Raw genomic sequence first — 115,210 nt, 5'->3', positions numbered from 1 at the left:
TTGGCTGGATCTCCTAAAAACAGGATTCCTTGGGCCGCTGGAGGCAGGGTGTTGATGGTATAAGAGGCGATCGACCCGTCGAAGTCGGGGTCGCTGCCTCCCAATCCCGTGACTAACTGGCTGCTGTTGGGCCCGAGGCTGGAGGTGGCAGGGTTGGCAACTGGCGGTTGGTTGGGAGTCGGAGTTGGTGCTGGTGTCAGAGTGGTTGTGACTTTAGCGCCCGGAGCACTACCGTCATTGTTGGTTGAAGTCGGGTCATAGGTAGGTGAGGTACTTCTGGCGGTGTTGCTGACGCTGGCATCTGGGGGTGCGATGAAACTAACTGTATTGGTAATCGCAGCAGGAGCACCGCTGGCTAAGCTGGGAACAGATGAGAAGGTGACAATGCCAGTAATTGGATCGTAAGTACCGCTGGATAGACTAACTATTGTTAAATTGGGAACAATGCTATCAGTAATTATGACGTTTTCGGCTGTGCTAGGGCCGTTGTTGACTGTGGAAATTGTGTAACTGACTGTCCTACCCACAGTTTCGGTAGTAGTCCCGGTTTTGGTGGTAACAACATCGGCACTAGGTGTCAGGGTTGTGGTGACTTTAGCCAGCGGATCAGTGCCGTTGTTGTTTTCAGGAAAAGGATCTGGGGTAGGTGACGTACTTCTGGCGGTGTTGGTGACGCTGGCATCTGGGGGTGCGATGAAACTAACTGTGTTGGTAATCGCAGCAGGAGCACCGCTGGCTAAGCTGGGAACAGATGAGAAGGTGACAATGCCAGTAATTGGATCGTAAGTACCGCTGGATAGACTAACTATTGTTAAATTGGGAACAATGCTATCAGTAATTATGACGTTTTCGGCTGTGCTAGGGCCGTTGTTGACTGTGGAAATTGTGTAACTGACTGTCCTACCCACAGTTTCGGTAGTAGTCCCGGTTTTGGTGGTAACAACATCGGCAAGAGCAGCAACAATTGTAGTTGAGACTTGAGAGATGGGTTGGGAACTATTATTGTTAGCTAGATCTGGGTCGAAAGTGCTGGAGCTGCTATAGGCACTGTTAGTTAAGGAAGCGCCGACTGTTGCCGGAACTCTTGCGGTTATGGTGCGGGTTTCGCTAGCACCGTTAGCCAGAGTCGGAATCGCCGGCCAGATGACCGTCCTCGTTGTGGGATTGAAACTACCGTTGTTGTCAGTGCTGACGAAAGTTAAGCCCTCTGGGAGCGGATCTTGAATCAGGACGCTTTCGGCGTTGTTTGGCCCGTTATTTGTGGAGGTAATCGTATAGGTAATGGTGCTATTGGGTATGGCATAAAGCGGGCCTTTTTTAACAATGGAAACGTCGGCTTTGAGTGCAGGCTCATCTATACTTTGGACGATGACATTGTTAACTTCGTGAATGTTTGTGTTTCCCCCTGTCGAAGCAGCAAAGCCAAATTTAAAAGTAGGTGGCACTGCTCCGTTTATAGTTGCCAAATTTGGTATGTCGAGCAGTGTTTCGCCCGCATCAAATGTGCCGTTGCTGTTCAAGTCGAAGGCAACTGTCAGACGGTTAGGTGTTGCTGAAGTCGTCGGGAATAAGGTAACTTGGACGCTTCTTTTAGCCTCAGTGCGAATGCTTGTATCTTTATTGTCTATCCCACCGGGAACTACAGTGCTAGTTAAGAAATTATAAGATGTGCTTTGGCTGCCTCTAAGTCCTACTGCATCAGCTAGAAACCCTCCCGGCGCAGCCGGATTTGTATTTACACGCCCTCCCGCTCCTGATTGACTAGCAGAATAATTGCCAAACTCGTCTAATCCGACACCTAAATAACCTCCTACAATACCCGGTACGATTCCACCCCTATTATTCTGAGCATAGCCGAGAGAGCCGCCAAAGCCTCCCGCTTGTGTGGGCGTAGCTGTTCCGTCAATGAGGAAAAAACTAATGCCATCCGCACCAAGGAGGTTATTCTGCTGATCGACGACAGTACCTCTGTTATAGGCAAAGAAATCAAAGGTAACTCTCAGACCCTCAGTGGCGGAGATGGGGTTGTTGTAGATAACAAAAGCTGCTTCGTCAAAATTATTTGATGTTAATCTCAAAGTACCGCTTCCGCGTGGATCGCCAGTCCCTAAAGCGGGAATAACGCCACTGAGGTTTTGTGTACTACCTGCCGTTAAGCCTGGTGGAGCGGATGCGCCAAAAATTCCATATATCCAAGGCCCGATTACTGTTGAATTTTTAAATTCTTCAGCCGCTAATGTAGCCAGAACTGATGTGTAGCCTTCTAGGACTTCTTTTTCAAAGGCTATTTCGGTATTTATTTGTCCTGTAGTAATTTCTAATTCCCAGTTGCCACCTAGTGCTGCACTCCCTGTTAAATTATTAGAAGCGGCAATATTTGCTCCTGTTATTTCACTGAGTTTTTGTATGAATTGAATGCCGGATTCGCCGGCGGCTATGTTACAGCCGTAAAGCAGAATGTTGCCTTGCTCGCTAAGGGCTTTTCCCCACTGCTGCAGTTGGCTGCTGTAGGTTTCTAGATTATCAATATTAAGTTCTGTTGAGCCGATTTCTACTGCTGCTTCTCGGCCGTGAGAAACTATGTGCAGGCTGGTGATGCTGTTGCGCTGATCCAAAATTTCGGTGATTTGCTCGATCGCCTCCCTAGTAGGATTGAGTACAAATACTTCCGTTCCTGCTTTAATACCACCGATCAATTGCTGGTAGTTTTCTACTCGGGAGTCAAAAATCACTAGAGATTTTTTCGCGTCCGGTTCTGCTGTAGAGCTTGCTTTCTCAAAAAAAAAGTTGTTCTTAGCGGCAATATTCGTAAATTTAGGTATTTTTACGGGTGTAAAATTCGGCAGATAGGAGATCATTTTTTTTATTCCCTGATTTACTTATTAGTTTTAACCTACCCAGCTTGAGAAAATTCCATAAACACCAAAATATAAATTTTTAATGAATTGTTTCTATAAATAGAATAATAATTACGTAGTTTGTGGGTTGAGATTTTAGGAAAGAATTGGACGAGGACTGCTGGGGGCGATCGCCGGTGGCTAGGGCGACAAATCACCGCAACTTCTATGCAAACGTTTTCGGGCTTTGACTGCGCCAGCCAAGTCTTTTTATGTGAGAATGGGCTATGCCAGAACTTGGAGATTGCGATCGCCAATTACTTACGCATTGCTGAAAAAAGGCAGTAATTCCGGTAACACGAAGCTTCTCAGTACGGTTGTAAGTAGGATTTTTTGTTGAATCTTCACCGTAAGCCCACTTAAAAAAGTGGTTTCCGAGAATTGGAAAATTTTTAATTTGCGATTCGATTTACTACTGTTGGCGATTGACATCGCCGCCAAATTCACTTATATTTAAGCTCTATCAAAAAATCATCATAAATACCACTAAAATATACAAAAATTAACATCGCGTCAGGCAAGTTAACACCAGCTAGGAGTTGACAAGTTGCACTAATCTATGATTTAAATTTTCGGGTGTTCACAGCCAAAGGTAGTGAACCGATCGCAGGATTTGAGAATTGAACGCGAGATTTGCCCAAAAAATTCTTTCAAATACTAGGGTGATATGCTATGTGCTGCGTGCGTACCCTAGGGGAGAGGCGGAAAAATTGAGGGTGGCGCGATCGCACTTTCTCGGACTCAGCCACCCCCAATTCCGCGCTTTTTAAACGTTAGTTAATATCCAGTTCCCGCACTAAAAAAGCCCATTCATCTGCCAATTCTTCAATGACTTTCGCAGTGGGTTTGCCAGCACCGTGTCCCGCTTTGGTTTCAATGCGAATTAACACGGGTTTTTCTCCCGCGTGGCTTTCTTGCAAAGCAGAAGCAAACTTGAAACTGTGGGCCGGAACTACTCGATCGTCGTGATCGGCAGTTGTAATCATTGTCGCCGGATAAGCCGTGCCCGGTTTGAGGTTGTGCAACGGAGAATAGCCGTGAATTGTGGAAAATTCTTCGGGATTTTCCGGCGAACCGTATTCAGAAGTCCAGGCCCAACCAATGGTAAACTTGTGAAAGCGCAACATATCCAAAACGCCGACTGCAGGCAGTGCTGCACCGAACAATTCCGGCCGCTGAGTCATGCAAGCCCCTACTAATAAACCGCCGTTGCTACCGCCTGCGATCGCCAATTTGGCCGGTTTGGTATACTTGTTTTCGATCAACCATTCAGCGCCAGCTATAAAGTCATCAAACACGTTTTGCTTGTTCAACTTTTTGCCTGCTTCGTGCCATGATTCGCCGTACTCGCCGCCTCCCCGCAAACAGGCGATCGCATAAACTCCGCCCATCTCTAACCACACTATCCTGCTAACAGAAAAACTCGGAGTTAGCGAGATGCCAAAACCACCGTATCCGTAAAGGTAGGTGGGGTTATTGCCATCCAACTGCAAGCCTTTTTTGTGCGTAATAAACATGGGTACTTGCGTACCGTCTTTGCTGGGATAAAATACTTGTTTCGTCTCGTAATCATCGGGATTAAAATCGACCTTTGGCTGCCTATAAATCGTACTTTCATCTGTCACCATGTTGTACTGATAGATGGTGTTAGGTGCAGTGAAACTGGTGTAAGCATAAAAAGTTTCGGTGTCGTGCCGCTTGCCGCTGAATCCTCCCGCCGAACCGATTCCGGGCAAGGCAACTTCTCGCACGAAAGAGCCATCTAAGTTGAAAATTTTAATCTGGGTGTAGGCGTCTTTCAAGTAGGAAGCGACAAATTGATTGTTCAGGAGACCAATGCCTTCGAGAGTTTCTGCTGCTTCGGGGATAATTTCTGTAAACCCCCCCTCCCTGGGCGACGGGGTTTCGTCACAAGCGAGGGATGAGGGAGGTGGGTTGTTGGTGTCGATCGCAATTACGCGGCCCAGCGGTGCATTCAAGTCTGTTTGAAACCAGAAAAGAGATCCCTCATTGTCGATGAAACTGTACTCAGCCTCGAATTCGCTAATCAGTTCTACAACGGTTGATTCCGGTGCAGTTAAATCCTTGTAGAAAATCAAGTTTTTGGTTTCAGTTCCTTGCCAAACTGAGATAATCAAGTATTTGCCATCTTCGGTGACGCCACCGCTAAATCCCCACTCTTTTTGGTCTGGTCGCTCGTAGATTAATACGTCTTCAGATTGGGGCGTGCCGATTTGGTGGTAAAACAGTTTTTGGTAATAGTTAACGTCTTCGTGCTTGCTTTTTTCATTGGGTTCGTCGTAGCGACTATAAAAAAAACCTTTGCCGTCGTGAGTCCAGGATGCTCCTGAGAATTTAATCCACTTTAAATGATCTGATAAATCTTCGCCGGTTGCCACGTCACGGACTTTCCATTCCTGCCAGTCCGAACCGGAACTTGACAAACCGTAGGCCATGTATTTGCCGTCTTCGCTGATAGCTATTCCACCCAGAGCAACGGTTCCATCTTCTGAGAGAGTGTTGGGGTCAATTAAGACTTTGGGTTCACCGTCGAGGGATGTTAAGGTGTAGAGTACCGATTGATTTTGCAGGCCGTCATTCTTGTAGTAGAAATAGCGAGATCCTTCTTTGAAAGGTATGCCGTATTTCTCGTAATCCCAAAGTTGAGTCAGGCGCTGTTTGATTTTTTCCCGCGCCGGAATTTCGTTGAGATAGGCAAAAGTGACTGCGTTTTGCGCTTCTACCCAAGCTTGGGTTTCCTCAGAGTCGGGATTTTCCAGCCACCTGTAGGGGTCGGATACTTTGACGCCGTGGTAGTCGTCTGTTTGGTCGATTTTGCGAGTTGTGGGGTAGCTTAAAGGTCGATCGAATTGGGTCATGATTTTTTACTACTCTCGGTAACTTTTTCCAGTTTACCCTTTCGCGGCAGTGACGACAGGGAACAACGAAACTCAAGACAAAATACCAAATACCAAATACCCGACAAGTTTCAACCTGTCGCTACACCGAAAAAAACCGCATCGGCGGGTTTCATATCTTACAATTGTGTCATTGCGAGCCTCAGCGAAGCAATCGCAGAAGCTTAGAATATAGCTCTCATCGCATCAATTGTAAACTCTTCATCCTCTCTTCTCTTCCTACCCTACCCTTCGGGAACCCCTGCGGGGAACGGGAACGGCTTCGCCGAACGTGCCTTTGGCGTCTTCGCCGTTCGTTTCTCTTATTTTTAAATCAGCCATCACCCGTTTTCAACTAATCCAACTCTCTCCTTCCTTCCAAAGCGCGAGCCAATGTAACTTCATCGGCATATTCCAAATCTCCCCCCATCGGCAAACCAAAAGCTATGCGCGTCACTAGGGTAAAAGGTTTTAATAAGTGACCGATATAAAGAGTAGTAGTTTCGCCTTCCACGCTGGGACTAATAGCAATAATTACTTCCTTAACCTTTTGCTGGCTGACGCGCCGGACTAACGGTTGAATGTTCAATTGTTCCGGGCCAATTCCATCCATCGGTGAGATAACGCCGCCAACAACGTGATATTTACCCATATATTCCCGCGTTTTTTCTAAAGCGATTACGTCGCGGGATTCTGACACTACACAAATGGTATGAGTGTCGCGGTTGGTATTGCGGCAAATTTCGCAAACAGGGTCAGCAGATAAGTGAAAGCATACTTGACAGAAACCTACTTGCTGTTTGGCATCAATCAAAGATTTAGCTAGGGCTTGCACTTCTTCTTCCGGTCGCTTCAAAATATGTAAAGCGAGCCGCTGGGCTGTTTTTGGGCCGACTCCTGGCAAGCGCTGCAATTGTTCGATTAAACGAGCTAAAGGTCGAGTGTACATTAAAAATTGGCGGTAATTGGTAATATCATTTCTGGTTGATTCGCGATGGTAGAATTGGCGCGAAGTAGGGGCGGGTTTTACCAACCATCTATGTTTTAAACTAAGTATATCATAAACTCGTCCCGCCCATACACTGATGGCTATTAACTAATTTACCCTCCACTAATTTTAGCTTTGTAGCCTAACTTTGTAATAATTTCTAGCAGCTTTTGCTTGTGTTCGCCTTGAATTTCGATTTCATTATCTTTGACTGTGCCGCCAGTACCGCATTGGGCTTTTAGCTGCTTGGCTAAAGTTGCTAATGTTTCGGGTTTTTCCTGAAAGCCGCTGATGACTGTAACTGTTTTGCCGCCTCGTCCTTTTCGGGATGCTTCGATTTTGAGGTTTTGTTGATTGGGGGGAACTTCGGCAACTCCCCGTTGGAGGGCTGCCGAGTTGTCAACGTTGCCAAATTCGGAGTAAACTATTCGTTTGCCCTCGGTTGTTTTGCTGTCAGAATCTTTGCGTTTTGATGCTGCCATAGGTTAAGATGCTTGAACTTTTTTACTGCTATTTCTAGTTTTAGCGGATTGGGGTATGGTTGCGATCGCTCGGAATGCGCTCTATCTTCTACTTATTGTATTAGCCCGTCAAGCGTTCAAGGAATTATAATGAAATTTGTGCGATCGCCTCAAGTCCACAACCGATTTGGTACGATCGATACCAAGCCTCTAGCTTACCCGCGAATCTAAAAAATCTAAAATCTAAAATCTAAAATCAAATGACAGTCACCCCCCTGCATCTCACCACCGAAACCAGCGCCCAACGCCCAGACTCTCTCGGCAGATTCGGCAAATTCGGCGGCAAATACGTCCCCGAAACCCTGATGCCCGCTTTATTTGAACTAGAAGCCGCTTTCCACAAATACCGCAGCGAACCGGAATTTCAACAGCAACTCCAACAATTGCTCAAAGATTATGTCGGCCGCCCCAGCCCTTTGTATTTCGCGGAACGCCTCACCGAACACTACGCTAAAGCAGACGGAACTGGCCCGCAAATTTACCTCAAACGCGAAGATTTAAACCACACCGGTGCTCACAAAATCAACAATGCTTTAGCTCAAGCATTGCTGGCAAAACGTATGGGCAAAAAGCGGGTAATTGCTGAAACTGGTGCCGGTCAACATGGCGTTGCTACTGCTACAGTTTGCGCTCGTTTCGGTATAGAATGCGTTGTCTACATGGGCGTTCATGACATGGAAAGACAGGCTTTAAATGTGTTTAGAATGCGCTTGATGGGAGCCGAAGTGCGGCCGGTGGCGGCGGGTACGGGAACGCTGAAAGATGCGACTTCCGAAGCGATTCGCGACTGGGTGACAAATGTCGAAACAACTCATTACATTCTCGGTTCCGTAGCGGGCCCGCATCCTTACCCGATGATGGTACGCGATTTCCATGCGGTAATCGGTGAAGAAACGCGCGCTCAGTGTCAAGAAAAGTGGGGCGGTTTGCCGGATATTTTATTAGCTTGCGTCGGCGGCGGTTCTAATGCAATGGGTCTTTTCCACGAGTTTGTAGGGGAAGAAACTGTCAGATTGATTGGTATTGAAGCGGCGGGCGAAGGTGTGGATACGGATAAGCACGCTGCTACTTTGACTAAGGGAAGTGTGGGAGTTCTGCACGGGGCGATGAGTTATTTGCTGCAAGATAATGAAGGTCAAGTGATAGAGCCGCATTCGATTAGTGCGGGTTTGGATTATCCGGGTGTGGGGCCGGAACATAGTTATTTGAAGGATGCGGGCAGGGCTGAATATTATAGCGTAACTGATGCAGAAGCGCTGGGAGCATTTCAGCGGCTTTCGCAGTTGGAGGGGATTATTCCGGCTTTGGAAACTTCTCATGCGATCGCATATTTAGAGACTCTGTGCCCGCAGCTAACAGGCAATCCGCGCATTGTGCTGAACTGTTCGGGACGCGGCGATAAAGACGTGAACACTGTAGCGAAGGTTCTGAATATCTAGGTTAGCGGAATGTGGGGCGATCGCTCTGTAGGAATTGGTAACAATTAATTGGTGTCAACTTAAGACTAAAATCCTTTGTATCTCTCGTTTGTATCGAAGTCTAGATACCCCCTAGCCCCCCTTAATAAGGGGGGAACTGGAAGCGATCTTTCGTCCCCCTTATTAAGGGGGATGCGAGGGGGATATAGAGGCTTATCCTCAGACGGTATACTCATACTACTTTTGGCATTAAGTTGACACTAATAGTAACAATTAACTTTATTTCTCGTTTGATTTCATGTCCAAAGGTTTGATTTTGATGTGCTTGGGATTGTTGACAATCCTGCCTAAGTGTGACACCTCCATTCCTACGCGATCGCTGCCACAAACTCCCATGAATACTAATGTTGCTTCGAGTGCTATTACTGACTTAGAAAAAGCGGTTAACCAACAGATCAATCAATACCGAGCATCTAAAAAGTTGCCACCGCTGACTATCGATCCGCGAATCACTCAGATAGCCAGAATTCACAGCGAAGATATGGCTAAGGGTAAAGTAAGTTTCAGCCACGATGGATTTGAGGGGCGGGCGAAAGCAATTACTATTCCTTATAAAAGTGTAGCTGAAAATCTTGCTTACAATTTTGGCTACAGCGACCCGGTACGCAATGCTGTTGAGGGTTGGATTAAAAGTGATGGCCACCGCAAAAATATGGAGGGTCAGTTTAATGTGACCGGTATTGGGGTTGCCAAAAATGCTAAAGGCGAGTATTATTTTACTCAGCTTTTTGTTCGCAGTCGGTAAGGTGAAGGAAGAAGGAAGTTCGGCAACGGATTCGCTCGACGGATGTAACGGATGTAACGGATGTCAGGAAGAGGGAAGAGGGAAGAAGGCAGTCAACAGTTAACAGTCAACAGTCAACAGTCAAAAATTACTAATAATGGAATTTGCAGATTTTCAAGTGTGCGATGGTGATATTCCCGATTCTCTCTTATCTTATTATTTGACTGCGCCGGCGATCGCCGTTGATACGGAAACAATGGGTTTGCTACCCTGGCGCGATCGCTTGTGTTTGGTTCAGTTGTGCAATCCCGAAGGTAAAGTTGCAGTGGTGCGGATTGCCAAAGGCCAGACAGCAGCACCGAATTTAAAGAAGTTAATGGAAGCCGAAAATATTGAGAAAGTATTTCATTTTGCGCGCTTTGATATGGCAACAATGCGTTACAATTTAAGTATTGACATTGCACCAGTTTTCTGCACAAAGCTAGCTAGTAAACTTGCTAGAACTTATACCAACAAACACGGATTGAAAGAATTAATTCTAGAACTCGAAAAGGTAGAATTAAATAAAACATCTCAAAGTTCCGACTGGGGAAATGCGACTAATCTTTCGGACGATCAACTAAATTATGCTGCTAACGATGTCCGCTATTTGCTGAGCGCTAAACAAAAGTTGACTGCTATGTTGCAGCGAGAAGAACGCTGGGAAATTGCACAGCAATGTTTTCAGTGTTTGCCCGTTTTTGTGAGTTTGGATTTATTGCAGTACAACAATATTTTCGAGCACGGCTAATACCATTTTAGATTTTAGATTTTAGATTTTAGATTGGGAATGACTGATGACTACCAGGGTTTAGAACACGGGCAGACAGTTGCATTCTTTTTTTGAAATTGTATAATATTGTGTCACCTCGCACAATTGCAATCAAATTGGTTTGTAATGAAGACTTGAGTTATCATAAAACTCGCTTGGACTTGAGTCCTCACTACAAAGGTAATTATTATTATTTGACCGGACTTGATGTGAGTTAAAAAAAAATCAAAACAGTGATCTATAGCTGATTAGGACTGATCGGGATTGTGTTCGTGCAGCAAAGCTTCAATTTGGTCGTCAACATTTCTAATCACCTGTTCCAAAGCGGGCAACCCCTCTAAAGGCACAGGAGAAAGCCGAGTTCGATCGCGAATTTGATTCACTTTCCGCTGCAATTCTTCGGCCAGCCGCAGTGCGTCCCGACTCAAAGTAGACAACTGCTGCTGCTGGTAAAACCTCAAAGCTGCCCCCCGCAAAACTTGCAGGGTGGCTTCTTCCTTGCCGCCCACCGTCATTACCCGCAAGCGCAACAGCAAATGAGTGTTTTGATATATGCGCTCAACTTCGACTTGTTTGGGCTGTTCCACCGGGCAAACAGGCATATCTGTAAGCCGCTTCAACTCGTCGATGACCTCTTGGAAAAGGACGATATCGATACCTTCGAGCATCGATTTCAAAACGCCATCTTGACTCCAAAGAATGCGACCTTGGGACTGGTGGCGCTCAAAAAACAGGCGGCCGATTCCCTCTCGCAGCACTCTACCGAGCAATTCTTGCAGCAGTTGGGGCGCGGGCAAAGTTGCCAAAACTTCCACTTGGCTTGACAAGTGCAAAGCCTCGACATTCAAAACCGATAGCTGTGTCGGTGTCGGGGGAACCTCAGCGCCAGCAGGTTTAAACCGCTCAGGAGCGGCCATCGACGGTTCTGGCAAAGACAGCAGTGTTGCTGCATTGGGGCCTGAAGTTGCTGGTGCGGGTTTTTTGGGTGTTGGGGCTGCAGCGGTTTCTGTCTGGCTCGGTTCTCGGAGTTGGTTCCCGTGCAGCAAGTAAGCTGAGAGCATCGAGCGCTGAGTTTCCGAGGCAATTGGCTCTGTTGTGACTGAGCAATTCATGTAAGCTAAAATCCGCTGCACGTAGTCCAAGGCGGAGTCATCTTGGGCATCGACTACGCCCAATTTAAACAGATTACCTTCTAGAGATAAAGGCAAAACTTGATAGTAAAGGCAAGCTTCAAAGGGGACAACTGTATCGATTAGGTGAAATATTCGATCGGAGTCCATTGTAGCTGCCGAGTCTGTTGAAGATGTATGTACCATTAGCTGCTTTGTAGTTGGAAGCGCGATCGAGCGCGACGCACCAACCTGATGCGATAAAATTAAACGCTGCAACTTCCCTGACGGAGGAATTGGTCTAACAACCGGAAGCTTTTATTAAAGAAAAATCCTTAGTCCCAGAATTTTCTCCCTTCTGTATTGCAGCCTCAAACTCTACCAAAAGATTGAGAACTAGATGATGACTAGCGCAGTCTAGACCCACTATCATCGATCGCCCGAGATTGATGCCCGTGGCTGGCAACAATAGAATTATGTCTTTAATGCACAAGTATTAGAGATGCACCACAACCGATGATTTACGGGCAACCGCTGAATTTAGGATTGGTTAAAAAATCCTGAAAAGTCGATCGTGCTGCTAGTATCTTACCTCAGAGAGCTGACTGCGATCGTCTCGGAGCGCGATCGTCACCGCAGGGCTACAAAATCCCGATCGATCTAACCTGATTTGATACAAGCGGCATCGCCCGGTTTTCCACAGGGAAACTCGCAGCAGTCTGTGGCTGTTGGGTAATTGATTTGTAGCGCGGATTCTGAAAAATTCTACCGCCAATTAACAATTAGCAATTGCCCGCCACCCATTACCAATCTACTCGTTGCGGAGCGATTGAGCTGCTAAATAGAGTTTGCTCCACTCGCCGATGACTTGATTGGTTTTCAGCTTTAATTCAGATGCGATCGTCTCTACACTTTTCCCTGCTTTCAACGATTCTAGCAACTGCCGCTGCACCGGTGTGAGGTCATGTAAATATTGCTGCCACTGAGCGGGAGTCAAGCCCAAACTGTGTTCTTGGAGCGAAGTTTCCAGCCAGTTGGCGACTAATTCCGGTGCTTGTTTGACCGCAAAAACCCGAATCGCGTGGTAACTAACTTTTTCTCGCAAGCGGTAAATTTGCTTGATCGGAACCTTCAACTCCTCGGCAATTGCCTCTTGGGAACGGCCTTGCAGGTAAAGCCGCAGCCACCGGGAAGCCAGCGGATCGACTTCAGCGGCCAAGTAATTCTCAAATTCTTGTTGGACAATCTGCCGCTGAGTTTGCTGCTCTTCCCAAGCTTGATTTTCTCGATACTCGGACATTGCCTGTTCGTCTAGCAGGCTGAGCGGTTCGTCTGTATCGTCGGGTAGAACCTGTTCCGACACCAGCCGCACCCAGTCTCCTGCAGGCACTTGCGTCAACCCGCCCCGCTGGGCACGCCGCAAGTAGTTGACAAAACGGTACACCAGCAGCGGCTGGTTGCGGATCGGCCGCAAGCAGTATTCTTCTGTGCTCGCTAGCAGCAAAGCATTTCGCAGGCGTCTGTCTGGGGTGCATTCGGCAATCCAGGCGACTTGCTGCTGCAGGTAGCGATCGGAATTGAGCATTTCCTGAATCACTTCTTGCAGTACCTCCACCGCACTCCGCTGTCTGTCGCGACTCAGGGAAACCCACGCTTGGATTTTTTGCCGGAGCACAACCAAACCGCCGAGCCGCCCGATCAAGTTGCGGTAAGCTTTTTCTGGCGGTACTCCCAGATACCGAGAAATCAAAATTCGATATAAAAAGTCGATCGCCCCAGAGGCGACAGACAATTGAGTTGGGCTAAGAGTGTCAAATCTTTCGGGCTTGTCTCCCAACAGCCAGCGGACAACACTCTCGCGAGTGCTAGAACTCTCCTGCGGGCAATCTTGTTCGAGTCGAGACTTCCAATCTTGTCCTAGTCTTTCCGCCAAGGTCATGGGCTGTCGAGAATATTGTCTTTCACCCCCGATTTTACGTGGTATCCTGGATTTTTGAGTATTTTTCAGATATACGATCGCGCGATCGGATAAATTACCTTAAATTACCCTAAACAAAATTCCATTACGGTGCGATATGCCTAACTTTTTATTAGAACTCGGTACAGAAGAATTGCCCGCATCTTTTGTCTCAGGCAGCGCCCAGCAGTGGCAGCGACTTGTACCTGCAACGCTGGCAGAAGAATCCTTGACAAATGACTCTATTAATGTATACGCTACTCCGAGGCGTTTGGCCGTTCTCGTGAAAGGACTGCCAGTTCAGCAATTAGATAGAGAAGAAGAGGTAAAAGGGCCGCCGGCGAGTTCGGCTTTTAAAGATGGCAAACCGACGAAAGCAGCCGAAGGTTTTGCGAAAAAGCAGGGCGTCGAAATTGATGCTTTGGAAGTTCGCGCTACCGATAAAGGCGATTTTGTGTTTGTGCTCAAAAAGATTCCGGGGCGGATGACAGCGGATATTTTGACAGAACTTGTGCCGCAGTGGATTAATAAGTTAGAAGGCAAAAGATTTATGCGGTGGGCCGACGGAGATTTGAAGTTTCCGCGCCCAATTCGATCGCTAGTGGCACTGTTGGATGATACTGTACTGCCAATTACATTGGTGAGCGGTTCGGATACGGTCAAGAGCGATCGAATTTCCCAAGGACACCGGGTGTTACATCCGCAGCCTGTCTCGATTCCGCAAGCCGAGGATTATGTCGAATGTCTGCGGGCTGCTTGCGTGGAGGTCGATCGATCCCAGCGCAAAAATCAAATTAAAGCACAAGTAGAAGCCGCAGCAACAAAACAAAGCGGTTACGCCGACATTACGGAAGATTTGTTAGAAGAAGTCACAGACTTAGTAGAATGGCCGAACGCAGTTGTCGGGAAATTTGACGACGAATTTTTGATATTGCCGCCGGAAGTAATCACCACAATTATTGTCACAAACCAGCGATATTTTCCGATTCTCAAAAGCCCGGATTTTCCCGAACTACTGCCCTATTTTATTACAATTTCCAACGGCGACCCGGCTAAAGCGGCGATTATTGCTGCTGGTAACGAGCGAGTAGTGCGGGCGAGATTGGCAGACGGTCAGTTTTTCTACAAAGCAGACTTGATAAAGCCTCTAGAGGATTATTTGCCCAAGTTGGCAACAGTTACTTTCCAGGAAGATTTAGGGACAGTACGCGCAAAAGTCGATCGTCTGTGCAAAATTGCCAGCCTCATCGCCACTCAACTACAAATAACAGGCGAACAACAAGCTTATATAGCAAGAGCAGCCTTACTTTGTAAAGCAGATCTCGTAACCCAAATGGTTTACGAACTTCCTGAAATGCAAGGAATCATGGGGCAGAAATACGCCTTAGCAAGTGGCGAATCGGAAGAAGTAGCCACAGCAATTTTTGAACATTATTTGCCCAAAGGTGCGGGCGACAATTTGCCCCAAACTCTGACTGGTCAAGTTGTCGGAATAGCGGACAAATTAGATACTTTAGTCAGCATCTTCGGCTTGGGAATGTTGCCGACTGGTTCATCCGATCCCTTCGCTTTGCGCCGCGCCGCTAATGCAATAATTAACATTATTTGGGCGGCTCAGTTGCCAATCAATTTGCACCAGTTGCTTGCAGAAGCTGTTGCCGAATTTACCGCAGCGCGCCCGGAAACGCCGGCAGAGTTGCTATCGCAGTTATACGAGTTTTTCTTGCAAAGAATTCGGACTTTGTTGCAAGAAGAAAAAAATGTAGATTACGATTTGGTAAATGCCGTTTTGGGAGAAAACGACCCAGAATATACTGAACGAGCATTGAGAGATTTGTTGGACGCACGGGAAAGAGCGCTTTTCCTACAACAAATCCGCAATAACCAGACTTTGGATCTAATTTACGAAACAGTCAACCGTTCAACTCGTTTGGCGGCTCAAGGTGATTTGGATAAAGTAGAATTGGAACCGAAAGCGGCGGTGAAACCGGAGTTATTTCAAAAGTCGTCTGAACAAGCTTTTTACGATGCAGTCGTGCAGTTAGTGCCGCAAACGCTGCTATCCAAACAAACTCGGAATTACCAGCAGTTAGTAGATAGTTTGACTGAAATTGCTCCGACTGTCAGCAACTTTTTCGACGGGCCAGAAAGCGTTTTGGTGATGGATTCTGACCCAGAAATTAAGCAAAATCGGTTAAATTTACTGGGTTTGCTGCGGAATCATGCGCGGGTGTTGGCTGACTTTGGGGCGATCGTAAAAGGTTAAAAAATTCACGGTAAATCATCATGCTAGGGTGCGCAATGCGCACCTTATGCGACAAAAAAAATCGGGGTAAATCATCATGATAGTAAATTAGACAATATTGCAAAAGTCGTAAACTATCTTGAAATTATCTGCGTTTATCTGCGGTTTCCCTATCTATCAAAGATTTATCCAATAAGCCTATCATAATGGTAGGGTGCGCATTGCGCACCTTACGATAACTTTGTCAAAACAGTCATAATTTAAGCAAAATGGCCAATAGCCAACAACAGATCCCAGGTTAAGATATAAACTTATAAAACCAGGGAAATTCGCTCCACCACACACACAGCTTATGCCGATCGCTCATATCATTGGACTCGGAAAATCAGGAATTGCCGCCGCAAGACTGCTAAAACGCGAAGGATGGGAAGTAACGCTGAGCGATCGCTCATCTTCCCCAAATTTGCTTGAACAGCAACAGGAATTCGCTAACGAAGGAATTCATGTGGAGTTAGGTAAATCTTTTGAACCAGTCGAATCTATAGAATTAATAGTAGTAAGTCCGGGCGTTCCCTGGGACAGTCCAGCATTAGTGCGCGCCAGAGAGTTAGGGATTGAAACAATCGGAGAAATGGCTCTCGCGTGGCGTTACCTCAAATCTCCTTGGGTGGGAATTACTGGCACTAATGGCAAAACTACTACTACTGCTTTAATTGCGGCTATTTTTGAAGAGGCCGGGCTTTACGCTCCCGCTTGCGGCAATATTGGTTATGCTGCGTGCGAATTAGCTTTAGCCGAAAAACCGCCGGATTGGGTAATCGCAGAAATCAGCAGCTATCAGATAGAATCCTCGCCGTTTGTAGCGCCACGGATCGGAGTTTTGACGACTTTGACGCCGGATCACCTCAGCCGCCACAAAACTTTAGAAAATTACTACAACATTAAAGCGCATTTGCTGAAAAAGTCTGAATTGCAAGTAATCAACGGCGACGATCCTTGTTTGCGCCAGCAAGGAGTTGACGTTTGGCCGGATGCGTGTTGGACGAGTGTCAAAGGTGAAAAAGAACTCTTGGGAAAACGCACTTTTGGAGCGTACATCGAAAACGGTTGGGTAATAGCTCAAAGCGAGAAAATTCTAGCTGCTGATTCTTTGCGGATGGTGGGAGAACACAATTTGCAGAATTTGTTAATGGCGGTGGCGGCGGCTAATTTGGCGGGGATAGAGAAAAGTGCGATCGTCCGGGCGATCGCTAAATTCCCCGGAGTTTCGCACCGCCTCGAACACATCTGCACATGGGAAGGCATAGATTTCATCAACGACAGCAAAGCTACCAATTATGACGCCGCCCAAGTCGGGTTGGCTTCAGTGAGCGCACCGGCGATTTTAATTGCCGGCGGCGACGCCAAAGAAGGAGACGATCGCGCATGGATTGATACAATAAAAGCAAAAGCTGCTGCGGTGTTGCTAATTGGAGATGCAGCGAGTCTTTTTGCCGATCGGCTCGCACAAGCAAATTACAACGCTTGGGAAATAGTCGAAACAATGGAACGAGCCATCCCGCGAGCAGCAGAATTAGCCCAACAGAATCATGCTAAAGTAGTCCTGCTTTCCCCAGCCTGTGCTAGCTTCGATCAATACCAAAACTTCGAGCAACGGGGCGATCATTTCCGCCAATTATGCCTCGAATCCCTAGTTTAGATATGTCATTGTTCGCTGTGTACAAATTAAGATTGTTCTACACAGCGAACAATAAAAAAATTAAATCTGCGTTCATCTGCATCTATCGGCTTACATCTGGGGTTAAAAATTAAAACCTCTGATTTCCACCCATCTACTTTAACTAACAGTCTGCCAAACAGTCTTAATCCTATCCTGTTGTTCCCATTCTAGCTCATAAAAAACTATCATTATTTCCTCATGAGTATAATCAATAATGATTGCCGCCAAATGAGCAGCGGTTTCCGCTTCCAGCATGGCTGTTTTTAACTTAGCCATTGCCTCTTTATCCATTAGCACTAAAGTTTGAATATTGACCTCACTTTCATTTTAATTGTGTCTGCAAATGTCTTTTAATTTGGTCTTAAAATCAGCAATCTGAGCAGCGCTTATTGTATCAGAATGCGGCGAAGAGATTTTAAATTCTTCGCTGCAAAGCTGAGAAAGCAATTTTTCATCAATATCCAGAATCCGGTCTTCGGAAGCGACATTTTTTTGTAACAAAGTTGCGATTTCCCTTTCCAGTTGGCGATAGCCTTGCTGAAAGAAATCTTGAGAGTTAGAACGAAACAAACCGCTATTGACTTGCTGAATTTGGCTGGGTGTCAGCGATTGAGCCGAGACAGCAGCCGGAAATCCCAAAGATGCTGCTAGCCACCAGCTAAAAATTATCTGTTTGAGAATGCTGTTCATCACTGTCGGGAGGATTTTGTACCTCAGTTGGTTTCTCGTTTTCTGACTCGCTTGCTAATTCATCTTCTCGTTCAAGTTTTTCTTGCCATTCGACAAGCTGCTGAAAAAGTTTCGGGTTAATTTCAAATACGGGTTTGTTGGTTTCTGACATATTTACTCCTAACATTTATTACATTTAACTGGTTCCCAGGCAGAGCCTGGAAACGAGTAGAAAAACAATTATGTCGATCGCAAGCTAGGCTCCAACCTTCAGCAGTGACATAATTATGCCTGTTAAGGAACCCCCAAGCAAAGCTAAAGTAGCTAAGGTACTAATGCCAAATCCTGCCGCTCTTTTTTCAGCAGCTTGATAGTAACCCCAAGCAAACAAAATGCGTCCAACTATCCAAACTGTGCCGATACCAGCGCCCCAAATTGGGCTGATAAATTGCGAGAACAGCCACAGCGAGGGCAAAAATAGAATCATTTGCTCTAAGGTATTTTGCTGAACTCGCACCACTCGCTCAAAGTCTGGGTTTCCTGTCATCTGCGGGGGAGAAACTTTGTATTTGAATCTAGCTCTGCCGACGTTGATGGTAACAACGAAGTAGACAATTAATGCTGAAACAGTAATTAGACTAGGCCAAAGTGTCGCGTTTGCTTCTGCGAGCATGATTCGGTATTATTGGGGTGGAGTATATATCTTGATTATAAATCAATTATTGCCGATCGCGTTATTCATCGCCATCCCGTCATTCAAAGCAGCGGATTTGATGCAACTGCTGGGTATTAGTGGCGCGGCAATTCCTGGCAATTCCTTTCGGGTTCCGCGACATCCTCGAAAACTTGCTGGCTGGGATTTTGATTCTTTTGCTCGCCCCTGCATACGGATACAAGCCCCCGACTCTTGTCGTCAGTAGCCCAAATTTTAGACTTTTATTCAACCTCCCAGATTCATCTGTGGAGTAAATCTAAAATCTAAAATCTAAAATCTAAAATTTGTAGAGTAAATTTAAAATCTAAAATCTAAAACTGTAAAAATTGAGGAGGCTGACACAGCCTACGATAATTTGAATATGAGCTAGATCATAGAAAGATTTGGGAGAATTTGGCAAACTGAGAGTAAGGTTAAATAGGAGGTCAATTTAATGACCAATACTGCTCTCAATTTTAAGACTGCACCCGGACATGAAGTTCTGGCCGCAGCGGGTAAGAAAATGTTGAGGCCGGGGGGGAAATTTGCTACGGAACAGTTATTTGAATGGGCGGATTTTCAGCCTGGGGAGACTGTTTTGGAGTTGGCTGCTAGTTTTGGATATAGTTCGATCGCCCTTGCTGAACGTTTTGGTGTAAAAGTAGTGGGAGTTGAGAAAAATCCCGAGAGTGTGGCCCGCGCTCGTGCTAATGTTGCAGCAGCCGGTTTGAGCGATCGAGTGGAAATTGTGGAAGAAGATATTTTTCACTTGGATCGGATTTCCCAACAGTTTGATTGGGTGTTGGCTGAAGCTATCCTGACAATGCAGTCGCCGTCAGGGAAAGCTAAAATTGTATCGGGAATTTGCGATCGTTTAAAACCTGGTGGCAAGTTTCTTTCTCACGAACTTTTAGTTAAAAACCGAGAAGCTGAAATTCACAAAGCTTTATCAGAAGTGATTCGCGTCAATTCAACGCCTTTGTCTGAGTCTGGCTGGATTGCTGTTTACCAAAACGCGGGTTTGCAAGTAGAAAAGTGTCAAACTGGGGCGATGGGACTCCTCAATTTGCCGCGAATGCTGCAAGATGAAGGGTTTGTGGGTACTGTGCGGATTTTGTGGAATATATTAAGTCGATCGCAAATTCGCGATCGTATCTTAGCAATGCGTCGAGTTTTCCAGCATTACCAAGAGGATCTAGGCTACATCGTTATCTCTGCCAAAAAACAATCTTAACCGATTCAATTGATTTTCGATTTTCACTTTTCGATGGAAGAAAGTGAAGCCACTGATAAATTCAAGGCTTGTGACCAAATTAATTAATTGTCAAAAACTATGACTACTACTCTTTTACCGCTACAATCTTCAGCAATCCAACTCCGAGACGCAATTGAATATCCCGCCGCCGGAGTGCTGAACAAAATTTTAGTCAAAGACAAGAATTGTCAGTACAGTTTATTTTGTCTGGCAGCAGGAACAGAAATTTCGGAACACTCTTCGGCACGGAATGCCACAGTTAATGTCATAGAAGGAAAGGGTATTTTGACTTTGGAAGGGAAGGATATTGTTTTGGAACCGGGGGTATTTGTCTTTATGCCCGGTCAAGCTCTTCACGCTTTGAAAGCTGAAGAAAACTTGGCGTTTATTTTGACACTTTCTGAAGTCAATTAATTCCAGAAATATAGCTCTGGGGGCGGCTTTAAAACCATAATTCCTTAAATTAAACCTCATAAACCCGCCCCGATTCATCGATTCTGGGGGCGGTTTTATATAGTTAGTGTCAGTCAAATATTGTTTGTGAAAGCAGCCCTACAAGCATTGGGATGTTAACCTTTAGTCTATTTCATCTCCAGAGGCGACATCCTCCAATTTGTTCCAATCCAATACAATAATTTTACCGCCTCGACTGTAGGATACAAACGGCTTGAGTTTCTTAAACAACCGCACGCATTCTTCGTAGGTAATTCCTATACTGCGAGCAATTTGATAGTAGGGAAAACGTTTTTCTAAACATACACTATTATCCGCAATCTTCGTACCTTGCTCGACGGCAAAGTAATGAATAAATCGGGCCAGCCGGACGATCGCCCTTTCCGACACCAAACCGTGCACAGTCTCGTGCAGTTGTTGCAACCGCTGATTAAAAACCGCCAATATTCGCAAGGCAATCTCAGGATTTTCCCGAATTGCTGCTAGCAAAAATTCCCGTTCTGTGGTAAGAACTTGCACCTCAGTTTCTGCCGTCACCGTTGCGGGGGCAATGCCGTTGCCTAGCAAAGCAGGTGCAGCAAAAATATCTCCCTGAAATAAAGTGCGGAGAATTGTTTCTTTGCCTGCCGCCGCTGTTTTTGCAACCCGAAGAGAACCGCTCAAAAGAGTGTATAATTTTTCGGGGATGCGATCGCCCTCATACATCACAACTTCTCCCTGTCGGTAACTGCAAATTACTGTGTGTTCTTGCAATCGCTCTAATTCAGTTTGGTTTAAGCTGGCAAATATTCCAATTTTAGCCACTTGCTCGACAGTTGCTTTCATGCAGTTAACTCTACTAGCTCGCAGTTCAATAAGAGTACAATAACGGTGAATCCAGAATACATCCAGCAAAGCAGAGCCATCTACGAAAATGCAGAACCAGAATATCGGCGGCATTATTTTGACGAGCTAGCTGGCGGATTTGTGCTCGTCCACCAACACCACAATCTTAATGATTCGGAAAGTTTTGTGGCTGAAGTTTTGGCTAAAATAGGAAAGAGAGTTAGACTTTTGAGCGAACAAGCACCGTCTGGAACTAAAACTCCAGACGCTGACGTTGACGGTCAAATTTGCGAATTTAAGGAATTAACAAAAGAGTCGAGTAATCTCAAAAATAGAGTACAAGAAGGGTTTGGAAAAGCCAAAAATCAAAGTGCAAATGCAGTCATTTTTCACGTAAATATAGAAATTTACGACATTCGAGAGATAGACGAAGGCATCAGGCAAGCCATATATTGGGATGTTAAGCATCTCATGCAAACTATCATTTTGGTTTTTAACAACCAATCTGTTCTAAAAATTACTAGAGAGGAATGGGAAAATGGGCAGCGTTTTTCAAGAATTTGAAGAAATCGTAAATAGTGGTATAAAAAATAATATGCCGCGGGATGCAAGATTGATTATTGTTGGAGAGATCCTCTACGCAGTAACTCGGGACGAACTAACCAATAAAGAAGGTTGGCTGCTAGAAAATATGCTCGGAGGCAGAGAAGAATGGGAAAAGGGGCTAGAATATGCTATTTTTGGAGATCCAAAACACGGACACATAGCGCCAACCCTAACTATCTCCGATCAACCTCTGGTTATTGCCGGCAAAACTTTTCATTCTCGCTTGATGACGGGGACGGGAAAATATCGCAGCATTGCAGAAATGCAGCAAAGTGTCAACGCTAGCAGGTGCGAAATTGTGACTGTAGCTGTGCGGCGAGTGCAAACAAATGCTCCCGGTCATGAAGGATTGGCAGAGGCTCTTGATTGGACGAAAATTTGGATGCTGCCAAATACTGCCGGTTGTCAAACTGCGGATGAGGCGATTAGAGTAGCTCGTTTGGGCCGGGAAATGGCCAAACTTTTAGGGCAAGAAGACAATAATTTTGTCAAGTTAGAAGTGATTCCCGATGCTAAATATTTGCTGCCAGATCCGATCGGCACTTTGGAAGCTGCAGAACAATTAGTTAAAGAAGGTTTTGCCGTTTTGCCCTACATCAATGCTGATCCCCTGCTGGCAAAACGCCTCGAAGAAGTCGGTTGTGCGACAGTCATGCCTTTAGGTTCGCCCATAGGTTCAGGGCAAGGGATCAACAATGCGGCCAACATTCAAATAATTATTGACACGGTAAATATTCCTGTGGTAGTCGATGCGGGAATCGGAACACCCAGCGAAGCGGCCAGAGCAATGGAAATGGGAGCAGATGCACTGTTGATTAATTCCGCGATCGCCAATGCCCAAAATTCCCCCGCAATGGCAAAAGCAATGGGAATGGCAGCAGAAGCGGGGCGGATGGCGTACTTAGCAGGCAGAATGCCGATCAAAGATTACGCGATCGCCTCTTCTCCGCAAACAGGCACTGTCACATCCAAATAAATTCCTGAATTTTCCTGGGCGCTTTTTTGGTAGAGTTGTAAACATCAAAAATATTAAGGATTGTGACTGATGCCTTACATCAAAGATGACGATGGACGCCTGAACAACTTTGCTAAAGAGCCGAAGGTGTATGAAGCCGTACCTCCCAACAAAAATCAGCAACGCAACTACATCATCATGGGTATTGCAGCAGCCATGTTAGTCGCCGGTTTGGTGTACGTGGCTGCCTCCGTCTGAAAACTGCCCTGAGACTCAAAGCTGCTTCAAATCGCAATTTTAAATAATCCTTCGAGAAACCATGTTTTCCTTTCCCAAGGAAACATGGTTTTTGTGTTTCAATACAAAGCAGGGAGTTGCGACAATCCTGAAGCGTGCCGAGCGAGCTGGAAAGCTAAATAAGACGAGCATAAATTTGGTGTTTTCCTCTTGGCTGTCGGGTTCAGGGACTTGGGTTGCACTTAATCACACTGGTTCGCCACCCACATAAAATTGCCAATTGAAAATCCACAATCCTTTAGTCATCACCGGTGCGATTGACTGCCTTCGGGGCTTAGTTGTGAGTTATGAGTGATCGAGATTTCAACTCTCAACTCTAAAATCTACAATCTACAATCCAAAAATCTAAAACCTAAAACCTAAAATCTAAAATCTAAAATCGGCTGATCCTGATGTCTATTCCTTCCCAAAAAGTTTCTAGCTCAAACAAGCTGATCTACCAACGCTTGAAACAGGCGATCGACCTCAATTTACGCCGTCAAATTTTTATTGCCGCCTGCGACGACTTGTGCTTGCGAGACTGTCTGGCAGCCCGCTTGCAGACAGAATTAGCGGCAGAGGGCGCAGGCTCAGATCCTCGCTCCCCGATCGACTACCCCCGATTTGTCAGTTTGGAACTCGACTTAAGCGATCCAAATCCTTGGGGTTCGATCGCCGCGTGGCTGACCCAACACCCACCGCCGCAAAACAGGGGCAGCTACAGCCCTTTGCCGGGATTTCAAATTCTTGGGGCAGAACACCTGACCAGGCAGTCAGCAGCCGTGCAGTGGTCGTTCCTGAGCTATTTGAGAGACATCGAAGCAAACCTGCAAATGTGCGAGTCTACTGTGTTGCTGTGGGTGTCGCGGCCCTGGCTGAGTTCGATCGAGCACTCCGCCCCGGAATTTTGGCACTGGCGAACCGGAGTATTTGAGTTTGAAGGCGAACCAACTCCAGCTAAGGGAGACTTCGGGCACTTTGATGACTTCGGGAACTCAGGAGACTTGCGAAACCTGCGGGACAACGGAGACTTTGGCAACCAACTTTTAATATCTTCTTTCTCTGGACAATCCCCAATTCCCGACGAACAATCCCCAATTTCCTATCCCCCGTCCCCAGCGCCTGATTCTAAATCCGTCCAACTGACAGATGACGAACAATCCCCAATTTCCCATCCCCCGTCCCCAGCGCCTGATTCTAAATCCGTCCAACTGGCAGATTTGGTGCTAGCAGCGGCTTCTGAGGAGTTGGAAGCAGAAAATGATGCCGCATCGGAGGACAATTTTCTGCCGCTGCAAACTCTGCAATACATCGAACTGCTGCAAGAACATCAGTGTTCTTGCGAAGCTTTGGCTTTGGCCTATCACAGTTTGGGGAATTACTACCGCGATCGCATCCTGGGCGGAGACATTTCAGAGCAAAACCTGACAATCGCCATTCGCGCGATCGAACAAGTGATTGCATATCTCGACGTTGACACCAACTCGCAGCAAAATCAACCACTAACTGATGAATGCGCGCGGCTGATTGCCCAATTGACACAAAATTTAACTCAGTACGCCCAGGAGTCCAACAGCCTACCGCCAATTTCCGATCTGCTTAACGATCTCGGCACTCTCTATTGGATGCTATCGCGCGATCGCACCAATGCCCTCAACGCCTCAGATCCAGTATCCAGCCTTGAACGCAGCATCGCTCTCTACCTTGAAGGTTTGAACCGAACAGATAGCGAAACCGTACCCCAAACCCGCGTTAGATTAAACAAAAATTTGGGCATCGCTTCGGCCGATTTAGCCCGCTATCGAGACAAAACAGAGAACTTGCAGCACGCAGTTGCAGCTTACCAACAAGCGCTGCTGGATCTAGACCCCGCCGTGGAGCCTCAGCAGTACGCTGCTGCTCAGAATAATTTGGCGACAGCATACTGGAATTTAGCCCAAGATGGTGAGCCGATCGTATATCTCAAAAGCGCGATCGCAGCTTACACCCAAGCCCTCTCCTGCTACAGTCCCGAACGAGAACCCCTCAACTATGCCGGAGTCCAAAACAACCTCGGTACCGCCTGCTGGAACCTCGCCCAGCACGAACCCTCAGAACCCCTGCTAGTCAGGGCGATTTCCGCCTACCGCGAAGCATTGAAATACCGCACCCGAGAATTAGTACCCGCAGCAGCAGCCGCCACCTACAATAATCTCGGTACCGCTTATTGGCATTTGGCGAACCAGTTTCAGCAGAAACGAGCGCGGACGGAATCATTGCAGCAGGCGATTACCGCCTACGAAGCCGCCCTGGATATCGCCGGAGAGCTCGATCGAACCCAGCTCACTTTTGACGCCTTGGCCGCCCGCAACAATCTCGGACTAGCCCACTATCAACTAGCCATAGAACCAGATTTTGCCGCTAATAAAGCTGCACAGACAAGCCATCTAGAAGCAGCACTGCACCACCAGTTGCAAGTGTGCGCCGAATGGGGACAACATCTCAATGACAAAGGGTTAACATATGGGGATAAACTCAACCTGCAAGCCCCGGCAAACTCCCAAGCTGCTGATTCCAGGCAAACAGCATTGAGCTATATTGTCAAAACGATTAGAGCTTTCTATAGTGAATGTGGGCTGCCAGGCCAAAATTTAGCCTTATCCAAAGTTCCTGGAGATTTATTGCCTGAAATTTTGCGTAGGTTATAAATAGGGCTATAACTATTAAAAGCTCAATTTTTTCGAGATTTGTATCCAGTTTTCTATTATTATGGCTGAATATTCTTGCCTAATTCTTCAAGCAAACTTGTGGTCATGGCCCCTGTAAAAATCCTTGTGGTTGATGACGACCCGGCAATCCGAAATTTAATTCACCGTTTTTTGAGCCAGCAAGGTTATCAAGTTGAGTCTGGCGAGGACGGTCAGACTGGTCTGGAATTATTTGAGCAACTCAATCCTGACTTAGTAGTTCTAGATGTAAATTTACCTGATACAACTGGCTACAAACTGTGTCAAGAAATGCAAAGACGCACGGGCGTGTTTGTGTTAATGCTGACTGCCCGAACCGATGAAGCTGACAAAATGAAAGGGTTTGCCGAAGGTGCTGACGACTACATTACTAAACCTTTTAGTCTTGTAGAAATTGGAGCTCGCGTTGCAGCAATTTTGAAGCGCAAACGCATTGTTACTCCCGCCGAACAACAAACTCTTACTTTTGGGGAGCTACTAATAGATCCGGTTCGCCGCGAGGTAATTCTCGGCAGTCAGATAGTTGCTTTGACTGCTTTAGAATTCGATCTGCTGTACTGTTTGGCCAGCAAACCAGGTCGCGTGTGGAGGCGATCGGAATTGCTTCATGAAGTGTGGGACTACGAGTATGTAGGAGCCGATCGTGTGGTGGATGTCCATATAGGTCAAATTCGCCGCAAAATTGAACCAGATGCCACTCAAATTTCGATGATTCAAACCGTTAGGGGGGTGGGTTACAAGTTTGAACCCACAACCTAGTAATATTCGGCATTGGGCATCGGATATGAAGGCAGAAGGCTGTAGGTGCGGGTTCACCAATATCTCGGATTAACATACTCGATATTTGTAAACCCGCCCTCTCCACATAATCATTGAGATCGAGTATCTGATTGTTTGTTCTGCAAATACTCGCCCACTTCTCGTGCACGCTCAAAACCCCTTCGCACGCAATCTCCCAAAGCCACGCCGCCAACGTAGTTGCTGCACAAATACAGCCCAGGCAAAGATTTTAAGCCCTCATCGATTTGTTGCAGGCGATCGAAATGCCCCAAATTGTACTGAGGAATCGCCCGCTTCCACACATTCACCGCCAAAACTTTTGGCTGTGGCACATCTGGTTTCAGCAAAATCCGAGACAAATCTCGGTGCACCTCCCGAACGATTTGTTCTGAGTCGAGATTGCCAATTTCCGAATCAGTAGCCCCGCCGATGTAACTGCTGAGAGTTTGCCACCCTGCAGGCGCGCGATCGGCAAATAAACTCGATGTCCAAATCGTCCCCAGAGTGCGAATTCCCTGCCCCCTCGGAATTAAATTTCCAAAACCCACTAATTTTTCCTTGACATCTGACTGCGGATATGCTAATACGACGCAGGCAACCGTAGGATAAGTAAAAGCTTGTAAAGCACTGCTAACTTGCGGTTGCAGAGGCTGCAACAAATCGGCTGTAACGTAAGCGGGCGTTGTCAAAACCACGGTGCGCGCTTCAACTTCCTGCTGTCCGTCGGGCGTCGAGAATACAGCAATGTAAGTTTCGCGTTCTGTACGCTGGAGGCGAGTCAGGTGCCAATTGAGTTTCACACGATCGCCCAATTGAGCAGCGATCGCCTCTGGCAAAGCCTTCAAGCCCTGTTTAAACGAACCCAACTCCCCCGGCCTAGTCTTAGGAACATTCGGGTCTGCAGGCAATTTTTTCGGTCTTTTCCTAGCAGAAAGCAGCGCCCCCGCCACCAGCCCGCCACCCACATCAGCCATCTTTGCTACCCGGCCAAAAGCCGCCGCCGCGCTAAGTTGTTGCGGATCGCCGGCATAAACCCCAGAAACAAAAGGTTCCACCAACCGCTGCATCACTTCCGTACCGAGATGACGGCGGAAAAATTGAGAAACAGTTTCCTCGTTACCCTGCTGCGAAAGTCGATCGCCCATTGCCGGCCCGACAAAGCCCAAAGCCCCGAACAACGCCCGCAGTTTCCCTGGAAAACTCAGCAACTGAGACTGAATCATCGCCGGTGGAGTCATCGGCACCGGTTGCAGCTTTTTTTGCCAATAAACATAACGAGGCAATTTGCGATCGGCAAAAATCAACTCTTGCTTCAATCCCACATCCACAGCCAACTTCATCAATTCTGGCGTCGGCGAAAAACTGTTCGGGCCCTCCTCCCAGAGAAACCCTTCCGCTGTCACAGTGGTGATGTTCCCGCCCACACGTCCTTGACTCTCAGCGACTAAAATCTTCAGCGAGGATGGACTCGTTGCTTCCTTGTGAAGTGCGTGCGCCAAACTCAAACCGCTAATACCCGCACCCACAATTAAGGTATCTAATAGTTCCATATTACATAGAAAAATATCGCAATCTTTATGTTACATGGCTTTGCACGGCTTGCGTTCTTTGCTTCGCGTACTGCCAAACCGCTTTCTGATTACCGAATTGGGAATTGCGAATCGAGAATTGAGAATCGGGAATTGGGAATTGGGAATCGGTAAGCTGTCTGGCATTTCTAAAGCATTTTTCTCGCAGGTTGTGGATTAACCTCTGCCCGCCTCCCCGTCTCTCGGTCTCTCCATCTCGCTTTTGTATCCGCTGGGTCTGGTTTAAAAAAAGAGCATCTGCTGTAATTAAGCTCTATTCCCCAAAATACTATATTCTTTAAAATTTTTGTATTATAGGGAACAGCGCCGAAAATTGCACCGGGAAACGCAGCAGTACAGTGCCCAAAAAGATTTGAGTGGGTTAAACTAACTTTAGGAAAATTTTACAGCTTAAGCAAGTCAGCACCCCGCTCTGAAGAGATGCGGCTTTATGCCCTAATCAAAAGAGAGAGTTGACTTGCGATCGTCTTAACTGATTACGTTATCAAAATTATGGGTGTAAGCTCAAGCTGCTATGCGATCGCGGGTGAAATATTGGAAACGGTAATTGTTCCGTTGAGAATAGATCGTAAAAGTACCAAGCGACCAAGTAGCCCCGTGTAGGAATAATCAATATTCAAGGCGGTGAAAACTGCCTGATGCGTGCTACCTCGATCACTCTACTCACATCTTGCACAATTCTCAAGAACAGGCTTTCCGCCCTGTTCCACAAAGAGTTAATTTCTTGTGGGGTGGGCATCCTGTCGGCTCATAAAAGCTTATTGAAAATGGTGCAACATATGAGTCTAAAGACACGAGGTTTTCATAATACTAAGCTTTTCTCATGAAAAAATACCCATGCAGGAAGTTATCAACTCGTTTCAGTCTTTTTTCTCTAACTCTGTTGATGCTTTCCTAGAGTGCGATCGACAGCAAAAGTACCTATCGATCAATCCTGTCGCTGCTGCTTGGATGGGATTGGAGCCTACTGAAATAGTCAACCAAACTAATCAGGAATTATTAAAATTATATCCCAATAATGCTGCTGTCAAAAATATAATCTCGCAGATTGATTCTTGCCTGCAACAAGTATTTATAACCGGGAAAAAACGGCTGGCAATTCATGAGGTGACGGCGGCAGACGGCGGGATAAAAATTTACGAAACGGCTTACACGCCAGCGGTGGATGCCTCTAGCAACCAGATGCGGGTTTTCGGCGTTGGTAGAGATATCACCAGGCACTACCGCTGGCAGCAGCAGAAAACTCAACAGTTACGCCGATCGAACCATTTACTGTGGTTGAATGCAGCTAACAGTCCGCTGGCAATGGTAGGCTGGGATGAAGATTTTCGCATCGTTCAGTGGTCGAAACGGGCCGAGGAAATCTTTGGCTGGACATCCGATGAGATGATGGGCAAGCAGTTCGGCGATTTGGCTTTGGTTTGCGAAGAAGATAGAGAGGCTGTAAGCGCGATCGAGATCGAACTAGCCACTGGCAACGGCAATACTTCAATTAACCGCAACTATACTAAAAGCGGGCAGGTAATTTGGTGTCGCTGGTTCAACTCGATTATTCGCAGCGGCGACACTTTTACCGTGCTTTCTTTGGTGGAAGATATCACCGATCGCAAACGGTTGGAAGCAGAAAAAGCCCAAGCTTCTCGCCTCACAGCCATGGTAGCCGATGTGGGTATTGCCCTCACCAGACACCCTCAAGATATCCTGCTTCCCTGCTGCGAGGCAATGGTGCGGAATCTCGATGTCGCTTCGGCTGAAATTTGGACTTTCAACTCTCAACATAATGTTTGGGAATTGCAAGCAGCATCGGGCATCTACAGCCGCACAGGCGATCGGGCTAGGTTTATTGAAAGTAAGGTTAACTCGATCGCCAAACAGCAAAAACCGGAATTTGACTGCGGATTTGAACTGAATAATTTTGGACTCTCAGAGGAAGAATCCGCAAAAGCAACAGAGGCGCAAAGTTCCGAAGTAGCAATTATCAACACCAGCCAAAAGCCGACAAATTGCCCAATCCCCAAGCAAATTCTCACCTTTGCCGGCTACCCTTTGATAGTCGAAGAACGGCTGGTGGGAGTGATGGTTATTATCAGTCGCCAGCCGCTGACAGCACCTTTTCAGGAAACTTTAGCATCGGTTGCCGATGTCATCGCTTTAGGCATCGAACGCAAGCGTGCAGAAGCTGAATTAAAATCCGCTAGAGGGTTTCTCAATTCCGTAGTAGAAAATCTGCCGGTGGGAGTTTTTGCTAAAGATGCTTCTTCGCTGAAATTTGTGCTGTGGAATAAAGCGGGAGAAACGATCGCAGGTGTTACCTCTCAAGAGGCGATCGGCAAAAATGACTACGATATTTACCCCAAAGAACAAGCTGATGTTTTTACTGCTCAAGACAGGGAAATATTGACCAGTGATCACCACCAATCTACTGTAAAAGACATAGCCGAAGAGCCGATCCAAACTCGCCACAAAGGTATGAGAATACTGCACACCCGCAAAGTGCCAATTCTCGACGCCGCAGGCCGTCCTCAGTACGTGTTGGGGATTACTGAAGATATTACCGAACGCAGGCAGGTAGACGAAAGCGTGCGCCTCTACGACCAAATTGTGGAGAATATGCAAATTGGTTTGTACGTCTATCATTTAGAAAATATAGACGATGACAGCACTCTCCGGGCGATCGCCTCAAATCCCGCGGCTACCCTATTTACCGGATTAGAAATGGCTGATGTTTTGGGAATGACAATCGACGAGATTTTTCCCCAACTGCGATCGAAAAAAATTCCCCAAGCATTTGCTTCGGTAATTCGCACCCAGAAAGCCGTAGAACTTGAAGATATTGACTGCGATGAAGGCGGTCGAATAACTCGCGCTTTTTCTATTAAAGCTTTTCCATTACCCAACAACTGCGTCGGTGTTGCTTTTGAAAACATTACTGCTCGCAAGTGCCTAGAACTAGAACTGCAGGCGTCTTTGGAAAAAACAGAACGTTCAGAACAACTCCTGCGTACAGTAATAGACAAAACCAGCGACTGGATTTTTGCAAAAGACAAAAATTTTCGGTGTATTTTGGCCAACAGGAGTTTCGCTCAAGCGATCGGTAAAACAGTCGAAGAAATAATTGGTAAATCCGACTTAGAATTAGGATTTTCCGAAGATCTAGTGTTTGGGAATTCCGCCAAAAATATCCGAGGATTCCGCACAGACGACTTTGCTGTACTGGCAGGCGAAATCATCCACAATCCGTGCGATCAGGCAACTATTGCTGATGGCTCAGTACATATTTTTGATACCCAAAAACTTCCCCTGCGCGACGCTGAAGGTAATGTATTTGCAGTGCTAGCTTTCGCTCACGATATTACCGAACGCCATGAATCGGAAGCAGCTTTGCGTAGAAGTGAATCAAGATTTAGGTCTTTGGTTGCTAATATTCCCGGAGTGGTTTATCGCTGGAAGTGCGATTTTTCAACTAATTTTATTAGCGATGCCGTTTACTTATTAACTGGCTACCATGCAGCAGATTTTATTTGGCTTTTGGACGGGGGATGCCGGACTTTTGCTAGTATTATTTACCTGGAAGATTTGGCAAAAGTAGAAACAACTATTCGGAAAAGTATAGAAAACAAAGAGTCTTATAACTTGGAATACCGCTTGCTAGCAGCAGACGGCACGGTTAAATGGGTGTGGGATAAAGGTTCTCCTGTGTTCGACGCAGAGGGAAACGTTTGCTATTTGGACGGGGTGATTTTTGATATTAGCGATCGGTACTACGCTGAGGAAGCATTGCGCCAAAAAACTTTAGAGTTAGAAGCAGTTTTTCGCGCTTTGCCTGATTTGTATTTTCGACTAGATGCTAACGGTATAATTGTGGATTATTTGTCAGGAACTTCTTCGAGTTTATACGTACCTCCCGAACATTTTATGGGTCAACGAATGACAGACGTATTGCCACACAATGTCGCCTGCCAATTTGCCCAAGCAATCTTTGAAGTTTCCGAAACAAGAAATTCAATCGATATAGAATATTCGCTTTCCATGTCGGAAGAAGAAAAAACTTATGAAGCCCGACTCTTGCCGTTTAATTCAGATCAGATTATTATTCTAGCCCGCAATATTACCAAGCGCAAACAAGCCGAAGCTCAATTAAAACATAAAAATTGCCAGCTAGAGCAAACATTGAAACAATTAGGCAGGACTCAAGCTCAACTAATTCAAGCGGAAAAAATGTCTGGTTTGGGACAGCTAGTGGCGGGAATTGCCCACGAAATCAATAATCCTGTCAGTTTTATTTATGGTAATATCACTTACGCTAGTGAGTATGCCAAAAACTTGCTGGAACTGTGCAGTTTGTATCACGCACACTACCCGGAACCTGTTGCTGTTATCCAAGATTTGGCAGAAGAAATAGAACTGGAATTCATGAAAGAGGATTTCCCGCATCTGCTGACTTCAATTCAAACCGGAGCCGAGCGAATTCGTCAAATAGTTCTGTCTTTGCGTAACTTTTCCCGGCTGGAAGAATCAGATATTAAGCGTGTTAACATTCACGAGGGAATAGACAGCGCTCTGTTAATTTTGCAACACAAAATTAAAGAAAATGGCAGGAATCGTCCTATTCAAATAGTTAAAGAATATGGGGAATTGCCACAGGTACAGTGCTACGTGGGGCAGTTAAATCAAGTATTTATGAATATTTTAAATAATGCTATTGATGCTTTAGCGGATGTCAGAAATAGGAAGTTGGAATTGGCGAGTTATTCAGAAGAAGAACGGCAAGATTTTGCTAGTTTACCTTTAACTTTCGACACATTGCCGTGGATTCGGATTCGCACGGAGGTTCTGGAGAACAATCGGGTTGCGATCGCAATTTCCGATAACGGGTGTGGAATGGCAGAGTCTGTTAAATGTCGGGTATTTGACCCGTTTTTTACTACTAAACCAGTAGGCAAAGGTACAGGTTTGGGACTGTCTATCTCCTATCAGATTGTGGTGGAAAGACACGGAGGGACGCTGCAGTGCATTTCCGCGCCGGGAGAGGGAACTGAATTTGCGATCGAGATTCCAATTCGGCAGAGGTAATGAGTCATTGGTAATTGGTAGTTGCACGATAAAAATGATAATCTAATTAAAGGTTGTAAAAGTCAGGAATATTAGCATGGTATACAAAAGCATACATACTTCTAATGCCGTTGCCAAACCAATTAAAGATGAGGATGATGATGATTCCTACGTTGACTATTTTTATGACGATCAGGGGGCTCCGCCGGGAACTCTCGACTTAGAACCCGATGCGCCACCTCCCGAGATTGTATTAATTGACTATTGCGAAACAGCAGCTACTCGCGCTCACTTGGCAAATCCTCAAGAAGGTGCTGCGTATTTAGATACAGCATCTGTTTCTTGGGTTGATATGTTGGGATTAGGAAACAAAGAAACTTGGCGGCAAATGGCCGAAGTATTTAATTTGCACGTAATGGCTCAGGAAGATGTAGTTAATGTTCCCCAGCGACCGAAAGTTGTAGATTATGAAGAACACATTTTAATCATTGCTTGGATGGTGATGCTGCATCCAGAAGCAGATACTTTTCATAAAGAACAAGTAAGTTTTATTTTGGGCAAGCATTACCTGCTAACTGTTCAGGAAGAACCCGACTATGATTGTTTTGGTCCCGTGCGCGATCGCATTCGTAAAGGACAAGGAATGATTCGCAAACACGGAGCAGATTATCTGGCTTATACTCTGTTAGATTCGATTATAGATGGATTCTTCCCTGTATTAGAAGTTTATGGAGAGCGCATTGAAGAACTAGAGGATGAAGTGGTGGTGAACCCCACCCGTAAAACCCTGGAAAAGATCTATAAAATCCGGCGAGAATTGCTGACTCTGCGCCGCGCCATTTGGCCGCAGCGGGATGCAATTAATGTTTTAATTCGAGATAGCAGTGATTTAATTAGTCCAGAGGTGCGAATTTACCTGCGCGACTGTTACGATCACACAGTGCAGGTGATGGATATGGTGGAAACATATCGAGAGTTGTCGTCGGGTTTGATGGATGTTTACTTGTCTTCTGTTGGTAATAAAATGAATGAAATCATGAAATTGCTGACGGTTATTTCGAGTATCTTTATTCCTCTAACTTTTGTGGCTGGAGTATACGGGATGAATTTCAATACAGAGAAATCGCCCTGGAATATGCCCGAACTGAATTGGTATTTTGGCTATCCACTTTGTTGGGCAATTATGCTAGCTATCGCCTCTGGTTTAGTTTACTTTTTCTGGCGGCGCGGCTGGTTTGATAATTTTTCTACTATCAAAGATGACTCATTAAAGTAACCGAATTGAAGATTTGAGATTTAGGATTGAATATTGAAAAATTCCAAATCCTGTTAGGTAAAAAGGTTTCCTGCCCCTAGTTGAATCCGTGCGATAAATCCTTGGATGATAATTGCCAAATTTTTATCCTCCTGATTCATCCGTGAGTGATTTTAAGGGGAGTTGCAGGGAAAGTTAATTGTTGGGCGGGCTTTCGGGCCCACCGTACAAGAGTTTGAATAAACACAAATGTCCAAATTAAGTGGGCGACAAGTTAAAATATTCAATCTCAAATCCCAAATTGATTGACGAACGATCGCGTACAATAAATCTGGGGAAAAAGTAGGCGCAGGCGGTTGCGGATGAGCGAAAGCTTGTCTGAGGAAAGTCCGGGCTCCCGAAAAACCAAACTTGCTGGGTAACGCCCAGTGCGAGCGATCGTGAGGATAGTGCCACAGAAAGATACCGCCCCCCGATTTGAGATTTGAGATTTGAGATTTGAGATTGAATCAAAAATCAAGCATCGAAAATCGCAAAGTGTTAGGGGGTAAGGGTGCAAAGGTGCGGTAAGAGCGCACCAGCAGCATCGAGAGGTGCTGGCTCGGTAAACCCCAGTTGGGAGCAAGGTCGGAGGAACTATGGTTGGTTTTTTACCAGTTCCGTTTTTTGGTACCGCTTGAGGCGTCTGGTAACAGGCGCCCCAGATAGATAACTGCCCTCGAAAACTGCTTGCAGTTGAGAGAACAGAACCCGGCTTATGTCCGACTCTTTCCCCACCCAAATTTGGGTAATGTGCTTAGGGCATATTTGTCAAGGTGTAGTTAAGGTGTTTGCGTCATCGTAACCGTTGAGCTTTATTCTTGATATGTTATTTATTGCTAATTATCTATCAAATAAAGAAGATTTATCGATCGCCCGAAGCAGAGATTTCCCGCGTTTGAGCCACTTCTTCACACCTTGACAGAGCGGACTATAAGCACCGGCAGGACTATTTAGTTTTTTAATAAAAAGCTTTTTAGTGATATGAATCTGATCCCCTTTTTTAAAAATCATGCAACTTTAGACAATCTCCAAGCCCGGATAGTCATCCGTAATTTGCAATTAATTATAAAATATAAAATCTAAAATCTAAAATCTAAAATGGTATGATTTATCCGGGTCGCCAAAAGCAACTTGAAACATTAATTCAAAAATTGGGGCTGACGAAGGATGCTTCGATAAAATGGCATCTCCTCGATTTAGCTTTGACTCATGCGAGCGCGTCAGCTAAGGCAAATTACGAGCAACTAGAGTTTGTCGGGGATGCAGTTGTGCGGCTGGCGGCGTCGGAATTGTTGTTTGAGATTTATCCCGACTGTACAGTGGGGGAATTTGCTGCTATTCGATCGATCTTGGTGAGCGATCGCATTCTTGCTAAAATCGCTGAAAGTTACGGGTTCGATCGCTATTTAATTGTTTCCAGCAGTGCCGCCTCGGACAAAACAGGCGCTGAACCCCGACTGGCAGATGCTTTGGAAGCGGTACTGGCTGCGCTTTATTTGAGTACCCACAGCTTAGAATTAATTCGCCCTTGGCTAGATTCTCACTTTCAACGCTTAGCAACCGAAATCCGCAGTGATCCTGCTCGCCAAAACTACAAAGCTGCTCTCCAAGAGTTGACTCAAGGCAAATACAAAACTTTGCCCAAATATAGCGTGCAAGAAACCGGGACAGTGCAGGGCGGAGAGGATCGTTTTACCGCAGAAGTTCTCATTCAGGGAAAGTTGGTAGCAGAGGGAAAAGGTCGATCGATCAAAGCGGCCGAACAAGCAGCGGCTCAGGTAGCTTTCAATAAATTAGTTGGTAGTGAGTAGTCAGTTGACTGTTGACTGTTGGCTGTTGACTGGTGTTATCAGTTATAGGTTATTTATTAGCTGCTACCAATAACCAATAACCAATAACCAATAACCAATAACCAATAACTACTGCCAACAGTCAACAGTGATTTTTTTGAGTTAAAACATAGATAATAATAACAAAATATGCTATAATTTGTGTGCGATTTTTGAAATTATAATCAATGAAAATCGGAATAGCTGTATTGGGTGCAGGTCGCTGGGGAGTTAACTTAATTCGCAACTTTCTGGAACATCCCAACAGCGAAGTTTTAGCGGTGGTAGACCCGAATCAAGATTCATTGGCGGCGGTTCAAAAACAGTTTAATCTTGATGCCTCGGTGATTCTAGCTACCGATTGGTCTCAAGTGCAAGCCTTGCCGGGACTGCAAGCTGTGGCGATCGCCACTCCAGCTTCCACACACTACACCCTCGCAGCAGCAGCGCTGAAACAAGGCTACCACGTCTTAGCAGAAAAACCCCTCGCCCTCAACCTCACTGAAGCAATAGAACTCTGTCAATTAGCCGAAAAACAGCAGCGGCAACTCTTCGTTGACCACACTTATCTGTTTCATCCAGCAGTAGATCGAGGCCAAAGAATTATTCAACAGCATCAACTCGGAAAATTGCGCTACGGTTACGCCCAACGCACCCATTTTGAACCGGTTCGCCATGACGTTGATGCCCTTTGGGACTTGGCCATTCACGATATCGCTATTTTCAATACTTGGTTGGAACAAACGCCAATTGAAGTAAGGGCGATGGGTACTGTATTTCCGAAGGAAGAAGGAAGTTCGGCAACGGATTCTGTAACGGATGTAACGGATGTAACGGATGTAATGGATGTCAGGAACAAGGAACAAGGAACAAGGAACAAGGAACAAGGAATAAATCAAGAAGCAGCAGAAATTGAAAATCAATTTTCTCCTTCACTGCTGACTAATAATCCTGCGGAAAAACTAGCAGATTTAGTTTGGGTAACGCTCACCTATCCCGACGGATTTCAAGCATTTATTCATCTGTGCTGGCTAAATCCTGACAAACAACGCCGCTTAACAGTTGTTGGCAGTTTGGGAACCTTGATTTTTGACGAAATGTCGCCAGAAACTCCCCTGATTTTGCAGCGCGGCCATTCAGATTGGGGAGGCGAAGAGAATAACTCTTTTGAAAGTGCGTTAGCGAAGCCCGCCCCTACGGGGGCTACGCCAACGAAGAGGATCGCGCCGCAGCCAACAAGCATCAGACATCGCGAAGTGTTGAGTTTAGAACAAGTAGAACCGCTGAGGCGAGTGTGCGATCGCTTCCTCAACTGCGTGCAAACAAATACCCCCTGTCTTACCTCTTCGGGCGCGGCTTCCGTCGAATTAATCCGCATTCTCAGCACTTTGAGCAAATCCCTAGAACTCGGCGGACAGCCCCTAATACCCTTTTAGATTTTAGATTTTAGATTTTAGATTTTAGATTGGGAAAATCACTCCTCAACTTTTGAAATTTCCCTTTTCCGTTACTAAGTCGGGGCTGTGAAAATAAAAACTTGACTGCTGATTGACAGGCAAAGAAATCATCACCGTAGTACCTTGATTCACGCCCGCGCTGTGCAGGGTAATGCTTCCGATCATAGATTCCATGATCCTTCGCGAGATAGCCAAGCCCAAACCGTTACCGCCAAACCTGCGAGTTGTAGAACCATCAGCCATCACAAAAGGTTGAAACAATTTCTGCTGGTGCTCGGGATCGATACCAATTCCCGTATCTTTAATTGTCACCACCACCCAATCGCTTTGACCGCTAGGACCCGTCATACTTTCACCACTGCCGTTAAAACTACCAGAATTAGTCCTGGATTCTAGCCGCACAGATATCTTAATGCTGCCGGACTCTGTAAACTTAACGGCATTGCTCAAAACATTTAAAAACACCTGTTTTAGCTTCTCTGGATCGGCATGAACAATAATCGGATCATGAGGCTCTGGCAAACTTAACTTCAAGCCTTTTTCCTCAATTTGAGCCGATTGCAAATCAATCGCGTCTTCAAGTACCTGGGTAATGTCAACTACTTCTAACATCATGGAGAAGGTGCCGGATTCTATTTTAGCAATGTCCAAAATATCATTAATAATATTGAGCAATTGCATGGACGAGTCGTGAGCCCGCTGTAAAAATTCCATTTCTTCATCTCGGTCATCGCAGTAGCCGTCCCGCACAATTTGAATAAAACCAATAATCCCGTTGAGCGGCGTTCTCAATTCGTGAGAAATATTCCCCAAAAATTCATTTTTTAATTGATTGGCAACTTGCGCTTCTTTGGTTGCGACTTCCAATTCTCTGGCCCAGGATCTGAGGCGCTGCACCATGCTGTTGAGTGCTTCTGATAGTTGATTAAATTCCCTAATTTGGAAATCTTGGGGCACTGTCTGCGACGCTTCCGTATCTACTTTCATCGCGTAGTCTCTCAGTTTTTCCACAGGACGCGCCAAGTCGCGAGACAGATATAAAGTCGCGATGATACTAGCAGCAACCAAGCCTACAATTAAATTAAATAAAACTTGCTGAATCTCTTCCAAACCTGACAGAGCGTAATCTAAACGAGAGACAGCTAAAATAATCCACTTGCTGTTCTCCTGTGTAGTTGAAGGACTCGGGATAGCGGCGTATCCTGCTAGTAACTCTACACCATTTCTTTCAAAGGAAAATAGATGGAGAAAAGCTGTTCCGCCTGCGATCGCCCTTTTGGCAATACTTTTTAGTCGAGCGGCGTCTGCCTCTTGGTCAATATTGCGGCCCACGCGGTTGACATTAGGGTGGGCCAAAATTGTCCCATCTTGGTCGATCGCCACCGTATAGCCAGCTAAAGAACCCTTGGGAGCGCTGGTTTGCACAGGCAAGGCCGACTTCAAACTCAAAGCATAACTCAACTGCAGGGTATTGCCCCGACGAATGTAAACAGGAGCGCTCAACACCAAACTCGCTTGGCTATGGGAGCCTTCTTTACCCGCATTGGGAAAACCCTCAGCCCCCAAAGCCACCTTCTGATCGTTTGCTGTCCCCTGTCGCTGCGGAGGTAAGGACAGACGGATGTAAACGCTCTTGTCGTCCAGCAGCGTTTGCTGCTGCTGTACGGGTGGCCAAAATTTTGCCGGCAACGACTGAATCGGCTGCTGCCCGCAAGTGCTTGCTATCACTTGATTTGTCTTTACATTAGTCAATTGCAAGCAATCAACCTGCGCTGGCAACCGCTGCCCTAATTGCGCGATAAACTTTTGATAATCCTTCGGATCTACCGACTGCAACATCGAGCTTTCCGAAGCGCCGATCAGATTCGACTTCAGCGATTTCGCCCACTGGTCAATAGTTTCTGCTTTTCTGACTGCACTTTCTGTCAAGTTTTGACGAGCAGTTTCCAGAAGCGTCGAGCGTGCCTTGCGATAGGTAACATACTCCCCCACCAGTAGAACAGGTACGCTGAGCAACAAAATCCGCGACAGTAAAATACGGCGAAAGGAGGATTGACCTAACTTAACCATAGGAAATATCTAAATTAAGGTGCAACACCCAACAGCGACCATTAAAGTGAAATAAACCAGACCGAAAGCGTGAATCTGTCTAGGGGGCTCTGCTGACGGGACAACACAGCTTCAGAACAACATTTAAACACAATTATAGAAGCCACTGTAGTAATCTCGATTCTAAGTGTGTCAGCCCAAAGATGCTCAGCAATTTGTTTCGCAAATGCCTGTGATTTCGGTCACACTTCCCTTCTCAATTCTCGGAACGACTGGCACCCGATCGCCCAGGGGCCCATTTTTCAGGCTGCAAAAAGCGTCGGGTAGACATACCGCCGTTGCTTGAAGCTAGAATCGCATAGATGCACTCGCCCCCAATTAACAGGCAAAAAGTTCGGTTTCCGGCTAGTGTACAGAGAGAATTCTGCTCGATCGGACTTTTTCTTTCCGAATGCCTTCGAGAGATGGGCGATGTGAGATTTGGCACCCTGTCAAAGATTTCTTTTGCCATCCGATTGATTCAGTGACAATAATTCACCTGTCAAACAAAAAGAATGAGACGATCGAGCTGCCGATCAACTCTGACAACCCTAATGTGGGGAACCTTGGCCCAAACAGTGCACCCACGCTCCGTAAATTCGCGGTCTCGGCAATAATCTCCATAGCTTAATCGATGAAAAAAAACTTTAGCAATTATACGTATTATTACACAAACAACCGTCCGAGATATCATCACGCATATTTGATATCTCCCCTTTTAGAAATGCTGGCGACACTTCAGCAGACCAGCAAGACAAAACTCCGAGTTTTGGATCTCGGCTGCGGCAATGGCAGCCTCAGTCACGTTATCGCAGAGCACGGCTGCGAAGTTGTCGGCGTTGACAGTTCTGCGCCCGGAATTGCCATCTCCCGTCAAAGTTTCCCCGATTGTCAGTTTATCGAAGCAGATATTTACGACCTTCCAGATACCGATATTTTGAACTCATTTGATGTTGTCTTAGCTATTGAAGTAATCGAACACTTGTTTTATCCTAAAGAACTAGCAAAAACTGCAAAGAGATGCCTCAATCCGGGAGGAAGATTAATTATTTCCACACCATATCACGGCTATTTAAAAAATCTGGCTTTAGCGGTTTCTGGCAAACTAGATAAACATTTTACCGTTCTTTGGGATAACGGTCACATTAAATTTTTTTCAGTAGAGACGCTGACTAAGTTATTAACATCTGAAGGATACACAGACATAAGATTTAAATTTGCTGGTCGGTGTCCCTATCTTTGGAAATCAATGTTATGCTCTAGTAAGTTTTCAGGCTAACCTGAAAACTTATGAATTGTGATTTGTCAATAAATTAAGTTTTTTGACTAGACCACCAGGCCTCACAAAAAGTAAAAAATAAGTTTCACTAAAAAAGTAAAATGACTGTTGGCGTTTGGATATTAGGCGATCAACTGTGGGAGAACCAAGCTGCTCTCAACCGCATAGATGATAAATCCTCCCTACCTATAATTTTAATTGAATGTTGGCAGCACGTTCAACAGCGGCGCTACCACCAACAAAAATTAGTATTAATTTGGTCGGCAATGCGGCACTTCACTAAAGAATTGCGCGGCGGTGGATGGCAAGTTACTTACACAAAATCGGAGGACTTTGAAGCACCTCTCAAAGCTTGGATACAAGTTCACAATATCACCGAAGTGCGGGTGATGGCTCCGAACGATCGACCTTTTTTACAAATCGTTCACAACTTGCGACTCCCCTGCAAAACAACCCTGATTCCCAACAATCAATTCCTCTGGACAGAAACAGAATTCAAAGATTGGGCTTCAAGCCGCAAACGTTTGTTAATGGAAGACTTCTATCGAGCCAGCCGCCAACGTTTTCAAGTTTTAATGGATAGCAGCAATAAACCTATAGGAGAGAAGTGGAATTTTGACAAAGAAAATCGTCAGCCACCAAAAGGAAAACTGGATACACCGAAACCTCTCTGGTTTGAACCGGACGCCATAACTCAAGAAGTTATCGCACAAGTTAAATCTCTATCTTTCCCAACTTACGGCAAGATTGAACCTTTTCGTTGGGCGGTTACACGAGAGCAAGCAATGCAAGTATTAGATAATTTCATCGCACAGTGTCTCCCCGCTTTTGGCCCTTATCAAGACGCGATGGTAACGGGGGAGGAAACAATGTGGCATTCTTTACTTTCTCCATATCTTAATATTGGCTTGCTGCATCCTTTAGAAGTTATTCAAGCGGCGGAAACAGCCTACCTAGAAAAAAACTTAAATTTAAACGGCGTCGAAGGTTTTATACGCCAAATTCTGGGCTGGCGAGAATACATTCGCGGTATGTATTTTTACGTGGATGCTGATTATTTTGAGAAGAATTGGTTCAACCACACTCAGCCGCTGCCGGAGTTTTTTTGGGACGCTAGTAAAACAGATATGAACTGTTTGCGCCAAGTTTTAACTCAAGTCGAAGGCAGCGGTTACGCGCACCATATCCAGCGGTTGATGATTTTGAGCAATTTTGGTCTAATTGCAGGAATCTCGCCCCAGGAGCTAGAAAAATGGTTCCACAGTGCGTTTGTGGATGCCTATGACTGGGTAATGCAGACTAATGTGCTGGGCATGGGTTTGTTTGCTGACGGCGGTGTGTTGGCCTCGAAGCCCTATGCTGCTTCTGCCAATTACATCAATAAAATGAGCGATTATTGTCGGGGGTGCAAATTCGATCGCACAGTGCGATCGGGCGAAAATGCCTGTCCCTTCAACTTCTTCTACTGGGATTTCCTAGCGCGCCACCGGGACAAACTTCAGTCGATCGGTCGCATGAGCTTTATCTTAGCCAATCTCGACAAAATACCGCCTGCAGAATTGGCAACCATCCGGCAAAAAGCGGCAGAGTGGCACTTAGTCAGTTGACTGTTGACTGTTGTCAGTTGTCAGTTGTTAATCCTTTGCAGTGGCTAATAACAAATAACCAATAACATTAATCAACAGTCACCAATCACCAATCACCCATTACCCATGCCCCATGCCCCATGCCCCATGCCCCATGCCCCATGCCCTTTGCAATTCTTATTTTTTCCCTGACTTTTCCCTAAACATTCCACAGCGTTTCCACAGGCAAGTCTGAGGTTTTCCACAGATCCGACAAAGTTTTCCACAGAAATTAACGGCACGGTAGCATCTTGCTGCGGAATTGGGGATTTCCTTAACTTGCTGCCTAATTCCTCATAAACCCCCCAACACATAAAGATATGTAACAAAAAATGCCCTGAAAAGCTTATTATTTGGTAAACCTTTTTTTTATGTAAAGGACTTTGTAATATTTCGCAACATTGACAAACCCACCCCCTCATAGCGCACAATGATGCGACCGACCTAAAAAAAAGCGCTCTGATTTCGGCTGTGCCTGCACCTGTATCCGGCCGAAAGGGGGGTTCTGTTTTCAATTTATTAGCGAGACTAAAAAAAATGATGAACCCAACAGTCAGTATTTTTGCTGAAATTCCCGAAACGCTGCACGATTCTCTCAAAACTTACCTGGAAACCCATCCCGAATGGGATCTAGACCGAGTATTTTGCGCGGCCCTATCGCTGTTTTTGTTGCAGAATGCCGATAGCGGTACGCCTGAAGCTTCGCGCAGTTATCGCCAAGCTGCGAGAGTTTATCTCGAAACTCTGTTTCAATCTCCTCAAGACTTGCACAGCAACAATGTAACTCCGTCGTCTTGAAGAATCAGGGGAGAGGGGGAGACGCGGTTTCTGGGAAGGATTTTAGTTGATCGATCGGGTAAGGCCCGCACTGCATAGGTGCCAACTTAAGCTTAAAATTCATGAGAACTTTCGCTTTTAGCTTAGTCCCGATTCCCATTGCATCTCCCTTAAAAAGGGGGACTTTGATAGCTTCAAGTCCCCCCGGACTATCAGGGGGGCACCGGGGGGATAAGCTGCCCTAATTCTCAAACAGTAGACGGGTACTACATAAGACGCGCTTGTTCACACCAATGGTGCTTATGGCGCACCCTACAGACTACAGACTAATGACTGAAGACTACATCATGCCCATGCCGCCCATGCCGCCCATGCCGCCCATGCCGCCCATGCCGCCCATGCCGCCCATGCCGCCCATGCCGCCCATGTCGCCCATGTCGCCGCCGGCTTTTTTCTTCTCGGGTTTTTCGACAATCACAGCTTCAGTGGTCAACACCATACCAGCGATGGAACCGGCATTTTGCAAAGCCGATCGCACCACCTTAGCGGGGTCAATAATCCCAGCGGCAATCATATCTTCGTACACGTCGGTAAGAGCGTTGTAGCCAACGTTGAACTCGCTCGCCCGCACTCGCTCGATGACGATGGAACCTTCAACGCCGGCATTATCAGCAATTTGACGCAAAGGAGCTTCCAAAGCTTTAGCAACCAAGTCAGCGCCTACTTGTTCTTCGCTGTCTAAAGTATTTCTGATCGCATCTATTTTTGTAATCAGGTGAAGTAGCGTCGTGCCGCCTCCGGCAACGATACCTTCTTCCACAGCAGCTTTAGTAGCGTTCAGAGCGTCTTCAATACGCAGTTTACGGTCTTTGAGCTCGGTTTCGGTAGCTGCGCCGACTTTAATTACAGCGATACCGCCGGCGAGTTTGGCGATGCGTTCGGTTAGCTTTTCCTTGTCGTAGTCGGAATCCGTCGCTTCTAGCTGCTTGCGGATTTGGTCGATCCGTTTTAGCACGTCAGCTTTGTGTTCCTCGCCAGAAACAATGATCGTGTTTTCTTTGTCGATCGTAATTTTGCGGGCGGTACCGAGCATTTCTAGGGTTGCGGTATCGATGCTGAGTCCGACTTCTTCGGAGATCAGTTGACCGCCAGTGAGCACGGCGATATCTTGAAGCATAGCTTTGCGCCGCTCCCCAAAACCAGGAGATTTCGTTGCTGCGATGTTCAATACGCCGCGGGCTTTGTTGACTACCAGAGTTGCCAAAGCTTCGCCTTCAATATCTTCGGCGATAATTAGCAGCGGTTGTCCTGTGCGGGCGATTTTTTCGAGAACTGGAATTAGTTCTTGAATCGAGCTAATTTTTTTGTCGGTAATCAGGATGCGAGCGTTTTCGTACTCAACTTCCATGCGATCGGTGTTAGTGACGAAATACGGAGAAAGATATCCGCGATCGTACTGCATCCCTTCGACAACTTCCAATTCCGTTGTCAGAGATTTCGACTCTTCAACAGTAATTACGCCGTCTTTCGTGACTTTTTCCATTGCTTGGGCAATCATGGCGCCGACTTCTTCGTCGTTACCGGCGGAGACAGTGGCGACCTGAGCAATGGCACTGCCTTCGACGGGTTTGGCCAATTTCTCGATTTCCAGCACCAAGTGGGCGATCGTTTTTTCAATACCCCGGCGCAGCGCGACTGGGTTTGCGCCTGCTGCGACATTCTTCAAACCTTCGCGAATGAGGGATTGAGCTATAACCGTTGCGGTTGTTGTGCCGTCGCCTGCGATATCTTTAGTTTTGGAGGCGACTTCTTGAATTAAGCGAGCGCCAGCATTTTCCAGGGGGTCTTCGAGTTCGATCTCCCTAGCAACGGTGATACCGTCGTTAACAATTTGGGGACTGCCGTATTTCTTTTCCAATAGGACGTTCCGGCCTTTCGGGCCCAAGGTGATGCGGACAGCATCGGCGAGTTGATTGACGCCGCGTTCTAGTGCCCGGCGAGATTTGTCGCTAAATGCAACTATTTTGGTCATGTTTGTCTCCCATCGCTTACATTAGCAAATTTAGCACTCTCTGAGTCTGAGTGCTAAGTCGATCGATTTTTGATTGTAGCGCGCCTCGACGGTATGGGGGATTGGGGGGACGGATTGGAGATTTGGGCGATCGTTCCCGGTGGCTAAGGACAAGGCATTGCCGTGTCCCCACATATCTCGTGTCGCCACAGATATAATGTGGTTTGTTACATATCGATATAATCAGGTTTTGGTTGAGGTCAAAACCTAATTTTGATGGCGCGTTATCCCAAAGCAGAATTTTTATTAAAAATTTCTTAACTTGTGTTTTCGGTCATCTACCTTTCGATAGAGCTTCTATTATTTTTCAAACTTCTACCTTCTATAGCAACACAACAGCCAAGACTATTAGGACGTTGTTAATTGCTGAAAACCTTGGGGAAGACTCCTTCTTCCTTCAGCATCCATCCGTTACATCCCGTACATTGCTCATTGCCGAACCTTCTTCCTTTCCTCAATCAATCTCAAATTACGCACTAACAAATGGCTCGTTATTCTCGACTGCAAAAACTCGGCTCTTATATGCGCCCGCACTGGAAGCCCACCTTCTGGGGCGTTTTTTCGCTATTAGTTGTCAATGCTGTGGGCGTTTACATTCCCCTGCTGATTCGGAATGCAGTTGACACTCTCCAATCTGCGCTTAAATTTGACGAAGTTTTCAACTTCGTGGCACTAATTCTGATTCTCGCCTCAATTATGTGGGTAATTCGGATGGCGTCGCGGATTTTGCTGTTTGGCGTCGGGCGTCAAGTCGAATTTGACCTCAAACAGCAAATATTTAATCATTTATTAACATTAGAACCGTCTTATTTTGCCGCCAATACGGTAGGGGATTTAATTAACCGCGCTACTTCAGATTTGGACAATATTCGGCGCTTGGTGGGGTTTGCGGTGCTGAGTTTGGCGAATACAGCTTTTGCCTATGCTTTGACTTTGCCGGTGATGCTGGGGATTAATGTACGGCTGACGCTGTTGGCGATCGCCGTTTATCCTTTAATGTTAGTTTTGGTGCAGTTATTTAGCGACAAACTTCGCATCCAACAGTTAGCCGTGCAAGAGGAATTGTCGGCGATGAGCGATTTGATTCAGGAGGATATGAGCGGGATTTCCGTAATTAAAATTTACGCTCAAGAAGAAAACGAACGCCGAGCTTTTCGGAATTCAAACGCACAGTTGCTATCAGCAAATTTGGAATTAGCAAAAACTAGAAACTTTATTTTTCCGCTGCTGGGCGGTTTGGCAAGCATCAGTTTGTTGGTGCTGCTTTCTGCTGGTGGCGGGGCAATTGCTAATGGTCAAATTAGCATTGGCGATTTTGTGGCGTTGCTGATTTATGTCGAGCGTTTGGTGTTTCCGACGGCGCTGTTAGGTTTCACAATTACTGCTTACCAGCGGGGAGAAGTGAGTGTCGATCGCATCGAATCAATTCTGACTGTGGAACCGCAAATTAAGGATGCTGCCGATGCAGTTGAACTGGCAACTCCAGTCAGAGGAGAAATTTTGGCTCGCCATCTAAATTATACTTATCCGGGCGCTAAGATACCTGCGCTTAAAGATGTTGATTTTACCATAAAACCGGGAGAAACTGTCGCAATTGTTGGGGCGATCGGCTCTGGAAAATCAACTTTAGCTAATGCGCTGCCACGCTTGCTCGATATCGACCCGGGTCAGTTATTTGTAGACGGACAGGATATTACCAAGGTAAAATTGACCGAATTGCGCGGGGCGATCGCCTACGTTCCGCAAGAAAGTTTTCTGTTCGGCACTACCATCAAGAATAACATCCGCTACGGAAACCCTTTAGCGGAACAGCCGGAGATTGAAGCCGCCGCAAAACAAGCGCAAATTCACGCCGAAATCCTCAACTTTCCGCAGCAGTACAAAACAGTTGTCGGCGAGCGCGGCATTACTTTATCCGGCGGACAGCGGCAGCGGACGGCACTTGCTCGCGCTTTGTTAGTTGACGCCCCGGTGTTAATTTTGGATGACGCTCTTTCCAGCGTTGACAATCAAACTGCTACCGACATTTTGCGAAACTTGGCAACGGGAACCGATCGCAAAACGGTAATTTTTATCTCGCATCAAATGTCGGCAGCGGCTAGTGCCGATCGCATTTTTGTGATGGAGAGAGGAGAAATAGTTCAGAGCGGCACTCACCTTGAATTGGTAGGGGAAACAGGGCTTTATCAGTATTTGTGGAACCAGCAAAAATTAGAGGAATTGCTGCACTGACCAGTGACCGATACTTTGAGTTATCTAGAGTTAGACCCTAGATAAATAGGTAGGTGCAAATAAACTGGTGACGAGAATAGCGGGGTTTGTCAGAATAAACTGGCTGCTAGTATAGCTCCCGGTTAAACCAGCCCGATCCATCTAATGTTTATTTGTAACCACCTACTTCACTAGGAAAGTTAGGGTTGAAATTTATCCCACTACCTGCACCGCTCATCATAGCCTTTGGCTGATAAAAAAGCCACCAGATTCATTGCCCCCGATTTTAATTAGCTACATTACTCAAGGGAATTTCTTCTTGTTCTTGGAATAATTTAATCGATTGCAGACTATCTGAAGCAGCATCCCAAAGAATGAATTGGAAGCAGTTAGGAATATCGCGAATTGTCAGGGCTTTTGAATTACCCAGCAGGTGAATATTAGCATTGTGACAAGCCCGAAGATTATAGTTAGGTATTCGCTCAGAGAGATGATGAATATTGTGGTAGGCAATATCAGCAGAAAACCAATTGAGAATAGTCGGTAATTTTAGGTAACTACTGCCTTCAATTGCGCCGAGAAGATAGTCCCAACCCTCGGCTTTATGAGCGTAGGAACCGTCAAAATTATGCTGAACAAAGAAAATACAGATAAATATCGCTGCTGAACAGGTCATGACTATTGAGTAAACACTCCAGAAAAAGCCTACTCCCAGTAAGTTGCTCAGATAAATCCAGCTAGCAACAACACAAATATTGTTGAACAGTAAATCCCAAAATTCAGCCGTCGTATACCAATGTTTGGATTTATAAGAAGCAATGATTGCAGATAAACCCATGCCAAAATCTTGCTGGAGACAAGCAAAAATATGTCCGATAAAACCCGTTATTCCCAAGATTAGCGCGAGTCGTGGCTTAATAATTAGATAGAAAAAACCACCGGGAAACAGCATCAATGGGTGTCTGAGTAACTGATACATCTTTTGACTAAAGGGGCTAAGCGCCGCAAATTTTTCGGTGGATATCAACGCCGAAGGGCCTCGGTACATATCCCAATTACCATTATGTTTGTGGTGATAAGCGTGTCCCCTCGACCAGGGATACTGAGGAATCGCATTGATGATACCTAGCAGAAAACCCATAATGCGATTGACTTTTTTGGAACTAAAAAGAGAATAGTGTCCGCAATCGTGCATCAAAGAGAAACAACGTCCTGAAAAAAGTGTCATCAACACCATTATCGGCGGCAGCAAGAATACAGAAATGGCAGCAGCTTTAAAGGCTAAAAACCATAATAATGTATAAGGAACCACTGTATTGAGTATTTGGCAACTAGCTTTCAAGTTGTTGCTCTTCATATAAGGAGCTAGCACAAAATCCGACTTTTTGATCGCGTTTTTCATTCAGTATATCTAGGGTGTGTGGATAAGTGCTTAGCTTACCATCACAGTTGCGGGACAGCGGCGGATTTACCCCGGACTTTCCCCGTTTCTTCCAAAGGTTTTTTTTGTGGGAACCGATTTTTGCACATTTATGAGGTTATCACAACTCTGGTTTGTTTACAGAAAAAACTGTGAAGCCTGTTAGCAGGCGAAAAAATTGCTGCACCAGAAGGCATTAATATGATTGGTTGGTTGCACGATCAACCTTTGGTGATGTATGCCGCTATTTTTGCTTGCATCGTCTGTGCCACACTTTACCGTACCGGGTTCTACCTCAACTCGATCGCACGCTCAAAAGTTGGGCTACTCGCGAAAACTTTTTATCCGTTCGTAGGGTGATAGGGGCGATCGACAAACCGCCAATCTCGGAAACCAAAGCTGACACAACATCCAGAAGCGCAGAGGATTTTGGCTGAACTCCTTGAGACGAGAATTTGAGGAGTGATCGCAATTGCCTGCGTTTTTTGTGCTCGGAGATAGCTCGGATTTGCTACAATCTAATCGCACACGCGATTAGAAATGGGTTATGACCGAACTATTAGATGAGACGCTTTCTATTGAAATGGCCGCTCGCATCAAAAGCAACCGTAAAAACTGCTTTGACAACGCTTGTAAAGCAGCGTTAGCCACCGAGGGCGCGATTTATGTTCAAGGCTTTTTAGCCGTGCCGGGAGTGCCATATAAACCCATCGAATATAGCTGGATTGAACTCGAAGAGCGAATTGTTGACCCAACCTTTCCCCATCTCGGTTTCATCGCTCAAGACATTCATTACTTCCCTGTCCAGCGCTTCAGCGTCAAGAAACTCAAAGCAATCCTAGAAGAATCAAAAGAAGATTATCCTGAAGACGACCCGCTGCCGATTTATGGCAATCAACCTTATGAATATTACGGCGATTTGATGTTAGGCGGTAGCGATTACCAAAATGCTTACGACTTGGCTGCCGCTAAATGCAGGGAATTAAACCAACCCAAAAAACAGGATGCAAACTAATTCAGGACTTACCCAAAAATGGTTGGGCGCGCTACTTACAGCAGTAAGGTGTGCACTGTGCACCCTAGAGAGACAGATTACTTGAGCAACTGTTCTGTCGATTAATATACTTCATCATGACTTCCCAAATCTACAAACACAGCTTTTCCGTCTTCTGTAAAGTAGAAAAGTACCCTTTCGTCGTAATCTACGCTAAAGCTCCAAAACTCCTTGAGCCTACCGGACAATTTATGAGTTTTTAAGCTTGGTTCAAACGGCTCTCTGATGAACTGTTCCAGCTTTTGCCAAAACCTAGCCTCGAAATCAGCATCGCCTTTGATCCGCTTTTTGAAAGCACGCTTGAATGAAGAACTGAAACTAACTTCCACGATTATTCCTCTATCATTACTCTGAGTTCATTGATGTTAGCGAAAAATTTCAGTTCACCTTTTTGTTGTTCACTCTGCGCTGACTTAAAGTTTTGATATATCTCTTCGCGACGTTCTTCCCGGAGATATTGCTTCAACAACAGTTGAAGCTCTTGCTTTTCGTCAGTAGAAAGATTCTTAATCGTCTCGACCACATCACTGAAAGTCATAACTTACAAAACCCTATTGTGCTGATTTGATTATAGCAAAAAATATTCTTTTGGTTGACTTTCGTTTTTCGTTACCCGGCTCGGCATCGTCTTAAAAAAAGCAAAAAATCTCACTATTTACCATTTTCCAACTTCCCAGATTCAGGAAACCTCGAATAATGAAAAGCAGCCAATAACGGATCTAATTTCTGATTCCCAATCAAATCAGCCAACAATTTAGCCGTCACCGGAGCCAACAAAATGCCATTGCGGTAATGCCCCGTCGCCCATGTCAAATTTTCCCAAGCACTAGCACCCAAAATAGGCAATTCATCAGGAGTAGCCGGTCGAAATCCCCACCAAAACTCCAGAATTGGATAGTTTTGTAATTCGGGATATAACTTAATGGCTCCTGCTAGCAAACTTTGGATTCCTGCAGGCGTATTTCCCGGCGTGAAATCCACATTTTCGCTAGTTGCGCCAATAATAATTCTGCCATCTTGACGTGGAACAATATAAATGCCAGTCCCGAATAGAACAGTTTGCAGGGGCTGGATAACACCACAATCTTCTGGTACACATACTGACAGCATTTGTCCCTTTCTGGGAAAAACAGGAATATCCAATAATTTCTCAGACCAAGGACCCGCAGCCAAAACATAACGGTCAGCTTGTAATTTTCCTGCCGTTGTTTCCACTCCAAAAACTCGGTTTTTCTGCCGAATAATTTCCTCTGCGGTGCCTTGAATAATATCAATTTTTAATTCTTTGCTTGCAAATTGAAGCGTCCGAAATAAAGCACGGTTGTCTACTTGAGCGTCGTCAGGATACCACCAACCGCCAATTACTTCTTGACCTAATCCAAACTGGTGCTGGCGAACAGTATCTCTGTCCAACCATTGATAATTAAGGTTTGACAAAAGCGGCTTTTCTTGAGGATCATTTTGACACACTGGCGCGAGAATTCCCGATCGCCAATATCCCGTTTTCAATCCGGTAATATCTTCTAGCTGTTCCACCCAGGCAGGATACAGTGCGCGACTTTGCAAGCACAAATCCAGCATCGGACTGGGGGGAATTCGTTCGGCTTGCGGGGCAAGCATTCCAGCAGCAGCCCGGGCCGTCGGTTGTGTAGAATCGGCGGTGAGAACTGCGACAGATGCCCCTCGCACTTTCAGTTCTACTGCTAGCGAAAGACCAATTATTCCGCCGCCAATAATCAGAATATCTTTAGATGAATTCATTAACTTTTATATGGACTTTCTGGCTTTTTTGACCTCTCGGCTTTCTTTAGCGTAAGGTGCGCTAAGCACACCTTACAGTTAGAATTATTATGCAAGTCTTACAGATTATCTGGCAAGGCGATCGTCCTATCTGCCTTCCTTAACAAAAAATCTATGCTTGGGGGTTCCAGACAGTTTCAGAACCTTGACCCCAGAAACCGTCATATTTTGTCACCTTAATATCGCCTAAAACCTTGGTTTGGCAGGACAAACGGCGGTTGGAGGCGGGAGAATGGGGAGGAACCGAAAGTCGGGCTTTTTCGCGCCACTGGGCCTCGGAAACTTCGCCCTCGACGGTGACAGCGCAGGTGCCGCAAGTGCCGAGGCCGTGGCAGTTGATGACTTTGGCGTTGCCGTTGTAGAGATCGATGCCGTTTTTGAGCAAAACTTCACGGAGATTGGCTCCGCGATCGCACTCAAAAGTTTTGCCTTGCGCTTGTACCTTGACCACAGCAATTTACCCCAGTTAGATTTATGTTAATTTTCCTATATATTATCGCATTAAATTCAAATATATTCATCTAATATGGTAAGTGATATATTACCAATTTCTCGATCGCAATTTCCCATGACAAATCGGCTCTGGATCTACGATACCACGCTGCGAGACGGTGCTCAGTGCGAGGGACTCTCCTTATCTCTCGAAGACAAACTGCGAATTGCTCGGCAGTTAGACAGTTTAGGAATTCCCTTTATTGAAGGCGGCTGGCCGGGGGCGAATCCTAAAGACGTACAATTTTTTTGGCGTCTCAAAGAACAGCCCCTAACTCAAGCAGAAGTTGTAGCTTTTTGTTCGACTAGGCGGCCGGGAACTACTGCAGCTAATGATGAAATGTTGCAGGCTATTTTGTCCGCCGGTACTCGCTGGGTGACGCTGTTTGGCAAGTCGTGGGATTTGCACGTTATTGAAAGTTTGAAGACTACGCTAGAAGAAAATCTGGCGATGATTCGAGATACAATTGAATATTTGCGGAGTCAGGGAAGGCGCGTTATTTACGATGCCGAACACTGGTTTGACGGCTACAAGCACAATCCAGATTATGCTATTAAAACTTTAGAAGTAGCCGCAGATGCCGGTGCAGAATGGCTAGTGCTTTGCGATACTAACGGGGGTACTTTGCCTCACGAAGTCAGTCAGGTTGTTCGTGAGGTTTTAGAAGCTTTAGGAACCAATCGCGAAAAATCTTTACAATTAGGAATTCACACTCACAACGACTCAGGAGTTGCGGTTGCTAATGCTTTGGCTGCTGTGCGGGAAGGAGTGACGATGGTACAGGGAACTATTAACGGTTACGGCGAACGCTGTGGCAATGCCGATTTATGTTCCTTAATTCCTAATTTTCAGCTAAAGTTGGGTCATAATTGCATAGAAGACGAGCAATTAGTTAGATTAACTCAAGTAAGTCGATCGATTAGTGAAATTGTCAATCTTGCTCCCGACGATCGTGCTCCTTTTGTCGGTCTTTCGGCATTTGCTCACAAAGGCGGAATCCACGTATCGGCTGTTGAGAAAAATCCGTTAACTTACGAACATTTGGAACCGGAAAAAATTGGCAACAGGCGGCGAATTGTGATTTCGGATCAAGCGGGTTTGAGCAATGTTTTGGCGAAAGCGCGCACTTTTGGCATGGATCTCGATCGCAAAAATCCTGCTTGCCGCCAAATTTTGGAAAAATTGAAAGATTTGGAAAGCCAGGGATACCAATTTGAGGGTGCTGAGGCGTCTTTTGAATTGTTAATGCGAGAGGCTTTGGGAAAGCGCAAGCGTTTATTTGAAATCAAAGGTTTTCAAGTTCACTGCGATAAAGGTAGGGAAGAAACAGTTAATTCTTTAGCAACGGTAAAGGTGACTGTTAACGGTCAAGATATTCTGGAATGCGCGGAAGGAAACGGGCCGGTTTCGGCACTTGATGCGGCTTTGCGGAAGGCTTTGCGGAATTTTTATCCGGCAATTACTGATTTTAACTTAACCGATTATAAGGTGCGAATTCTGGACGGATGTGCGGGAACTTCTGCTAAAACTCGCGTGTTGGTTGAGTTTAGCAACGGTCAAGACCGCTGGACGACTGTGGGGGTTTCGGGTAATATTTTGGATGCTTCTTATCAAGCGGTTGTTGAAGGTTTGGAGTATGGTTTGGTGTTGGGAGATAGGGAGGCGATCGTTTTAACTGTGTCGAGTTATTAGGTTGACGGCGAAGAGAAGTTGCCTGAATATCGATGTTTAAATAGATACCAAATACCAAGGGGAGCATCTCAATGAAAGCAGCCAAGCCCAAAATTGGAGTTTTGAGGCAGGAGGTTCTCTTGCTGCGAGGCAGGAGGAAAGAGTCTGAAGGAAGGAGCCAGAAGAAGTGTTTTTACAAATATGAGATGCTCCCCTACTTTTGGGAGCATCTCCATGAAAGCAGCCAAGCCCAAAATTGGAGTTTTGAGGCAGGAGGCTCTCTTGCTGCGAGGCAGGATGAAAGAGTCTGAAGGAAGGAGCCAGAAGAAGTGTTTTTACAAATATGAGATGCTCCCTACTTTTTCACCTCATTATTATTACCTTCCCCAACTATCGATCGCATTCCTTCGAGCGTCGCGGGAATGCTGCGCGGGTCCATAAACATCACCTTGCTGCTGTCGCTGGTGCCAATTTTTAGACCCATATCCAGATAGTTTTGAGCTAACAAAAATTGTAAAGCTTCCCGGGCAGTGGGGTCATTTTGCAGAGTTTTGGCGATTATTTGCAAGGCCTCAGAAGTAGCTTGAGCTTTCAAAACCTGACTTTGGCGTTCTGCTTGAGCTTTTAGGACGATCGCCTTTTGTTGAGCTTCCGCCTCCAAAATTGTCGCTTTTTGGCGCGCTTCTGCATCCAAAACTTGCGCTTCAGCTTTACCTTTGGCGCTGTTAACTGCTGACTCGCGTTCGCCCTCGGATGTCAGAATTGCCGCCCGCTTGCGTCGATCGGCTGCCATCTGCAATTCCATCGATTCCTGTACAGTTTTAGAAGGGATAATATCGCGCAATTCTACCCGCGTTACTTTCACTCCCCAAGGATCGGTAACAATATCTAAATCTCTGAGCAATATTTCATTAATTTGAGAACGAGCAGTAAAGGTTTGTTCGAGATCCAGTTGACCCATTTCGGCGCGAATTTGAGTCAGCACCATATTTACCATTGCTGACTGGAGATTTTCTACTTTGTAACAAGCTTTTTCCAAATCTACAATGCGCCAGTAAACCACAGCATCAACCGTGAAGGAAACGTTGTCGCGGGTGATACAAGCTTGCGGAGGAATATCTAAGACTTTTTCCCGAATTGTTTGCTCGTACACGACGCGATCGAGAAATGGCGTGACAAAATTCAAACCGGGTTCCAGTTTCTTGCCGTTGTATTTACCTAAAGTTTCCACCAATGCTTCATTTCCCTGATTGATAATTTTGACGGAACCTGCGAGGGCTGAGCCGCCTAAAGCTAAAAATACGAGTAAAAAAATTTGTTCCACGGTCGCCTCCTATAAATGTTGACTCTTAAATGTTGACTGTTGACCACTGGCTAATGAATGATGCCTAATCACTAATTATTAACTACTAATTGTCTGTGATTAATTACGCATTTTGTTTAAGAATGCAAGAGATTTTCTGGCACAACTATCAGAGTAGTGCCTTTCCGTCCGACGACAATTACGTTTTGGTTGGGGGGGATGGTGGCGTTCGTGTCTTCGCAGCGAGCTTGCCAAGAATTCCCCTCATAAATGACTCGGCCGGCTTCTCCAGGGGAAATTTCTGTTAAAGTTTTTGCTTCCTGAGAATCTGCGATCGCCTTTGCCGTGCCTTTTGGTATCAACCGCCGAGACAGCAGCACAAAAACGGTCGAAAATACCATCCAGAGGAATATTTGTAAATTAACGTAAGGTAGAACTAGAGAGCATCCAGCTACGGCAAAGGCGCTCAGTCCCATCATAAAAGCGACAAAAGCAGTCGGGAGAAATAGCTCTGTCAAACAGAGCAAAGACCCAGCTAGTAGCCAAAGGAGCGTAGGAGTCAAGATCATAAAAAGAATAGGTGATACTATTTAGATCTTAGATTTGAAATTGAAGATTTAAGAATTGCCAACAACTGACTATGCAAGGGTTTGCGACTTGCAGCCCCTCAGAGCGATTTTTCGCGCAGCGGTACCAGGTTGAGGCTTCCATCGTACTCCAAGTCTGAGTTTAGTAACTTAAATTACAATTTAAGCCGGTGCAGACTGGCAGAAACTACAATTTCTAGAGGCCCAAAGGCAGTTAAGAAATTGATAGGGGCTAAAATCAGTTTATTCTCAAGCTCATGAATTTGGGCTTGCGAATCATATATCTTCAGAATGTTTTTACACAAACTATTTCGATATGATCAGCAGTTTCTCCGAACCCATTTATTGCCCGAATCTTAGCTGTGCCGAGCCCCGCAATACCTTTGGCCGCCAGCACTGTGCAGCGTGCGAAACGGATTTAATTTATCGCTATGTGTGGGTGGTGGGACAAGCAGCCGAGGAAGTGCCGGCGGGTAAGGTAATAGCCGATCGATACTTTGTCATTGCACCCCAAATCTGGCTCGACAGCCGTCCAGTTCTGCCTCCGAGCGTCCCGGAACAACTGCCAGATACGATTATGCCTTACCTGCATTTGTATCCCCAACGGCTGCATACGCCGGAAGTATACGGTTATTGTTCGCTAGGGGAAGCACCGGAAGCGACAGAGGTGCTGTTGTTGGAAAATGTGCCCATCAATAATTTCGGTCGCCTGTATCCTTCTATTTTAGAATCTTGGTCTGGGACAAGCGCCGCGCGCCAAGTTTACTGGCTGTGGCAAATGCTCCAACTGTGGGCGCCGCTGTCGGAACAAGGAGTAGCTTCGAGTTTGCTGGTACCGGAAAATTTGCGGGTGGAAGGTTGGCGGGTACGCCTGCTGGAACTTCACCGAGGAAATTTTGTACCGACGCTGCGGGATTTGGGAGATGTGTGGTCAGGTTTGGTGGAATCAGCGCAACCCGAGGTGCAGTCGAAACTCGGAGAGATTTGTCAGTTTATGCGCCGCAGCAGCATGAATTTCGACGCGATCGCCCTGGAACTCAACGATTTACTATTAGAACAAGCCGCTAAATTGCCTCTGCACTTAGAAGTAGTCGGCATGACCGATACCGGGCCGCAGCGCTCCCAAAATGAAGACAGTTGTTATCCGGTTGCTGCTGATTTTCAATCTAGCAAAACTTCAGGGAACGACAAACTAATTCCTTACTTGACAATGGTTTGCGACGGGGTTGGAGGCCACGAAGGAGGAGAAGTTGCCAGTCAATTAGCCGTGCAGTCCCTGAAAGCTTTAATCCAAAATTTGCTCGCAGAAATTGCTGAACAAGAAGAGTTGATGACGCCAACAATGGTGATCAAGCAACTCGAAGAAATAGTCAGAGTTGTGAATAATGTGATTTCCGCTCAAAATAACGAGCAGGGAAAAGAGTTGCGGCAGCGGATGGGGACGACTTTGGTGATGGCCCTCCAGTTGCCTCAAAAAGTGAAAATTTCCGAGGATGTGCCCTCGAATAACAGTCACGAACTTTATTTAGTCAATGTTGGAGACAGCCGGGCTTATTGGATTGGCAAAAATTACTGTCACCGGCTGACTGTGGACGACGACGTAGCCTCAAGGGAAGTCCAGCTAGGACACTGTTTGTACTGGGAAACTCAACTGCGAGCCGATGCAGGAGCCCTGACTCAAGCTTTGGGCACGCGGGACGCCGATTTCCTGCGCCCGACGATTCAGCGATTTATTGTCGAAGAGGAAGGGTTACTGCTGCTGTGTTCCGACGGTTTGAGCGACAACGACTGGGTAGAGCGCTCTTGGGAAAATTACGGCCCAGAGGTGCTTGAGGGCAAAATGTCTTTGGAAGCCGCGGTTCAGTCTTGGATTCGTCTCGCCAACGAGAAAAACGGTTATGACAACACCTCCGTGGTGGCCACTCACTGTCGGATGTCGCCGGAGAGATTGGTACTGTTTGATCCGGCGGTGGCGTCAGCGCCGGCGTCAGCGCCAGTGTCAGCCTCGGTGTCGCTGCCGCCTTCCCTCGCGGCATCCCTCCAGAAGTCCGGGAGGATTCCAGAATCTCAGCTTTCAGAATCGTCCAAACAGTTGTTGTACCCCGAAACTTCCCCCGCCCCGGAACCCGTTCAAAAACGGCGATCCAAGCTGCCGCTGCCCTTACTGGGGGTGTTGGGGCTGATATTAGCCGGCGGCGGTTTAGGTTTGTGGGTGCAAAGCCTCCAAAGCCCCCAGCCAGAGCCCGCACCACTTCCGCCACCGCCGGAAACTCCCGCCCCGATTCCTTCGGAGACTCCCTCGCCCGGGGCCGAGAGTCCCTCGCCGTCGCCCGAATCGACTCCTGCGGAAATTCCGCAGCCCGATAGTGAGAGTCCCTCGCCGTCGCCCGAATCGACTCCTGCGGAAATTGCGCCGCCCGAAGAAGCGGAAACTCCTTTGCCATCACCGGAGTAAGCGAGAGTCTCTCGCCGTCGCCCGAATCGACTTTTGAGCTTACAAAATAATGCTTCGAGCGTCGCAGCTCTCTACTATCCAAATTCGGGAAAACTTTTCCAGTGTAAATGGAATGATTTCTGGTAGAGGTTGTTGATTTACAGCATATTCCATGTAGATGTAGATCGCGATCAACCGGGTTTTTTGAACAGAATCATTAAGGATGCGAGAACTGTAAAGAAACCTGGGGTGTACTTCATAAACCTGGAATACGCTGTATATAAATCACACTTCACAGGGGAGCATCTCAATGAAAGCAGCAAAGCTAGAAATTAAAGTTTTGAGGCAGAAGGAAGGAGCCAGAAGAAGTGTTTTTACAAATATGAGATGCTCCATCAAAGTTAAGGATTTTGTATCATAGTCCGCCTGCAGAAACAAGATGGCTAAAAAGTCAGCCATCACTAGAAAAAGTAGTTAAAAATGCTTAAGAATCTCCATGCAGCTAACAACTAGCCATTAGCAACTAACAACATAAGCTTTTTTTATATTGACGGCGCGCAATTTATTAACTATAATTACCAGGCCAAAAATAACAAAAATCTTACGCCTAACAGTTTTCCTCAAATAACCGTTAAACTATTCTAACGTTTGCCCGTACCCAACGTCGCAGGCTCAACCTATATCTGTTAAGCATTCGTCCTGATTCACAGGAGCAAGATTTTAAAATATGCATCTCAGCGAACTGACTCACCCAAACCAATTACACGGCCTCTCGATTCATCAACTCGAACAAATTGCCCGACAAATTCGAGAAAAGCATTTAGAAACTGTAGCGGCTAGCGGCGGCCACCTCGGCCCAGGATTGGGTGTAGTCGAACTGACCTTAGCACTCTACCAAACACTCGACCTCGATCGCGACAAAGTTACCTGGGATGTCGGCCACCAAGCTTATCCTCACAAATTAATCACCGGCCGCTACAACCAATTCCACACCCTACGGCAAAAAGACGGCGTTGCAGGCTATCTCAAGCGCTGCGAGAGCAAATTTGACCACTTCGGCGCAGGCCACGCTTCCACAAGCATTTCCGCAGCGTTAGGAATGGCGATGGCGCGCGACCTCAAGGGGGAAAACTTTAAAACTGTAGCAGTCATCGGCGACGGCGCATTGACGGGCGGCATGGCACTTGAAGCGATCAACCACGCGGGCCATATGCCGAAAACCAATTTGTTAGTTGTGCTCAACGACAACGAGATGTCAATCTCGCCCAACGTCGGCGCAATTACCCGCTATTTGAACAAGATGCGATTGTCGCCACCGGTGCAATTTCTCAAAGATAACTTAGAGGAACAATTTAAACACATTCCCTTTGTCGGCGAAACTTTTACTCCTGAAATGGAACGCCTCAAAGAAGGGATGAAACGCTTGGCCGTCTCAAAAGTTGGAGCAGTAATTGAAGAATTGGGCTTTACTTACATGGGCCCGGTAGATGGACACAATTTGGAAGAGTTAATTACCACTTTCAAACAAGCTCATACTATCCAAGGGCCGGTGCTAGTGCACGTTGTGACGGTGAAAGGCAAAGGATATGCGATCGCCGAAAAAGACCAAGTAGGATATCACGCCCAAAATCCCTTTAACTTAGCCACCGGCAAAGGCATTCCATCCACTAAACCCAAGCCTCCAGCTTACTCGAAAGTCTTTGCCCACGCCCTCGTCAAGCTAGCAGAAGATAATCCCAAAATTGTCGGCATTACCGCTGCAATGGCAACCGGAACCGGTCTGGATAAACTTCATGAAAAACTGCCAAAACAGTACATTGATGTCGGGATTGCCGAACAGCACGCCGTGACTTTATCCGCTGGTTTAGCCTGCGAAGGAATGCGCCCGGTTGTGGCAATTTACTCGACATTTGTGCAGCGAGGCTATGACCAAATAATTCACGATGTTTGCATCCAAAATTTGCCAGTTTTCTTCTGTTTGGATCGCGCCGGCATTGTCGGTGCTGACGGCCCAACTCACCAAGGAATGTACGACATTGCCTTCTTGCGGTGCCTGCCAAATATGGTAGTTATGGCACCAAAAGATGAGGCAGAATTGCAGCGGATGATAGTCACGGGAATCAACCACACAAGCGGCCCGATAACGATGCGTTACCCGCGCGGCAACGGTTACGGCGTGCCTTTGATGGAGGAAGGTTGGGAAGAATTGCCGATCGGCAAAGCAGAAATTCTCCGCAACGGCGACGATGTGCTGATTTTGGGTTACGGTTCAATGGTTTATCCGGCAATGCAAACCGCCCAGATTCTGAGCGAGCACGGTATTGAAGCAACTGTGATCAATGCGCGTTTTGTCAAGCCTTTGGACACCGAATTAATCTTGCCTTTAGCACAGCGAATCGGCAAAGTTGTCACCATGGAAGAAGGCTGTTTGATGGGAGGCTTTGGTTCAGCAGTAGCCGAAGCTTTGTTGGACAATAATGTTGTTGTTCCAGTGATGCGGTTGGGTGTACCCGATACATTGGTAGATCATGCAACGCCTGAACAATCATTTGCCAGTTTGGGATTAAATCCGTCGCAAATGTGCGATCGTATCTTAGCAACATTCAGCCGCAAACAGTCTCCTGTTAGCGTGTAAATAGCTAGGATTGTAGGGTGCGCCTAGCGCACCTTACCATTCATTCGAGACTAATTCTAAGAAATACCCGATCTATGACAGTGTAATAAAACGACCCCGCAAGTCCGATGGTGTCACATTCAGAACTCTACCTAAAATTTGACCGTTTGAAGCAATTTGAATAGTAGTAGCGTCATAACTACCATTGCGATCTGGATCATAGTCGGCTACAGAAATTTTGCCTTCTTGAGGAAATCTCCCCGAAACAAAGCCAATATTTCGCAATGGAATTGAATAAGTGGTGAGTGTGATGTTTGCCTCAGTTAGACCGTTCGTAAGACCAATTTTATCTAGAGTATTTTCAAAGTCGAGAATAATATCCCACGCCTGTACGCTACTGTTAGGGTTGCGCTGTGGATCTCCTAAAACAATATCTGTTCTTAGGACGAACACATCACTACCAGTTCCCCCTTTATAGAGAGTGTAACCCAGGTCGCCGCTCAGAGTATCGTTACCCGCACCTCCATCTAATAAATCATCACCTCGACCGCCATTCAAAATGTCGTCTCCGTCACCACCCGCGATATAATCATCACCTAGACCGCCAATGAGAGAATCTCGACCAACTTCGCCGTATAAATCGTCTTCGTCTCTACCGCCTTGCAAGTTGTCATTGCCATCACTACCGAATAAAATATCTTTACCAGCATTTCCGTTGATGATTTCGCTCTCAAATGAACCTCTGATTGTATCATTGCCTTCTAAGGCAAGAACACCTCCAGGGAACTGAACCATCAAACCAGGAAGGACTGTAAAATTATCAGGATTAGGAGTCAAGTTGAAAGTATTTGCCATAATTGATTTCAGAAATATTCAATTCAACCAATAAATATATTACCATCTGACACAACGGAGAAAAAACAATGGCTAACGTGAAACCAAATCGTACCGTGCGGCGGGGAAGACTGTTCCCAGAGATTCAGTGGTCAGAAGAAAAAAAAGCCCAGTGGCGAACCGAAAGAGAAACATTTTATCAGCGCTGCAAACCAATTTTCGATCGCCTAAAACCAGAATTGATTAAAACCCACTACAACTGGTACATGGCGGTTGAACCCGACAGCGGAGACTATTTTATCGACAAAGATGATATGGTGGCTACCAAAATGTGCCGCCAGAAACACCCAAATGCTATCCCGTTTCTTTTCCGCATCAACCATACAGGGGCGTGCGGCACGATATGATTGCAGGAAGATTTGGTGACGAAGAGGAGCTATTTTTTGAAGTAGAATTGATTGCTGATAACGACTTAGAATTACCTGTTGATGCCCTGCTAGATACAGGTTTTTTTGGCTGGTTAGCAATAGACAGTCAAGATTTAGAAGGGCTTGATTGGATTTATATTAGGCGACAAAAAATGCGGACAGCTAAGGGAGAGTTCAATTTCGATATTTATGCAGGAAAAGTACGCATAGATGAGCAAGAATTTGACATTCCGGTTCATGTGGGTGACGGAGTACCGGAAATTTTAATCGGCCGCCAGTGGCTGAAAACTCGGCGGTTAGTAGTTGATATGTCTGCGGGTATTTTGACATTGGAAGCGAGTTAAAAGCAAAATGAATTTAAAAAGTTTTGACATAGTAATAGTAGGAGCCGGCCCTGCAGGCGGTCACTGTGCGAGAATCCTAGCCAAATCCGGCCACAAAGTCTTGCTGGCAGAGCAAAACGACAATTTTAATAAAAATGACTTTTCTAGCGCCGCCACGCCTCTAGAAACCCTCTCTAAATTCGATTTGCCTGAATCCGTTATCGGCAGTTTTTGGCATAAACTTACTATTGAAACTAGCAAAATCAGTCAAAGTTGGGAGTCTCCCGAAAGCTTGGGAGTTGTTCTCAACTTTGCTAAATTTAGAGCATTTTTGGCCAGCGAAGTTGAGCGATTTGGCGGTGAAGTTTGGCTGGGTTATCGCTACACCCGACATTCACAAGCCAAGGGCGAAACAACCGTAGAATTTAAACAGTTATCTGACGGTCAAATAATCAAAGTTAGCACGAAAATATTGGTTGATGCTACTGGCTTTGCTAGGGCGGTTATGTACCAAAAAGAGAATGAGAAGCCAGATTTTTTGTCGGGAACTGGAATCGAATATTTAATTGAAGTAGAGCCAGAAGTTTACAATAAATACAGCGGTGATTTAATCTTCTTTTTGGGCGATAAATGGATGCCGAAGGGTTATTCCTGGATATTCCCAATGGAACCAAACAGGCTGAAAGTTGGTGCGGGTCGCATTTTTTTAGATCCGAAAACGGTGAGGCATTTGTCACCGCTGAAAAAATATATTGATTTACTGATTGATGAATATCTGAAGTCAAAAAATTATAAAATTATTGACAAACACGGTTCGACTCTGAAGTACAGCCCTGGTTTGAAGGATATTTATTGCAAGGATAATATAATTGCGATCGGCGATAGTGTTTCGACAGTAAATTTTTTGGGTGGCGAAGGGATTAGACACGGGATGGATGGTGCCGAAATCGCGGGCAAATATATTCAAAGATATTTGGAAGGGAAAATCTCAGATTTTCGGGATTATGAGACGGAAATGCACCACAAGTTTGATCAGAAATGGAATATTTCAGAAAGGTTGGCCGTGAGAAAGTATATCGATGATGTTAATGATGAACTAACCGATAAAATGATTTCTTATTTAAAGTATATGAAAACTGAAGATGTGATGGATATTTTATTTTATTATAAATTTGAGAAAATTTCCCGAGGGTTAGGCGGTTATTTGCAGAGAAAAATCAAGAAATTGATTAAGAAATTTAAATTGTAAGTTGCGTCCGTTGAGAGATTGTTAGTTGAGGGAAAAATCTGGCTGATTTACGCACCTTACTAAGCTAATTTTAAGGCATTTTTTGCGGTGACTTGAATGCGCGGCAGCGACAATAAATTATCGTCAAAACTGCTATAATTTAATTTATATGATACACCAAAAGTATATCCACTCGCTCCAATTAAATGCGCTACAATTGGATCGACATCCCCGTAAGGATAGGCAAAACATTTAACAGATTTCTCTAATCCCCGTTCCAAGATAGCACGGGATTTTGCCGCCTCCCGCACAATTTCTGTCGGCGACAATGCACTCAAAGGTTGATGAGTAGCAGACATAGAACCGAATTCAATTCCGGCATCCCGCAGTTGCAAAATTTCTGGCCATCCCATTAACTGCACTTCTTCAAATTCGGCTTTTTCCCAACTATTTGTCTTTCCTATTGACTCCGCTACGAGAAAAACAGTTGCTGTAAAATCAAAGCGTTTTAGCACAGGCCAAGCATATTGGAAAAAGTCCAGATAGCCGCCGTCAAATGTCATCAATACAGCTTTACCGGGTAAAGGAGTTTTAGCCAGTTTTGCGCTTCGCCAATTTTCCCAAGTCGCACTGTAATAACCCTGATTTTTAAAATTGTGTAACTGTTGTTCAAAAATCTGGGGAGTAACTGCGTTTAAACCGTCAGGAGAAATGCGGCGGTAGCAGAGAATCGGGAGTTTTTGTGTAACGCTATGATTGTCCAAAACTTGAGGTTTAAGCGAGTGAGAAACTTCCCGATAAGAAGATTTTGAACTCAGGATTTCCGGTGCGTAAAATACTGGCTTTGGAAACTCGTTTTCTTGGGGAATTTGCATTGTCGGTTCCCCAGCGATTGCCGCGGCTGACTCGATTTCCTGCAGCGCCGCCGCCGGGAGTGAGGCGCGACGGCTGACACTTGTCCCGATCGCACCCGATCGCCTGCCGAACATCACCGCATTTGGGGGATAAATGCCCCCAGCACCCGGTGCATTCAACCCGTCGCGCAAATTAGACCTTTGTTGAGCACAAGAGGCTAAGCGCGATCGTAGCGATTGCTTGCCGTTGAGCGGTTTTCCCAACAAAGCTTCTCGCACGGCGGCGACGCACAACTCAAAACCGCTATTTCGAGTAATTGTCGATCGCAATTTTTGAGCAGAAACAAAATTATTTTCCACCGCAACACTGACAATACCGACAGCAACGCCGCCTACTTTCACCAGCACGTCTATTTCAGAAAGCTCAACTTTTATATTAGCAAATGCCTCGCTAATTTCTAAGACAATCAAATCTTTTTCGAGCGTAATTGTTGAGACTTCCTCTGCTATTTCTGGCTTGTAGAAATTCTCCAAATGCCACTGCGGACGCCCCCATAATTCTTGCAAAAAGAGCGTCCAGTCATGTTTAGGCTGCAATGGTTCCAGCAAAGTTTCCCACAATTTATTGCCTTTTTCGCAGCGATTGCGTTGAAAGAAGCGATCAAGAATTTGCCAAGCAAACTGGGCTGCGATCGCATCCGCCAACACCGAAGCCGCAACCATGCCATCGCAAATCGGCAATTCAACAATACCGAGTTTAATTCCTTCTAGTTTGATCGTACAGCACAGGCGATCGTATATTTGCGGAAGATCACAAATATCGGAAATTGGTTCGCTCACTTCCACCGTCAACTTCCAGGCAATTTCACCCTTGACTCGCTGAATTTTATCTAAAATATATCGGATTTCATTGCTTTTGAAAATTTTATGATATTTATGAACATTATTACTTTTAACCTCTCTCTCGATCCCTTGGTGCCAAGGTAGATTCAAACTGAGATGAGCAGCTTTTTCTTGATAGAATTTCAGCATTCTCTCATCATATTCAATTTTCATAAAATCACAAATTTCTTCTAACTTTTTGACTTTATTATCGAGTATTTCCTCATATTTGACTAATATATGATTAGAATTTTTAGCATATTTGTAACTAATTAACATCGCCTCCTTCCAGCGATGGATACAGTGGTTTAAATCCCAACCAGGCCCCCACAAATCATGAGAATTCCTAGTAGCCTCATGCAGAGAAGCTATTGTATCCATACTGTTTCGCAAAATATGTATGAATTTAGCATCCGGCAACAAGCGCTGTATATCTTCAATAAAATATATGTGTTCCGGCGTTTTTTCCAACCAAATACTTTTGTTTTGTTCCGCCGCCAAACCATCCAAAACTCCGACAAACCAACTAACTTTAGTTGCCACAGTTTGACTATCATCAAAATCTTGCAAAAGTTCAGGCCGACTAATCTCATCCTTAAAAAAAGCTTCCATTCTACCTGGCAACTTTCCCGCAAACTTCTTGTACAGTAAATAGTGAAAAAACTTAGATTCAGGAAAAGAAATAACTTCAGGATGAGCGGCTAATAAACTTTGAAGCATGGTTGTGCCGCTTCTCGGAGAGCCTACTAAAAATATCCGTTGCATTTTTATACCTGATAAATGGTTTGTGGATGAGATTTTTTTAATGAATCGCAGAGAGCGCACAAGATCCAGAGGAAGAAAAGAAAAAGGTATGATTGATGTTTATCTCTGGGATCTCTGCAGTTAAAAACTTTTTTCCTAACTCCAACTAAAATCTTCATGCAACAAATCAGAAAGTTCCTGATTGTAAGGTTTGAAATAATTTGTCAATTCTTGTTCTATTTCCTGTGGCATTTTGCTGTATTCATCGACATGATTAATTTCATCTTCTTTACTTGCACTATAACTAATTTCCAAAAAATTTAACACTTCCGAAAAAACTTTGCCTGTATGTGCGTAATAATCTTCGCTTTTGATAATTAGCAACTGTTCTCTAGGAAAATAGTCGAGCCAATTTTTGATTTGTTCTACATAAATTCCCCGCGACAAATAAGAATAATGCTGGTGATTAAAACTGTAATATTTTTCATCAGCTTGGATTCTTTCAATCTCACCTTTGAGTCTATCAGCTTCTGAAGCGATCGCCTTTTCAAAATCCAACTTTTCGCAGCCGCTCGCCACTTCTAAATGATAGTGCATCCACGCTCGTTTGACGGGGTTTCGCAGCATTACAATCAGCTTAACATCCGGGAAACACTTGTAAACTCGCTCCGCCACCAAAGGATGATAAATATAGTAAGAAGTCATCTCCCATAGGAGCACCTTCTCACTCGCTACACTCCGCGTCAACTGCTTGCTGTACCAATCAACACCACGCTCAAAATTTAATTCAAAAAAGTGAATGTCCTGGGAACCTTCTTTGATAATTTGCAAGTGATTTGCGAGATGGCCGTATAGAGATTCCGTGCCACAGTTTTGAGCACCAATCATTAAAAAGTTAGGTTTTTGCTTATTTGCCAACTGAGTCAAAATCTTGGCGTAGCCGGGATTATTCTTATCCAAATCGTAAGTTTCAGCGGCTGGTTCGGCTAAATCCATAAGCGGCATTTTGCCCTCAAATTCCCAGCGGAACGGCGGACAAAGAATCGTTTTTTGGTTTACAGTCGATCGCACGTACAGCGGATAAACCTGCCAATGATAATCGTAGGCGTAAGCCAAAGTTTCCTCGTAAACCCCAGCATTCACGTAATACTGACCGTTTCCTAAATCCAGCCTATCTATTTGCAGCCGGATTTTGCCTTTCCCTTTCACCAGCGGCAGCAGTCTGCCCATTTGATTAGTATTAGTCTCAAAACAACTTTGACCATCTTCTCTGCTGATTGTTACAGCAAAAATAGCAGCAGAAATTTCTTGGAACACCGAATAATTAATTTCAATGCTAATAGCATCACCGCTATCTATTTCTGCATTCGGAAATACTTTGACTTCGGTAATTTCTACTTCCAAAGAACCGAAGCGATTCTGATTACCTCGCAGTGGCGAGCCGCTACTTGTAGCTTCAGCAGCAGGCAGGGGAGTGCGATTTTCTGTGGACGATCGCATTTCTGACAAATACTGACCAACTACCACTTCCGGTTCCCCATAAGCCACGACTTCACCTGATTTCAGCCACAAAGCCCGATCGCACATTTTCTGAATTTGCGATGCGGTGTGAGAAATCAAAACAATCGCACATCCTTGATTCTTAAACTCAGTTATCTTGTTCAAACATTTAGTTTGAAAAGCCACATCACCAACCGACAAATGTTCATCAACTAACAGCACTTCTGGATCGGTATGCACCGCCACCGAAAAAGCCAGCCGCATTTTCATCCCCGTACTGTAAGTCCGCATCGGGCTGTCAATAAACTGTTTTAACTCTGCAAATTCCACAATATCGTCAAACCTGCGCGCCACTTCGCGGCGAGTCAAACCTGCCACCACCGCACCCACAAACACGTTTTCTCTGCCCGTTAGATCCGTGTGAAAACCCGCACCCAAATCCAACAAGCCGCCAATTCGGCCGTTAACTTTAATAGTTCCTTCCTCAGCGTGACCAATCCCGCCGACTAATTGCAGCAGCGTTGATTTTCCCGCGCCATTCTTGCCAAGAATTCCTAGCATTTCCCCAGGAGAAACAGTAAAATTTATATTCCGCAGCGCCCAAAAACGCGACTCCGGCTTCAGCCGCCACCAACCGGACAAAGCGGCTTCCATAATCGTATAAGGTTTCGCGGTAGAGTAGCGGTTAAAACGCTTACCCAAGCCCTTGACAATAATTGCTTCACGCATTTATAACTCCTCCACAAAATTATCGCTTTGCCGTCTAAAAATTCCCAGTCCGATGGGCAAAAGAGCCGCCACAGCCAAGGTCAAAATTAACAGAACCCGCCAATCGGGCGGCATACCTTTGAGCAGTATGGCGCGGTAAGCTTCTATCAGTGGCACCATTGGATTTAAGTAATAAAAAATCTTAAATTTTTCCGGGACGCTGCTGATGTCGTAGAAAATCGGAGTCAGGTAAAACAGCATCTGCAAAACTACTCCCAAAGTGTGCTGAGTGTCCCGAAAAGTGACATTCAAAGCGGCAAGGGGATAAGCAAAACTAACTGTCAGGAAAAACTGAATAATCATCAGCAGGGGCAACAAAAATAGCACTGCATTCAGATGAACGCCATCAATTGCCAGAAAGATAAGTAACACCGGCAATGCTAAGAAAAAGTGAATGAGCCCAGTCGTCGTCGTGACTACCGGCAAAATTGCCGAGGGGAAATTTGGCTGCCTGATTAGTGCCTTATTATTGGTAATTAATGCCGTTGATTTAAATAATACCGTTTGAGACCAATTCCAGATTAACAAGCCGCTGAAAGCAAAGGAAGAAAATTTTGGAATATTAAGGGGTACAACAGACCGAAACAAAAAGGAAAATACAGCCAACTGTAACAGCGGACTGATTAAAGTCCAAGCAATCCCCAAGGTCGATCGCTTGTAAAGTAATTTCATCTCGCGATCGACCAACACCCGCAGCAAATCGAACCAATGAGCCATTTTGCGCCCATCGACGAACGTTTTCGCATTTCTCACCGCACACCTCCGGCAGCTATCTGAGGTTCTAGCCCGGAGGCCTCCCAGGGCTGAATCTTAACCAAATTCTGAGTCGGCACCAGGGTCAGCTTGTCAGCAATTGGTTCTAAAAAATCAGCTTCAATTAATTTTATTGCCATAATTACCATTTTTAATTTTTGTTGTTTTTACTTCAATTCCTATTTATTTATACTTACTTCAATGGTTCATTACACCTCTATTTTTGGTTGCTTATTTTGCCTAATTATGTCAGTTATAGGATGAACTTTTCAGCTTTTTATTGTCCAATAGTGTAAATAAAAGTAGAGGTTGAAGTAGGGTGTTGTCCACTAAGATAGGCTCAGAATGAGCAGCACTTTTGGGCATACCTTTAACCGCGATCGCCCGAGCCAGGGGTTCGGGAAAGTCAAGCGCCAGAATCGATCGCAAGTGAGCGCCCCGCAGTGGCTCTACACCGAATTTGGGAGTGACGTGACCGACTGACAGTTCACCGTAACGGAGGTAAATGCCCTCGGGTTTTTGCTCGTCAATGATTCGTTCTGCTGCTTCCCAACCTTCCTGCAAATCGATTTCAATTTCATGTCTGCCCAAGTCAGCATGAGTAGGCTCACCTTGCATAAAACTAGAAAGAGCCGATCGACTTTTCAACTCATCGATGACACCCCGCAAATACCAATAACCGCGCAATTTTGGCCGCAACCACCGCCAAGTTCCCCGCATCCGCAGGCTTTCGAGTAAATCAAGAAATTTTCTCAGTCCCAGTGCCAGCCAATCCACAGCAGCCGGCCAGAAAAACGTGACCGCCACCACAATTTGATCCACCAGCGAGTCAGCAGTTTCGTAGACTGCTACCGGCAGTATCGGTCTAAGTTCCGGGTGTCGGTGGCCGATCAAAACATCCGATCGCCCTTCCTGACGAGCTCGGCGGAAAGAGCGATCGAGATTGTTGGTTTCGTGTTCGTAATGAAAGCCCACTGCTTCAGCAGCCACAACAAAAGGTACATCAGCTTTCAGCAAACGCACCCCAAACTCGTAATCTTCCCCGCCGCAGTCCCCGAAAGCCGAATCAAAGCCATCGAGACGAGCAAACAGTTCTGCATCCAAAGAAAGGTTGCCGCTGAGCAAATCTTGATAAGTAAATCGGTGACCAGGCTGACTCATCTGATAAAACTTGTCTTCCCACCAAGCCCGCACATGTACGCCAAACAATGTAGTTCCTCCCTGCAACTTTGGCGGATAAGGACCCATGACAGCACAGCCCGGACGCACTTGGTGTGCCCGCGCGTGGCTTTCGACTAAAGACGGCAGCGCTTCGATGTCATCGTCCAGAAACAGCAGCAATTGCCCGGTAGCCGAAGCTGCTCCGGTATTGCGGGCGATGGAAGCACTCCGGCAATTTACCTCCATCGCGTGCAGTTTAAACGGAGCTTTGTAGTCTTGTAACATTGCCAAAGTATCGTCAATGCAACTATCTGCGACTACTGTAACTTCCATTAGGTCAATCGGATAAGTCTGCGAGTGCAAAGCATCAAGAGCGCGCCGCAGCGAAGAACTTCGGTTGTGAGTGGGAATAATTACGCTAACTGTTAAATTTTCCATATTTACATTATCAAAATTAACTTCATCTGCATTTCATCTGCATTTCATCTGCATTTCATCTGCGGTTAAAAATAATCTAAAAATCCCTATTTATTGCTCCCCTTAATTTCTTGCAACCACTTGCGAGACACAAAATAAGCCATCGGGCCACTGACACAGCCCCGCAGTTGAGCCAAAAGCAAATCACTAGGGATAGAATCCGCTTGCTTTCGCAAAGAAGCAATTAGTTCAGGAATTTGTTTGTACAACAGCCATGACAAGGCTAACACAGGCACACTGAATTCTCTGTTGATTACAAACATCCGCGTCCAGAAAGCATAGACTCCGATGCCGTAGCCTTGGAGCGTTTTTCGCAATTCTTCCCAAGTGCGCCGATGGCGGTGCCAGCTCAATGCTCTCGGCTCGTAGACAATGCAGTAGCCAGCGCGCAAAATGCGGGCAAAGAGTTCACAGTCTTCGCCACCCACCGTGGGCGTTCCCGCCCCCAAAGCTTCGTCAAACAGGCCAATGTAGTCGATCGAACTTTTCCGCAAAGCCATACTCGCCGAAACTCCCACAAGATGCACAATCAGAGGATTGCAGTGCGCCCCATCAAACACTAGGCGCTCAAATCCCCGCCCGTGGGGGCTGTAGCACTCAAACCATTCTTGGGCTTCGGTTTCCAGTTCCAAGGGCATCACCAGCCCCGTGACGCACATCACTCGTGGATCGCTGAAATTTCGCAAGAGCGATCGCAGCCAGTTCGGATCGGGGGCAGCATCATCATCTGTAAGGGCTACGAATTCATGTTTAGCTTCGCGTAAAGCTCGGTTACGGGCAGCGCTGGAGCCTGGTACGTCTTCCCGCACATAGCGGACTTGTGGGTAATTTTTGACCAGTTCCTTGGTAGCGTCCGTGCTGGGACAATTGTCAATTACTAAGTATTCCTGACCCTCGTCTGGGAGCTGCATCAGCGCGTCTAGACAGCGCCGCAAATCTTCCGGTCGATCGCGCGTGCAAACCGCTACTGTGGCGAGCGACAATGCCTCCACCGACCCCCGCTCATCCCATTCTAGAGTGTCGTAGACCAAGTTTTTCCAGAAGTTGTCACCAGCACAATTCCTCAGTGTTTTCCGTAATTCGTCACCGCCAATGCGGCCTCCGACTACGTGAAAAAGAGCTTGACCGATCGGTTTTCCGTGTAGTCGAATTAAAATTAAGGCTTTGCTGTAACGCTCCTCAACCGTAATTTCTGGCGGGAGTTTGGAGATTTCCAGCTCAAGAATAGCTGTTGCCATTTTAGATTTTAGATTTTAGATTTTAGATTTTAGATTTTAGATTGCGAAAAAATCTTAGATACTCCGTATATTACCGGATGTTTTTTACCCGAAATTGTTTTATGGAATAGCAACTTCTCAATGCCATACTTGCCGAGCGCCGATCGCGAATCAAACATAAAGCCTCATTTGGTTATGGCTATTATTTATTTTTACTTTCGATGATCCGCTGATGTCAAGTTTTTTTCCTACATCATAAGATTTTTTTTATCGAAAACATTCGTACCTCAATGCACGTGTCAATTGCAGCCGTTATTTGCCGTCGGCGTCCTCCCCAGTCTCCCATTAATACCAAATCTCACAACCAGATTTTTTGATCAAACCGGGTTTGTGCGATCGCCCCTCATTTCAGCTTTAATTGCCATCGGGTACTATTCTCTAAAACATACCCAACAATTAAACACTCTCGCCATTAAAACTTTGGCGGTTAAACCGCGCACGAATTAGCTGAAAAAACGTCCACAACTCCACCCTAAATAAGACGCAGCAATGATAAAAAAACAGGAGATTACAGGCTGATTGGAGACTGAACGAGCTGAGATTACTTCTGGCAAGCTCGTGGTATTTTTATAGGATGAATATCATCTCTTGTCGGGGGATTTATGTGGCTATGTTTGGGGTAAAACAAAAAAACACATCGTTTTGTCCCCTAGTCAAGGAGAGAAATAAACAAACCTAATTATGGGCCAGTTAGCCGATTTTAGATTTGAGTTTTGATACTTCGGCGAGACTTTGGGCGAGCCGTCGAGTCCAGCTAAGTCGAGCCGCGCTCAGACGTTGGGCGAGCTGTCGAGTCGCCCTCAGTCGAACGATTTGAGATTTACTTCACAGATGAATCTGGAGCTTGAACAACAGTCTAAAACTTTTAGCTGCTGGCGATTCCTGTCGGAAACTTATATCCGTTTTTGGGCGGCGTCAAAAAGCCATTTAAACTCTCTCCTCGATAGCCACAAGGTTTGCTTAGAAGAATGTATCAAACTTTTACAAAGAAACCGATCAAACTCATAAAGCCTCTCTCTGCCCTGACAAAAGCAGTTAGCTAGCACGATGCTGGTTCTCCGTTTTTCAGATTGGACTATACACTGCCCTCAAAACCCTAAAAATGAAGAATTGTAAAGTTTTATCAAGATCTTTGGGCATCTGAATTAAAATCTTCTCATAAAAAAGACTAGCTTTTAGCAGGCGCAAATTGTGGAAAAAGGTTTAAAACTCAGAATATGAGATCGAGTTCGCTACTCTTACATGGTGCAATAAAATGTAACTTTTGATGCCAGAACCAGTAGCCTGAACTTTGTCGAAGGCCGAATGCCCGTCCGGCCAATGCCTTCGGAAAATCGCTTTCTTGGCGCTGCATCAAATCTTAAGTGCAATTACTTTCCTTGCACGAGAGCCGGAGCCTTCGAGCAAACATTTAACTCCAGGGCTTACGCACCACAACTTTAGATAAACCGGGTTTTTTTTACCGGGAGCGAGGGCGGCAACAAAGTGTTTTCGTTCATCAAACCCGGTTTCAGCGTCCGAGACTGAACTCGATCGAATGAATGCAGTCGCAACCAATGTTTAAAAGTGGCGATACTGCAAGTTGCGTGCAAAGCAGGGAGCTAACCGCAGTGATGGATCTCGATTGTTTACCTTACGGCGCAGGCCACGCACAGGAAGGGGTCTGTCTGCTAGTCCGAATGGGGCCGCACCGCATTTTACTCGACTGCGGTATAGAGGATATTGCACCGCTATCAGCGACACTAAATCGATCGCTGCCAGCCGATTTTGTGGTGTGTACCCACGCCCACTCTGACCATGCCAGAGGTTTGCTAGCACTCCATCAATCTTTCCCCCACTTGCCAATTTACGCCAGCGAAGTGACAGCGCGACTGCTACCGCTCAACTGGCCAGAAGTGGCTCATCAGCCAGAGTCCAGGTTCTGTCAGGGACTGCCCTGGCAGTCGCCGCTCGAAGTGCGCCCAGGACTGAGCGTGCAGTTGTTCCCGTCGGGCCATTTGCCCGGAGCGGCGACTGTGCTGCTGACTTATGCAGCCCCGCACCGCACCTACACAGTGGTTTACACCGGCGACTTTTTCCTGTCCAATTCTCGTTTGGTGGAAGGTTTGCCCTTGGGAGAACTCAGGGGCATGAAGCCTGATGTGTTAATTTTGGAAGGCAGTTACGGCACGGCGCGCCACCCTCACCGCCGACAACTAGAAAATCAGTTAGCCGATCGCATCCACCGCGCCATCGCCGACGGTTACTCGGTACTGCTGCCCGCCCCGGCTCTTGGTTTGGGGCAAGAAATGCTGATGCTGCTCCGCAGTCACCACTACTTTACTGGCCGCGACTTGGATATTTGGGTGGACGGCACTGTCGCCGAGGGGTGCGACGCTTATCTGGAACTGTTACCCCAATTTCCCACCGCCGTCCAAAATTTTGCTCTGCACCAACCTTTGTTTTGGGACGAAAGGGTGAAACCCCGCGTCCGCAGGCTGTCTGCCGAACAACGCCCCGGATTGGGAGCCACGCCCTGTATTGTGATTACTGACCAAATAGCTGATTTGGCTTTGTATGTTGCCGATGGCACACATCCTTGGATTTTGCTCGCCCCTCAAAAACCAGGATATCCCGTCAGCGACTGGCTGGGCAACAGGCCCGAATCTGGAGTCACAAGTGTCGAAACTTATCTGCTAGCCGAACACTGCGACGGGCCCGGGACGACCCAACTCATCCACAATTTGCGTCCCCAGCACGTAATTTTACTCCACGGTTCCCCTGCATATTTGGCTGACTTGGCTAACTTGGACGAGCTGCGAAACCGCTACCAGTTGCACACTCCGGCGGCCGGAACACTTGTCGAATTGCCGATCGGGGAAATGTTTTTGCAGCCCGCTATCCCAGAAACTAACTATGAGGGAGAAGTCAGCGAATTGGGGACAGAGGTAGCAATTAGCTTGCCCAGTCCGATTACAGCCGATCCTCGGTGGGCCAATTTTGCCGATACCGGTTTGGTAGAAGCGCGCTGGCAAGGCGAAGAACTGGTACTGCGGGGAATCTCCCAGCGGGAACTCCTTTTTCAAGGCAGCGCCGTTCAGACCAACCTCGAATGCTGCGGCAATTGTCAGCACTATCGCAGCCAGCGCTGTTGGAACCAGTCCAGTGCTTTGTTTGGCTTTAAAGTTACCCCCGACGGTTACTGTCCCGTGTTTAAAGCGATACCGGAGTCGGAACTTTTCCTAGATGGCGAAACAGACGGCGAATAAGCTGTCGGGCATCTAGAAACCAGCCTGCAGGCCTAGAAAACAAAAGAACAGCCCTGGACGCAACCAGACAAAAAACCCTGTTTCAGCAGAGCTAGGGTGTCGCGCATTGAATTTTTCAACTACTGTGTATTTACGCTGTTGTCCCGTGGGCAGCAGATCCCGCCATCAAGCTTAAATTTAAAGGCAAAATAGTTTATGTGGTCACAACCCAGAATATTTTCGGCCTCAACCGGATTTTTTGCATAATAATTTCTCCACAAAAAAGGGAGAAAAGTAGTTTTCTTTTCCCCCAAGTTTTCCTTGTGCCTCAAGCGCGAGCTCAAAACTATTCCAAATTCGAGTCCGGGTAGTGATTGCGAATTTGTTCGGCTTCGGGACAATCGTCAGAAACTAGGGGTTCGCAGTTAGTTCGGGACACCGAAGCCAACTTCTGGGACACAGCTCCAATACTTTCGAGACGCACCATTTCTTCCCAAGAGCTGATTTCGTCTTCTTCGTCGGTTTCGTAGCGCAGCGTGACTAGATCCCCTTCAATATCTAGGATACGAGCGCGCTCTATCCAACGTTGCTGATCTCGAAGAAAAATAGAAACCTCACGACCATCACAACAGAGTTGATAGATTTTGCGCTGTAGCATTTGTCAGTTCTCCTGCGCAGTGTAACTTGCTTAAAATATGGTCTGTTTACCGTAACGTACTTTGGGTTTTACATCGGAAGGCACAGCCGTATGGACTGGCCAGTTTCACGTTTTCCGCAACTTTTGTACCGATGGGAGTTACCAAATTTGATTTTACCACCAAATCTATCTAGTACGCCATTTATCCAATTACAGGTTCTGCAGCCAGTGGCATCCCTCGTGAGAGGCATTTGCCAGCATAGATTGGAGCATTAGGACTTGACGACAGCACCCGATTAACAGCGACAATAACAACAGACTCTGCCTCAAAAATCTCGCTCTCTTTTGCCTCTACTTCCCCAGAAACCTTTTGTTTCGACGTTTGTTCGATCGCCCACTAACGCCTCTTGGCTCAATCTCAAATCTCAAATCTCAAAGCGAAAGCTCTAAAGCGACACTCAAACAGCGACAATAAAAACAGACTCTGCCTCAGAAATCTCCCTCTCTTTTGCCTCAAGTCCCCCATAAACCTCTTGTTTGGATGTTATTTCTAGCCCCCAGTACCCCCTCTTAACTCAATCTAAAATCTAAAATTTAAAATCGATTGTTCGATCGCCCACTAAAGCCTCTTGGCTCAATCTCAAATCTCAAATCTCAAAGCGGAAGCTCTAAAGCGACACTCAAACAGCGACAATAAAAACAGACTCTGCCTGAGAAATCTTCCTCTCTTCTGCCTCAAGTCCCCCATAAACCTTTTGTTTGGAGGTTATTTCTAGCCCTCAGTACCCCCTCTCAACTCAATCTAAAATCTAAAATCTAAAATTTAAAATCGATTGATCGGAGTGTGATAAAAATCACTGACAGCAGGCAGCCCCTAAATGTAGAAAATGGTGGCGGCCAACAACTAGCTTCAAAACGGGCAGCGGAACCTGTGGCGGTTAAGCTAAAAGAATTGCGGTTCCGTTCAAAACAAATTGGAGTCATCGCTCGTGCGTATTAAGGAGGCTAATTGATGGTGTACGCAGAAAATTGGTCGCAGCCGTCTATCTTGGAGCTAGCGCGATCGGGCAACTTTCAAGCCCTGAATTACTGGATTGACAGCTTGCTGCGCCCCGAAGGGATTTATGCCCGCGTCGAACAGGCTCAGGCCGGCTGCGTCCAAATCCTCCTAGAATTCCAGCGCGAATTTGCGCCAGAGACTACATTACTCGGGAGCACTCTCCGGGAAGGCCTAGTCAAATTTATTTGCCACCAACTCTGGAGACTCAACTCGCCAGCAGTAGAAGGAGTGCGAATTCACGCGCGCTTGGCTGGGGATGCAGACATTCTCTGGAAACAGTCAGTACGAATTGTCACTCCGGCAAACCGCCAGCGGCGGCGTTACCGTTCCCTACCGGTCGTGGATTGGGTTAAATTTAAAACGTATCGTTCTCTGCTGCTAGTGGGATCGGCACTTGCATCATTTATTTTAGGGTGTTGGGTCAGCTACCACGAAGCTCTCACCCTGCAGTCAGTATCTCCAGTATCCGGGTACCAGCAAGCTGCGGTAATGTCGGGGCCGCCTCCAAAACGTGCGGATACGGTGCAAGCGGCCTTAGAAGTGGTACCAGTAGTACAGCAAAAGCAAGTTGCTAATCGTTACGACCCAACAGTAACGCTGATGTTCGGAGGAAATGTGAATCTATCGGATGCGCTCGGAGCATCTGCTGCCAACGATCACCAATGGGCTTTCGCCAATATGGATGAGTACCGGCAAGCAGATGTGGCGATGGTTAACCTAGAAAACTCCCTGACTCGCTCTACATTGGGCTCTGCCAAAAAACAATTAAATTTTAAAGCCGATCCAGAATCGGTGAAAGTATTAACAGCCGGAGGAGTGGATATTGTCAATCTGGCAAATAGCCGCGCTATGGATTACGAGGAACCTGGGCTGGTGGAGACTATGAATACTCTAGATAGTAGTGGGATTCAACACCTGGGAGCCGGCAGAGATATTAAACAAGCGAGGCGTCCAGATATTATTGAAGTTAAGGGTCAGCGAATTGCCTACCTCGGTTATTACGATGCCGAGCTTAACGTCGCCGACCAAGGGAAAGCGGGCACTAACCCCCGCCGCAACAATCGCGTGGCCGAGGATATTCGAGCTCTTAGGGGTCAGGTAGACTGGATTATTGTTAATTACCACTGGGGAGTCGAATTGGCAGATTATCCGGGGGACTGGCAGATTGATTTGGCTCGGTTCACGATCGACCAAGGAGCTGATTTGGTAGTGGGACACCATCCCCAGGTACTGCAAGGTGCAGAAATTTACAAGGGCCGTCCGATAGTTTACTCGCTGGGTAATTTTATATTCGGCGGGAATGCTCGCAGGGATTACGATACCGCAGTCCTGAAAGTATCGCTCAAAGACAGGAATATGAAGGTAGAGTTTCTGCCTGTGGAGGTGAAAAAGTTTCAGCCGAAGGTGGTGAAGGGAGCCGCAGCCGATCGCATTCTCAAACGTGTCGAGCAAATTTCTAGTATTTTCGATCGACCGATGCAATCTTCTGTAGTTCTCGATGCCCTAGTCCAGCCAGGAGCGGCATCAAAAACTCCAAATTCTCCATTGCCAGGAGCAGCACAGAGCGGTACATACCAGCCCGGGCGAGGTTCCGGGGGAACCTCCGGTGAAAGCACTCAGCAAGGGCCCGGACAACCCAAGCCTACTTTGATTTTGCCGGCTTTGCCGGCTGCGCCCCAACAGCCGGACAACTCCTCATTTTTCCCGAACGGGACGGGGCCTGCAATTGAATCAAACCCACCTCCGAATCAAAATTTGCCGCCGCGCATCTACCCCACTCAACCTCAAAATCCCAGCCGGGAACCAGAGCCGTTTACAAAAGAGCCATTCATCAAAGAGCCGTTTATTTCGCCCCCTTCTCCCAGTCAAGGAGCAGTGCCGAGTCCCCAAAGCTCTCTTCCCCCCACTAGGGCTGTATCTTTTGAAGTCGCACTCAAAGGGCAGCCGACCTCAGCGATCGTACCAACTACCCGCAGCAACCGCTCCAAACAGCCGATCACCCTGCCTCCCATAGCTGGGAGCATTGGTTAGCCGGTGAGGGCGGGAGCGAGGATGCAGGGGGAGGATAGGGGTGGTAATGGGTGAACATCAAGATACTAGCGACCAATTATTAACGATCGATTTACTGACAACCAATGATCAATGACCTACTACCGATGACAAATGTGTTTGCGATCGCGCTCAAGCAAAAGCAGTACAAAACCTATATCCTCTCCGACGAAACGGCTAACTCTACTCTAGAAGTTGTGCCGGAACGGGGCGGTATTGCCACTAGCTGGCTGGTTGAAGGCAAAGAAATCTTCTACTGGGACGCGGAACGGTTCGCCAATCCCGATCTAACTGTACGTGGCGGGATTCCCATCCTGTTTCCCATCTGCAGCAATCTCCCCGAGAATACTTACACCCACAAGGGAGTCGAGCGTAAGCTCAAACAGCACGGCTTTGCTCGAGACTTGCCTTGGACAATAGGTGAACAAGTTACGGAGGGTTGCGCCGCTCTTACGCTGATTCTCGATAGCTGCGACAAGACGCTGGCTGTTTATCCCTTTGATTTCCAACTAGCCTTCACTTATCAGATTAAAGGCAATTCTTTGGAAATTTTTCAGCGATACACCAATCTGTCTGCCGAACCCATGCCGTTTTCTAGTGGTTTGCACCCCTACTTTTTGGCGACGGACAAATCTAAGCTCCGCTTTGAGATTCCGGGGATGCAGTACAGAGATCAGAACACCCATGAAAAGGGTTACTTCACCGGGGTTTTTGACGAGACGCTGGATGAAATTGATGTTTCCTTTGACGAGCTCACTGGTCTTGCTGCTACTGTCACTGACGCGGCGAGCGGCTTGCGGCTCACCCTCAGTTACAACTCCAGCTATGGGAAGTTGGTTTTCTGGATGGTGAAGGGCAAGGATTTTTACTGTTTGGAACCTTGGACTGCTCCTCGAAATGCCCTCAACACTGGCGAACACTTGATTTATTTGCAGCCGGGAGCGACTTGCGAGATGCTGGTTCGCATGACTGCAAATTTTATTTAAAAAACACTTGCTATTTCAAATGAGGGGTGCTACTATTAGAAATTGTGTGCGGTAACAATGTTTTCGCGGGTCGCTAGCTCAGCGGTAGAGCATTCGGCTTTTAACCGATTGGTCTCGGGTTCAAATCCCGGGCGACCCATAAAAATTTGTGAGTTAAGAATTTTGAGTTTTGAGCTGAATGCTCGGAACTCAAAATTTTGTTTTTTGAACTTTTAAGTAAATCTGGAAAGATAGTGCGCGATCGGTGGCAAATTGTCTTAATATTATCGTAAGAATTAAGCTTGTCCAAAATTCACTGCCCAAAAATCACAAATAATTAGGAGGAATATCTATGGCGCTTGTACCTATGCGATTGCTGCTCGACCACGCGGCTGAAAATGGTTACGGCCTACCGGCTTACAACGTCAACAACATGGAGCAAATCCAAGCGATCATGCGCGCTGCTGACGAAACCAACAGCCCTGTGATTCTGCAAGCTTCTCGCGGCGCTCGCTCCTACGCTGGCGAAAATTTCCTGCGCCACTTGATTTTGGCAGCAGTTGAAACCTATCCTCACATTCCCATTTCCATGCACCAAGACCACGGCAATGCCCCCGGCACTTGCTATTCTGCCATGCGCCAAGGTTTTACCAGCGTGATGATGGACGGTTCTCTGGAAGCGGATGCTAAGACTCCCGCCAGCTACGAGTACAATGTTCAAGTTACTCGCGATGTGGTGAATGTTGCTCATTCGATCGGCGTTAGCGTTGAAGGCGAACTCGGTTGCTTGGGTTCTCTGGAAACAGGAATGGGCGAAGCAGAAGACGGCCACGGCTTTGAAGGTGCGCTTTCTCACGATCAGTTGCTGACAGATCCTGAACAAGCTGTTGATTTCGTCGAGCAAACCGGCGTTGATGCTCTAGCAGTCGCGATCGGCACTTCTCACGGCGCTTACAAGTTCACTCGCAAGCCGACTGGCGAAATTTTGGCAATCAGCCGCATTGAAGAAATTCACCGCCGCTTGCCGAATACTCACTTGGTAATGCACGGTTCTTCTTCTGTGCCCCAAGAATTGCTGGAAATCATCAACAGCAACGGTGGCAAAATCCGCGAAACCTACGGCGTACCTGTGGAAGAAATCCAAAAGGGCATCAAGTGCGGTGTTCGCAAGATCAATATCGATACTGACAACCGTTTGGCGATTACCGCTGCGGTGCGCGAAGCTTTGTTTGCGAAGCCCGATGAGTTTGACCCCCGCCACTTCTTGAAGCCGTCGATCAAGTATATGCAGAAGGTTTGTAGCGATCGTTATAACTCTTTCGGTTGCGCCGGTCACGGTACAAAGATTAAGCAAGTATCTTTGGATGATTTTGCAGCTAAGTATGCTAAGGGTGAATTGAGCTCTTCTGCTAAGAAAACTGTGGCTGTTTAAGAATTTTAGGTTTTAGATTTTAGATTTGTCTGAGGTCTAAAGTTTGGATTGCCGGGTAGCTTTGAAGTTGCCCGGTTTTTGTTTGTGCGATTTTATGTATTTAGTTACTGGGCGATTGAAATCGCTACTATACAAACTAAGTCTGCCTCCGCAGACTAAAGAATCAACGAGGCATTAAGGTGACAAAGTAGGGCGCACAACACGAATCAGTTTACCTTGCAAAGATTCTTCTGCTGTAATAGCCGCGTTGATTCGGTTAGCCAGCGCTTCCCAATTGCGATCGTTCGTACAGGCAATAATACCAGCATGATGTGGCTGTATGCGGTGCAACCTAAAGAAATCTTTACGGTTTTCGGTAATGACGGCACGTTTTTCGCTACTAGCAAAAGCTAAAACATCCGGGTCAGGAATTTTCTGATTCGCTCTACCTGCTTCTTGGACAGTCAAAACATCGTGTCCTAAAGCTCTCAGTAATTCTACAACAGGATAGGGGTATTGCTCATCGGCATAGAGACGTGCCATCGGCTACAAATCCTCGTCCATCACTTTATCGTTTTCCCGAAGTTCTGTTTCAATTTCATCGGAGAAAGCTTCAGCATAGGCCCAAGCGTTAGCAATATCAGTAGCAGAGAGTAATCGATAGCTTGTGAGTAACTCGGCTTCGCTATAGCCAATACGACGAGCTTCTACAAGTCCCCAAACGGTGATGCGAGTTCCAGCAATGCAAGCACTTCCGCCACAGACATCAGGCGTTTTTTCAATACCGCGCCAAGGAGTGATTTTGCCTTGAGTGAGGAGTTGAACGACTTGAGCTTTTTCGTCGTCAGAGAGTGCCAGGAGTTGAGGCTCTAATTCTTTCAGCGTCATGACAAACAATGGAATTGCGACTACCGATCATTCTATCGAACCGATCGCCCTATTTACCCGATCGCCCATTGCCACTTCTAGTAATTTGGATGAAGCGCGACAATGTAAGCAATGGTTGTATAAATTACACTGTATGGGCGATCGCATATTGCTTCAACACAGATGAAATCGTGTAAAAATTTGCTTGTTGTTCAATCAAGCAGCGCCGCGATAAAGATTGCAGCGCATTTAGCACATCTGAAGCCGGAATTCTGTCATTTTCTAGCAATTTTGTCCGGTTGATTGGCTGGCTTTCTTTCGCTAACAAGGAGATTACTTGTTTTTCTAGTTCGGATAGGCGATCGAACTGCTGCTGTAAAACATCTTTCAAATCTTCGGGCAACAATATAGTATCATTTGGTAATAGCTCTGTCACGCCTCCTCCCAAGTCTTGAATCAGATTCGCCACGCTTTTTAACCATAGGGGGTTGCCTTGGTAGCGATGAATGAGAGTTTCACTGTTGTCGATTTCTTCTAACCCATAATCTCTGAGTATTCCCCGTCCGGCGGCGATGTCTAAACCTTTGAGTTGTAAAGTACGAATAGAAGTGTTTTGGCTTTTAACTTGAGCCACTTCTCTCGGCTGTTCCCAACCGATTAAGAGAAAGCAGCTTTGATGGGATAATTTTTCTATTTGTTTAAATAAAGAGCGATATTCTTCGCATTCAGGTTTGTATTTTCCTGCAAATACCCCCCTACAGAAAAGGTTGTGAACGTCATCTAAGACGATTAAACAGCGATGGTTTTGTAAATACTTAATCAGCGGTAATCGTTTTTGGTTTGTTGGGGATAAATCTTGTTTTTCGGAATGGGAAAAAAGCTGTATTAGGTTAGATTGAAATGTGTCTAGGGTGGGGAATTCGTCTAGAGTGTACCAAACTGCGTACTCAAACTCGTCTTTGATTTGTTGTACGAGTTGGACTGCTAAGGTGGTTTTGCCGATGCCGCTGATACCGGTGAGGGTTATGAGGCGGCTGTGTTGTTGTAGAATCCAGGTGGTGAGGGTTTGGAGTTCGAGGGGGCGATCGAAGAAATCACCCAACTCTGGCATTTCGCTTAAATCTTGATGTATAGTTTTAGTTTGTTTTGAGTTAGATGTTTCCTGATTTGGTGGGTTTGAGTTTGGTATATTTGGCGGGTGTCTAGCTTCTCCACAGATGTTGAAATTACCGATGGCTACAACGTCTTGTGCAAAGTTTGAAGAATTAGAGACTTGGAACCTCTCCATTGTGGAGCGAAAATTTGTTTTACTGACATCTTCCCCTAACTCCTCTGAAAGTATCTGCCATAATTCCGATCCGATTTCCCTGATGCGACTTTCAGAACAGTCAAAGTCTTTCGCTATTTCTTTGTATGTCTCGCGTTGTAGAGTTCCCCGCAGTACCGCTGCTTGTAAATCGTCAAGGTGCTGACCTGTTTTCTCGAAAACTATGCGATCGGCGACATTTAACATTTCTTTAAGATTCATCTGGCAGGGAGATGCGAGAGTTTTGTGTATTGTAGCTCACAACGGCCAACATTTTCGTACATTTTCGTACATTGTTGTACAAACTTAGATTAAAGTTAGAGTCAAAGCGAGGGAGAAGTGGCGGCAAAATAGAACATTATTGGGCTAGACGAACCTTTAATTTATTAAGGATAATGGAACAAGTATTAAAAGGATAAATTGATTTATGAATTGGGAAGATTTTGCCAGTAAAGCAGGTGAAGAAGTTGTAGAAAATGTTGTAGAAAAAACTACGGGAATTGATGGAAATACAGTCAAAACAGTCAAAGCGGTTGCAGAAACTGGTGCTGCGCTAGGCGCGGCTGCCAGTGCTGCTACAGGGTTGAGTGTTGCAGCAACTTCAGGAGCAGGAATTACTTCGGGTCTAGCTGCGGCAGGTGGTGTGGTTGGTGGTGGTATGGCGGCGGCTCCTGCGGTATTAGCAGCAGGCCCTGCTTATCTGGGGGCAAAAATAATGAATGAAACTTTGTTCAAAGAGCAATCGAATTTGTCTGAGGAAGAGAATCATGCTCGTGCAGCGGCAAGAAAAGCTACAAACATTGGGGCTGTTGCTGGTTTAGCTGGTGCTGGTGCTGTAACGGTAGCTGGCGGTGCTTCTGGTGCTGCAATTATGGGCACCCTTGCGGGTATCGGTGGCGTTGTCGGGGGAGGTGCAATTGCTGGTACTGCCATAGTTGCTGCTGCACCTGTTGCTGCGGCGGCTGCTGTTGGATACGGAATATATAAACTGTTTGGAGGTAAAGGGTAAAGATAGTTAGTTCAGTTTGACTTTGAAGGTCTAATTAATCTGAAGTTTAGCGGAGCACTTAATTATTATGGATGAGATAGTCAATAAGTTAGCTGGTCTAGGAGTTGCTGGTTTAGTCTTAGTTGGGCTTGTTGCAACCTCTTCTTATGCAGGAGCCGTAGCAATTACAACTTCGTTAGCTTTTTTAGGTGGTCCTTTTGGCATGATTGGGGGCGCAGTTGCTCTCACCTTGATTGCAGGCGTTTCAAGCATGATTGCAAAGGTTGGGGTTGAGACTCTAGCAAAGGCTGTAGTTCAAAAGCTTAAGGAGAGTGGCAGATCGGAGAGTTCTATCATTCAAGAAATCAATAATTTTCCAATGATTACTCAAGGTCTACGTTCCCAACTACGTGAATATGTCCGCCTAGTATAAAAGGAATAAGTGTGATTGCTGCTCTCCATTAGTGCGATCGCCTTTTTTTGTAGGTTGGGTTGACGCTTGTGTCATCCCAACCTCTTTTTCTACGTACAATCTTATCCATTGCCACCATTTAAAAGTGCGCTGATTGCACGGAGGGCGATGCTTGAGTTAAAAAAAGATCGATCGCCCTATGGGCAAAGATTTCTGCTAAAGTATAGCGCGTACTTAAATCAAACAGCCTACACTTGTGGAAAGAATTCCAAACGAGGCCTTAGTAGTTCGTGGCGGTCGCAATCGCCCAGAAGATATTAAACGCAGTACGGCAACTCACCCCAGCGGCATCACGGGAATTTCTGTAGAATGTGCAGTAGGATTATCTGTAGCAGAGTTAGCAGTGACAATCCCTCATGGACAAGTTGGTGTGACGACAGTAGGTGAGGTTCGATCGTTCGATGGAGATGTTATCCGTACTTCTGGCCGCAGTCCAAATCATGCAACATTAACTGGCTTAACACCAGAAAAAGCAAGTCTGCTGCTGACACCAACTATTCCTAATCCATCACAACAATCATCCTGAGTTAAGCAAAAATATGAAATATCCCAGAATCTTTGCAGATTTTCATAATGCGGATGAGCAGGGTCGCCTTCGCCTAAATTGCGTTGGTACCATTGAAGATTTGAGTCGCCAAAATATCAAGTTGGAAGATGGCAAATTCTTAGCATTGTATGACGAAGAGTTAGAAGTCGATGGCGTAGTGCAATATTCAGAAGAGGAAAGTCTTTGGGTTGCAGTAATTGATTGGAAGCAAATTAGGCAGGTAACAGTAGCATTGTCGCCCAATTCCACCCCCGCCAACGTATAATTTGATTGTGTTGTTCGCCGCGACTTCTGAATCTTACCGATAATGCCACATAAAATATTTTTTCAATCTATTCAGTTAGCGATAAAAATTTAAGTAAACATAGCATCGGGGGGGCGAGTTTTGCCGCACTAAACTCGCTCCTAATATCAAATTCTAAATAAATCCTTCCCTTAAACCTTCTGCTTCTTCCTTCGCGTCCTTCGCGTCTTCGCGGTTCATTTCTAACACAAATACCCAATCCAAGTCGGCAAAACCTCCGGCGAACCGTACCACTTCCCCGGAGAACGAGGCGAATGCCAAACCCCCTCCAACACCAGATTTTCGGCCCCGTCCAAAACAGCAGCTTCCACCGGCGTAATTCCATCTCCCCAAGTTTCGCCCTTCCCCACAGTCAACTCGTAACTTTTATAAGCCAGCCAAGTCCCAAAACTGCGCTTGCCAAAAACAGCCTTCCCAGCAGCGCACACGTAGCGCACCTGCGGGTGAAAAGCCCCCGGATAGTGAATTTTGACAAAATCTAGATTTTTGCGCGTCCAGCGCTCTTGAGAGACGTGCGGCGTGCCTAAAGTGATTAAAGTATTCACATAAGGGTGAGCTTCCCACAAACTGGCGTCCTCAAGCACGTCGCCGTGAATCGTGTAAGGCTTTTCGCCCAAATAGATGCGAGAAATCCAGCCGCCGGCGGAATGACCGAGGAGATTGATCTGGGGAACGCCGTATTGCTGTAACATTTGTTTGACCGTGCGATCGAGCTGTCGCAAAATTGGCACCATCGACCGCCCGCCAAAAGTTGGCAACCAATCTCCCTTGCCTAGAGGAACTGTTACTGTTGGGAAACCTCGATCGACCAGAGACTTTTCTAATTCGCGATAGTCGGAAGCAGCAGCAAAATATCCTGGTAAAATCACGGTTGGTAATGGCATTGTCAATTTTAAATTTTAGATTTTAGATTTTAGATTTTGCGGCCGGAGTGCTACGATCTGTTTTTCAAGTTCAAAGACGCTTGCCGAAGCATCCTTTGGATTGCTAACATCTGCCGCTCGTTAAACCTTTTGCTTAGGGAATATCTACTTCTATGGCTCGCGAGCCGATTCAAACATGGTATTTTACCCTAGTTGTCGTTCACTTAGAAGACCGTTTTCTACTGGTACAAGAGCGCAAGTACGAGCAGCAGTGGTATCTCCCAGCAGGGCGAGTGGAAAAAGGGGAGACTTTGCTCGAAGCTGCTATGCGTAATACCCTTGAGGAAGCAGGCATTTCCATCATCGTTGAGGGAATTCTCCGGGTAGAACACACAGTGATGCCTAAAGGCAATGTGCGCCTCCGAGTCATTTTTGTGGCTCGTCCCCAAGATAAGACGCCGCCTAAGAGTAAGCCGGATGAGCATACTTTGTGCGCGGGCTGGTATTCTCTCAAGGAATTAGACCAGTTGTCTCTACGGGGAGAGGAAGTTCGAGAAATGTTTCAATATATGGCAAGCGGCGCTCCAATTTACCCCATCGACTTGCTCACCATCGAGGGAGCTCCTTTTAAAAATTACCGCTATCGCTGGTGAATCAAGGGGCTTTTGAGATTGCCGCCACAGCCTCCGCGTACAACGCGCACCAACTCGATCAGTTTTGAGTTTTTTGATCTCGTAACCGAATTGGAAACGCCGATCAATCCGTTGGCTTGATCGTGTGTAATGAAATAATTAGGCCCCTGAACCCGAAAAAAGACGGTATAGCAACGGCGCAGTCTGTTTTTTCCATCGCCCCAGTCCGGCCCGTCTGAGGCCCGGCTCACCATTCTCAACAATATCTGATAAACCGCGTATAGGATTCGGCCAAAGGGATTAGGCAAGAAAAACAATGGTTTCAGCAATTAACAACGTCCTCACCCTATTTGCGGTTGCTATACAAGCGTGGAACTAGGCAAAAAACCGGGTTTCTAGGCTTGAGTGCTTGATGTGAGGGTCGCCAAATCTAAATAAAAGTCGATCGGGCAATTTCGATACCGACCGTGCTAAAATTATACCTTTGAATTCTCCAACAGCAACTTTTAAAATCACTCAAAAAAAATATCAATTAATAACTATTAACTTCCAATTCCCAATTATCAATTCTCAATTACCAATTACCAATTCCCCATTCCCCATAGTCATGACTGACTCTTCCTCCCTAGCCAACACCCTTTCCGAACCGCTGCGCCAGCCTTTTTGGTGGGCAGCCCTAGCTTCTGTCAGCCTTCACGGAGTGCTCGGAGTAAGTGCCCCAACGCTCTCAAGCATACTTTATGGTGGAAATTCCTCAAACAATATTCCCGGTTCTGTCGGCTTGGTAGAACTAACTCCCGCAGAAGCCGGTCGCCTGCCACAAACCATACCACCGCGCGCGTCTAATACGCGATTTACGCCATTTTCGATCGCACCAGTTCCCCTTCGACCCGGGCCAAAGTTAGCCCCGCCCTTGCCCCCCGCACCGGATACCATCAACTTGCCCGCCATGCCGCCGGGAATGCCGCCTCCTGGATTCTTTTCCCCTCTGCCTTATCCCTCTCTCCCGCCGTTAACGGCCCCAACAGCCCCGCCACCTCCCAAAACTCCATCCCCAACAGTCAGAGCCCCCTCCCAGCCAATACCCACTTTCGTCCCACCCGTACCTCCCAGCGGTTTCCTTTTCCCACCCTTACCTGGTAATTTTGATCGCAATATCCCGCCACCACCATCGCTGCCAGAAGCGCCCCAGCTTCCCGGCGGCGGCTCGGAAGATGAAGCAGAGGCGCTCAAAAAGATCATAGCCAATAGAGGCGGACTTCCACTATTTCCCGACGGAGCTCCAGTCTTTACCCCGGAATTCCCAATTGCCGGCAGGAATGTGGGACCCGATGGAGTACCAAAATTGACTCAAAAAGATCCCAATAAAAGAAATCTCATCGCAGAAACTCAGTCCGGCCAACCGGGTTCAAACTTACCCACCGACAAAGAGGCACTACTTGCGGCTGCACAGACCTATGTTGCTTTGTTTGAGAAATTCAAAAAGGCTTATCCTGACTTGGAAATGACGAACCCGACTCCTGTGAACGTCCCTTATCCCGTAACAGCTTGTTCGCAAAAACTCCAAGGAAGAGCAGTTTTTGGAGCAGTTGTCAGCCCTCAAGGCTTGCTCAAGGCAGAGCCACAGTCGATCGTCCCCACGGGTTACGGTATTCTCGATAATGCGGCTAAAATTGCGATTATTAGCCCTTCTCTAACATTTGAAGCAGCCAGCACGCACAAGCTTTACCAACTGGCTATCGATTTTAAGTACGACGAAAAAGTTTGCAGTGGCATTCCTGTCACCCCAACCAGGCCCAACCCACCAGGCCAGCAGCAGCCAGCGCCCGCCCCGACAGCCCCCAGCAGACCAACAGGTCAGCCGCTCACCCCAGGACCTGCTCAAGTGAAACCGCAGTTTGAGAAGCCGCCGGCCGCTTCAAACAAACCGCAGCCAGGGCCCCAACCGTCGCCGCCCCCACCAAAGCCAGCCCCCAAACCGTCGCCGCCCGCACCTCAACCGAAACCAGCAGCGAAACAGCCGCCAGAACCTGGGGCGCAACCCGCCGAAGTGTCGCCGCCGGAAGCTGCACCACCTCCTGCCCAGGAAGTGCCACGTGAACCGGAAGCTGCACCACCTCCTGCCGAAGTGCCACGTGAACCGGAAGCTGCACCACCTCCTGCCGAAGTGTCGCCGCCGGAAGCTGCACCACCTCCTGCTGCTACTACCGAAAATTAATGGCTAATGGGGAATCGGGAATTGGTAATATCAAATCTGCTGTTGCTTCGCTATTGTCAGTATCATCTCATTGTTCGCGATGCGTTGCAATGGCAGGGGTTTTTTATGGCTAGGAGTATCAACACTTTGGACAGTTTCAGGTCTTACGCATGGGGGCTAGAAGCCCGGTTTCTACGAGTTTTGCCAACAGAAACGAGAAATATAGGAAGAAACCGGGTTTCATCAGTCAGCCTGCGTAAGCCCCCGCTGGCGTTGTTAGTTAGATCGTAGTCTAAAACCCTTGATTTTCCGGTGGAATATCCTGTGCCTTGTAAGCGTTGTTTGCTTTTATAGGATAGCCATGAAACCCCTTACCAATTACCAATTACCAATTACCAATTACCTCTCAATTGTATTGAACTTTATACATTTGGAATAAGTCGCCGCTTTGCTTTTTTACTACCTTAGCGCCCGCAGCTTTAATCATTTTTTCCCAATCTTCAATTGTCTCTAAAAATACTTCGCCGGCTCGATAAGTTTCCAAAATTGCCCAATCTTCTGCTAGAGGAGCATCGGGGTTGAGGACATCAAAAACAAAATGACCGCCCGGTTTTAGTACCCGCTTTACTTCTCCCATCACAATACTCCAATAGTCTATGGGATAGTAACAGCTAAAGCCTGTAGCGAGGCATAAATCGAACTGAGCCTCCTCGTAATTTAACTGGTGGGCGGGAGCCCATTCTACGCCTTTAAACAGCTTAGAATTGAGCTGAGGGCCGCGAGCGTTTAAGGCGTCTCGCGCTGCGCTGCTGATTTCTTGACCGTAAAAATATGCCTCCCAATCCCGCCAAGGGTAGATGAGAAAGCTGACTCCGCAGCCAATGTCTAAACAGCGCTGATTTTTTTGAGGTTTGGCAATTTTCCAGAAGGGAGAAACTGTTTTTTCTTGGAGAGTTCCTGCAACAGATTCTAGGAAAATCGGCATTGCTTCGACTTCTTCGGGTAAAGCGAAAGCTTCTCCTCGGTATTCGCGATCGAATCGAGAAGCGACTTGCGACAGTAAAACTTGCCAGCTATCTGATTTTCCTTTAGCAAACCAAGTCTGCTCCTGACCCGCTACTGGGCGATCGGACTTTTTAGACATTCTTGAATTACCTTTTAGAAGCTTTGAGAGCTTTTGTAAAGTTTTGGCGGTAAGGCTTATTAAAAATTAACGCGGGCCAGAGCAGCGAGAGCTTCAGGCGGTTTGTAAAACTTCTGTCGAAGTTAGTGCGATCGAAACCATTCCAAAATTTCCAAATACCGCCACCGTAAGCGATCAGCAATGCCAAGCTAATTAACGTACTCATTTAAAAAACCCCTAAGCAATGGATAGGATTTTGGGTCAGCTAGTCAAAGCGCTACCCTTAATCTATCATTTATCAGACGCCAAGGCGCAGTGATAGCTGTAGTAATTCCACCTTCAGAAAGAGACTTCAAAATCCCCGCTTGCCACAAACTTAAAAATAACACCCCCGAAATAGCTTTCACCGAGCAAGCAAGAAGGCACTTCTGTCAAAAGTCGAGCATTCTGAGGACTTATACGATTGAAGAATTAAAGAATTGGGAATGACTGATGACAGAAGGGTTTCGAGCACGGGCCTACAGTTGCATTCTTTTTTTGAACTGGTATTACCCAACATCCCCTACAAATCCGAGCTCGACCGGGGGATTGGTGCGATGCTGCAAGTTCTAATTCGGTTGAAATCGGTTGCTGTTGGGGGACGGCCTGGCCAAACGGGATTTACCAGACGTGTCACTACTCGAAGATATTTAAGTAAGAACTGATTGCTGGTGGCCGACGAATTACAGCAGGCAAACTTTTTCTAGCGGACAATAGCGGTAGAGAGCTTTCTAAGCAAGGAGGATTTTATGCGTGCAGTGCTCATGGCTGGGGGGTCGGGAACGAGGCTCAGACCCCTGACGTGCGATTTGCCCAAACCGATGGTGCCGATTCTGAATCGCCCGATCGCAGAACACATTATTAATTTGCTAAAAAGGCATCAGATTACGGAAATTATTGCGACGCTGCACTACCTTCCCGATGTCATGCGCGAATATTTTACTGACGGGACAGAGTTTGGCGTTCAAATGACTTACGCTGTGGAGGAAGACCAACCGCTGGGTACGGCTGGTTGCGTCAAAAATATTGCTGAACTGCTCGATCGCACTTTTCTGGTCATCAGCGGCGACAGCATCACAGATTTCGACTTAACCGCAGCGATCAAATTTCACCGCACTCAGCAATCCAAAGCCACGTTAATTTTAACTCGCGTTCCCAACCCGATGGAATTCGGGGTCGTGATTACCGAGGAAAATTACCGCATCAGCCGCTTTCTGGAAAAGCCTTCTAGCAGCGAAATTTTCTCCGATACTATCAATACCGGCATTTATATTTTAGAACCCGAAGTCTTGGATTACCTGCCGGTAAATCAGGAGTGCGACTTCTCGAAAGACTTGTTTCCCCTGCTACTGGAAAAAAATGAGCCGATGTACGGCTACATCGCCGAGGGTTACTGGTGCGATGTCGGCCAGCTAGATGTTTACCGGGAATCTCAGTACGACGCGCTGCGGGGAAAGGTCAAACTGGATTTGAGCTACTACAACGAAGTTCGATCGGGAATTTGGGTAGGTCAGAATACTTTTATTGACGATAGCGCGATCATCGAAGTACCGGCCATGATCGGCAACAATTGCCGAATTGGAGCCCGAGTTAAAATCGATGCCGGTACAGTGATCGGAGATAACGTGACAGTCGGGGCCGACGCCAACCTCAAACGTCCCATCGTCTGGAACGGAGCAATTGTCGGTGAAGACGCTCATCTTAGGGCCTGCGTGATTTGCCGGAGTACCCGCGTAGACAGGCGCGCTCACGTCCTCGAAGGTGCTGTCGTCGGTTCAATGTCCATCGTGGGAGAAGAAGCACAAGTGGGGCCAAGCGTGCGCGTCTGGCCGAGCAAAAATATTGAATCCGGCGCTCTGTTAAATCAAAATTTAATTTGGGGAGAACAAGCTAAGCGGAATTTGTTCGGTCAGCGTGGCGTTCAAGGACTGGCAAATGTGGATGTTACCCCGGAATTTGCGGTGAAATTGGGCGCGGCTTACGGCTCGACTTTGAAACCGGGGACTTCGGTATCGGTTTCTCGCGACCAGCGGAGCATTTCCCGGATGGTTTCGAGGTCTTTGATTGCGGGTTTGATGTCGGTGGGAATTAATGTGATCAATTTGGAATCGACGGCAATTCCGATCGCGCGCACGGTTTCGTCTACGATATCAATCGCCGGCGGCATTCATGTTCGCATTTCGCCCGATCGCTCCGACCACATTTTAATTGAATTCTTCGATATCAAAGGCATCAATATTACTAAAGGAGCTGAGAAAAAAATCGAGGGAGCTTATTTTAAGGAAGATTTGCGGCGAGCTCTAATTCCCGAAATTGGAGAGATGACGTACTTTAACCAAGCTCTCGATGTTTACAACCGCATTTTTGAGCGCCAGATGAATGTTGAGGCAATACGCTACAGCAATACTAAGGTGGTAATCGATTACGTTTACGCGGTTTCTGGAGCAATTTTGCCCCAAATGCTTGCCAAGTTCGGTTGCGATGCGGTGGTACTCAATGCCAGTCTCAAGCAGACTTCTCTCAGCAACGGGGAACGGGAATATTTGCTTGACCAACTCGGCCGGGTGGTGAAAGCACTCAGCGCTAATTTTGGAGTGCAGGTATCGGCTAACGGCGAACAGCTCATTTTGGTAGATGAGTCTGGGATTGCGATTCGTGGGGAAATGCTGACGGCGTTGATGGTAAATTTGATGCTGACTTCTCATCCCAAAGGTACAGTAGTAGTGCCGGTGCACGCGTCTTCTGCGGTGGAGGCGATCGCCCGACGCTATCAAAGCCAGGTAATCCGCACGAAGGCGAACCCAACTGCTTTGATGGAAGCCGCTAACAGGAACCCGAATGTGGTTTTGGGCGGCAGCGGCCTTATGGGTTTTATTTTCCCGCAGTTGCATCCCGGATTTGACGGAATGTTCTGCATTGCTAAAGTGATAGAAATGATGACGATTCAGGAGCGATCGCTCGGACAGATCAAGGCGGAACTTCCCCGCATCACCCACCGCAGTTACAGCGTCCGCTGTCCTTGGACTATCAAGGGTTCGCTGATGCGACATTTAGTAGAAACTCATTCGCCCGATCGTCTAGAATTATTAGATGGAGTGAAGATTTTTAACTACAGCGACGACAATTGGGTATTAGTTTTACCCGATGCTAGTGAACCGACCGTTCATATCTTCGCCAACAGTGAGGATCGAGATTGGGTATCTGAAACGTTGAAGGAGTACCGTGCCCTCGTTCACGATTTTGTCAGTCAAGCCGAGGCGGCGGTTCTCCAAGATAAATTTGGTAACGTGTAATGCGTAATCGGTGACAACTAATAGCGAATAGCCCAGAAAAATCAGTAATCACCAATTACAAATTTGCAATTGGCAATTCCCAAAAGCAAGACGCACAAGTCATCGGTACACGGATAGCTATTTTTTCCTTCTTCCTTCTTCTTTCTTCCTTCAACATCCAATTCCCAATTACGCACAGATAACAGATGAATAGCTGCATTTTGATGGCGGAAATAATTCAACAACCGCAACTCCGTTATACTCCTGACAATCAACTTCAAATCGCTGAGATGTTGGTGCAGTTTCCCGGCCCAAAACCAGAAGATCCGCCCGAACATTTGAAAGTGATAGGATGGGGAAATTTTGCTCAAGAAATTCACGAGAAATATCACGAGGGCGATCGCGTGATTATTGAGGGGCGGTTGAGCATGAATACGATCGAAAGAGATGGTATTAAAGAAAAGCGCGCTGAACTGACAGCTCAAAGGATTTACAGTGTCGGCGCCGATGCAATGAGTTCGGCTCCCCCAACTAGAACCGCCCCGGAACCTGCTCAAATTCGCGACAGTGCCCCGGCTAATGTGCCGAGCAATGTAGTTCCTTTAGGCTCGCGGAACCGCAGTTCTAACACCGCTCCAGGTGGCGCTAACCGCACGTCTAGTTCGGATTGGAACTCGCATCAGTCTTCTAATTCTGAGTCCGATCGCCCGTCGGGTTCGTCTAACGAACCGGAAAATCCCGATTACGATCCGATTCCGTTTTAAAAATTAGGGTGCATCACTTTACGAGCGATCGCAAAACTTCGCCGTTCGATCGAAAGTGACGCACCTTAATTTAAGGGCGATTCCCTACGGGATAGCTTCGCACGCGCGTACTTCAGGAAAAAAACGGCGATCCTCTTCGAGGGCTGCGCTAATTACTTTGGCTGAACTACGAGCTAAATTGCAAATTTTACAGCTCGATTGTCACAACTTTTTTCTTGCTTTTTTCGTCGCGCAGCACGACTGTATTGTAGGGTGATGTATCCGTCCCCAGCGGAATTGGCAGCTTAAAGCTGCCGCTCTTATGCTTAAGTTCGCCTAAATCTATGCTTTTCGTTATATTGCCATCTGTTGCCAGATAAGCGGTAAGTTCGCCTTTATAATGTTCAATCAAAAAGTCTCTGAAGAAAACGACTTCCCCACCCTCCTCGGCATCGATAGCAAGGATGACCGTACCGCTAAACGTTGCGCCTTTTTCTTCTTCATCAACCGTCGCCATTTTAATTTCCGAGGGGTCTTGACCGGACATATCTGGCATAAATTTTTTCTCCTGAACTGAGCGCAATAATTAACAAGAATCTTACCTGACGCTAGGGGCGATCGCAAAACTCTTAGGACGTATTTCTGCATCGGTCTTGCTTCTGTCTGAGGTTATAGAAGCCCGCGAGCGCGCATTATACACCAATTACTCTCAATTCTTGAGTCACTAAGTACAGACCGTTAAAATTTTCTATTCTATAATACCCCCAAGTCTCGCAAACACCGCCGCGTTAATTCGATTCGATATTGAGCATCCTTAGTCTGGAGTTTTTAATTGATTGGGTGGAGAATCAAGCCTGATGTTTCTGATAATTTAAGAGCCATCGCACTTCACTCAAGAAAGGGCGATCGCCCTTAAAGATTATTCTTTCCAGTAACGGGTTAAAATCCGCATTACTTCACCTGCTAGAGGGGACGGTAAAGGCGGACTCCATTCACCAACTTCTGCAAAACCCAAAACGTGCAGCAGATTGATGATGCTTTCCACTCCTTTGGGAATCCCGCAAATCAACAATCGGATCGGTTGCTTTCCGATGGGTGCGTCGGGAATTTCTTCGCGCAGGAGTTCGGGAACTGACTTTGGCTCTGATATCATAAGTTTTAACTACACAAATAGTCGGATAGCGATCGCCCTTGAGTTTTCGAGGCAAAGGGGCGATCGCTTTTCCGTTTGTACATTCTGAGTATAGGTCATTCTTCCAAGTTAGTCAACTGCCAAACTCAAAAAAATACCCGTAGCGGTTAATTAAAGGAGAGTGAAGGTTGCGGGATGGTAACATCAGCTTGCAAAGTCGTGCCCAGTAGTTGAGAATCACCAGTGATCCGTTGGAAATTAGCAGTTGTGATGGCCGAGCGCAACATCAGCAATAAGGAGTTGGCTGCTTTGATAGGAATGCACCCAACTTCCTTTTCTCGACTCAAAACCCGCCGTCGCCTCACGAGAATTGACGAATCGACTCTCAATGCTCTGTGCAAAGCACTAAACTGCCAACCGGGAGATTTAATGGTGTATGAGGAGGAAAATTCCGATCGCACTTAAAAAACCGACTGCGATCGTTAGCAGTAAGGTTGACAGCGACGCACCCTACACATTCGTGAAGCGAAGCTATCCCGTAGGGAATCGCACAATTTCCACTGCAAAAACGCGAGCAAACTCAGCGACAACGAGCGATCGCACTCGATCGACCTCAATTCCCGGGATAAACTGCTCTAAACTGCCAACAGGTCGATCGGGAATCCCGCAAGGCACAATTTGCCCAAAACCGGCGAGATCGGGACAAACATTTAAAGCAAAACCGTGCATCGTAATCCAGCGGCTGACTTTAATGCCGATCGCACCTACCTTGCACCCATCCACCCAAACCCCAGTCATACCGGGAACCCGCGAACCCTTCAACCCCAAAACTTCCAGCACCCCCAGCAGCACTTCCTCCAACTGTCGCAAATACCAGTGCAAATCAGGCTGGTGGCGCCGCAAATTTAAAATTGGATACCCCACCAATTGCCCCGGACAGTGGTAAGTCACCTCGCCGCCCCGCTCAACTCGGTGCAATTCCGGCCCAGTTTGGCTTGGGTCAAATTTCAGAAATTCCAACTTTGCTCCCAGTCCCAAAGTGTAAACCGGCGGATGTTCCAGCAAAATCAGGACATCGGGCAAATCTGGATTTTCCCGGCGTTCTTGCACGAGTTTTTGCTGGATTTCCCAAGCTTGCGAGTAGGGAACTTGCCCCCAATCGAGGAGTAAGCAGGGTTGTGCATTTAGTTGTTGAGGGATGAGAGGAGAAACCATGCAAAAAATCAATAGTATTTTTACGGAATATTGGCCCAGCTTAAATCAAGAATTGTCAACATATAATAAAAGATTTGGAAGATAAGTGTTTTCCAGAATACATAGTGCTACTGTATAAAATATACCCAAGTTACAGAAGGGAGGGAGCTCTATGAAGCTTGTTATCCAGGGTAAAAATATAGAAATCACCGATGCGATTCGCGAGTACGTCAATCAAAAGGTGGAAAAGGCAGTTAGCCATTTTCAAACTTTGACGACGGAAGTGGACATACATCTATCGGTGGCTCGTAACCCCAGGATCAATCCTAAGCAGACTGCTGAGGTGACAATTTATGCTAACGGCAGCGTGATTCGGGCTGAGGAAAGCACGGAAAGCCTGTATGCCAGCATAGATTTGGTTGCCGACAAGATAGCTCGTCAACTGCGGAAATTTAAGGAAAAACGCCACGACAATAAGACCCAGAGTAGTGCCAAAACGGTTACGGTAGTTGAGGAACATCCTGTAGTAGCGGATCTGATTGGCGATCGAACTCCCGAACTTCCTGCTGAGGTGGTACGGACTAAGTATTTTGCTATGCCTCCAATGACGGTGCAAGAAGCTTTGGAACAATTGCAGATTATCGATCACGATTTCTATATGTTTCGTAATGCGGAAACAGGCGAAATTAACGTACTCTACGAACGCAAGAGTCACAGCGGCTATGGAGTTATCCAACCCCGCCACAGCAACGGTAACGGTAATAGCAAAAATGGCAAAACTGCCGAAAGCGCTACATCTGAAAAATCGAGTGTTGCGAAAAGCTAGATAATTGCTGACTGCTAATTGTTAATGGCTGCAAGTCGTTAGCAAAAAAGGACTAAAGTCCTTACTACGAACCACGAGTTTTTAGTAAGGACTTTAGTCCTTTCTTGGTTTTTTAATATAATGATTCGTAGTAAGGACTTTGCGGATATTTCCTATAGAAAATGGATGAGCGTTGCTCCGCCCCCAGATTTAGCTAGATAAATTGCTCTCACCTCTGGCACGCAGTTCGAGAATTGTCACATTCTAGGAGTGCCCGAACTTGGGTCATACGCACGGCGAGGGCTACAAATCAACGTCTTGCAAACCGAACAATATATTGAGTCTGATGTTAGTCCTACTTTCCCCAATATCTCGATTGTCGAACTGGTGAATCAGTACACTCGGCCGAGTCAATTTGCTGCCAGAACCCCCTCTATTCAAGATTTTAAAAATTTGGTAGAGGAAAATCTCTACTCTCAGAACTTTCTTCCTCACTAAAAACCGTTAGTTCGCAGTCATAAACTTAGTTTTTTCTGGGTTTTTTAGAAAATGAGGCATGAGGACTTTCGTCCTCACTACCAACAATATATTTAAGCAAATCCATCTAAATTTTGATGGTTTCTAAAGCTTTTAGTGCTTCTGCAACGTGTGCTTTGAAGTCTAACATGGAGTCAAAAATATGCTTGACAACGCCTTCTTTGTCAATGACATAAGTTACTCTACCGGGCATAATCCACAGGGTAGGGGGAACGCCGTATAATTGCCGCACTTTGTTGCCCGTATCACTCAACAAAGTAAAAGGTAACTGATATTTGGCAGAAAAATTCTGGTGCGATTGTTGCGAATCTTCGCTAATTCCTATGACTTCTGCACCTGCGTCTTTGAAGACTTCGTAGCTATCTCGAAAAGCGCAAGCTTGGGTGGTGCATCCGGGTGTGTCGTCTTTGGGATAAAAGTAGACTATGACGTTTTTTTTCCCTTTAAAATCTGTGAGACTGACTGATGTGCCAGTTTGAGATGGTAAGGTAAAATCTGGTGCGGTGTCTCCTACTTTGACTGTCATGTTTTTTAACTGAGTAGCTCTGTTTGGGTGAAATTTTAACTTTTGTTATTGTACTGTCTTTTGTGACGAATAGTTCGCAGGTGCGATCGCCAGATTCGATATCATCCCATTCTTGCTTTCTCGCAATCCTAAAAAAAACCGTTTTTACACAATCTGGATGCAGCCAACGATTCACAGTTACGCGGATTAATTCGAGAGGCTTTTTTGAACCGCAGATGAACGCTGATTAACGCAGATTGTTATTGAAAATTGGAGGGGCGGGGCTGAATCGTTAACACAAAGTTAATTGTTATCGGCCTTTAGTTAAATTTTTTAATTCCCGCCATATTGGAGGCATTTGACCGGAGTGTGTGCGGGGCTGGGTAAGGATTCCTTGAGTGGGACTGAACAGCAATGATAGCACAAAGAATCCCGATGCAACTAAAACTATTGCGGGGCCGGATGGTAAGTTATAGAAGTAGCTGAGATACATTCCGCTAATACTGGAAATCACTCCGATTATTGCGCCTAAAATCATTACTTGGTGCAGGCGAGTCACTAGGAGATAGGCGGTACTTGCGGGTGTAATTAATAGGGACAAGACTAGCACTACGCCAACGGCTTTGAGGCTGGCAACTATTGTGAGGGCGATGAGTACCATCAGTCCAAAGTTGAGCAGGTTTACTGGCAAACCTGTTGCTTGCGCTCCTAATGGATCGAATGTGTAAAATAGCAGTTCTTTGTAAAAGACTACTACAACTAATAATACTACGGCGACAATAACGGCTGTGTCGATCGCATCTTCGACAGTCACGCCCAGGATGTTGCCGAAAAGAAAGTGGTTGAGGTCGATTTTGTTGTCTTTTTGGACGATCGTAATTAAGGTGATGCCGAGGGCGAAGAATGCGGAAAATACGATGCCCATTGCGGCGTCTTCTTTAATTGTCGATCGAGCTTTGATCCAAGCTATGATTACTGTACTCAAAACTCCGGCAATGAACGCGCCGATAAAGATATTTGCTCCGAGGATAAATGCGATCGCCAATCCGGGCAAAACCGAGTGGCTGATGGCGTCTCCGAGCAAGGCCAGCCGCTGTACCATTAGGTAGCTGCCGACGATCGCGCAGACGATGCCGACGAGAATGGCAATTACGAGCGATCGCTGCATGAATCCGTACTGCAACGGCTCAATTAAGGTTTGTAGCATAAAATTTATAACATCACAGTTAACTAATGACTAACAACCAAAGCAACCGGCTTTAAGGGGAGATTGATCGTTGCCAAACCCAATATTACCCAAGAAACTGAGTTCAAAAACGTAACTCGTAGATTAATGACTGCTGGCTAATTAAGCGGCTTGTCCGGCAAAAAACATTACTTGTCCGCCGTAGGCGCGGTAAAGGTTTTCTTGGGTTAGCACTTCTTGGCGGGAACCAGCGGCAATCAATTCTGTATTAAGCAAAATTAAATCATCAAAATTGGTAATTGATTCGCCTAAGTCATGGTTGACTACTAAGACGATTTTCCCGGCATTTGCTAGCTGGTGGAAGATGTCGAAAATGATATTTTGAGTTTTTTGGTCAACGCCGACAAACGGCTCGTCAAAGCAGAAAATAGCGGCTTCTTGGGCTAAGGCTCTCGCTAGAAATACTCGCTGTTGCTGTCCGCCGGAAAGTTGTCCGATCGGTCTGTCTTTGTAAGCACTCATGCCTACTCTTTCTAAGGCATCGGCAGCGGTGCGGCGGCTAGCTGCGGAGAAGCGGCGAAACCATCCGGCTTTTCTGACTCTTCCCATCATCACGACATCCCAAACCGTGGCGGGATAGTTCCAGTCAATTTGCGATCGCTGGGGCACGTAGGCTACTGTTTCGAGTCGATCGGCGATCGCTTCTTGGCCCCAGGTAACAGTGCCGCGAGCTGCCGGAATTAAGCCCAACATTGCTTTGATCAGCGTGCTTTTGCCGGCACCATTGGGGCCAATAATACCCGTCAGCCTTCCCGGTTTGACGGAAAGATTGATATCTCGGAGTGCCTCTACCGTGCGGTAGTTTACTGCTAAGTGCTTAACAGCGATAATTTCAGTGTCGGTAGCGCTGTCTTTGAGGTCGCAAACCATTTTAGACCAAGGATTCTCGTTGGGCAATGCGGCGGTATTCATGGGGGTGAGTCTATCTCCTTTTTATTAAGTTTACTGTAAAAATGAAAAGAATATGAAATCATCGGTAAATAGGAATAATCTGGAACGCAGGAGAGGTAGATAATGCGACAGTGCCAGCTCGAAACCCCTCAAACCATAGGTTTGGCGGCGAAAATCTCAAATCGGTTAAAACTGATATCTTGCACCCTTCTCAATAACAGGCAAGATGCCTGTTCCACAAAGAGTGAGTCTTCCTGTGGGGTGGGCAAGATGCCCGCCCAGACAAGGGTTATTGAGAATGGTGCAAGATGTGAGCTAAAACCGACGGCAATTGTGAAGCAATCCGATAAAGGAGAGTTTAGCGGTGAGTCGGGGATTGAAACCGCCGCCCCTGGATGGGACAAGTCCAAGGCATTTTGGATTAGAACTATTGCTTGCGGCATTTTGACTGTGGGTTTATTTAGTTGTGCTTCAACCCAGGGCGATCGCCTCTCTCCACAGGCAGATGCTAAACCCAAGGTAGTTGCTACTAGCACAATTATTGAGGATTTGACCGATCGAGTAGCGGGTGGCGAAATTCAGCTAACAGGAATTTTGCAGCCGGGAACCGATCCTCACGTTTACGAACCGGTGCCAAAAGATTCTCAAGCTTTAGAACAAGCTAACTTAATTTTGTATAACGGTTACAACTTGGAACCGGGATTAATTAGGATGATGAATGCCGCCGGAATTAAGGCGCGGAAATTAGCAGTAGGGGAAGTTGTCAAGCCTTTGCTACTGAATAAAGAAGGCAATACCGTACCCGATCCACACGTTTGGGGAAATGTGGAAAATGTAGTTCAAATGGTAGAAGCAATTCGGGATGCGCTAATAGACCTGTCGCCGGAAGATCGGGAGAAGTTTACGCAGAATGCTGTGAAACTTACTGAAGAGTTAAAACGTTTGGATATTTGGATCGAACAAGAGATTAAAACAATTCCCGAAAACCAGCGCAAATTAGTAACAACTCACGATGCTTTTCAATATTACAGCCGGATTTACGGATTGGGAATTGCTGACAGTTTGATCGGGATTAGTACGGAGGAACAGCCGAGCGCTCAAACGGTGCAAAAGTTAGTAGAAGCGGTGAAAGCTGCGGGAGTACCTGCTATTTTTGCCGAGACTACAATTAACCCGCAACTGATTAGAACTGTGGCGGAGGAAGCGGGGGTGAAATTGGCGGCGCAGCAACTTTATTCGGATTCGATTGGGGCGCCCGGAAGCGAGGGCGATTCTTATGTGAAAATGATGTCGGCTAATACTCGCACCATCGTCGAAGCTTTGGGGGGAAAATCCACGCCTTTTGAAGTTAGCAAGTAGCAAGTAGGGTGCGTCGGAGGAGTTTTATTTTCTCTGCAGATAGGGTGACAGCTAGCTGACGCAGCCTACAAGTTTCAGTAGGCTTGCATTGCATAAGTCTTTGATTGATACAGAAACCGCAGATGCAAGGCAGATAAACACAGATAAACGCAGATTATTGAAGGAATTGAAAGCTTGGGAATGCAAGAGGTCTAGTTTATCTGCTTCGACAAAATTAAATTGAGCACGTTCAACTCGTTGGAACTTAAAAGATATTTATCTGTAAAAATCTTTTCTCGACTTTGCTCTAAACTGTAGCTTCTAAACACGATAAATGGGAAGTCTCGATACTTGTGTCCGATCGGCATTACACTATCTACAGGGTAGATCGATCGCACATAAGCCGACAAAATATCCCGAAACCGCCTATCTTCCGGTTCTTCCAGCCTGCTGTCAGCAAAATACTCTTTCATTTCCTCAGCGCTGACAAAAGCAAACAGCGGTATGGCATAATAGCGATCGAACTGCTGACTCTGCTCTTCAAAATACTGAGTTTTCTCCACATCGCTGTTGAGAAACTGCAAAAGCTCGATCGCACCTCCTCTAATTGCCGATCGTAAATTCTCAGGGTAAGATTTGCTATCCCTGATGTGCTCCATTTTTTGCAGCAACTTAGCATCTAAACATTTCCGAATTTCCCTATTCAGCGCCATCTGGTAGTTTTCCTGCAAACTTTTATCAGCCAAAGGCACTAATAACAAACTACCACAAACATGACCAATCTCTAGATTACCACAACCCAACAAACCCTCAAGAGGATTGCACATCTGCAAAAACTTGCGATTAAAATCATCCCGCAATTCCAGGTAAGAATCGCCCGTTACACGAGACTTATCAGAATTTTTCAAAACAAACTCCGCACAGCTCAAAAGCTCCTCCAGACCTTGACAAACATCCTGTAACAACTTATTTCCTGGGTTGCTGCGATGTTCGCTTTTCAAAATTTTAATTAAAGAAGCCATCTTGCTACTAAAAGTATCGCCCACAGCAGAAATCGACTTCCCGCCAATCGGAATCATCAAAAACTTTTCCCTACCCAAATATCCATATCCCACAATCCGTGTCATCACCGCAGTCTTAAGAATTAGCAGCAAATTCAACAAACTCAACTTGCTTTCTTGTAGCGAAAGTTCGGCATCATCTGCATAGTAAACTGCTGTATCAGACAAGTAAAAAACCAACTCCTTAGCTTCACCATCCAGCGTATTACCGTGTTCATCTTCCCCACGCCCGCGATAAATCACCTGTATGACTTCCATCAGATTTTTCTCAATCTGAAAGCGGGGAATATCCACTAAAATATGCTTATTTTTAGGGAAAGACAAGCCGCGACTTCCCGATGCAGTCATAAAGATTACTTTAACTTTATTTTTGCACTTTTGTATTTGCTCTTTCTCCTCTTCCGAGATATTCGCGTGGACTTCCAGATAATCTTTATAGCGGTTAAATTCTCGTTTTTCTTGAATTTTATCAATTAACTCCGCCAATCTTCGCTTATCCTGAATGTAGACGATAATTTGTTCAACTCCCGGTATTGCTAACCGCTGATTGATATCTTCAATTATTTCAGACTGTACTGATTTAACTAAATCATTTTTGGGATTTAAAGCAGTATTTTCAGTAAACTTTACAGCCTCTACAAATACCTTATAAGTTATCTCTAAACTGCTAGCGGGATAGGAATTCGTATTGATAACTTTAGCAGCTAACCGTTTGAATTCAAAAGGTATGACTTGCAAAGGCGGGATTTCCTGAGCATTTTTATCTACATTTTTGAAATAGATTTTATCCGGTTCCGGCGAGGTATCGCTCAAGTGCTGTTTGATGACATCGGGGTCAACAATCGAAGCATCTGCTACAATAATTTTAGTATTAAAACCGTGCCGCTTATCCGCCAACTCATAATCTTGGACAATTTCCGTAATTCCTGACAAAAACTCCACACCCCCATCATCTCCCGTAACTTCATCTATCATGATGAATAAGTGTTTAATCCGGCGGGATATTTCCTGCATCTTAGCAGAAACAACTTTTCCTGTCCGTTTATTGAAAACATCTTGAAATATCTTTGCAAAGTGTTTTAAAGTATTTTCCCCGTTTTCAGTTGCTTTCAAAGACTGGATAGAAACCGTGGCGATAATATTATTAGAAATTTCACCATTATTAATCAGGGCATAAACTGCATCGCAAGTGCTGTTTAGCACTCCCAGAGTTTTGATATTGGTTGGTTGAAGTACGGTTTCCCCTTTTCTTTCAATTTGCCGCTGGTGATATTCTCTTCTCTGATTTTCTGGATTGTCTTTGAGGAAACGAACTGTTTTTTCTGTGAAATCCTCATTGCGATTATTTGATTGGTACCTGATGGTACGCCGTCCCCCATTGCTGGCAATAATATCAGAGTTTGTGTTAATACAAAAAAGGCGATTATCAAAAAGTAAATCTGTTTTTTTGTCTTTAAAATTCTCGATGATATCTAAGTTTACTTGCTTGCGGGGACTGACATAAAAAAACAGGAAACCATCGTCTATATGCTTTTTGAGGAAATTTGCGATCGCAGTTGTTTTACCTATTCCCGGATTCCCCGTCAAAAAAACGTAAGTTTCATCAGATTCCAGTGCTTTGACAATTAATTCAGCGTGAGCATTTCTCAGATGCGATCCGCGCGAAACTTGCAAATCATCTGCCAGTTTATCTGATATAATATCGATGGAATTAGCAAAACCATCAATCCGCTCAGTATGAGGTATAAAACTAGCCTCTTTCCCGATTGCTAACAAATCATCAACAAACTTCCTGCCTTCTTTAAAACTGTGAGCCGCGTTGATTTGGATAACTTTGAAAAATTCGCTCCGAGCAATGTTAATATCTTTATATGTATCTTTATTTTTGTAAATTTGCGAACAAGTTGACAAAAAGTTAATTTTGTCTTTACCTAGCGAAATAGCATTAACAGTGCGATCGCTATAACCGACTACATTAAACAATACCTCAGCATTGCTTGAAAGTATATCTGTTTTTTCCAAAAAATTATAGAAACTGTGAGAGTAGCTACCCGCTTGAATTAACTTCGTGGTTTCCTTATCCTGATAGTTAAAAGCTTTAAAATAGTCTTGCAACTCCTGTGAAAAATCAATTCCTAAAGTGCTGGTATCGATTCCCAGGTTAGAAAACACACTTTTCGATCGCAAATAGCTAATTTCTCTCCCCAACAGTTTCCGCATCACCTCAACTTCATGCAAATCAGGCATCTCAGTAGCAGCCGGAGAAAACACAGATAAATCAACACACAAAATTCTAAATTTCTTACCTTTTTGTAGCAGCAAAAGCGTATCCGCCCACAGAAATTCACCCGTTTTTGAGTAGCGATTGATGTACAAATTAATGTCAGCAGTTGATAAACTAGGTTTCAGGGCTTCGAGTTGCAATAAAACTTCTCTAAAACCTTCTGTATCCTCTTTAGCATAAGTTCCAATGCTGTTAGTTTTAGTAAAACTGCACTGATAGTACAAAATTTTTAACTGCTGTGGTTTTCCACCAATAGCTTTCAGGTACTCCCGGAAAAAATTCAAGCCGCCCAAAAAGCCTTTCTGTAGATAAAACAAGCTCCATTTTTCAACTATTTTAATGTTAAAACTGCTTGGGATATTATGCGACTTGATAATTTCGGCTACCATCTTGGAAAACTCTATCTGCTGCAAATCTCGGCGGTAAGAATCGCCGAAATTGTGAGAGATTTTTTCCTCCTGAATGCCAGCCAGAATCCCGATATTAAATCCAACTTCAAAGAGGCGACCGAAGTTTGCTGCTATCATTATTTTAGACCTCAATCTGCTACATTTAACACTTCTCTTACCTTGTTCAAAAATGCCAACGAATTAAAAGTAGCACTTCCATCCGCGTGACTGAATTCAGATAAAGCACCAACGGATGACTCGCCAATAATGCGACCAAACGGATCGAGTTTCAAGCTAATTTGTTGGCGTGCTTCGTACTTAGAAAAGTGAAAAATTGTCAAATAGTGCAATAAAGTATCTTTAATTTCACTATCATAAATCAAGCCTTGGCGAATATTTTGATCGTCGAGAATTCCCTCGTAAATATTCAACAGTGTCGAATAGGAAATTACCCCATTGTAAAAATTCTTTTCCCCTTGTTCTACTGTAATCCCATTAAACAGATTGAAAAACATCGCGGCTTGCTTGCTCGGATCTGCAAATAAGTTAGCAAGTTCCGCTGTATCTTGAATATAAAAAGATTCTCCCCGATGCTTTTGGGGACTGTGAACGTAGTATTTATCAAGGAATACCGGATAAATTCTAATATCTTGTCGCTCTCCTTTCAAGGTGCGGATAATATCTTTGGACAGGAAAAATAATTTCTCGTCTTCATCATTTTGAGTAATGTGCAGCGTACTCATATAAGGTGCTTGCGAGATATACAGAAAATTTCGATATCCTCGCTTGTACAACTGGCTGACAATATCTTCGAGAATTGATGGTTGAGTATAAAGATGCTCAAGGCTATAATTTGCGGAGAAAGTTTTCAGCAATCCGACTTGAATAGTTCCGTCTTCGTAGCGCCTGATTCCGTTAACTTCGCCCAGCAAACAGGCTTTTCTCGATGCGCGATTATCGCTCCTACCTTTTCTCGCGTCGCTGTCTCTTGTAGATACTGCAATAATCGCTAAATTATCCAATTCTGGAGATAGCTGCACGTTGTTGAATCGAAATTTTTTAGGAAGTATTGAATACAGCGAACTCAAACCGTTTCTGATTTTAAAAGCACTCAAAGTGCCTCTGATGCGGAATCCCTGGGAGTTGGTTCGGTGGTTTTCACTCAAAATGTGAGATAATGTTTTGGAAAGATGCCTCATAAACTTTTCCGAAGGGAAAGGATGATCGTGGTCGCCTTCGTGAATTCTAACTATCGGCACGAATGTATTATTTGGTAATTTTTTCAACAAGATTCGCAAGCAAATATACGACAGCAGCAAAACCACAAACTTGTAAACAAAAGCTGCTTCTTGTTTGAAACCTCCTTGGCTATCTAAGCGTCGGTATTCGTAGGGAAACACAACTAATTTACCCTTAAAATTTTCATTTAAAATTTCTTGAGAACGCTTGGCAGTCGGAACCGAAAGTATAGGCAAAGCCTGGATACCTTTGATGCTGTATTCCATGCTGAAACTTTGGAATTCATCAGTTGAGAAATAGCGAATATCTTCAATGGTAATATTGACTGGCAATTGACAAATAGCTTCGGGGCTGACATTCGGCTGTCCCACGGAAATATACTGAAGGGTTTCCTTGGGATTGCGCTGCACTACTTCTTTGAAAAATTTACCCGTTGTCAAAGTATTATTTACTTTTCTGAGGATGCCTGTTTCAATTAAGATGTGTCGCGGTTCTGTGCAAGGCTGCAAAATAGTTTTTGCTTTGATGAAATCTTTCAAAAACTTTTTGATGCTGTTGATTTTTGTCTCGATATTAAACTTCTCAAACCCTTTTAGGAAATTGCGAAAGAGCTCTTTTTTCGCATCTTCGTTAGATTCATTCAGTACGGGAAATACTTTGCGATCGAAATTGGCGATCGGATCGTAATCAAGTTCAGATTCGGGGTTATAATTTGGATCTAGCGGATTGCTGTTAGAAGCAAATACAAAATAGTATAAAAATGCTATTTTTAGTACCTGTCGAAAGAAAGTTTCGTGATAAGCTGGTTCCTCCAAAGCGGCTAGGTGTTCCGGGCTGTCGGGATTTAGCACATTGAGATTGTAGTCAAATACGCTATCTGCGCCGTGGGATGGAACTGGATTGCCAAACTTGAGTTTTAAGCCAAAGACAAATTGGCGATCGCCCCCAGAAGTATCGGTCGTTTCTCCCAGATTACCTGCTATAATCGGAATAATGGGCAGCGCATCCAAAGCTTCCGATCGCGAAAACATATCTTTATAATTAATCTTAGTCTCCTGATAGTTAACCAGATAGTCTCCCTCAACTTTATCAGCGTCTTTGATATACTGTTCTATCAACCGCAAGCGCCGGATCAAATCTCGTAAATAAATGCAGCCTCTGTCGTTGGCTTTATCTGGGCTGACGTTTGCTAAAATATATTCTAAATAAGTAATTTTTGCTTCTTTTTTTAGTTGACCTATAGTTTCTTTATCGACAATTCGCACTAATCGATGAAAACTAGAAGTTTCATCTGTCAACATTTCCTGAAGCAGTCGATTGAGTTCATCATTGTCATCCTCAGTCTGAGCTTTTTCATCAATATAATTTTTTAAACCTTCTTGCAATTCTTGTTGAAAAATATTTGCATTCCGGACAGAAATAGTAACTTTGTGAAACTTGAGCAAGGAATTGCTTCCAGTGCCCAAGGGTTCCAAAGTTAGCTTCTTTTTTTGCAAATTGTGATGTTTTTTGTCGAAATCGTATTTGAGGCCTAACTGACTTCCACTGCCTTTAAAAGACTCTAGAGGACTGGTTAAGCTATTGACAAAATTTTCAATTGCAACACTTTTTCCTAAAATTGATTCTAATTGCTGCCGCAAACACTGTTGAATCTCCCTGATTTGACCACCAAAATGCTCTTCAATTTCCGGCTGTAAGTTAACAGTGGCAGAATCTGCTTGACGTTCAAAATCTCCCAAGGGTTTTCGCACTGGTAATTTTGCAACATCAGCAGCAATGGCATCAATATCAATTAACAAGCGACGGGAATAGTCCGACACGCTAAATGGGTTTTTAGTCTGCAATGTTTCTAAAATCTTGTCCAGCAAATCGCCATAGTCAACTGGAACTAAATCGCTGTCATCCAATCTTAAGATGTTCACCCTGTTAACCCCTTCAAAAAGCTTGAATCCACTCTTTCACATCGTACTCAGTCCAAACCCCATTTACCCAATAAGGATCGGCTTCAACTAATTGTCGCACAGCAGCCTCATCTTCCGCTTCGTAAATTGCAAAAACTTTTGTTAAATCTTTCGTTGGCCCGATCGTACTTAACACGCCCGATTCCTTCTGCTTAGCCAATCCGGCTAAATGAGCGTCTCGAAACGGAGCGCGTTTTTCGAGAACGTCTTCGCAGTAACTTCCCCACATCACATATTTGGTCACGGTTTTGAGCCTTGGATAAATTTGTTTAAAAATAATTGTACAATAAGAGTAGCAGGATTTGACGAGTTTTTTTAGGATAAAATTGATTAACCGCAGAGGGCGCAGAGGTCGCTGAGGAAGAGAGGGAAGAAGAGAGAGGTTTGTTAGAGAGAAGGAGGTTACTATGACTTTATTAGACATTCGTCTGCTGACAGTTGAAGAATATGACCGGATGACGGAAATTGGTATTTTTGACGAAGATGAACGGGTGGAATTACTAGCAGGACAGATAGTAAAGATGGCAGCAAAGGGAACGGCTCACGGTGCGGCGATTGCGCGCACGAAGGTATTACTGGATAACCGTTTAGGAGAACAGATTTTTGTGCGGCTGCAAGACCCGGTTCGGATGAATAATTACTCGCAACCCGAACCGGATCTTTCTGTAGTTATACCAGATCCACTTTACTATGAAGACCACCATCCAATTCCTTCAGAAATTTATCTGATTATTGAAGTTGCGGATACTACGCTGAGAACGGATTGCGGGATTAAAGCGAAAATTTATGCTGAGTCGGGAATTACTGATTATTGGGTTTTGGATGTGAATAATCGGCAACTCCACGTTTTTCGAGAACCGAGTCAGGATGGTTATCAAAGTCGGGTAGTTCTTGCGGATGGTGATAGTATTTCTCTTCTGCAGTTTCCTGATTGTTCTTTTTTTGTGCGGGAGATGTTGCGGCCGTTAAGTTATTAACTTGTTCAACAAATTTAGGACTCGCTTGGCCGCAGAAACCGGGTTTCTCTGTTAATAGTTGGTTGATGGCGGTACATCTTGGAAGAAACCCGGTTTCTTAGTCTTTGCGTGCAAGAAGTCGAGAGAGGGCCGGCACTTTTAGCACCGCCCCTACAATTAGCTTCTCAAACTAACGCCGAATTTCTCAACTAGGACATCGCGCACTTTTTGTTGGGCTGGTTCGACATCGGTTTCGCTCAAAGTTCGATCGCCCGCGCGGTAAACTAACCGAAAAGCCAAACTCCGCTGTCCCGCCGGCACGTTGTCGCCTCGATATTCGTCAAACAGTTCCACCGAATCCAGCAAACTACCCGCCGCCTTTTTCATTGCACTCTGCATATCTACAACCGGAACTTCAACCGGTGCGAAAAATGCAATGTCTCTGTCAGAAGCGGGGAAACTCGAATAACCCGCGAATTTGCGAGTTAAGTTGTTCGATCGCCCTAATTGACTTAACAGCACCGCTAAATCTAATTGAAACACGTAAACCTGCTCAGGCAAATCCTTTTCTTGCTGCAATTGCGGGTGCAACTGTCCAAAAACCCCTAAATGTTTCCCGTTTAACGATAACGCCGCCGTGCGGCCAGGATGCAAGCGTGTATTAGAGGAATCGCTTTGATATTCCACCGCCAAACCCAACCCCTGAAACACGCTTTCTAAAACCCCCTTAGCCTCAAACCAACTCAAAGGTCGATCGCGCCCTCCCTGCTGCCATTTCCACACAGTCGGATCGCCGCCAATAATCCCCGCAACTGCATCGGCTTCCTTCATTGCATCCCCATCTTTCCAGAAAATGCGGCCGACTTCAAAACCGTTTAGCGCCCCATTTCCCTGTTCCAAATTGTACTGGAAAGCATCAATCAAACCCGACAGCATTTCTGTCCGCAAAGCCGAATACTCCACAAACAGCGGATTCGCCAGCACAACCTGATTGTCTCCCTCAGTTTTCACCAAAGAATAGTGCATCAACTCCGTCAAACCGGCCGCCCGAAAAGCCGATCGCACATTCCGAATTGCCGCATATTCCGGTGACAGATAACCAGGTTCCGTTTTGCTAGGCAAAGTATCGCAGAAATTGTCATAACCGTGGAGTCTGGCAACTTCTTCAATTAAATCAATTTCCCTTTCTAAATCCCGGTAGCGGTAAGGCGGCACAGTCACATTCCAAACTCGCTCTTTTTCCGTTGGAACAACTTCGCATCCCAAGGCTGTCAGAATATTTTTCACCTCTTCTGGTTCCAGATATTTAGAACCGCCCGTTGCTCCTCTTTTTAACTGTCCTAAAACTAGATTTACTCGGTCTAAACGCAATTCGAGCCATCGCGAAAAACTCAAATCCTCGCCGGAACTCGCCGTTTTCTGCACCGTCGCAGTGCCTCCAGCCAACTCCAAAATTAGGGCAACAGCGCGGTTGCAGGCCGTCGTCAAAGCCGCCTGATTCACCCCCCGCTCGTAGCGGATCGATGCCTCGCTCCGCAAGCCTTGAGCGCGCGCAGAACGGCGAATCGTTGCCTGGTCAAAAATCGCCGCTTCCAAGACTAAATTTTGGGTTCCTTCGTGAACTTCCGTGTCTTCGCCGCCCATTACGCCAGCCAAAGCTACAGGTTTGTCGCTAGCAGTAATTAACAGATTTTGAGCTTGCAAATTGCGGTTTTGTCCGTCCAAAGTTTTGAAGGATTCGCCTGTTTTGGCAAAGCGGACGCCGATGCTGATATCTTGAGTACCTGTGAAAGATTGCAGGCGATCGCGATCGAAAGCGTGCAGCGGTTGTCCCCATTCCAATAAAATGTAATTAGTCACGTCAACCACATTATTAATTGGTCGCACTCCCGCCGCCTGCAACCGCTGCTGCAACCAAGCTGGAGAAGCACCAATTTTCACACCTTCAATTGCTGTGCCGATGTAAATCGGGCATCCTTGCGGTTCTGATATTTCTACTGCCAAACCAGGACTTTCTTTGCCCTCAATCGCAACATCATTCGCTGCGGGAATTCTCAAACTCGCCCCAGTCAGCGCCGCCACTTCCCGCGCTACACCAACCATGCTCAAAGCGTCAGCACGGTTGGCAGTTGCTGTCAAATCTAAAATCACGTCATCTAAACCCAAAAGCGGGCGAATATCGCTGCCCAATTCTGGATTTTCTAACTCGAAAATGTGAATGCCGGCTGACTCTTTAGATAGTCCCAATTCCGCCAGAGAGCAAATCATTCCTTCGGAAGGAACGCCCCGCAATTTAGCAGGTTTAATCTTTAAATCAATAGTCGATAAATAAGTGCCGACAACAGCGACAGGCACGTAAATGTCTGCCCTAGCGTTCGGTGCGCCGCAAACAATATTCAAAGCTTCACCTGAGCCGACATTCACTTGACAAACTCTCAATTTATCTGCATTCGGATGCTGTTCGCAGGCGATGATTTTGCCCAAAACTACGCCGCTTGCCCACGGGCGGCGGTCTTCGATTTCTTCAACTTCAAAGCCTGCCATTGTCAGAGTTTCGGCTAATTCTTCCGGCGATATTGCCACATCCACCAATTCCTGCAGCCACTTTAGAGAAATACGCATAATTTAGATCAGTAGTTAGTTGTCAGTGCTCTGTAGTGATTAGTCATTAGTCGGCGCCGACGGGCTACGACTTTTGAGTCCCAGAATTTATTCGGGAAAGCTTTTCATAGCATACTAATTTAAATTTGTCAAGACTTTTAGGGTACACATCAGCAAAAACGAGGGATCTGCCCAAAGGTAGATGTCTACTGGGGGATGAGTAGCATTCTCATTCAGAGAATGAGGTATGCTAGATACATCTAACAACGCAAAAAGCACTTAAGTTTAGAAAGACTTTACACAAAAAAGCACAACTTTAGCAAGTCTTTAAACTATCTTCAAGGATAATCAACCGAAAAAACTCAAACCAGCGAGATAATCAAAATAGGGAAAAGATATCGGCATAAAAGACTTAGGTGCAATTCCAATTCGCAATCGAAGGCACGGCTTGCCGAAAACTGATAGATTAGTATGTCTACCAGAAGCAGGAACAGGCTATTTGTGCAGTCGAGCGACGCTGACAAGATCAGAACAACATAGGCAAACTCAATCAATATGAGCTACTGCGTAAATCCGGGCTGTCCCCATCCTCAAAACCCTGCTGACTCTATTCTTCAGTGTCAGACTTGCGGTGCGCGGTTATTGCTGCGCGCTCGCTACCGAGTCATTGAACCGTTAGGGCAAGGAGGTTTTGGAGCTACATTTCTGGCAAAAGACATCTCATTGCCCGGTCAACCGAGTTGTGTAGTCAAGCAACTGCGACCCAGTAGTTTGTCGCCGCGAGTTTTAGAAATGGCGCGGGAATTATTTAAGCGAGAGGCGAAAACCCTCGGCCAACTGGGCGACCACCCGCAAGTACCGAGGCTGCTAGACTATTTTGAAACCGAACAGCAATTTTACTTAGTTCAAGAGTATGTTAAAGGCTCGACTTTGAAACAAGAAGTCAAGCACTCAGGCCGTTTCAACGAATCGGACGTTAAAAATTTTCTATTAGAAATTCTGCCAGTAGTGCAATATATCCACAGCCAAGGAGTAATTCACCGAGACATCAAACCGGCAAATATTATTCGCCGAGTTCAAGACGGCCACTTAGTTCTGATTGACTTCGGAGCAGTAAAAGACCAAGTTAGCCAAACAATATTATTAGACCCCGCCGACCAAAGCGCCAACACGAAATTTTCAGTCGGCACATTTAGTTTCGCTCCCCCGGAACAAATGGCGCTGCGACCGATATTTGCCAGCGATATCTACGCGGTGGGCATGACTTGCTTGTACTTGCTGACAGGAAAATCGCCCAAGGATTTAGATTTTGATGGAGTAACCGGCGAAATTGTTTGGCAGCCCCACGTTCAGGTGAGCCCATATTTTGCGCGAATTCTAGAAAAAATGCTCAAGCCGATGGTTGGCCACCGCTTCCAATCGGCAGCAGATGTCCTCAGAGCTCTCTCCGGCGAATTTGAAGACCCAAGTCTTATGGATGGCTTGGCAACTCAATTCAACGGCTCTTCTCGTGCAGTTGAAGAACCGACAATATTTAATGACGAGGGTTCTTCGTGGTCACGGCCTGAGAGCAAAATTAATCAAGATTTACGATCGAACCACACCCGCGCTGGTAGAACTTCCTTCAGCCAATCCGGGAACACGGGGATGCAGCCGAGAGTTTCCCGGACTCTGGCTGAGTCCGGCAGAACTTTTGGAACGGTTGGACCTTCTAGTGGCAATTTAGCAGCGTCAAAGCTATCGAAAGTTGCTCCTAAGTGGGACACCAACAGCTTGCGAGCGGCTTATTATAAAGGCAAGCGCGATTTTGCTGACTGCGAACTGTCGGGTTTGCAACTGCAAAAAGCGCAGTTAGCGGGGGGGAATTTTTATCAGGCTAGGTTGGTGAAGGCAAATTTGCAAG

The 115,210-nt window shown here is 46.0% G+C and carries 99 protein-coding genes, 1 tRNA gene and 1 other RNA gene (1 of these 101 running past the window's edge); 51 read left to right on the top strand and 50 right to left on the bottom strand.

What is annotated here, in order from left to right; genetic code table 11:
- From QUA25_RS06255 to QUA25_RS06240, 4 genes are all read right to left on the bottom strand, one after another.
- Positions 1 to 2,858 (bottom strand): DUF4347 domain-containing protein (locus tag QUA25_RS06255; protein WP_333036398.1); only part of this gene is annotated, 2,858 nt, incomplete at its 3' end.
- Between the two features lie 812 nt (positions 2,859 to 3,670).
- Positions 3,671 to 5,776 (bottom strand): prolyl oligopeptidase family serine peptidase, encoded by a 2,106-nt coding sequence (locus QUA25_RS06250; RefSeq protein WP_333036396.1) that lies wholly within the window; start codon positions 5,774 to 5,776, stop codon positions 3,671 to 3,673.
- A gap of 373 nt (positions 5,777 to 6,149) precedes the next feature.
- On the bottom strand, positions 6,150 to 6,743 hold the full coding sequence (recR, locus tag QUA25_RS06245) for a recombination mediator RecR (protein ID WP_333036394.1): 594 nt from the start codon (positions 6,741 to 6,743) through the stop codon (positions 6,150 to 6,152).
- A gap of 152 nt (positions 6,744 to 6,895) precedes the next feature.
- On the bottom strand, positions 6,896 to 7,264 hold the full coding sequence (locus QUA25_RS06240; protein ID WP_190737631.1) for a translation initiation factor: 369 nt from the start codon (positions 7,262 to 7,264) through the stop codon (positions 6,896 to 6,898).
- 12 nt (positions 7,265 to 7,276) lie between these two features.
- Here QUA25_RS06240 and QUA25_RS06235 point away from each other — a divergent pair, with 12 nt between their 5' ends.
- The 4 genes from QUA25_RS06235 (at position 7,277) to QUA25_RS06220 (ending at position 10,295) form a co-directional block, all read left to right on the top strand.
- The gene (locus QUA25_RS06235) at positions 7,277 to 7,474 is read left to right on the top strand and encodes a hypothetical protein (RefSeq protein ID WP_333036392.1); all 198 of its coding nucleotides are present in this window, start codon (positions 7,277 to 7,279) and stop codon (positions 7,472 to 7,474) included.
- A gap of 29 nt (positions 7,475 to 7,503) precedes the next feature.
- Positions 7,504 to 8,742, top strand: coding sequence for a tryptophan synthase subunit beta (gene trpB, locus QUA25_RS06230; protein WP_333036390.1), 1,239 nt, complete (start codon positions 7,504 to 7,506; stop codon positions 8,740 to 8,742).
- A 277-nt stretch (positions 8,743 to 9,019) separates the two neighbouring features.
- Positions 9,020 to 9,526, top strand: a complete 507-nt coding sequence (locus QUA25_RS06225; RefSeq protein ID WP_333036389.1) for a CAP domain-containing protein — start codon at positions 9,020 to 9,022, stop codon at positions 9,524 to 9,526.
- Between the two features lie 136 nt (positions 9,527 to 9,662).
- Positions 9,663 to 10,295: a ribonuclease D gene (locus QUA25_RS06220; protein ID WP_333036388.1), complete on the top strand. Its 633-nt coding sequence runs from the start codon at positions 9,663 to 9,665 to the stop codon at positions 10,293 to 10,295.
- Between the two features lie 269 nt (positions 10,296 to 10,564).
- On the opposite strand, the gene QUA25_RS06215 is transcribed toward QUA25_RS06220, so the two are convergent.
- The 3 genes from QUA25_RS06215 to QUA25_RS06205 form a co-directional block, all read right to left on the bottom strand.
- Positions 10,565 to 11,632 carry a hypothetical protein gene (locus QUA25_RS06215; protein ID WP_333036387.1) on the bottom strand — a complete coding sequence of 356 codons (1,068 nt, stop codon included), beginning with the start codon at positions 11,630 to 11,632 and terminating at the stop codon, positions 10,565 to 10,567.
- A gap of 373 nt (positions 11,633 to 12,005) precedes the next feature.
- A complete protein-coding gene (locus tag QUA25_RS06210; protein WP_333036385.1) occupies positions 12,006 to 12,200 on the bottom strand; it encodes a hypothetical protein in 195 nt (64 codons plus the stop codon).
- 36 nt (positions 12,201 to 12,236) lie between these two features.
- Positions 12,237 to 13,364, bottom strand: a complete 1,128-nt coding sequence (locus tag QUA25_RS06205) for a HetZ-related protein 2 (RefSeq protein WP_333036383.1) — start codon at positions 13,362 to 13,364, stop codon at positions 12,237 to 12,239.
- A 136-nt stretch (positions 13,365 to 13,500) separates the two neighbouring features.
- On the opposite strand from QUA25_RS06205, the gene glyS reads away from it, so the two are divergent.
- Positions 13,501 to 15,648, top strand: coding sequence for a glycine--tRNA ligase subunit beta (gene glyS / locus QUA25_RS06200; RefSeq protein ID WP_333036382.1), 2,148 nt, complete (start codon positions 13,501 to 13,503; stop codon positions 15,646 to 15,648).
- A 331-nt stretch (positions 15,649 to 15,979) separates the two neighbouring features.
- Positions 15,980 to 17,326 carry a UDP-N-acetylmuramoyl-L-alanine--D-glutamate ligase gene (gene murD / locus QUA25_RS06195; protein WP_333036381.1) on the top strand — a complete coding sequence of 449 codons (1,347 nt, stop codon included), beginning with the start codon at positions 15,980 to 15,982 and terminating at the stop codon, positions 17,324 to 17,326.
- Positions 17,327 to 17,464: 138 nt separating this feature from the next.
- On the opposite strand, the gene QUA25_RS06190 is transcribed toward murD, so the two are convergent.
- The 4 genes from QUA25_RS06190 to QUA25_RS06175 all read right to left on the bottom strand — a co-directional run bounded on the left by QUA25_RS06190 (position 17,465) and on the right by QUA25_RS06175 (position 18,689).
- A complete protein-coding gene (locus QUA25_RS06190) occupies positions 17,465 to 17,638 on the bottom strand; it encodes a hypothetical protein (protein WP_333036379.1) in 174 nt (57 codons plus the stop codon).
- 36 nt (positions 17,639 to 17,674) lie between these two features.
- Complete coding sequence (locus QUA25_RS06185) at positions 17,675 to 18,037, bottom strand: hypothetical protein (RefSeq protein ID WP_333036406.1); 363 nt, start codon at positions 18,035 to 18,037, stop codon at positions 17,675 to 17,677.
- The gene (locus QUA25_RS06180; protein WP_333036377.1) at positions 18,006 to 18,188 is read right to left on the bottom strand and encodes a hypothetical protein; all 183 of its coding nucleotides are present in this window, start codon (positions 18,186 to 18,188) and stop codon (positions 18,006 to 18,008) included. Before QUA25_RS06180 ends, QUA25_RS06185 begins: the two co-directional genes overlap by 32 nt.
- Positions 18,189 to 18,272: 84 nt before the next feature.
- A complete protein-coding gene (locus tag QUA25_RS06175; protein WP_333036375.1) occupies positions 18,273 to 18,689 on the bottom strand; it encodes an MAPEG family protein in 417 nt (138 codons plus the stop codon).
- Between the two features lie 31 nt (positions 18,690 to 18,720).
- Here QUA25_RS06175 and QUA25_RS06170 point away from each other — a divergent pair, with 31 nt between their 5' ends.
- The 3 genes from QUA25_RS06170 (at position 18,721) to QUA25_RS06160 (ending at position 20,379) form a co-directional block, all read left to right on the top strand.
- The gene (locus tag QUA25_RS06170) at positions 18,721 to 18,936 is read left to right on the top strand and encodes a hypothetical protein (protein WP_333036373.1); all 216 of its coding nucleotides are present in this window, start codon (positions 18,721 to 18,723) and stop codon (positions 18,934 to 18,936) included.
- A 228-nt stretch (positions 18,937 to 19,164) separates the two neighbouring features.
- A complete protein-coding gene (locus QUA25_RS06165) occupies positions 19,165 to 19,944 on the top strand; it encodes a class I SAM-dependent methyltransferase (RefSeq protein WP_333036371.1) in 780 nt (259 codons plus the stop codon).
- A 99-nt stretch (positions 19,945 to 20,043) separates the two neighbouring features.
- Positions 20,044 to 20,379 carry a cupin domain-containing protein gene (locus QUA25_RS06160; RefSeq protein ID WP_333036370.1) on the top strand — a complete coding sequence of 112 codons (336 nt, stop codon included), beginning with the start codon at positions 20,044 to 20,046 and terminating at the stop codon, positions 20,377 to 20,379.
- 162 nt (positions 20,380 to 20,541) lie between these two features.
- Here the strand turns inward: QUA25_RS06160 and QUA25_RS06155 are convergent, their stop codons facing one another.
- The gene (locus QUA25_RS06155; RefSeq protein ID WP_333036369.1) at positions 20,542 to 21,243 is read right to left on the bottom strand and encodes a Crp/Fnr family transcriptional regulator; all 702 of its coding nucleotides are present in this window, start codon (positions 21,241 to 21,243) and stop codon (positions 20,542 to 20,544) included.
- 45 nt (positions 21,244 to 21,288) lie between these two features.
- On the opposite strand from QUA25_RS06155, the gene QUA25_RS06150 reads away from it, so the two are divergent.
- The 5 genes from QUA25_RS06150 to QUA25_RS06130 all read left to right on the top strand — a co-directional run bounded on the left by QUA25_RS06150 (position 21,289) and on the right by QUA25_RS06130 (position 26,565).
- Entirely contained in the window at positions 21,289 to 21,807 is a 519-nt protein-coding gene (locus QUA25_RS06150) for a CdiA C-terminal domain-containing protein (RefSeq protein WP_333036368.1), read from the top strand.
- Positions 21,782 to 22,825 (top strand): thiazole synthase, encoded by a 1,044-nt coding sequence (locus tag QUA25_RS06145; protein ID WP_333036367.1) that lies wholly within the window; start codon positions 21,782 to 21,784, stop codon positions 22,823 to 22,825. The genes QUA25_RS06150 and QUA25_RS06145 overlap by 26 nt, the downstream gene beginning before the upstream one ends.
- 69 nt (positions 22,826 to 22,894) lie before the next feature.
- On the top strand, positions 22,895 to 23,062 hold the full coding sequence (gene psb34 / locus QUA25_RS06140; RefSeq protein WP_106333461.1) for a photosystem II assembly protein Psb34: 168 nt from the start codon (positions 22,895 to 22,897) through the stop codon (positions 23,060 to 23,062).
- 431 nt (positions 23,063 to 23,493) lie between these two features.
- A complete protein-coding gene (locus QUA25_RS06135) occupies positions 23,494 to 25,767 on the top strand; it encodes a tetratricopeptide repeat protein (RefSeq protein ID WP_333036366.1) in 2,274 nt (757 codons plus the stop codon).
- Positions 25,768 to 25,872: 105 nt separating this feature from the next.
- Positions 25,873 to 26,565, top strand: a complete 693-nt coding sequence (locus QUA25_RS06130; RefSeq protein WP_333036365.1) for a response regulator transcription factor — start codon at positions 25,873 to 25,875, stop codon at positions 26,563 to 26,565.
- 110 nt (positions 26,566 to 26,675) lie between these two features.
- Here the strand turns inward: QUA25_RS06130 and hemG are convergent, their stop codons facing one another.
- Positions 26,676 to 28,136 carry a protoporphyrinogen oxidase gene (gene hemG, locus QUA25_RS06125; RefSeq protein WP_333036364.1) on the bottom strand — a complete coding sequence of 487 codons (1,461 nt, stop codon included), beginning with the start codon at positions 28,134 to 28,136 and terminating at the stop codon, positions 26,676 to 26,678.
- Between the two features lie 34 nt (positions 28,137 to 28,170).
- Here hemG and QUA25_RS06120 point away from each other — a divergent pair, with 34 nt between their 5' ends.
- The 6 genes from QUA25_RS06120 to QUA25_RS06095 all read left to right on the top strand — a co-directional run bounded on the left by QUA25_RS06120 (position 28,171) and on the right by QUA25_RS06095 (position 37,789).
- Positions 28,171 to 28,335: a hypothetical protein gene (locus tag QUA25_RS06120; RefSeq protein ID WP_333036363.1), complete on the top strand. Its 165-nt coding sequence runs from the start codon at positions 28,171 to 28,173 to the stop codon at positions 28,333 to 28,335.
- Between the two features lie 677 nt (positions 28,336 to 29,012).
- On the top strand, positions 29,013 to 33,248 hold the full coding sequence (locus QUA25_RS06115; protein WP_333036362.1) for a PAS domain S-box protein: 4,236 nt from the start codon (positions 29,013 to 29,015) through the stop codon (positions 33,246 to 33,248).
- Positions 33,249 to 33,324: 76 nt separating this feature from the next.
- Positions 33,325 to 34,503, top strand: coding sequence for a magnesium/cobalt transporter CorA (gene corA, locus QUA25_RS06110; RefSeq protein WP_333036361.1), 1,179 nt, complete (start codon positions 33,325 to 33,327; stop codon positions 34,501 to 34,503).
- A gap of 318 nt (positions 34,504 to 34,821) precedes the next feature.
- Positions 34,822 to 35,255: RNase P RNA component class A (gene rnpB, locus QUA25_RS06105), an RNA gene on the top strand.
- A gap of 372 nt (positions 35,256 to 35,627) precedes the next feature.
- Positions 35,628 to 36,335 (top strand): ribonuclease III, encoded by a 708-nt coding sequence (gene rnc, locus QUA25_RS06100; RefSeq protein ID WP_333036360.1) that lies wholly within the window; start codon positions 35,628 to 35,630, stop codon positions 36,333 to 36,335.
- Positions 36,336 to 36,541: 206 nt separating this feature from the next.
- On the top strand, positions 36,542 to 37,789 hold the full coding sequence (locus QUA25_RS06095; RefSeq protein WP_333036359.1) for a Gfo/Idh/MocA family oxidoreductase: 1,248 nt from the start codon (positions 36,542 to 36,544) through the stop codon (positions 37,787 to 37,789).
- Positions 37,790 to 37,834: 45 nt separating this feature from the next.
- Here QUA25_RS06095 and QUA25_RS06090 read toward each other — a convergent pair whose 3' ends face one another.
- Positions 37,835 to 39,880, bottom strand: coding sequence for a sensor histidine kinase (locus tag QUA25_RS06090; RefSeq protein ID WP_333036358.1), 2,046 nt, complete (start codon positions 39,878 to 39,880; stop codon positions 37,835 to 37,837).
- A gap of 235 nt (positions 39,881 to 40,115) precedes the next feature.
- Entirely contained in the window at positions 40,116 to 40,370 is a 255-nt protein-coding gene (locus QUA25_RS06085; protein WP_333036357.1) for a hypothetical protein, read from the bottom strand.
- A gap of 162 nt (positions 40,371 to 40,532) precedes the next feature.
- Between QUA25_RS06085 and QUA25_RS06080 the strand changes: the two genes are divergently transcribed.
- Together QUA25_RS06080 and QUA25_RS06075 are read left to right on the top strand one after the other, a co-directional pair.
- On the top strand, positions 40,533 to 41,177 hold the full coding sequence (locus QUA25_RS06080; protein ID WP_333036356.1) for a class I SAM-dependent methyltransferase: 645 nt from the start codon (positions 40,533 to 40,535) through the stop codon (positions 41,175 to 41,177).
- Positions 41,178 to 41,278: 101 nt separating this feature from the next.
- Positions 41,279 to 42,784, top strand: a complete 1,506-nt coding sequence (locus QUA25_RS06075; protein ID WP_333036355.1) for a cryptochrome/photolyase family protein — start codon at positions 41,279 to 41,281, stop codon at positions 42,782 to 42,784.
- 92 nt (positions 42,785 to 42,876) lie between these two features.
- On the opposite strand, the gene QUA25_RS06070 is transcribed toward QUA25_RS06075, so the two are convergent.
- Entirely contained in the window at positions 42,877 to 43,131 is a 255-nt protein-coding gene (locus QUA25_RS06070) for a hypothetical protein (protein ID WP_333036354.1), read from the bottom strand.
- 211 nt (positions 43,132 to 43,342) lie between these two features.
- On the opposite strand from QUA25_RS06070, the gene QUA25_RS06065 reads away from it, so the two are divergent.
- Entirely contained in the window at positions 43,343 to 43,600 is a 258-nt protein-coding gene (locus QUA25_RS06065) for a DUF2811 domain-containing protein (RefSeq protein ID WP_050813024.1), read from the top strand.
- A 319-nt stretch (positions 43,601 to 43,919) separates the two neighbouring features.
- Here QUA25_RS06065 and groL read toward each other — a convergent pair whose 3' ends face one another.
- Positions 43,920 to 45,611 carry a chaperonin GroEL gene (groL, locus tag QUA25_RS06060; RefSeq protein WP_333036353.1) on the bottom strand — a complete coding sequence of 564 codons (1,692 nt, stop codon included), beginning with the start codon at positions 45,609 to 45,611 and terminating at the stop codon, positions 43,920 to 43,922.
- A 30-nt stretch (positions 45,612 to 45,641) separates the two neighbouring features.
- On the bottom strand, positions 45,642 to 45,800 hold the full coding sequence (locus QUA25_RS06055; protein ID WP_333036352.1) for a hypothetical protein: 159 nt from the start codon (positions 45,798 to 45,800) through the stop codon (positions 45,642 to 45,644).
- 333 nt (positions 45,801 to 46,133) lie between these two features.
- On the opposite strand from QUA25_RS06055, the gene QUA25_RS06050 reads away from it, so the two are divergent.
- Positions 46,134 to 47,882: an ABC transporter ATP-binding protein gene (locus QUA25_RS06050; protein ID WP_333036351.1), complete on the top strand. Its 1,749-nt coding sequence runs from the start codon at positions 46,134 to 46,136 to the stop codon at positions 47,880 to 47,882.
- Between the two features lie 265 nt (positions 47,883 to 48,147).
- On the opposite strand, the gene QUA25_RS06045 is transcribed toward QUA25_RS06050, so the two are convergent.
- Together QUA25_RS06045 and QUA25_RS06040 are read right to left on the bottom strand one after the other, a co-directional pair.
- The gene (locus QUA25_RS06045; RefSeq protein ID WP_333036350.1) at positions 48,148 to 49,263 is read right to left on the bottom strand and encodes a fatty acid desaturase; all 1,116 of its coding nucleotides are present in this window, start codon (positions 49,261 to 49,263) and stop codon (positions 48,148 to 48,150) included.
- 313 nt (positions 49,264 to 49,576) lie between these two features.
- Positions 49,577 to 49,753 carry a hypothetical protein gene (locus QUA25_RS06040; RefSeq protein ID WP_333036349.1) on the bottom strand — a complete coding sequence of 59 codons (177 nt, stop codon included), beginning with the start codon at positions 49,751 to 49,753 and terminating at the stop codon, positions 49,577 to 49,579.
- Positions 49,754 to 49,828: 75 nt separating this feature from the next.
- Between QUA25_RS06040 and QUA25_RS06035 the strand changes: the two genes are divergently transcribed.
- Positions 49,829 to 50,296: a hypothetical protein gene (locus tag QUA25_RS06035; protein ID WP_333036348.1), complete on the top strand. Its 468-nt coding sequence runs from the start codon at positions 49,829 to 49,831 to the stop codon at positions 50,294 to 50,296.
- Between the two features lie 101 nt (positions 50,297 to 50,397).
- On the opposite strand, the gene QUA25_RS06030 is transcribed toward QUA25_RS06035, so the two are convergent.
- The 4 genes from QUA25_RS06030 to QUA25_RS06015 all read right to left on the bottom strand — a co-directional run bounded on the left by QUA25_RS06030 (position 50,398) and on the right by QUA25_RS06015 (position 52,586).
- On the bottom strand, positions 50,398 to 50,664 hold the full coding sequence (locus QUA25_RS06030; protein ID WP_333036347.1) for a type II toxin-antitoxin system YafQ family toxin: 267 nt from the start codon (positions 50,662 to 50,664) through the stop codon (positions 50,398 to 50,400).
- Positions 50,665 to 50,666: 2 nt separating this feature from the next.
- Positions 50,667 to 50,873 (bottom strand): hypothetical protein, encoded by a 207-nt coding sequence (locus tag QUA25_RS06025; protein WP_333036346.1) that lies wholly within the window; start codon positions 50,871 to 50,873, stop codon positions 50,667 to 50,669.
- A gap of 113 nt (positions 50,874 to 50,986) precedes the next feature.
- A complete protein-coding gene (gene thiO / locus QUA25_RS06020) occupies positions 50,987 to 52,096 on the bottom strand; it encodes a glycine oxidase ThiO (RefSeq protein ID WP_333036340.1) in 1,110 nt (369 codons plus the stop codon).
- A gap of 151 nt (positions 52,097 to 52,247) precedes the next feature.
- Complete coding sequence (locus tag QUA25_RS06015) at positions 52,248 to 52,586, bottom strand: 2Fe-2S iron-sulfur cluster-binding protein (RefSeq protein WP_333036339.1); 339 nt, start codon at positions 52,584 to 52,586, stop codon at positions 52,248 to 52,250.
- A 75-nt stretch (positions 52,587 to 52,661) separates the two neighbouring features.
- Here QUA25_RS06015 and cimA point away from each other — a divergent pair, with 75 nt between their 5' ends.
- Positions 52,662 to 54,320 carry a citramalate synthase gene (cimA, locus tag QUA25_RS06010; protein WP_445304848.1) on the top strand — a complete coding sequence of 553 codons (1,659 nt, stop codon included), beginning with the start codon at positions 52,662 to 52,664 and terminating at the stop codon, positions 54,318 to 54,320.
- Positions 54,321 to 54,654: 334 nt separating this feature from the next.
- Here cimA and QUA25_RS06005 read toward each other — a convergent pair whose 3' ends face one another.
- Together QUA25_RS06005 and QUA25_RS06000 are read right to left on the bottom strand one after the other, a co-directional pair.
- The gene (locus tag QUA25_RS06005) at positions 54,655 to 55,623 is read right to left on the bottom strand and encodes an SPFH domain-containing protein (RefSeq protein ID WP_333036338.1); all 969 of its coding nucleotides are present in this window, start codon (positions 55,621 to 55,623) and stop codon (positions 54,655 to 54,657) included.
- 116 nt (positions 55,624 to 55,739) lie between these two features.
- On the bottom strand, positions 55,740 to 56,171 hold the full coding sequence (locus QUA25_RS06000; protein ID WP_333036337.1) for an NfeD family protein: 432 nt from the start codon (positions 56,169 to 56,171) through the stop codon (positions 55,740 to 55,742).
- Positions 56,172 to 56,505: 334 nt separating this feature from the next.
- Here QUA25_RS06000 and QUA25_RS05995 point away from each other — a divergent pair, with 334 nt between their 5' ends.
- Positions 56,506 to 58,644: a protein phosphatase 2C domain-containing protein gene (locus QUA25_RS05995; RefSeq protein ID WP_333036336.1), complete on the top strand. Its 2,139-nt coding sequence runs from the start codon at positions 56,506 to 56,508 to the stop codon at positions 58,642 to 58,644.
- A gap of 706 nt (positions 58,645 to 59,350) precedes the next feature.
- The gene (dxs, locus tag QUA25_RS05990; RefSeq protein ID WP_333036335.1) at positions 59,351 to 61,258 is read left to right on the top strand and encodes a 1-deoxy-D-xylulose-5-phosphate synthase; all 1,908 of its coding nucleotides are present in this window, start codon (positions 59,351 to 59,353) and stop codon (positions 61,256 to 61,258) included.
- Between the two features lie 72 nt (positions 61,259 to 61,330).
- On the opposite strand, the gene QUA25_RS05985 is transcribed toward dxs, so the two are convergent.
- A complete protein-coding gene (locus QUA25_RS05985; protein WP_333036334.1) occupies positions 61,331 to 62,092 on the bottom strand; it encodes a calcium-binding protein in 762 nt (253 codons plus the stop codon).
- A gap of 68 nt (positions 62,093 to 62,160) precedes the next feature.
- On the opposite strand from QUA25_RS05985, the gene QUA25_RS05980 reads away from it, so the two are divergent.
- The 3 genes from QUA25_RS05980 to QUA25_RS05970 are packed head-to-tail and all read left to right on the top strand — an operon-like array spanning position 62,161 to position 64,071.
- Positions 62,161 to 62,478: a hypothetical protein gene (locus QUA25_RS05980; RefSeq protein WP_333036333.1), complete on the top strand. Its 318-nt coding sequence runs from the start codon at positions 62,161 to 62,163 to the stop codon at positions 62,476 to 62,478.
- The gene (locus tag QUA25_RS05975) at positions 62,475 to 62,843 is read left to right on the top strand and encodes an aspartyl protease (RefSeq protein ID WP_333036331.1); all 369 of its coding nucleotides are present in this window, start codon (positions 62,475 to 62,477) and stop codon (positions 62,841 to 62,843) included. The genes QUA25_RS05980 and QUA25_RS05975 overlap by 4 nt, the downstream gene beginning before the upstream one ends.
- A gap of 7 nt (positions 62,844 to 62,850) precedes the next feature.
- Entirely contained in the window at positions 62,851 to 64,071 is a 1,221-nt protein-coding gene (locus QUA25_RS05970) for an NAD(P)/FAD-dependent oxidoreductase (protein ID WP_333036330.1), read from the top strand.
- A 59-nt stretch (positions 64,072 to 64,130) separates the two neighbouring features.
- On the opposite strand, the gene QUA25_RS05965 is transcribed toward QUA25_RS05970, so the two are convergent.
- The 6 genes from QUA25_RS05965 to QUA25_RS05940 all read right to left on the bottom strand — a co-directional run bounded on the left by QUA25_RS05965 (position 64,131) and on the right by QUA25_RS05940 (position 72,427).
- Positions 64,131 to 66,551: a sulfotransferase gene (locus QUA25_RS05965; RefSeq protein ID WP_333036329.1), complete on the bottom strand. Its 2,421-nt coding sequence runs from the start codon at positions 66,549 to 66,551 to the stop codon at positions 64,131 to 64,133.
- Between the two features lie 135 nt (positions 66,552 to 66,686).
- Entirely contained in the window at positions 66,687 to 68,759 is a 2,073-nt protein-coding gene (locus QUA25_RS05960; RefSeq protein WP_333036327.1) for a Wzt carbohydrate-binding domain-containing protein, read from the bottom strand.
- Entirely contained in the window at positions 68,760 to 69,515 is a 756-nt protein-coding gene (locus QUA25_RS05955) for an ABC transporter permease (RefSeq protein WP_333036325.1), read from the bottom strand.
- Positions 69,516 to 69,547: 32 nt separating this feature from the next.
- Complete coding sequence (locus QUA25_RS05950) at positions 69,548 to 69,691, bottom strand: hypothetical protein (RefSeq protein ID WP_333036324.1); 144 nt, start codon at positions 69,689 to 69,691, stop codon at positions 69,548 to 69,550.
- A gap of 109 nt (positions 69,692 to 69,800) precedes the next feature.
- Positions 69,801 to 71,150: a glycosyltransferase gene (locus QUA25_RS05945; RefSeq protein ID WP_333036322.1), complete on the bottom strand. Its 1,350-nt coding sequence runs from the start codon at positions 71,148 to 71,150 to the stop codon at positions 69,801 to 69,803.
- Positions 71,151 to 71,236: 86 nt separating this feature from the next.
- The gene (locus QUA25_RS05940; protein WP_333036321.1) at positions 71,237 to 72,427 is read right to left on the bottom strand and encodes a glycosyltransferase; all 1,191 of its coding nucleotides are present in this window, start codon (positions 72,425 to 72,427) and stop codon (positions 71,237 to 71,239) included.
- 1,652 nt (positions 72,428 to 74,079) lie between these two features.
- Between QUA25_RS05940 and QUA25_RS05935 the strand changes: the two genes are divergently transcribed.
- Complete coding sequence (locus QUA25_RS05935) at positions 74,080 to 75,714, top strand: MBL fold metallo-hydrolase (protein WP_333036402.1); 1,635 nt, start codon at positions 74,080 to 74,082, stop codon at positions 75,712 to 75,714.
- A 325-nt stretch (positions 75,715 to 76,039) separates the two neighbouring features.
- On the opposite strand, the gene QUA25_RS05930 is transcribed toward QUA25_RS05935, so the two are convergent.
- Positions 76,040 to 76,351 carry a DUF6679 family protein gene (locus QUA25_RS05930; protein WP_006633466.1) on the bottom strand — a complete coding sequence of 104 codons (312 nt, stop codon included), beginning with the start codon at positions 76,349 to 76,351 and terminating at the stop codon, positions 76,040 to 76,042.
- An 823-nt stretch (positions 76,352 to 77,174) separates the two neighbouring features.
- Between QUA25_RS05930 and QUA25_RS05925 the strand changes: the two genes are divergently transcribed.
- From QUA25_RS05925 to fba, 5 genes are all read left to right on the top strand, one after another.
- Positions 77,175 to 77,330, top strand: a complete 156-nt coding sequence (locus QUA25_RS05925; protein ID WP_158307982.1) for a hypothetical protein — start codon at positions 77,175 to 77,177, stop codon at positions 77,328 to 77,330.
- A gap of 12 nt (positions 77,331 to 77,342) precedes the next feature.
- On the top strand, positions 77,343 to 79,421 hold the full coding sequence (locus tag QUA25_RS05920) for a CapA family protein (RefSeq protein WP_333036318.1): 2,079 nt from the start codon (positions 77,343 to 77,345) through the stop codon (positions 79,419 to 79,421).
- Between the two features lie 134 nt (positions 79,422 to 79,555).
- The gene (locus tag QUA25_RS05915) at positions 79,556 to 80,425 is read left to right on the top strand and encodes an aldose epimerase family protein (protein WP_445242191.1); all 870 of its coding nucleotides are present in this window, start codon (positions 79,556 to 79,558) and stop codon (positions 80,423 to 80,425) included.
- 67 nt (positions 80,426 to 80,492) lie between these two features.
- Positions 80,493 to 80,564, top strand: a tRNA-Lys gene (locus tag QUA25_RS05910).
- 192 nt (positions 80,565 to 80,756) lie between these two features.
- The gene (gene fba, locus QUA25_RS05905) at positions 80,757 to 81,836 is read left to right on the top strand and encodes a class II fructose-bisphosphate aldolase (protein WP_006633469.1); all 1,080 of its coding nucleotides are present in this window, start codon (positions 80,757 to 80,759) and stop codon (positions 81,834 to 81,836) included.
- A 174-nt stretch (positions 81,837 to 82,010) separates the two neighbouring features.
- Here fba and QUA25_RS05900 read toward each other — a convergent pair whose 3' ends face one another.
- The 3 genes from QUA25_RS05900 to QUA25_RS05890 all read right to left on the bottom strand — a co-directional run bounded on the left by QUA25_RS05900 (position 82,011) and on the right by QUA25_RS05890 (position 84,210).
- Entirely contained in the window at positions 82,011 to 82,358 is a 348-nt protein-coding gene (locus QUA25_RS05900) for a DUF5615 family PIN-like protein (RefSeq protein WP_333036314.1), read from the bottom strand.
- A 3-nt stretch (positions 82,359 to 82,361) separates the two neighbouring features.
- Positions 82,362 to 82,703 (bottom strand): DUF433 domain-containing protein, encoded by a 342-nt coding sequence (locus QUA25_RS05895; RefSeq protein WP_333036313.1) that lies wholly within the window; start codon positions 82,701 to 82,703, stop codon positions 82,362 to 82,364.
- 124 nt (positions 82,704 to 82,827) lie between these two features.
- A complete protein-coding gene (locus QUA25_RS05890) occupies positions 82,828 to 84,210 on the bottom strand; it encodes an NB-ARC domain-containing protein (RefSeq protein ID WP_333036312.1) in 1,383 nt (460 codons plus the stop codon).
- A 205-nt stretch (positions 84,211 to 84,415) separates the two neighbouring features.
- Between QUA25_RS05890 and QUA25_RS05885 the strand changes: the two genes are divergently transcribed.
- The 4 genes from QUA25_RS05885 to QUA25_RS05870 all read left to right on the top strand — a co-directional run bounded on the left by QUA25_RS05885 (position 84,416) and on the right by QUA25_RS05870 (position 86,260).
- The gene (locus QUA25_RS05885; protein ID WP_333036311.1) at positions 84,416 to 84,997 is read left to right on the top strand and encodes an RNA polymerase subunit sigma-24; all 582 of its coding nucleotides are present in this window, start codon (positions 84,416 to 84,418) and stop codon (positions 84,995 to 84,997) included.
- A 67-nt stretch (positions 84,998 to 85,064) separates the two neighbouring features.
- Positions 85,065 to 85,409: a hypothetical protein gene (locus tag QUA25_RS05880; protein WP_333036310.1), complete on the top strand. Its 345-nt coding sequence runs from the start codon at positions 85,065 to 85,067 to the stop codon at positions 85,407 to 85,409.
- A gap of 235 nt (positions 85,410 to 85,644) precedes the next feature.
- A complete protein-coding gene (locus QUA25_RS05875) occupies positions 85,645 to 85,974 on the top strand; it encodes a flavoredoxin (RefSeq protein WP_333036309.1) in 330 nt (109 codons plus the stop codon).
- 13 nt (positions 85,975 to 85,987) lie between these two features.
- Complete coding sequence (locus tag QUA25_RS05870; RefSeq protein ID WP_333036307.1) at positions 85,988 to 86,260, top strand: hypothetical protein; 273 nt, start codon at positions 85,988 to 85,990, stop codon at positions 86,258 to 86,260.
- 221 nt (positions 86,261 to 86,481) lie between these two features.
- Here the strand turns inward: QUA25_RS05870 and QUA25_RS05865 are convergent, their stop codons facing one another.
- Positions 86,482 to 87,183: an alpha/beta fold hydrolase gene (locus QUA25_RS05865; RefSeq protein WP_333036306.1), complete on the bottom strand. Its 702-nt coding sequence runs from the start codon at positions 87,181 to 87,183 to the stop codon at positions 86,482 to 86,484.
- A gap of 152 nt (positions 87,184 to 87,335) precedes the next feature.
- Between QUA25_RS05865 and QUA25_RS05860 the strand changes: the two genes are divergently transcribed.
- Both QUA25_RS05860 and QUA25_RS05855 read left to right on the top strand, forming a co-directional pair.
- A complete protein-coding gene (locus tag QUA25_RS05860; protein ID WP_333036304.1) occupies positions 87,336 to 87,815 on the top strand; it encodes an NUDIX domain-containing protein in 480 nt (159 codons plus the stop codon).
- Between the two features lie 586 nt (positions 87,816 to 88,401).
- A complete protein-coding gene (locus QUA25_RS05855) occupies positions 88,402 to 90,012 on the top strand; it encodes a hypothetical protein (RefSeq protein ID WP_333036302.1) in 1,611 nt (536 codons plus the stop codon).
- 385 nt (positions 90,013 to 90,397) lie between these two features.
- Here the strand turns inward: QUA25_RS05855 and QUA25_RS05850 are convergent, their stop codons facing one another.
- Positions 90,398 to 91,135 (bottom strand): class I SAM-dependent methyltransferase, encoded by a 738-nt coding sequence (locus QUA25_RS05850; protein ID WP_333036301.1) that lies wholly within the window; start codon positions 91,133 to 91,135, stop codon positions 90,398 to 90,400.
- A 7-nt stretch (positions 91,136 to 91,142) separates the two neighbouring features.
- Entirely contained in the window at positions 91,143 to 91,340 is a 198-nt protein-coding gene (locus QUA25_RS05845; protein WP_006633481.1) for a hypothetical protein, read from the bottom strand.
- 562 nt (positions 91,341 to 91,902) lie between these two features.
- Here QUA25_RS05845 and QUA25_RS05840 point away from each other — a divergent pair.
- Positions 91,903 to 94,446: a mannose-1-phosphate guanyltransferase gene (locus tag QUA25_RS05840; RefSeq protein WP_333036299.1), complete on the top strand. Its 2,544-nt coding sequence runs from the start codon at positions 91,903 to 91,905 to the stop codon at positions 94,444 to 94,446.
- 185 nt (positions 94,447 to 94,631) lie between these two features.
- The gene (locus QUA25_RS05835) at positions 94,632 to 95,189 is read left to right on the top strand and encodes a single-stranded DNA-binding protein (protein ID WP_333036297.1); all 558 of its coding nucleotides are present in this window, start codon (positions 94,632 to 94,634) and stop codon (positions 95,187 to 95,189) included.
- Positions 95,190 to 95,376: 187 nt separating this feature from the next.
- Here QUA25_RS05835 and QUA25_RS05830 read toward each other — a convergent pair whose 3' ends face one another.
- Positions 95,377 to 95,724 (bottom strand): hypothetical protein, encoded by a 348-nt coding sequence (locus QUA25_RS05830; RefSeq protein WP_333036295.1) that lies wholly within the window; start codon positions 95,722 to 95,724, stop codon positions 95,377 to 95,379.
- Between the two features lie 363 nt (positions 95,725 to 96,087).
- Positions 96,088 to 96,321 carry a hypothetical protein gene (locus QUA25_RS05825; RefSeq protein WP_333036293.1) on the bottom strand — a complete coding sequence of 78 codons (234 nt, stop codon included), beginning with the start codon at positions 96,319 to 96,321 and terminating at the stop codon, positions 96,088 to 96,090.
- Positions 96,322 to 96,543: 222 nt separating this feature from the next.
- Between QUA25_RS05825 and QUA25_RS05820 the strand changes: the two genes are divergently transcribed.
- Positions 96,544 to 96,765 (top strand): helix-turn-helix transcriptional regulator, encoded by a 222-nt coding sequence (locus QUA25_RS05820; protein ID WP_333036292.1) that lies wholly within the window; start codon positions 96,544 to 96,546, stop codon positions 96,763 to 96,765.
- 66 nt (positions 96,766 to 96,831) lie between these two features.
- Here QUA25_RS05820 and lipB read toward each other — a convergent pair whose 3' ends face one another.
- A complete protein-coding gene (lipB, locus tag QUA25_RS05815; protein ID WP_333036291.1) occupies positions 96,832 to 97,515 on the bottom strand; it encodes a lipoyl(octanoyl) transferase LipB in 684 nt (227 codons plus the stop codon).
- A gap of 151 nt (positions 97,516 to 97,666) precedes the next feature.
- Here lipB and hpf point away from each other — a divergent pair, with 151 nt between their 5' ends.
- Both hpf and QUA25_RS05805 read left to right on the top strand, forming a co-directional pair.
- Positions 97,667 to 98,320 carry a ribosome hibernation-promoting factor, HPF/YfiA family gene (gene hpf, locus QUA25_RS05810; protein WP_190663308.1) on the top strand — a complete coding sequence of 218 codons (654 nt, stop codon included), beginning with the start codon at positions 97,667 to 97,669 and terminating at the stop codon, positions 98,318 to 98,320.
- Between the two features lie 297 nt (positions 98,321 to 98,617).
- Positions 98,618 to 98,797 carry a hypothetical protein gene (locus QUA25_RS05805; RefSeq protein WP_333036288.1) on the top strand — a complete coding sequence of 60 codons (180 nt, stop codon included), beginning with the start codon at positions 98,618 to 98,620 and terminating at the stop codon, positions 98,795 to 98,797.
- A gap of 106 nt (positions 98,798 to 98,903) precedes the next feature.
- Here the strand turns inward: QUA25_RS05805 and QUA25_RS05800 are convergent, their stop codons facing one another.
- From QUA25_RS05800 to QUA25_RS05790, 3 genes are all read right to left on the bottom strand, one after another.
- Positions 98,904 to 99,362, bottom strand: coding sequence for a peroxiredoxin (locus QUA25_RS05800; protein WP_333036287.1), 459 nt, complete (start codon positions 99,360 to 99,362; stop codon positions 98,904 to 98,906).
- Between the two features lie 289 nt (positions 99,363 to 99,651).
- Positions 99,652 to 100,548 (bottom strand): metal ABC transporter permease, encoded by an 897-nt coding sequence (locus tag QUA25_RS05795; protein WP_333036285.1) that lies wholly within the window; start codon positions 100,546 to 100,548, stop codon positions 99,652 to 99,654.
- Positions 100,549 to 100,689: 141 nt separating this feature from the next.
- Entirely contained in the window at positions 100,690 to 101,499 is an 810-nt protein-coding gene (locus QUA25_RS05790; protein WP_333036284.1) for a metal ABC transporter ATP-binding protein, read from the bottom strand.
- Between the two features lie 102 nt (positions 101,500 to 101,601).
- Here QUA25_RS05790 and QUA25_RS05785 point away from each other — a divergent pair, with 102 nt between their 5' ends.
- Positions 101,602 to 102,837 (top strand): metal ABC transporter substrate-binding protein, encoded by a 1,236-nt coding sequence (locus QUA25_RS05785; RefSeq protein WP_445305259.1) that lies wholly within the window; start codon positions 101,602 to 101,604, stop codon positions 102,835 to 102,837.
- Between the two features lie 191 nt (positions 102,838 to 103,028).
- On the opposite strand, the gene QUA25_RS05780 is transcribed toward QUA25_RS05785, so the two are convergent.
- Genes QUA25_RS05780 through QUA25_RS05770 form a run of 3 tightly spaced genes read right to left on the bottom strand, consistent with a single transcriptional unit; the run spans position 103,029 to position 109,994 of the window.
- Positions 103,029 to 106,688: a helicase-related protein gene (locus QUA25_RS05780; protein ID WP_333036283.1), complete on the bottom strand. Its 3,660-nt coding sequence runs from the start codon at positions 106,686 to 106,688 to the stop codon at positions 103,029 to 103,031.
- 11 nt (positions 106,689 to 106,699) lie between these two features.
- The gene (locus QUA25_RS05775) at positions 106,700 to 109,711 is read right to left on the bottom strand and encodes a hypothetical protein (protein ID WP_333036281.1); all 3,012 of its coding nucleotides are present in this window, start codon (positions 109,709 to 109,711) and stop codon (positions 106,700 to 106,702) included.
- 13 nt (positions 109,712 to 109,724) lie between these two features.
- A complete protein-coding gene (locus QUA25_RS05770) occupies positions 109,725 to 109,994 on the bottom strand; it encodes a YciI family protein (protein ID WP_190741349.1) in 270 nt (89 codons plus the stop codon).
- A gap of 163 nt (positions 109,995 to 110,157) precedes the next feature.
- On the opposite strand from QUA25_RS05770, the gene QUA25_RS05765 reads away from it, so the two are divergent.
- Complete coding sequence (locus tag QUA25_RS05765; protein WP_333036278.1) at positions 110,158 to 110,727, top strand: Uma2 family endonuclease; 570 nt, start codon at positions 110,158 to 110,160, stop codon at positions 110,725 to 110,727.
- Between the two features lie 156 nt (positions 110,728 to 110,883).
- Here the strand turns inward: QUA25_RS05765 and pheT are convergent, their stop codons facing one another.
- Positions 110,884 to 113,328 (bottom strand): phenylalanine--tRNA ligase subunit beta, encoded by a 2,445-nt coding sequence (gene pheT, locus QUA25_RS05760; RefSeq protein ID WP_333036277.1) that lies wholly within the window; start codon positions 113,326 to 113,328, stop codon positions 110,884 to 110,886.
- A gap of 534 nt (positions 113,329 to 113,862) precedes the next feature.
- On the opposite strand from pheT, the gene QUA25_RS05755 reads away from it, so the two are divergent.
- Positions 113,863 to 115,210: the 5' portion of a serine/threonine-protein kinase gene (locus tag QUA25_RS05755; RefSeq protein WP_333036276.1), read on the top strand. It continues 284 nt past the right edge of the window; the window shows 1,348 of its 1,632 coding nt (coding positions 1-1,348); its start codon is at positions 113,863 to 113,865; its stop codon lies beyond the right edge, outside the window.

This window comes from Microcoleus sp. Pol17C6, assembly GCF_036701145.1.
GTDB lineage: Bacteria > Cyanobacteriota > Cyanobacteriia > Cyanobacteriales > Microcoleaceae > Microcoleus.
This window is presented reverse-complemented; position numbering and strand designations above follow the sequence as displayed.

Excerpts from the sequence above, each read along its gene's own strand:
- dxs (WP_333036335.1), top strand. The coding sequence starts at position 59,351 with ATGCATCTCAGCGAACTGACTCACCCAAACCAATTACACGGCCTCTCG.
- rnc (WP_333036360.1), top strand. The coding sequence starts at position 35,628 with ATGATTTATCCGGGTCGCCAAAAGCAACTTGAAACATTAATTCAAAAA.
- QUA25_RS06175 (WP_333036375.1), bottom strand. The coding sequence starts at position 18,689 with ATGCTCGCAGAAGCAAACGCGACACTTTGGCCTAGTCTAATTACTGTT.
- QUA25_RS06095 (WP_333036359.1), top strand. The coding sequence starts at position 36,542 with ATGAAAATCGGAATAGCTGTATTGGGTGCAGGTCGCTGGGGAGTTAAC.
- QUA25_RS06220 (WP_333036388.1), top strand. The coding sequence starts at position 9,663 with ATGGAATTTGCAGATTTTCAAGTGTGCGATGGTGATATTCCCGATTCT.
- QUA25_RS05865 (WP_333036306.1), bottom strand. The coding sequence starts at position 87,183 with ATGCCATTACCAACCGTGATTTTACCAGGATATTTTGCTGCTGCTTCC.
- QUA25_RS06090 (WP_333036358.1), bottom strand. The coding sequence starts at position 39,880 with ATGGTTAAGTTAGGTCAATCCTCCTTTCGCCGTATTTTACTGTCGCGG.
- QUA25_RS05950 (WP_333036324.1), bottom strand. The coding sequence starts at position 69,691 with ATGGCAATAAAATTAATTGAAGCTGATTTTTTAGAACCAATTGCTGAC.
- QUA25_RS05870 (WP_333036307.1), top strand. The coding sequence starts at position 85,988 with ATGAAATATCCCAGAATCTTTGCAGATTTTCATAATGCGGATGAGCAG.
- QUA25_RS05955 (WP_333036325.1), bottom strand. The coding sequence starts at position 69,515 with ATGGCTCATTGGTTCGATTTGCTGCGGGTGTTGGTCGATCGCGAGATG.
- QUA25_RS06120 (WP_333036363.1), top strand. The coding sequence starts at position 28,171 with ATGGCTTTGCACGGCTTGCGTTCTTTGCTTCGCGTACTGCCAAACCGC.
- QUA25_RS05830 (WP_333036295.1), bottom strand. The coding sequence starts at position 95,724 with ATGCCAGATATGTCCGGTCAAGACCCCTCGGAAATTAAAATGGCGACG.
- QUA25_RS05945 (WP_333036322.1), bottom strand. The coding sequence starts at position 71,150 with ATGGAAAATTTAACAGTTAGCGTAATTATTCCCACTCACAACCGAAGT.
- QUA25_RS05800 (WP_333036287.1), bottom strand. The coding sequence starts at position 99,362 with ATGACAGTCAAAGTAGGAGACACCGCACCAGATTTTACCTTACCATCT.
- murD (WP_333036381.1), top strand. The coding sequence starts at position 15,980 with ATGCCGATCGCTCATATCATTGGACTCGGAAAATCAGGAATTGCCGCC.
- recR (WP_333036394.1), bottom strand. The coding sequence starts at position 6,743 with ATGTACACTCGACCTTTAGCTCGTTTAATCGAACAATTGCAGCGCTTG.
- QUA25_RS05895 (WP_333036313.1), bottom strand. The coding sequence starts at position 82,703 with ATGACGCTGAAAGAATTAGAGCCTCAACTCCTGGCACTCTCTGACGAC.
- cimA (WP_445304848.1), top strand. The coding sequence starts at position 52,662 with ATGGTAAGTGATATATTACCAATTTCTCGATCGCAATTTCCCATGACA.
- QUA25_RS05855 (WP_333036302.1), top strand. The coding sequence starts at position 88,402 with ATGACTGACTCTTCCTCCCTAGCCAACACCCTTTCCGAACCGCTGCGC.
- QUA25_RS06075 (WP_333036355.1), top strand. The coding sequence starts at position 41,279 with ATGACTGTTGGCGTTTGGATATTAGGCGATCAACTGTGGGAGAACCAA.
- QUA25_RS06205 (WP_333036383.1), bottom strand. The coding sequence starts at position 13,364 with ATGACCTTGGCGGAAAGACTAGGACAAGATTGGAAGTCTCGACTCGAA.
- QUA25_RS05795 (WP_333036285.1), bottom strand. The coding sequence starts at position 100,548 with ATGCTACAAACCTTAATTGAGCCGTTGCAGTACGGATTCATGCAGCGA.
- QUA25_RS05765 (WP_333036278.1), top strand. The coding sequence starts at position 110,158 with ATGACTTTATTAGACATTCGTCTGCTGACAGTTGAAGAATATGACCGG.
- QUA25_RS05845 (WP_006633481.1), bottom strand. The coding sequence starts at position 91,340 with ATGAGTACGTTAATTAGCTTGGCATTGCTGATCGCTTACGGTGGCGGT.
- groL (WP_333036353.1), bottom strand. The coding sequence starts at position 45,611 with ATGACCAAAATAGTTGCATTTAGCGACAAATCTCGCCGGGCACTAGAA.
- QUA25_RS05785 (WP_445305259.1), top strand. The coding sequence starts at position 101,602 with ATGCGACAGTGCCAGCTCGAAACCCCTCAAACCATAGGTTTGGCGGCG.
- QUA25_RS05780 (WP_333036283.1), bottom strand. The coding sequence starts at position 106,688 with ATGATAGCAGCAAACTTCGGTCGCCTCTTTGAAGTTGGATTTAATATC.
- QUA25_RS06115 (WP_333036362.1), top strand. The coding sequence starts at position 29,013 with ATGCAGGAAGTTATCAACTCGTTTCAGTCTTTTTTCTCTAACTCTGTT.
- QUA25_RS06000 (WP_333036337.1), bottom strand. The coding sequence starts at position 56,171 with ATGATCTTGACTCCTACGCTCCTTTGGCTACTAGCTGGGTCTTTGCTC.
- QUA25_RS05860 (WP_333036304.1), top strand. The coding sequence starts at position 87,336 with ATGGCTCGCGAGCCGATTCAAACATGGTATTTTACCCTAGTTGTCGTT.
- QUA25_RS05840 (WP_333036299.1), top strand. The coding sequence starts at position 91,903 with ATGCGTGCAGTGCTCATGGCTGGGGGGTCGGGAACGAGGCTCAGACCC.
- trpB (WP_333036390.1), top strand. The coding sequence starts at position 7,504 with ATGACAGTCACCCCCCTGCATCTCACCACCGAAACCAGCGCCCAACGC.
- QUA25_RS06225 (WP_333036389.1), top strand. The coding sequence starts at position 9,020 with ATGTCCAAAGGTTTGATTTTGATGTGCTTGGGATTGTTGACAATCCTG.
- QUA25_RS06165 (WP_333036371.1), top strand. The coding sequence starts at position 19,165 with ATGACCAATACTGCTCTCAATTTTAAGACTGCACCCGGACATGAAGTT.
- QUA25_RS06135 (WP_333036366.1), top strand. The coding sequence starts at position 23,494 with ATGTCTATTCCTTCCCAAAAAGTTTCTAGCTCAAACAAGCTGATCTAC.
- QUA25_RS05920 (WP_333036318.1), top strand. The coding sequence starts at position 77,343 with ATGGTGTACGCAGAAAATTGGTCGCAGCCGTCTATCTTGGAGCTAGCG.
- QUA25_RS05835 (WP_333036297.1), top strand. The coding sequence starts at position 94,632 with ATGAATAGCTGCATTTTGATGGCGGAAATAATTCAACAACCGCAACTC.
- QUA25_RS05900 (WP_333036314.1), bottom strand. The coding sequence starts at position 82,358 with ATGGCACGTCTCTATGCCGATGAGCAATACCCCTATCCTGTTGTAGAA.
- QUA25_RS06130 (WP_333036365.1), top strand. The coding sequence starts at position 25,873 with ATGGCCCCTGTAAAAATCCTTGTGGTTGATGACGACCCGGCAATCCGA.
- QUA25_RS05885 (WP_333036311.1), top strand. The coding sequence starts at position 84,416 with ATGAATTGGGAAGATTTTGCCAGTAAAGCAGGTGAAGAAGTTGTAGAA.
- QUA25_RS05965 (WP_333036329.1), bottom strand. The coding sequence starts at position 66,551 with ATGCAACGGATATTTTTAGTAGGCTCTCCGAGAAGCGGCACAACCATG.
- lipB (WP_333036291.1), bottom strand. The coding sequence starts at position 97,515 with ATGGTTTCTCCTCTCATCCCTCAACAACTAAATGCACAACCCTGCTTA.
- fba (WP_006633469.1), top strand. The coding sequence starts at position 80,757 with ATGGCGCTTGTACCTATGCGATTGCTGCTCGACCACGCGGCTGAAAAT.
- QUA25_RS06180 (WP_333036377.1), bottom strand. The coding sequence starts at position 18,188 with ATGTCAGAAACCAACAAACCCGTATTTGAAATTAACCCGAAACTTTTT.
- QUA25_RS06155 (WP_333036369.1), bottom strand. The coding sequence starts at position 21,243 with ATGAAAGCAACTGTCGAGCAAGTGGCTAAAATTGGAATATTTGCCAGC.
- pheT (WP_333036277.1), bottom strand. The coding sequence starts at position 113,328 with ATGCGTATTTCTCTAAAGTGGCTGCAGGAATTGGTGGATGTGGCAATA.
- QUA25_RS06190 (WP_333036379.1), bottom strand. The coding sequence starts at position 17,638 with ATGGATAAAGAGGCAATGGCTAAGTTAAAAACAGCCATGCTGGAAGCG.
- hpf (WP_190663308.1), top strand. The coding sequence starts at position 97,667 with ATGAAGCTTGTTATCCAGGGTAAAAATATAGAAATCACCGATGCGATT.
- QUA25_RS05940 (WP_333036321.1), bottom strand. The coding sequence starts at position 72,427 with ATGGCAACAGCTATTCTTGAGCTGGAAATCTCCAAACTCCCGCCAGAA.
- QUA25_RS06025 (WP_333036346.1), bottom strand. The coding sequence starts at position 50,873 with ATGACTTTCAGTGATGTGGTCGAGACGATTAAGAATCTTTCTACTGAC.
- QUA25_RS05930 (WP_006633466.1), bottom strand. The coding sequence starts at position 76,351 with ATGCTACAGCGCAAAATCTATCAACTCTGTTGTGATGGTCGTGAGGTT.
- thiO (WP_333036340.1), bottom strand. The coding sequence starts at position 52,096 with ATGAATTCATCTAAAGATATTCTGATTATTGGCGGCGGAATAATTGGT.
- QUA25_RS06080 (WP_333036356.1), top strand. The coding sequence starts at position 40,533 with ATGAAAAAAAACTTTAGCAATTATACGTATTATTACACAAACAACCGT.
- QUA25_RS05880 (WP_333036310.1), top strand. The coding sequence starts at position 85,065 with ATGGATGAGATAGTCAATAAGTTAGCTGGTCTAGGAGTTGCTGGTTTA.
- QUA25_RS06035 (WP_333036348.1), top strand. The coding sequence starts at position 49,829 with ATGACCGAACTATTAGATGAGACGCTTTCTATTGAAATGGCCGCTCGC.
- QUA25_RS05985 (WP_333036334.1), bottom strand. The coding sequence starts at position 62,092 with ATGGCAAATACTTTCAACTTGACTCCTAATCCTGATAATTTTACAGTC.
- QUA25_RS06250 (WP_333036396.1), bottom strand. The coding sequence starts at position 5,776 with ATGACCCAATTCGATCGACCTTTAAGCTACCCCACAACTCGCAAAATC.
- QUA25_RS05995 (WP_333036336.1), top strand. The coding sequence starts at position 56,506 with ATGATCAGCAGTTTCTCCGAACCCATTTATTGCCCGAATCTTAGCTGT.
- QUA25_RS05825 (WP_333036293.1), bottom strand. The coding sequence starts at position 96,321 with ATGATATCAGAGCCAAAGTCAGTTCCCGAACTCCTGCGCGAAGAAATT.
- glyS (WP_333036382.1), top strand. The coding sequence starts at position 13,501 with ATGCCTAACTTTTTATTAGAACTCGGTACAGAAGAATTGCCCGCATCT.
- QUA25_RS06215 (WP_333036387.1), bottom strand. The coding sequence starts at position 11,632 with ATGGTACATACATCTTCAACAGACTCGGCAGCTACAATGGACTCCGAT.
- QUA25_RS05790 (WP_333036284.1), bottom strand. The coding sequence starts at position 101,499 with ATGAATACCGCCGCATTGCCCAACGAGAATCCTTGGTCTAAAATGGTT.
- QUA25_RS05935 (WP_333036402.1), top strand. The coding sequence starts at position 74,080 with ATGGATCTCGATTGTTTACCTTACGGCGCAGGCCACGCACAGGAAGGG.
- QUA25_RS05975 (WP_333036331.1), top strand. The coding sequence starts at position 62,475 with ATGATTGCAGGAAGATTTGGTGACGAAGAGGAGCTATTTTTTGAAGTA.
- QUA25_RS06065 (WP_050813024.1), top strand. The coding sequence starts at position 43,343 with ATGAACCCAACAGTCAGTATTTTTGCTGAAATTCCCGAAACGCTGCAC.
- psb34 (WP_106333461.1), top strand. The coding sequence starts at position 22,895 with ATGCCTTACATCAAAGATGACGATGGACGCCTGAACAACTTTGCTAAA.
- hemG (WP_333036364.1), bottom strand. The coding sequence starts at position 28,136 with ATGGAACTATTAGATACCTTAATTGTGGGTGCGGGTATTAGCGGTTTG.
- QUA25_RS06050 (WP_333036351.1), top strand. The coding sequence starts at position 46,134 with ATGGCTCGTTATTCTCGACTGCAAAAACTCGGCTCTTATATGCGCCCG.
- corA (WP_333036361.1), top strand. The coding sequence starts at position 33,325 with ATGGTATACAAAAGCATACATACTTCTAATGCCGTTGCCAAACCAATT.
- QUA25_RS05970 (WP_333036330.1), top strand. The coding sequence starts at position 62,851 with ATGAATTTAAAAAGTTTTGACATAGTAATAGTAGGAGCCGGCCCTGCA.
- QUA25_RS05980 (WP_333036333.1), top strand. The coding sequence starts at position 62,161 with ATGGCTAACGTGAAACCAAATCGTACCGTGCGGCGGGGAAGACTGTTC.
- QUA25_RS06085 (WP_333036357.1), bottom strand. The coding sequence starts at position 40,370 with ATGGCAAAAGAAATCTTTGACAGGGTGCCAAATCTCACATCGCCCATC.
- QUA25_RS05850 (WP_333036301.1), bottom strand. The coding sequence starts at position 91,135 with ATGTCTAAAAAGTCCGATCGCCCAGTAGCGGGTCAGGAGCAGACTTGG.
- QUA25_RS06240 (WP_190737631.1), bottom strand. The coding sequence starts at position 7,264 with ATGGCAGCATCAAAACGCAAAGATTCTGACAGCAAAACAACCGAGGGC.
- QUA25_RS06160 (WP_333036370.1), top strand. The coding sequence starts at position 20,044 with ATGACTACTACTCTTTTACCGCTACAATCTTCAGCAATCCAACTCCGA.
- QUA25_RS06185 (WP_333036406.1), bottom strand. The coding sequence starts at position 18,037 with ATGAACAGCATTCTCAAACAGATAATTTTTAGCTGGTGGCTAGCAGCA.
- QUA25_RS06045 (WP_333036350.1), bottom strand. The coding sequence starts at position 49,263 with ATGAAAAACGCGATCAAAAAGTCGGATTTTGTGCTAGCTCCTTATATG.
- QUA25_RS06145 (WP_333036367.1), top strand. The coding sequence starts at position 21,782 with ATGGGCAGCGTTTTTCAAGAATTTGAAGAAATCGTAAATAGTGGTATA.
- QUA25_RS05960 (WP_333036327.1), bottom strand. The coding sequence starts at position 68,759 with ATGCGTGAAGCAATTATTGTCAAGGGCTTGGGTAAGCGTTTTAACCGC.
- QUA25_RS05890 (WP_333036312.1), bottom strand. The coding sequence starts at position 84,210 with ATGAATCTTAAAGAAATGTTAAATGTCGCCGATCGCATAGTTTTCGAG.